At 72.3% G+C, this 115343-nt stretch carries 96 protein-coding genes, 3 rRNA genes, 1 pseudogene and 1 riboswitch; of the genes and pseudogenes, 49 read left to right on the top strand and 51 right to left on the bottom strand.

Annotated elements, in window-relative coordinates; translation table 11 throughout:
- Positions 1 to 237: 237 nt before the first annotated feature.
- From ald to OG875_RS25210, 4 genes are all read right to left on the bottom strand, one after another.
- A complete protein-coding gene (ald, locus tag OG875_RS25225; RefSeq protein ID WP_330177899.1) occupies positions 238 to 1353 on the bottom strand; it encodes an alanine dehydrogenase in 1116 nt (371 codons plus the stop codon).
- 138 nt (positions 1354 to 1491) lie between these two features.
- The gene (locus tag OG875_RS25220) at positions 1492 to 3774 is read right to left on the bottom strand and encodes a tetratricopeptide repeat protein (RefSeq protein ID WP_330176510.1); all 2283 of its coding nucleotides are present in this window, start codon (positions 3772 to 3774) and stop codon (positions 1492 to 1494) included.
- Between the two features lie 1647 nt (positions 3775 to 5421).
- A complete protein-coding gene (locus tag OG875_RS25215; protein WP_330177898.1) occupies positions 5422 to 6048 on the bottom strand; it encodes an NUDIX hydrolase in 627 nt (208 codons plus the stop codon).
- 113 nt (positions 6049 to 6161) lie between these two features.
- Positions 6162 to 7820, bottom strand: coding sequence for a CTP synthase (locus tag OG875_RS25210; RefSeq protein WP_330176509.1), 1659 nt, complete (start codon positions 7818 to 7820; stop codon positions 6162 to 6164).
- A gap of 701 nt (positions 7821 to 8521) precedes the next feature.
- On the opposite strand from OG875_RS25210, the gene OG875_RS25205 reads away from it, so the two are divergent.
- Together OG875_RS25205 and OG875_RS25200 are read left to right on the top strand one after the other, a co-directional pair.
- Positions 8522 to 10324 carry a glycoside hydrolase family 15 protein gene (locus OG875_RS25205; protein WP_330176508.1) on the top strand — a complete coding sequence of 601 codons (1803 nt, stop codon included), beginning with the start codon at positions 8522 to 8524 and terminating at the stop codon, positions 10322 to 10324.
- Positions 10325 to 10521: 197 nt separating this feature from the next.
- Positions 10522 to 12160 (top strand): annotated as a pseudogene (locus OG875_RS25200) (PucR family transcriptional regulator).
- A gap of 299 nt (positions 12161 to 12459) precedes the next feature.
- On the opposite strand, the gene OG875_RS25195 reads toward OG875_RS25200, so the two are convergent.
- The 5 genes from OG875_RS25195 to OG875_RS25175 all read right to left on the bottom strand — a co-directional run bounded on the left by OG875_RS25195 (position 12460) and on the right by OG875_RS25175 (position 17764).
- Positions 12460 to 13569, bottom strand: a complete 1110-nt coding sequence (locus OG875_RS25195) for a glycosyltransferase family 4 protein (protein WP_330176507.1) — start codon at positions 13567 to 13569, stop codon at positions 12460 to 12462.
- A 158-nt stretch (positions 13570 to 13727) separates the two neighbouring features.
- A complete protein-coding gene (recN, locus tag OG875_RS25190; RefSeq protein ID WP_330176506.1) occupies positions 13728 to 15476 on the bottom strand; it encodes a DNA repair protein RecN in 1749 nt (582 codons plus the stop codon).
- A 245-nt stretch (positions 15477 to 15721) separates the two neighbouring features.
- Positions 15722 to 16654 carry an NAD kinase gene (locus OG875_RS25185; protein ID WP_330176505.1) on the bottom strand — a complete coding sequence of 311 codons (933 nt, stop codon included), beginning with the start codon at positions 16652 to 16654 and terminating at the stop codon, positions 15722 to 15724.
- A complete protein-coding gene (locus OG875_RS25180) occupies positions 16651 to 17466 on the bottom strand; it encodes a TlyA family RNA methyltransferase (protein ID WP_330176504.1) in 816 nt (271 codons plus the stop codon). Before OG875_RS25180 ends, OG875_RS25185 begins: the two co-directional genes overlap by 4 nt.
- A gap of 7 nt (positions 17467 to 17473) precedes the next feature.
- The gene (locus tag OG875_RS25175; protein WP_330176503.1) at positions 17474 to 17764 is read right to left on the bottom strand and encodes a hypothetical protein; all 291 of its coding nucleotides are present in this window, start codon (positions 17762 to 17764) and stop codon (positions 17474 to 17476) included.
- 43 nt (positions 17765 to 17807) lie between these two features.
- Here OG875_RS25175 and OG875_RS25170 point away from each other — a divergent pair, with 43 nt between their 5' ends.
- Positions 17808 to 18155 (top strand): SCP2 sterol-binding domain-containing protein, encoded by a 348-nt coding sequence (locus tag OG875_RS25170; protein WP_330176502.1) that lies wholly within the window; start codon positions 17808 to 17810, stop codon positions 18153 to 18155.
- Positions 18156 to 18215: 60 nt separating this feature from the next.
- Here OG875_RS25170 and OG875_RS25165 read toward each other — a convergent pair whose 3' ends face one another.
- The 3 genes from OG875_RS25165 to OG875_RS25155 form a co-directional block, all read right to left on the bottom strand.
- Positions 18216 to 19031, bottom strand: coding sequence for an ABC transporter ATP-binding protein (locus tag OG875_RS25165; protein WP_330176501.1), 816 nt, complete (start codon positions 19029 to 19031; stop codon positions 18216 to 18218).
- 326 nt (positions 19032 to 19357) lie between these two features.
- Positions 19358 to 20398, bottom strand: a complete 1041-nt coding sequence (locus OG875_RS25160; RefSeq protein WP_330177897.1) for a FecCD family ABC transporter permease — start codon at positions 20396 to 20398, stop codon at positions 19358 to 19360.
- Positions 20399 to 20496: 98 nt separating this feature from the next.
- A complete protein-coding gene (locus tag OG875_RS25155; protein WP_443079289.1) occupies positions 20497 to 21456 on the bottom strand; it encodes a FecCD family ABC transporter permease in 960 nt (319 codons plus the stop codon).
- A 206-nt stretch (positions 21457 to 21662) separates the two neighbouring features.
- Here OG875_RS25155 and OG875_RS25150 point away from each other — a divergent pair, with 206 nt between their 5' ends.
- From OG875_RS25150 to OG875_RS25135, 4 genes are all read left to right on the top strand, one after another.
- Positions 21663 to 22499, top strand: coding sequence for a siderophore-interacting protein (locus tag OG875_RS25150; RefSeq protein WP_330176500.1), 837 nt, complete (start codon positions 21663 to 21665; stop codon positions 22497 to 22499).
- Positions 22500 to 22588: 89 nt separating this feature from the next.
- Positions 22589 to 23131 (top strand): PadR family transcriptional regulator, encoded by a 543-nt coding sequence (locus tag OG875_RS25145; protein ID WP_330176499.1) that lies wholly within the window; start codon positions 22589 to 22591, stop codon positions 23129 to 23131.
- The gene (locus OG875_RS25140) at positions 23128 to 23964 is read left to right on the top strand and encodes an ABC transporter ATP-binding protein (protein WP_330176498.1); all 837 of its coding nucleotides are present in this window, start codon (positions 23128 to 23130) and stop codon (positions 23962 to 23964) included. The genes OG875_RS25145 and OG875_RS25140 overlap by 4 nt, the downstream gene beginning before the upstream one ends.
- Positions 23952 to 25739 (top strand): ABC transporter permease, encoded by a 1788-nt coding sequence (locus tag OG875_RS25135; protein WP_330176497.1) that lies wholly within the window; start codon positions 23952 to 23954, stop codon positions 25737 to 25739. The genes OG875_RS25140 and OG875_RS25135 overlap by 13 nt, the downstream gene beginning before the upstream one ends.
- Before the next feature lie 45 nt (positions 25740 to 25784).
- On the opposite strand, the gene OG875_RS25130 is transcribed toward OG875_RS25135, so the two are convergent.
- Positions 25785 to 26813 carry an HAD-IIA family hydrolase gene (locus OG875_RS25130; RefSeq protein WP_330176496.1) on the bottom strand — a complete coding sequence of 343 codons (1029 nt, stop codon included), beginning with the start codon at positions 26811 to 26813 and terminating at the stop codon, positions 25785 to 25787.
- An 82-nt stretch (positions 26814 to 26895) separates the two neighbouring features.
- On the opposite strand from OG875_RS25130, the gene OG875_RS25125 reads away from it, so the two are divergent.
- Positions 26896 to 28230: a DUF1015 domain-containing protein gene (locus tag OG875_RS25125; RefSeq protein ID WP_330176495.1), complete on the top strand. Its 1335-nt coding sequence runs from the start codon at positions 26896 to 26898 to the stop codon at positions 28228 to 28230.
- A gap of 151 nt (positions 28231 to 28381) precedes the next feature.
- Here OG875_RS25125 and OG875_RS25120 read toward each other — a convergent pair whose 3' ends face one another.
- The 6 genes from OG875_RS25120 to OG875_RS25095 form a co-directional block, all read right to left on the bottom strand.
- On the bottom strand, positions 28382 to 29137 hold the full coding sequence (locus OG875_RS25120) for a hypothetical protein (protein WP_330176494.1): 756 nt from the start codon (positions 29135 to 29137) through the stop codon (positions 28382 to 28384).
- On the bottom strand, positions 29137 to 30123 hold the full coding sequence (locus OG875_RS25115; protein WP_330176493.1) for a hypothetical protein: 987 nt from the start codon (positions 30121 to 30123) through the stop codon (positions 29137 to 29139). Before OG875_RS25115 ends, OG875_RS25120 begins: the two co-directional genes overlap by 1 nt.
- A gap of 454 nt (positions 30124 to 30577) precedes the next feature.
- A 5S ribosomal RNA gene (rrf, locus tag OG875_RS25110) occupies positions 30578 to 30694 on the bottom strand.
- A 133-nt stretch (positions 30695 to 30827) separates the two neighbouring features.
- Positions 30828 to 33951, bottom strand: a 23S ribosomal RNA gene (locus OG875_RS25105).
- A 305-nt stretch (positions 33952 to 34256) separates the two neighbouring features.
- Positions 34257 to 35780, bottom strand: a 16S ribosomal RNA gene (locus tag OG875_RS25100).
- The 16S, 23S and 5S rRNA genes sit together here, the layout of an rRNA operon.
- Before the next feature lie 575 nt (positions 35781 to 36355).
- A complete protein-coding gene (locus tag OG875_RS25095; RefSeq protein ID WP_330176492.1) occupies positions 36356 to 36997 on the bottom strand; it encodes a DNA-3-methyladenine glycosylase in 642 nt (213 codons plus the stop codon).
- 76 nt (positions 36998 to 37073) lie between these two features.
- Between OG875_RS25095 and OG875_RS25090 the strand changes: the two genes are divergently transcribed.
- The 3 genes from OG875_RS25090 (at position 37074) to OG875_RS25080 (ending at position 39206) form a co-directional block, all read left to right on the top strand.
- Positions 37074 to 37856 carry a sporulation protein gene (locus OG875_RS25090; protein WP_330176491.1) on the top strand — a complete coding sequence of 261 codons (783 nt, stop codon included), beginning with the start codon at positions 37074 to 37076 and terminating at the stop codon, positions 37854 to 37856.
- Positions 37857 to 37963: 107 nt separating this feature from the next.
- Positions 37964 to 38503, top strand: coding sequence for a YbhB/YbcL family Raf kinase inhibitor-like protein (locus OG875_RS25085; protein WP_330176490.1), 540 nt, complete (start codon positions 37964 to 37966; stop codon positions 38501 to 38503).
- A gap of 190 nt (positions 38504 to 38693) precedes the next feature.
- On the top strand, positions 38694 to 39206 hold the full coding sequence (locus tag OG875_RS25080; RefSeq protein WP_330176489.1) for an HNH endonuclease: 513 nt from the start codon (positions 38694 to 38696) through the stop codon (positions 39204 to 39206).
- Positions 39207 to 39334: 128 nt separating this feature from the next.
- On the opposite strand, the gene OG875_RS25075 is transcribed toward OG875_RS25080, so the two are convergent.
- The 4 genes from OG875_RS25075 to OG875_RS25060 all read right to left on the bottom strand — a co-directional run bounded on the left by OG875_RS25075 (position 39335) and on the right by OG875_RS25060 (position 42578).
- Positions 39335 to 40102, bottom strand: coding sequence for a sulfite exporter TauE/SafE family protein (locus OG875_RS25075; RefSeq protein WP_330176488.1), 768 nt, complete (start codon positions 40100 to 40102; stop codon positions 39335 to 39337).
- A gap of 129 nt (positions 40103 to 40231) precedes the next feature.
- Positions 40232 to 41161 carry an SPFH domain-containing protein gene (locus OG875_RS25070; RefSeq protein WP_330176487.1) on the bottom strand — a complete coding sequence of 310 codons (930 nt, stop codon included), beginning with the start codon at positions 41159 to 41161 and terminating at the stop codon, positions 40232 to 40234.
- Positions 41162 to 41295: 134 nt separating this feature from the next.
- Complete coding sequence (locus OG875_RS25065) at positions 41296 to 41724, bottom strand: NfeD family protein (protein WP_330176486.1); 429 nt, start codon at positions 41722 to 41724, stop codon at positions 41296 to 41298.
- Positions 41725 to 41786: 62 nt separating this feature from the next.
- The gene (locus OG875_RS25060; protein WP_330176485.1) at positions 41787 to 42578 is read right to left on the bottom strand and encodes an ABC transporter ATP-binding protein; all 792 of its coding nucleotides are present in this window, start codon (positions 42576 to 42578) and stop codon (positions 41787 to 41789) included.
- A gap of 123 nt (positions 42579 to 42701) precedes the next feature.
- On the opposite strand from OG875_RS25060, the gene OG875_RS25055 reads away from it, so the two are divergent.
- Positions 42702 to 43490: a hypothetical protein gene (locus OG875_RS25055; RefSeq protein WP_330176484.1), complete on the top strand. Its 789-nt coding sequence runs from the start codon at positions 42702 to 42704 to the stop codon at positions 43488 to 43490.
- A 224-nt stretch (positions 43491 to 43714) separates the two neighbouring features.
- Here OG875_RS25055 and OG875_RS25050 read toward each other — a convergent pair whose 3' ends face one another.
- The 3 genes from OG875_RS25050 to OG875_RS25040 all read right to left on the bottom strand — a co-directional run bounded on the left by OG875_RS25050 (position 43715) and on the right by OG875_RS25040 (position 45969).
- Complete coding sequence (locus OG875_RS25050; RefSeq protein WP_330176483.1) at positions 43715 to 43966, bottom strand: chaplin; 252 nt, start codon at positions 43964 to 43966, stop codon at positions 43715 to 43717.
- Between the two features lie 217 nt (positions 43967 to 44183).
- Positions 44184 to 44831: a response regulator transcription factor gene (locus OG875_RS25045; RefSeq protein WP_330176482.1), complete on the bottom strand. Its 648-nt coding sequence runs from the start codon at positions 44829 to 44831 to the stop codon at positions 44184 to 44186.
- Entirely contained in the window at positions 44824 to 45969 is a 1146-nt protein-coding gene (locus OG875_RS25040; RefSeq protein ID WP_330176481.1) for a GAF domain-containing sensor histidine kinase, read from the bottom strand. Before OG875_RS25040 ends, OG875_RS25045 begins: the two co-directional genes overlap by 8 nt.
- 244 nt (positions 45970 to 46213) lie before the next feature.
- Between OG875_RS25040 and OG875_RS25035 the strand changes: the two genes are divergently transcribed.
- Both OG875_RS25035 and OG875_RS25030 read left to right on the top strand, forming a co-directional pair.
- Positions 46214 to 46912 (top strand): SDR family NAD(P)-dependent oxidoreductase, encoded by a 699-nt coding sequence (locus OG875_RS25035; protein WP_330176480.1) that lies wholly within the window; start codon positions 46214 to 46216, stop codon positions 46910 to 46912.
- Between the two features lie 1438 nt (positions 46913 to 48350).
- Positions 48351 to 49085 (top strand): transglycosylase SLT domain-containing protein, encoded by a 735-nt coding sequence (locus OG875_RS25030; RefSeq protein ID WP_330176479.1) that lies wholly within the window; start codon positions 48351 to 48353, stop codon positions 49083 to 49085.
- A 173-nt stretch (positions 49086 to 49258) separates the two neighbouring features.
- Here OG875_RS25030 and OG875_RS25025 read toward each other — a convergent pair whose 3' ends face one another.
- The gene (locus OG875_RS25025; protein WP_330176478.1) at positions 49259 to 51868 is read right to left on the bottom strand and encodes an ABC transporter ATP-binding protein/permease; all 2610 of its coding nucleotides are present in this window, start codon (positions 51866 to 51868) and stop codon (positions 49259 to 49261) included.
- Positions 51869 to 52176: 308 nt separating this feature from the next.
- On the opposite strand from OG875_RS25025, the gene serB reads away from it, so the two are divergent.
- Positions 52177 to 53463 (top strand): phosphoserine phosphatase SerB, encoded by a 1287-nt coding sequence (serB, locus tag OG875_RS25020; RefSeq protein WP_330176477.1) that lies wholly within the window; start codon positions 52177 to 52179, stop codon positions 53461 to 53463.
- Positions 53464 to 53590: 127 nt separating this feature from the next.
- Here the strand turns inward: serB and OG875_RS25015 are convergent, their stop codons facing one another.
- From OG875_RS25015 to OG875_RS25000, 4 genes are all read right to left on the bottom strand, one after another.
- Entirely contained in the window at positions 53591 to 54109 is a 519-nt protein-coding gene (locus OG875_RS25015) for a SixA phosphatase family protein (RefSeq protein WP_330176476.1), read from the bottom strand.
- 93 nt (positions 54110 to 54202) lie between these two features.
- Positions 54203 to 54409, bottom strand: coding sequence for a hypothetical protein (locus OG875_RS25010; RefSeq protein ID WP_330176475.1), 207 nt, complete (start codon positions 54407 to 54409; stop codon positions 54203 to 54205).
- A 315-nt stretch (positions 54410 to 54724) separates the two neighbouring features.
- The gene (locus OG875_RS25005) at positions 54725 to 54841 is read right to left on the bottom strand and encodes an SGM_5486 family transporter-associated protein (protein ID WP_330176474.1); all 117 of its coding nucleotides are present in this window, start codon (positions 54839 to 54841) and stop codon (positions 54725 to 54727) included.
- Positions 54842 to 54858: 17 nt separating this feature from the next.
- The gene (locus OG875_RS25000) at positions 54859 to 56166 is read right to left on the bottom strand and encodes a CynX/NimT family MFS transporter (protein WP_330176473.1); all 1308 of its coding nucleotides are present in this window, start codon (positions 56164 to 56166) and stop codon (positions 54859 to 54861) included.
- 118 nt (positions 56167 to 56284) lie between these two features.
- Here OG875_RS25000 and OG875_RS24995 point away from each other — a divergent pair, with 118 nt between their 5' ends.
- Positions 56285 to 56959 (top strand): FadR/GntR family transcriptional regulator, encoded by a 675-nt coding sequence (locus OG875_RS24995; protein WP_330176472.1) that lies wholly within the window; start codon positions 56285 to 56287, stop codon positions 56957 to 56959.
- Positions 56960 to 57058: 99 nt separating this feature from the next.
- Here the strand turns inward: OG875_RS24995 and OG875_RS31065 are convergent, their stop codons facing one another.
- The 3 genes from OG875_RS31065 to fabG form a co-directional block, all read right to left on the bottom strand.
- Positions 57059 to 57562 carry a hypothetical protein gene (locus OG875_RS31065; RefSeq protein WP_443079190.1) on the bottom strand — a complete coding sequence of 168 codons (504 nt, stop codon included), beginning with the start codon at positions 57560 to 57562 and terminating at the stop codon, positions 57059 to 57061.
- 214 nt (positions 57563 to 57776) lie between these two features.
- Positions 57777 to 58547 (bottom strand): enoyl-ACP reductase FabI, encoded by a 771-nt coding sequence (gene fabI, locus OG875_RS24985; RefSeq protein WP_330176471.1) that lies wholly within the window; start codon positions 58545 to 58547, stop codon positions 57777 to 57779.
- A 2-nt stretch (positions 58548 to 58549) separates the two neighbouring features.
- Positions 58550 to 59269, bottom strand: a complete 720-nt coding sequence (gene fabG, locus OG875_RS24980) for a 3-oxoacyl-[acyl-carrier-protein] reductase (RefSeq protein WP_330176470.1) — start codon at positions 59267 to 59269, stop codon at positions 58550 to 58552.
- Positions 59270 to 59469: 200 nt separating this feature from the next.
- Here fabG and OG875_RS24975 point away from each other — a divergent pair, with 200 nt between their 5' ends.
- The 3 genes from OG875_RS24975 (at position 59470) to tyrS (ending at position 63832) form a co-directional block, all read left to right on the top strand.
- Positions 59470 to 60993, top strand: a complete 1524-nt coding sequence (locus OG875_RS24975; protein WP_330176469.1) for a TldD/PmbA family protein — start codon at positions 59470 to 59472, stop codon at positions 60991 to 60993.
- A gap of 106 nt (positions 60994 to 61099) precedes the next feature.
- Positions 61100 to 62491 (top strand): metallopeptidase TldD-related protein, encoded by a 1392-nt coding sequence (locus OG875_RS24970; RefSeq protein WP_330176468.1) that lies wholly within the window; start codon positions 61100 to 61102, stop codon positions 62489 to 62491.
- 69 nt (positions 62492 to 62560) lie between these two features.
- A complete protein-coding gene (tyrS, locus tag OG875_RS24965; RefSeq protein WP_330176467.1) occupies positions 62561 to 63832 on the top strand; it encodes a tyrosine--tRNA ligase in 1272 nt (423 codons plus the stop codon).
- Between the two features lie 125 nt (positions 63833 to 63957).
- Here the strand turns inward: tyrS and OG875_RS24960 are convergent, their stop codons facing one another.
- On the bottom strand, positions 63958 to 64245 hold the full coding sequence (locus tag OG875_RS24960) for a GlsB/YeaQ/YmgE family stress response membrane protein (protein ID WP_330176466.1): 288 nt from the start codon (positions 64243 to 64245) through the stop codon (positions 63958 to 63960).
- Between the two features lie 212 nt (positions 64246 to 64457).
- On the opposite strand from OG875_RS24960, the gene OG875_RS24955 reads away from it, so the two are divergent.
- The gene (locus OG875_RS24955) at positions 64458 to 64832 is read left to right on the top strand and encodes a DUF3099 domain-containing protein (RefSeq protein ID WP_330177895.1); all 375 of its coding nucleotides are present in this window, start codon (positions 64458 to 64460) and stop codon (positions 64830 to 64832) included.
- 242 nt (positions 64833 to 65074) lie between these two features.
- The gene (locus OG875_RS24950) at positions 65075 to 65356 is read left to right on the top strand and encodes a hypothetical protein (RefSeq protein WP_330176465.1); all 282 of its coding nucleotides are present in this window, start codon (positions 65075 to 65077) and stop codon (positions 65354 to 65356) included.
- Here the strand turns inward: OG875_RS24950 and moaA are convergent.
- The 3 genes from moaA to OG875_RS24935 form a co-directional block, all read right to left on the bottom strand.
- Positions 65339 to 66328, bottom strand: a complete 990-nt coding sequence (moaA, locus tag OG875_RS24945) for a GTP 3',8-cyclase MoaA (RefSeq protein ID WP_330176464.1) — start codon at positions 66326 to 66328, stop codon at positions 65339 to 65341. The two genes, OG875_RS24950 and moaA, sit on opposite strands and share 18 nt — an antisense overlap.
- 240 nt (positions 66329 to 66568) lie before the next feature.
- Complete coding sequence (locus OG875_RS24940) at positions 66569 to 68200, bottom strand: solute symporter family protein (RefSeq protein WP_330177894.1); 1632 nt, start codon at positions 68198 to 68200, stop codon at positions 66569 to 66571.
- 14 nt (positions 68201 to 68214) lie between these two features.
- Complete coding sequence (locus OG875_RS24935; protein ID WP_330176463.1) at positions 68215 to 68586, bottom strand: DUF485 domain-containing protein; 372 nt, start codon at positions 68584 to 68586, stop codon at positions 68215 to 68217.
- A 235-nt stretch (positions 68587 to 68821) separates the two neighbouring features.
- Here OG875_RS24935 and OG875_RS24930 point away from each other — a divergent pair, with 235 nt between their 5' ends.
- The 6 genes from OG875_RS24930 (at position 68822) to OG875_RS24905 (ending at position 76087) form a co-directional block, all read left to right on the top strand.
- Positions 68822 to 70351 carry a S8 family peptidase gene (locus OG875_RS24930; RefSeq protein ID WP_330176462.1) on the top strand — a complete coding sequence of 510 codons (1530 nt, stop codon included), beginning with the start codon at positions 68822 to 68824 and terminating at the stop codon, positions 70349 to 70351.
- Between the two features lie 325 nt (positions 70352 to 70676).
- Positions 70677 to 71684, top strand: a complete 1008-nt coding sequence (locus OG875_RS24925; RefSeq protein ID WP_330176461.1) for a DEDDh family exonuclease — start codon at positions 70677 to 70679, stop codon at positions 71682 to 71684.
- A 63-nt stretch (positions 71685 to 71747) separates the two neighbouring features.
- Positions 71748 to 71981, top strand: a complete 234-nt coding sequence (locus OG875_RS24920; RefSeq protein ID WP_330176460.1) for a hypothetical protein — start codon at positions 71748 to 71750, stop codon at positions 71979 to 71981.
- 692 nt (positions 71982 to 72673) lie between these two features.
- Positions 72674 to 73462, top strand: coding sequence for an SURF1 family cytochrome oxidase biogenesis protein (locus tag OG875_RS24915; RefSeq protein WP_330176459.1), 789 nt, complete (start codon positions 72674 to 72676; stop codon positions 73460 to 73462).
- Positions 73463 to 73491: 29 nt separating this feature from the next.
- Complete coding sequence (locus tag OG875_RS24910; protein ID WP_330176458.1) at positions 73492 to 75327, top strand: glycoside hydrolase family 15 protein; 1836 nt, start codon at positions 73492 to 73494, stop codon at positions 75325 to 75327.
- Positions 75328 to 75331: 4 nt separating this feature from the next.
- A complete protein-coding gene (locus OG875_RS24905) occupies positions 75332 to 76087 on the top strand; it encodes an SDR family oxidoreductase (protein ID WP_330176457.1) in 756 nt (251 codons plus the stop codon).
- A 165-nt stretch (positions 76088 to 76252) separates the two neighbouring features.
- On the opposite strand, the gene amaP is transcribed toward OG875_RS24905, so the two are convergent.
- The 5 genes from amaP to OG875_RS24880 are packed head-to-tail and all read right to left on the bottom strand — an operon-like array spanning position 76253 to position 78580.
- Entirely contained in the window at positions 76253 to 76831 is a 579-nt protein-coding gene (amaP, locus tag OG875_RS24900) for an alkaline shock response membrane anchor protein AmaP (protein ID WP_330176456.1), read from the bottom strand.
- A 3-nt stretch (positions 76832 to 76834) separates the two neighbouring features.
- Entirely contained in the window at positions 76835 to 77521 is a 687-nt protein-coding gene (locus tag OG875_RS24895) for a DUF6286 domain-containing protein (protein ID WP_330176455.1), read from the bottom strand.
- Complete coding sequence (locus OG875_RS24890) at positions 77518 to 77862, bottom strand: Asp23/Gls24 family envelope stress response protein (RefSeq protein WP_330176454.1); 345 nt, start codon at positions 77860 to 77862, stop codon at positions 77518 to 77520. The genes OG875_RS24895 and OG875_RS24890 overlap by 4 nt, the downstream gene beginning before the upstream one ends.
- 6 nt (positions 77863 to 77868) lie before the next feature.
- The gene (locus tag OG875_RS24885; protein ID WP_330176453.1) at positions 77869 to 78060 is read right to left on the bottom strand and encodes a hypothetical protein; all 192 of its coding nucleotides are present in this window, start codon (positions 78058 to 78060) and stop codon (positions 77869 to 77871) included.
- A 34-nt stretch (positions 78061 to 78094) separates the two neighbouring features.
- Positions 78095 to 78580, bottom strand: a complete 486-nt coding sequence (locus OG875_RS24880) for an Asp23/Gls24 family envelope stress response protein (RefSeq protein ID WP_330176452.1) — start codon at positions 78578 to 78580, stop codon at positions 78095 to 78097.
- 92 nt (positions 78581 to 78672) lie between these two features.
- Here OG875_RS24880 and OG875_RS24875 point away from each other — a divergent pair, with 92 nt between their 5' ends.
- Positions 78673 to 79410 (top strand): hypothetical protein, encoded by a 738-nt coding sequence (locus OG875_RS24875; RefSeq protein ID WP_330176451.1) that lies wholly within the window; start codon positions 78673 to 78675, stop codon positions 79408 to 79410.
- A gap of 216 nt (positions 79411 to 79626) precedes the next feature.
- On the opposite strand, the gene OG875_RS24870 is transcribed toward OG875_RS24875, so the two are convergent.
- The 3 genes from OG875_RS24870 to OG875_RS24860 form a co-directional block, all read right to left on the bottom strand.
- Entirely contained in the window at positions 79627 to 80418 is a 792-nt protein-coding gene (locus OG875_RS24870) for an enoyl-CoA hydratase/isomerase family protein (protein ID WP_330176450.1), read from the bottom strand.
- Between the two features lie 129 nt (positions 80419 to 80547).
- The gene (locus OG875_RS24865) at positions 80548 to 80766 is read right to left on the bottom strand and encodes a helix-turn-helix domain-containing protein (RefSeq protein WP_023542602.1); all 219 of its coding nucleotides are present in this window, start codon (positions 80764 to 80766) and stop codon (positions 80548 to 80550) included.
- A 395-nt stretch (positions 80767 to 81161) separates the two neighbouring features.
- Positions 81162 to 82760 (bottom strand): ABC-F family ATP-binding cassette domain-containing protein, encoded by a 1599-nt coding sequence (locus tag OG875_RS24860; RefSeq protein ID WP_330176449.1) that lies wholly within the window; start codon positions 82758 to 82760, stop codon positions 81162 to 81164.
- A gap of 244 nt (positions 82761 to 83004) precedes the next feature.
- Between OG875_RS24860 and OG875_RS24855 the strand changes: the two genes are divergently transcribed.
- Positions 83005 to 83406, top strand: a complete 402-nt coding sequence (locus OG875_RS24855) for a VOC family protein (RefSeq protein WP_330176448.1) — start codon at positions 83005 to 83007, stop codon at positions 83404 to 83406.
- Between the two features lie 98 nt (positions 83407 to 83504).
- Here OG875_RS24855 and OG875_RS24850 read toward each other — a convergent pair whose 3' ends face one another.
- The 3 genes from OG875_RS24850 to OG875_RS24840 form a co-directional block, all read right to left on the bottom strand.
- Positions 83505 to 84932, bottom strand: coding sequence for a hypothetical protein (locus tag OG875_RS24850; RefSeq protein ID WP_443079188.1), 1428 nt, complete (start codon positions 84930 to 84932; stop codon positions 83505 to 83507).
- Positions 84933 to 85112: 180 nt separating this feature from the next.
- Positions 85113 to 86240: an alpha/beta hydrolase gene (locus OG875_RS24845; protein ID WP_330176446.1), complete on the bottom strand. Its 1128-nt coding sequence runs from the start codon at positions 86238 to 86240 to the stop codon at positions 85113 to 85115.
- A 117-nt stretch (positions 86241 to 86357) separates the two neighbouring features.
- Positions 86358 to 87038 (bottom strand): class II aldolase/adducin family protein, encoded by a 681-nt coding sequence (locus tag OG875_RS24840; protein WP_330176445.1) that lies wholly within the window; start codon positions 87036 to 87038, stop codon positions 86358 to 86360.
- 327 nt (positions 87039 to 87365) lie between these two features.
- Between OG875_RS24840 and OG875_RS24835 the strand changes: the two genes are divergently transcribed.
- The 9 genes from OG875_RS24835 (at position 87366) to cobI (ending at position 100847) form a co-directional block, all read left to right on the top strand.
- A complete protein-coding gene (locus tag OG875_RS24835; protein ID WP_330176444.1) occupies positions 87366 to 88649 on the top strand; it encodes an inorganic phosphate transporter in 1284 nt (427 codons plus the stop codon).
- Positions 88650 to 88780: 131 nt separating this feature from the next.
- A complete protein-coding gene (locus tag OG875_RS24830; protein ID WP_330176443.1) occupies positions 88781 to 89047 on the top strand; it encodes a hypothetical protein in 267 nt (88 codons plus the stop codon).
- A gap of 229 nt (positions 89048 to 89276) precedes the next feature.
- A riboswitch (adenosylcobalamin (AdoCbl) riboswitch) is annotated at positions 89277 to 89373 on the top strand.
- Positions 89374 to 89505: 132 nt separating this feature from the next.
- A complete protein-coding gene (locus OG875_RS24825; RefSeq protein WP_330176442.1) occupies positions 89506 to 90516 on the top strand; it encodes a cobalamin biosynthesis protein in 1011 nt (336 codons plus the stop codon).
- Positions 90513 to 92069, top strand: a complete 1557-nt coding sequence (locus OG875_RS24820; protein ID WP_330176441.1) for a cobyric acid synthase — start codon at positions 90513 to 90515, stop codon at positions 92067 to 92069. Before OG875_RS24825 ends, OG875_RS24820 begins: the two co-directional genes overlap by 4 nt.
- Complete coding sequence (gene cobN, locus OG875_RS24815; protein ID WP_330176440.1) at positions 92066 to 95755, top strand: cobaltochelatase subunit CobN; 3690 nt, start codon at positions 92066 to 92068, stop codon at positions 95753 to 95755. Before OG875_RS24820 ends, cobN begins: the two co-directional genes overlap by 4 nt.
- A gap of 76 nt (positions 95756 to 95831) precedes the next feature.
- On the top strand, positions 95832 to 97940 hold the full coding sequence (locus OG875_RS24810; protein ID WP_330176439.1) for a putative cobaltochelatase: 2109 nt from the start codon (positions 95832 to 95834) through the stop codon (positions 97938 to 97940).
- Positions 97940 to 98539, top strand: a complete 600-nt coding sequence (gene cobO, locus OG875_RS24805) for a cob(I)yrinic acid a,c-diamide adenosyltransferase (RefSeq protein WP_330176438.1) — start codon at positions 97940 to 97942, stop codon at positions 98537 to 98539. The genes OG875_RS24810 and cobO overlap by 1 nt, the downstream gene beginning before the upstream one ends.
- Positions 98536 to 100095, top strand: coding sequence for a cobyrinate a,c-diamide synthase (locus tag OG875_RS24800; protein WP_443079187.1), 1560 nt, complete (start codon positions 98536 to 98538; stop codon positions 100093 to 100095). Before cobO ends, OG875_RS24800 begins: the two co-directional genes overlap by 4 nt.
- Positions 100092 to 100847, top strand: coding sequence for a precorrin-2 C(20)-methyltransferase (gene cobI / locus OG875_RS24795; protein ID WP_330176436.1), 756 nt, complete (start codon positions 100092 to 100094; stop codon positions 100845 to 100847). Before OG875_RS24800 ends, cobI begins: the two co-directional genes overlap by 4 nt.
- A gap of 68 nt (positions 100848 to 100915) precedes the next feature.
- Here cobI and OG875_RS24790 read toward each other — a convergent pair whose 3' ends face one another.
- A complete protein-coding gene (locus OG875_RS24790) occupies positions 100916 to 101680 on the bottom strand; it encodes a ZIP family metal transporter (RefSeq protein WP_330176435.1) in 765 nt (254 codons plus the stop codon).
- Between the two features lie 92 nt (positions 101681 to 101772).
- On the opposite strand from OG875_RS24790, the gene cobM reads away from it, so the two are divergent.
- The 6 genes from cobM (at position 101773) to cobC (ending at position 108630) form a co-directional block, all read left to right on the top strand.
- Positions 101773 to 102600, top strand: a complete 828-nt coding sequence (gene cobM, locus OG875_RS24785; protein ID WP_330176434.1) for a precorrin-4 C(11)-methyltransferase — start codon at positions 101773 to 101775, stop codon at positions 102598 to 102600.
- The gene (cbiE, locus tag OG875_RS24780; protein WP_330176433.1) at positions 102597 to 103883 is read left to right on the top strand and encodes a precorrin-6y C5,15-methyltransferase (decarboxylating) subunit CbiE; all 1287 of its coding nucleotides are present in this window, start codon (positions 102597 to 102599) and stop codon (positions 103881 to 103883) included. Before cobM ends, cbiE begins: the two co-directional genes overlap by 4 nt.
- Positions 103880 to 105883: a precorrin-3B C(17)-methyltransferase gene (gene cobJ / locus OG875_RS24775; RefSeq protein ID WP_330176432.1), complete on the top strand. Its 2004-nt coding sequence runs from the start codon at positions 103880 to 103882 to the stop codon at positions 105881 to 105883. Before cbiE ends, cobJ begins: the two co-directional genes overlap by 4 nt.
- Entirely contained in the window at positions 105880 to 106545 is a 666-nt protein-coding gene (locus tag OG875_RS24770; RefSeq protein ID WP_330176431.1) for a precorrin-8X methylmutase, read from the top strand. Before cobJ ends, OG875_RS24770 begins: the two co-directional genes overlap by 4 nt.
- A 65-nt stretch (positions 106546 to 106610) precedes the next feature.
- Entirely contained in the window at positions 106611 to 107546 is a 936-nt protein-coding gene (locus tag OG875_RS24765) for a sirohydrochlorin chelatase (RefSeq protein WP_330177893.1), read from the top strand.
- Positions 107530 to 108630 (top strand): Rv2231c family pyridoxal phosphate-dependent protein CobC, encoded by a 1101-nt coding sequence (gene cobC / locus OG875_RS24760; protein WP_330176430.1) that lies wholly within the window; start codon positions 107530 to 107532, stop codon positions 108628 to 108630. The genes OG875_RS24765 and cobC overlap by 17 nt, the downstream gene beginning before the upstream one ends.
- A 511-nt stretch (positions 108631 to 109141) precedes the next feature.
- Here the strand turns inward: cobC and OG875_RS24755 are convergent.
- A complete protein-coding gene (locus OG875_RS24755) occupies positions 109142 to 110233 on the bottom strand; it encodes an amidohydrolase family protein (protein ID WP_330176429.1) in 1092 nt (363 codons plus the stop codon).
- A gap of 130 nt (positions 110234 to 110363) precedes the next feature.
- Here OG875_RS24755 and OG875_RS24750 point away from each other — a divergent pair, with 130 nt between their 5' ends.
- The 5 genes from OG875_RS24750 to thpD all read left to right on the top strand — a co-directional run bounded on the left by OG875_RS24750 (position 110364) and on the right by thpD (position 115319).
- Positions 110364 to 111476 (top strand): pyridoxal-phosphate-dependent aminotransferase family protein, encoded by a 1113-nt coding sequence (locus tag OG875_RS24750; RefSeq protein WP_330176428.1) that lies wholly within the window; start codon positions 110364 to 110366, stop codon positions 111474 to 111476.
- Positions 111477 to 111808: 332 nt separating this feature from the next.
- On the top strand, positions 111809 to 112432 hold the full coding sequence (ectA, locus tag OG875_RS24745) for a diaminobutyrate acetyltransferase (protein ID WP_330176427.1): 624 nt from the start codon (positions 111809 to 111811) through the stop codon (positions 112430 to 112432).
- 59 nt (positions 112433 to 112491) lie between these two features.
- Positions 112492 to 113760, top strand: coding sequence for a diaminobutyrate--2-oxoglutarate transaminase (gene ectB / locus OG875_RS24740; protein WP_330176426.1), 1269 nt, complete (start codon positions 112492 to 112494; stop codon positions 113758 to 113760).
- Positions 113761 to 114018: 258 nt separating this feature from the next.
- The gene (locus OG875_RS24735; RefSeq protein WP_330176425.1) at positions 114019 to 114417 is read left to right on the top strand and encodes an ectoine synthase; all 399 of its coding nucleotides are present in this window, start codon (positions 114019 to 114021) and stop codon (positions 114415 to 114417) included.
- Between the two features lie 5 nt (positions 114418 to 114422).
- A complete protein-coding gene (gene thpD / locus OG875_RS24730) occupies positions 114423 to 115319 on the top strand; it encodes an ectoine hydroxylase (RefSeq protein ID WP_330176424.1) in 897 nt (298 codons plus the stop codon).
- The last annotated feature ends 24 nt before the right edge of the window (positions 115320 to 115343 follow it).

Here is a 115343-nt window from a genome sequence, read left to right as displayed (position 1 = left end):
CACCGGTCCGCAGCAACACAATCCGCCGTACCCGACCCGATGTGTCGGCGACCGAACACCCTTGTGTCAAGGGTGCGCAGGGGCCGGTCGGCGCTTTTCCCTCGGGGGCGAAAGGGTTAAAGGGTTACGTTCGAGGCGAGTTGAGCGCGGGCGCACGTGCGACGGAACGCGCCCCCGGCCGGATCGTGGTTGGCAAGATCCAGCCGGGGGCGCGAGGTTGACGGGCACCGTTGACGGTCAGGCCAGTACGGTGGCCAGTTCGGTGTGCGGCAGGTCGTGAGCCTCGGCCACAGAACCGTAAGTGACCTGCCCGTCATGGGTGTTGAGACCCTTCGCGAGCGCCGGGTCACGGCGCAGCGCCTCGGTCCAGCCGAGGTCGGCGAGGGCCACGATGTAGGGCAGCGTGGCGTTGGTCAGCGCGTAGGTGGAGGTGTTGGGGACGGCGCCCGGCATGTTCGCGACGCAGTAGAACACCGAGTCGTGGATCCGGAAGGTCGGCTCGGCGTGGGTGGTCGGACGCGAGTCCTCGAAGCAGCCGCCCTGATCGATCGCGATGTCGACAAGTACACTTCCCGGCTTCATCTTGGCGACGAGCGCGTTGGTGACCAGTTTCGGCGCCTTGGCTCCGGGGATGAGGACGGCGCCGATGACGAGGTCCGCCTCGACGACCGCGCGCTCCAGTTCGTACGCGTTGGACACGATCGTCTGGACCCGGGTACCGAAGATCCGGTCGGCCTCGCGGAGCTTGTCGATGTCCCGGTCGAGCAGGGTCACGTGGAAGCCCATGCCGACGGCGATCTGGGTGGCGCTCCAGCCGGAGACACCGCCGCCGATGACGACGGCGCGGCCCGCGGCCGTACCGGGAACGCCGCCGGGCAGCACGCCGCGTCCGCCGACGGAGCGCATCAGGTGGTACGCGCCGACCTGCGGGGCCAGCCGGCCCGCGACCTCGGACATCGGGGCGAGCAGCGGGAGCCGGCGGCCCGCGGTCTCGACGGTCTCGTACGCGATGGCGGTGGTGCGGGACTCCAGCAGGGCGTCGGTGCACGCGCGGGAGGCGGCGAGGTGCAGATACGTGAAGAGGGTCTGGTCCTTGCGGAGGCGGTGGTACTCCTCGGCGATGGGCTCCTTGACCTTCAGCAGGAGGTCGGCGGTGCCCCAGACCTCGTCGGCGGTGGGCAGGATGCGGGCGCCCGCGCCGGTGAACTCGGCGTCGCCGATGGAGGAGCCCGCGCCGGCGTCGCGCTCGACGACGACCTGGTGACCGTGGCGCACCAGCTCGTGCACTCCGGCGGGGGTGATGGCCACCCGGAACTCGTTGTTCTTGACCTCGCGGGGGATGCCGACGAGCACGTTGATCACGGTCCTTGGCTCAGGGTTCTCGGGCAATGCCCTACAAACCCATACGCCGAAGGCGTATCGGAAGGCATCGCTGACTTACGACAGAGCCAGTTTAATGAAGGACTTCTCGCTGTCTAGCCTTGCAAAGCATCAATCTTCAGCGGAGGTGCTACGGATTTCGTAGGTTGAGGACCCGGTCTCCAGCAATCGTTCGGAGGCGGCGCGGTGCAGCCGGGCCGCCGTCGGGTCGCCGAGGCGGTCGAGGGTGTCCGCGAGCCGGAGCTCCAGCGCGGCCTGGAGCCGGGTGTCGCCCGCCGACCGGGCCCGGTGCACGGCCTCCTGACAGATGCTCAGCGACTCCTCGGGGCGGCCCGCGTACTCCAGGACCCTGGCCGCCTCGCTGAGCGCGCGGGCGTGGCCGGGGACGTCCTGGAGCCTGCGGTGACCGGCGGCGGCGGCGCGCCAGTGGCGCAGCGCCTCGCCGTACTGGCCGGCGTAGGTGTGGACGGTGCCGAGGCGCCCGTACAGCCGTGCCTCGTCGGCGCGTTCGCCCCGGCTGAGCCGCTGGGCGAGGGCGCGCCCGTACCAGTCGGCGGCGCGGTGCCAGTCCTGGAGTTCCTGGTAGGCGCCGCCGACGGATTCCATCGCGCGGCCGGTGGCGTAGTGGTCGCCCGCGGCGCGTCCGGCGTCGAGGGCGGCCCGGTAGCGGACGAGCGCGTCGTGCGTACGGCCGGTGCGGGCGTCGAGGTCGCCGATGTTGAGGAGCGCGGCGGCCTCCTCGCGGTGCAGCCCCTGGCGGGTCGCGACGCCGAGGACGAGGTGGTGGAGGCCGTACAGGTCCGGTGCGGCGGCGTCCGTGCCCTGGTGGGCGGCCAGCGCCCGGACCAGGGCGGCGACCAGTCTGCGGGCCAGCGTGTCGAGTTCGCCGTCGGCCACGGCGAGCCGGGCGGACGCCAGCAGCGCGGGCCGGCGGGAGCGCAGCCAGTCGGCGGCGGCGGGCGCGGACGGAAAGCGCACGGCGCGGGGCAGGGCGGCGAGTTTCTTGCGGGCCGGGGAGCCGTCGGGCTCGGTGACGGCGCGGCAGGACTGGAGCAGCCGTACGGTCCGCTCCAGCATCCGGGCACGGGCGAGCTGGATCTCGGCGGGCCGGTCCCGGGCCTCCAGCAGCGCGCGCGTCAGCGGGGCGAGGGCGCCGGGGATCTCGTACTGCTCGCCCGCCGGGCGCAACAGGTGCAGCGCCGCGAGATCGTCCAGGGCCGCGCGGGCGGCGGAGACGGAGCAGCCCGCCAGCGCGGACGCGGTGTGGGCGTCGGCGAGTCCGGCCGGGGCGAGGGCGAGGAGGCGCAGCAGGGCGGCGGTGGCGGACGGCAGGCTCTCGTAGACGAACCGGAAGGCGCGGGCCAGGGAACGGGCGCCCTGGGGCTTCTCGGGGTCCTCGGGGACGGCGCGCAGCCGCTTGGTGACGTCGGCGACGGAGACGAGGGGGTGGGTGGCGAGCCAGCCGCCGACGACGCAGAGGGCGGCGGGCTGGCCGCCGCACTCCTCGGCGAGTGACTCGGCGGCCTGGGGGTCGACGGTGATCCGCACGGACCCGGCGAACGTGCCGAGGAGTTCGATCGCGGACTTCGCGTCGAGTCCGCCGACGGTGCAGGGGCGGACGTCCGGGATACCGGTGAGCGGGCCGCGCGCGACGGCGACGACGAGGCAGTCCGGGTTCTCGGGGAGCAGCAGGTCGACCTGCTCGGCGTCGTGGGCGTCGTCGAGGAGCAGCAGGACCCGGCGTTCGGCCAGGGCGTCGCGCACCATCCCGGACAGTTCGTCCTCGTCGGCGCCGGGCGGGACGTCGATGCCGAACTCACCGAGCAGGTCACGCGCGGTGCGCTCCACGGGCACGGGCTCGCCACCGGGTTCGGTGAGCCGGATGTGCAGCACCCCGTCCGGATACCGCCGCCCCACCTGCCGCGCCAGCTCCCGCGCGAGCGCGGTCCGCCCGGCACCGGGCTGCCCGGCGATGAGCAGCACCCGGGTGTGCGCGGCCCGCCGCCCGGCGAGCGTATTGAGCCCGGCCCGCTCGATGTCCTCCCGCAACGCCTTCAACTCCCGCTGCCGCCCGAAGAACCCGGCACCGGGCAGAGAAACACCCGCCCGGTGCGCTTCGCCTCCGGCGGATACGGCCGGGCCCGGAGCACCGGCCCGCGACGGGCTGCCCGCGACGTCCGGCACGGCGCCCCGGACGCCACGGGCCGCGCCTGCGGTACGGGCTCCGCCGGGGGCGTCGGTCGACGGGCTGGCCTCCGGCCCGGCGAGGATGCCCGCCGGGCGGGCACCGGGCCCGTAGCCACCGGGCCCGACGGGTGCGGCCGGGTCGGGAGCGCCTGTACGCGACGGGTCGCCCGGGACATCCGGCACGGCGCCCCGGACGCCACGGGTCATGCCTGCGGTACGGGCTCCGCCGGGGGCGTCGGTCGACGGGCTGGCCTCCGGCCCGGCGAGGATGCCCGCCGGGCGGGCACCGGGCCCGGGGGGTACGGCCGGTACGGCGTCACGGACGCCATGGGCCGTGCCTGCGGTACGGGCTCCGCCGGGGGCGTCGGAACCGGATACGCCCGGGGTAGCGGTCGAAGAGTCGGCCACCGGGCGGGCACCGGGCCCGGGGGGTACGGCCGGTACGGCGTCACGGACGCCATGGGCCGTGCCTGCGGAACGGCCTCCGCCCGGGGCGTCGGTCGACGGGCTGGCCTCCGGCCCGGCGAGGATGCCCGCCGGGCGGGCACCGGGACCGTAGCCACCGGGCCCGACGGGTGCGGCCGGGTCGGGAGCGCCTGTACGCGACGGGTCGCCCGGGACATCCGGCACGGCGCCACGGGCGCCACGGGTCATGCCTGCGGTACGAGCTCCGCCGGGACCGGACGCTCCCGGGGCGGCGGTCGACGCGGCGACAGCTGGCCGGCCGGTCATCGGCCCGGAGCCGTACCGGCCGGGTTCGGCCGGTACCGCCCGGTCCGGAACACCGGCCCGTGACGGGCCACCCTCGACACCCGGCACGGCACCACGGGCCCTACTCCTGATACCGGCTCCGCCGGGGCCGGTGGTCGACCGGTCCGCCACCGGCCCGGCATCGAGCCCGGCACCGGCCTCGGCTTCCCCGTCAGGGGTAGGCCGGTCAAGTACCGGTCGGGCATCGCCGCTCGCCCGGTCCGCGTCTTCGGGGGCGGGCAGGCCCGCGCGGGCCTTCTCAGGAGGACGCGACCCTTCGCGCCCGGCCGGGGAACCCGCACCGTCAGCTCCGGCAACGCGCTCCACGTCAGCCGCGGCAGCGGACCGGCCGCCGCCCGTCACCCTCGTCGTTCTCCCCCGGCCCACAGTTCCCGGACCGTCACCTCCACCAACGCGCCCCGCGTCAGCGGCGGCAGCGGACCGGGCGGCCTCCGTACCCGCGCCACCACCCGCCCGGCGGGCGGGTTTCCGGGTCGGCGGGGCATCGCCGGTCTCCGGTGCGCGGTTCCGGCGTCCCCCAACCGGGGCGGCGGAGGCGGAGGTTGACGGGCCCTCACTCTTCGCCGCGCCGCGCGAGCGGGCGGGCGCGGGTGATGCCGGGCGGTCCCGTCGGCGGTCTTTTTCCCCGGCGCGCGAGGCCGGGGCGGCTCGTGGGTCCGGTTCGCCGGGTGCGGGTTCCGGTGCGGACGGAGCGGCGGGGCTGTCGGGCGTGGCCTTGGCGCGGGCGCCCCGGCGGCGGGGCGGGACCGCGCCGTCCGCCGGAGCCGTGTTCCCGCCGCGAGACCGGGCAGGGCCGCCGCCGTCCACGTCCAACGCCTGGTCCGTCACGGCCACGCTCCTTCCCTGCCCGTTCGGCGGGGTGCGCACGAGTCGAACCCGGCGGGTGTCCGCACGGGTGATTCGAGCCTAGTTCACTCTGAGCGACGGTCCCTGTGGGCTCGGCCGGACATCCCTCAATCGGATCAGCAGTTCGTCCTACCGATCCCTCGGACCCTCACCGAACCCTCACCCGAACCACCCCTCGCACCACCCCTTGAGCCGATCCGCCGACCGATCCGCCGCAGGAACCGCCCCCACGGACCGTCAGGCCTCGAACGGCCGCGCCGGCCACTCCGCGTCCGCCGGCCGCAGCGCGTCCACGCCGTCTCCGGCCAGCGCGGCGGTCAGCGACAGCACGCCCACCACCAGCGCGTTGTTGTGCAGTTCGCCCGCCAGTACGCCCCGTACCAGCTCCGCCAGCGGCACCCGTGCCTGCTCCATGTCCGCCTCCTCCTCGGAGACGTCGAAGCGCGCGCCCTCCGCCTCCGACAGATCACGGGCCAGGAAGATCCGTACGGACTCGTCGCAGCCGCCCGGCGTCGTGTAGACGTCCGTCAGCACGCGCCAGTCCTCCGCCTTGACGTGCGCCTCCTCGTACAGCTCGCGCCGCGCCGCGTGCAGCGGGTTCTCGCCCGGGATGTCCAGCAGGCCCGCCGGGATCTCCCACAGCTTCTGCCGTACGGGGTGCCGGTACTGACGCAGCACCAGTACCCGGTCCGACTCGTCCAGCGCGAGGATCGCGACCGAGCCCGGATGCACCTGGTAGTCGCGGCGTGCGACCGAGCCGTCGGGCATCAGCACGTCGTCCGTACGGACGCTGGTCTTGTTGCCGCGGAACGGCGTCTCCGTGGCCGTGATCCGCCACTCCTCGGGGGTGTCCCTGATCGCCATCGACACGTCCGACACGTCCTTCCACACACGCCCGTACAGCGGAGACCGAGGCACGCCTCCCGGTCGTCCGGGGGTCGGTGCCTCGGTCCACGTTATCGCCTCGGGCGCGGGCCCTACGCGCCCTGCCGGCGCTCCACCGCCGCCTTGACCAGGCCCGCGAACAGCGGATGCGGCCTCGTCGGGCGCGACCGGAGCTCGGGGTGCGCCTGGGTGGCGACCAGGTAGGGGTGGGTCGTACGCGGGTACTCCACGTACTCCACGAGCTTGTTGTCGGGCGAGGTGCCCGAGAAGACGAGACCCGCCTTCTTCTCCAGCTCCGCGCGGTAGGTGTTGTTGACCTCGTAGCGGTGCCGGTGGCGCTCCTCCACGTACGGCTGGTCGTCGTAGACGCCCCGCACGATCGAGCCCTCCGCGAGCTTCGCCGGGTACAGGCCCAGACGCATCGTGCCGCCGAGGTCGCCGGCGCCCTCCACGTAGGCGAGCTGCTCCTCCATGGTGGAGATCACCGGGTGCGCCGTCGCGGCGTCGAACTCCGTGGAGTTGGCGTCCGGGTTCTCCAGGAGGTTGCGCGCGGCCTCGATGATGACGCACTGGAGGCCCAGACAGATGCCCAGCAGCGGGATCTTCTGCTCGCGCGCGTACTGGATCGCCCCGACCTTGCCGGTCACGCCGCGCTCGCCGAATCCGCCGGGGATCAGGATCCCGTCGACGTCCCCGAGCGTGCGCGCGGCGCCCGCGGGCGTCTTGCAGTCGTCCGAGGTGACCCACTTGACCGTGACCCGGGCCCGGTTGGCGAAACCGCCCGCCCGCAGCGCCTCGGTCACCGACAGATACGCGTCGGGCAGGTCGATGTACTTGCCGACGAGCGCGACCGTGACCTCGTGGTCGGGGTTGTGCACCCGGTCCAGCAGGTCGTCCCACACGGTCCACTCGACGTCGCGGAACGGCAGGTCCAGCTTCCGTACGACGTACGCGTCCAGGCCCTCGGAGTGCAGCACCTTCGGGATGTCGTAGATGGACTTGGCGTCGATCGCCGCGACCACGGCCGCCTCGTCCACGTCGCACATCAGCGAGATCTTGCGCTTGATGGACAGCGGCACCTCGCGGTCGGCGCGCAGCACGATCGCGTCCGGCTGGATACCGATGCTGCGCAGCGCGGCGACCGAGTGCTGGGTCGGCTTGGTCTTCAGCTCGCCGGAGGGGCCGATGTACGGGAGGAGCGAGATGTGCACGACGAAGACGTTGTCGCGGCCCACCTCGTGGCGGACCTGGCGGACGGTCTCCAGGAACGGCTGCGACTCGATGTCGCCGACCGTGCCGCCGACCTCCGTGATGACGACGTCGACGTCGTCGGTGGCCATGCGCCGGATGCGGTGCTTGATCTCGTTGGTGATGTGCGGGATGACCTGGACGGTGTCGCCGAGGTACTCGCCGCGCCGCTCCTTGGCGATGACCGTGGAGTAGACCTGGCCGGTGGTGACGTTGGCCGAGCCGTCGAGGTCGACGTCGAGGAAGCGCTCGTAGTGGCCGATGTCCAGGTCGGTCTCGGCGCCGTCGTTGGTGACGAAGACCTCGCCGTGCTGGAACGGGTTCATCGTGCCGGGGTCGACGTTCAGATACGGGTCGAGCTTCTGCATGGTGACCCGCAGGCCCCGCGCCTTGAGGAGGGCCCCCAGGCTGGAGGCGGTCAGGCCCTTGCCGAGGGAGGAAGCGACGCCCCCGGTGACGAAGATGTGCTTGGTCGTCGAGGAGGTCGAGGATCGGTTCGGCATGGCCAAGAGGGGGCTCCCGTGGTCGCGGTCGAGGGTGCGTACCGGCGCCCGGTCCGGTGGATCGCCGATGCGTACCGGAGGTTCCGGAAGGGGTGCCGTCGCTGCGGTTCGGGGCCCCTGCGAAGCGCGTGGGGGCCATCCGCCCACGGGCCACCAGGGTATCAGCGACGGCGGGCCGCGCTCCCGACGGGCGTCCGCCGCGACCTCGGGAACGGGTGTGCGGGGCGGCCTCGGGCGCCCCGGAATTCGGCGGAACCGCCGACCGGTCACACCGTCACCAGCGCCCCACCAGGGGCGAATTCCGGCCATCCGGCAGGACATGGCGACGACCGCCCGCCCACCCCCCGAGATCACAAATTGATCACCTCACGACGTTTCATGATCAGCGGACGGTCACCACACCGTCACCGCGTGGTCACCGGTCCGTCGACGCTCGGTCGTCGCGCCGTCACCCCCCGTCACCACCGCCGTGAGAGGCCCGATTCCACCGTCGCCGGCCCACTCGTTCGGCTCACCCCTGTTGTCGGGACACCTGCGCGTAACCTCCGGGTGCGTCGTATCCTGCTCGGACATTCGCTGCCGAGTCCGGCCGGCAAACGGCACTACCCGCGCCCGTGTTCCCGGAAAAAGAGCTCGTCAACGACCCTTTCACCGCAGCAAGCGCCCCGCGGGGCGACGTGGCCGTTCGACTGGAGATTCACGTGGCCGGGCGCATCGAGGATTACGCACTCATCGGAGACATGCAGACCGCCGCCCTGGTCTGCCGGGACGGCACAGTCGACTGGCTGTGCCTGCCCCGCTTCGATTCGCACGCCGTTTTCGCGGCGCTGCTGGGAACCGACGAACACGGTTTCTGGCGGCTCGGACCGGCGACCCCGGCGGGCGCCGAGCCCCCGCGGGCCGACCGGCGCCGCTACGTCGGCGATTCCCTCATCCTGGAATCGGAATGGGACACACCGCGCGGCACGGTCAGAGTGACCGATTTCATGCCCCCGCGAGACGGCGCGCCCCAGCTGATCCGGATCGTCGAGGGCGTCAGCGGCCGGGTGCCGATGCGCTCCGCGCTGCGGATGCGGTTCAGCTACGGCCGGGTGGTGCCCTGGGTGCACCAGGTGGACAACCGCACGGTCGCCGTCGCCGGGCCCGACTCGATCTGGCTCGACACCGAGGCGGACACGTACGGCAAGAACCTGACGACGTACTCCGACTTCACCGTCGCCCCCGGTGACCGGGTCGCCTTCACCATCAGCTGGCAGCCCTCGCACCGGCAGCCGCCCGCGCTGCCCGATCCCGAGGGATCGCTGACCCTGACGTCGGACTTCTGGCGCGAGTGGGTCGAGCACTGTACGTACCACGGCCCCTACCGCGAGGCCGTCGTCCGCTCGCTGATCACGCTCAAGGCCCTGACGTACGCGCCGACCGGCGGCATCGTCGCCGCGCCCACCACCTCGCTGCCCGAGGAGATCGGGGGCGTACGGAACTGGGACTACCGCTACACCTGGCTCCGCGACGCCGCCATCACCCTCTCCTCCCTGCTGCGCACCGGCTACCGCGAGGAGGCCCGCGCCTGGCGCGAGTGGCTGCTGCGGGCCGTCGCCGGAGACCCCGAGAACCTCCAGATCATGTACGGCATCGCGGGCGAGCGCGAGCTGGGCGAGGCGGAGCTGGACTGGCTGCCGGGGTACGAGGGTTCGGGCCCGGTCCGGGTCGGCAACGGCGCGGCGCACCAGCTCCAGCTCGACGTGTACGGCGAGGTCACCGAGGCGCTGCACCTGGCGCACATGACGGGCCTGGCGCGCAACGACTACGCCTCGCTGCTCCAGCTCAAGCTGATCGAGTACCTGGAGACGCACTGGGACCAGCCCGACGAGGGCATCTGGGAGGTGCGCGGCCCGCGCCGCCACTTCGTGCACTCCAAGGTGATGGCCTGGGTCGCCGTCGACCGCACGATCAAGCTGATCGAGTCGGGCGACGCGGACGGCCCGCTGGAGCGCTGGCGCGAGCTGCGCGACGACATCCACCACGACGTGTGCGAGAAGGGGTACGACAAGGAGCGCAACACCTTCACCCAGTCGTACGGCTCCAAGGAGCTGGACGCCTCGCTCCTGCTGATCCCGCAGATGGGCTTCCTGCCGCCGGACGACAAGCGCGTCATCGGCACCATCGAGGCGATCCAGCGCGAGCTGTCCACGGAGGACGGCTTCGTCCTGCGTTACCCGACCTCGGGCGAGGAAGCGGGACTGGACGGCCTGGAGGGCGACGAAGGGGCGTTCCTGGCCTGCTCGTTCTGGCTGGCGGACGACCTCGCGATGATCGGCCGGGTCGACGAGGCCCGCAAGCTCTTCGAGAAGCTGCTGGCGCTCCGCAACGACCTGGGGCTGCTCGCCGAGGAGTGGGACCCGAAGCTCCAGCGGCAGGTCGGCAACTTCCCGCAGGCGTTCAGCCATGTGCCGCTGATCGACACGGCGCTGCGGCTGACGGCGTCGGGGGCGTACGGGGGCTGACGGCTCCTGACGACGACCCGCGCGCGGGTCGTCGTCACCGTCCACGGCGTGGTCACCCTCACGGCCTCGTCACCGCTCACCGCGTCGTGTCCGCGCGGGTCCGGGAATCCGCGCGGGCCCCGTGCCCGCCGTCCGGAGAGCACCTGGAGCAGGTCCGGAACGGACAGCCGGGCGCGGGCCGGGTAGCGTCCGGACCCATGGACGACCCGGACGACCCCACCGGAATCACCGTGCGCCGCGCCCTGGAGCTGCCGGGGCTGCGCGGCGGGCTCCCGGAGGTCGTCGCCGGGGCCGACCGGCTGCACCGCACCGTGCGCTGGGTGCACGCGGGCGAGGTGCCCCACATCGCCTCCCTCCTCAAGGGCGGCGAACTGCTCCTCACCACCGGCATCGGCCTGGGCACCCGCCCCGCCGAACAGCGCGCCTTCGTGCGCCGGCTGGCCGATCGCGGGATCGCGGCGCTGGTGGTGGAACTGGGACCGAGGTTCGCGCGGCTGCCCGCCGCCGTCGTGGAGGCGGCGCGCGGCCGGGCTGCCGCTGGTGCAGCTGCACCGCGAGGTGCCGTTCGTCTCGGTGACCGAGGAGATCCACACCGAGATCGTCAACGGGCACTACGCCCTGCTGCGCCAGGCCGAGGAGGTCCACCGGCGGTGCACGGACGCGCTGCTCGACGGCGGCGGTGTGCCGAAGGTCCTGCGGATCCTCGCCGGGTTCGCCGGCAACCCGGTCTTCCTGGAGACCGCCGACGGGCAGCTGCTGTACGCGGCGGCCGACACCTCCGGGACACCCGCGGCCGCCGAGCCGCTCCAGGTCTGGGAGGGGCTGCGGGCGGGGCGGGCCGACCGTGAGGCGGGGCCGCCCGCGGGCACGGTGCTGGTGGACGTGCCCGGCGGCGGCCACGGGACCGGTTCCGTACGCGCCCGGCTGGTGCTGCCGCCGGTGGCGGCCCCGCTGCGGCCGGTGCACCGGATGGCGGCCGAACGGGCGGCGGGCATCCTGGCGGTCGTCCTGATGCAGGCGCGCCAGGAGGACGAACTGGCGGCGCGCGGCCGGGGCGACTTCCTCACCGACCTCGCGGAGGGCCGGGTCACGGCCGACGACGCGCCCGCGCAGGCGGCGGTGCTGGGCTTCCGTCCGGGCGACGGGCCTCTGCTTCCGGTGGTGATGCGGCTGGGCCCCGGGCCGGCCCCGGCGGGCTCCTGGGCGCCGCTGGTCCGGGCCGTGCTGGAGGAACTGGCGTCGGTGGGCGTACCGGTACTGCTGGGCGTACGTCCCGTGGAGGGGCGGATTCCGCTGCTGCTGGGGCTGCGCGCGGAGTCGGAACGCCCGGCGGTGGCCGACCGGGTGTCGGCGGCGCTGCGGGCGGGTGTGGCACGGGCCGCTCCCGACCGTCCCGGCGGGCGGCGGCCGGTGGTGGTGGTCGGGGTCGCGGGCGGCTGGGCGGCGGCGGGCGCGGGCCTGCGGCACGCGGCGGAGACGGCTGCGGCGGCCGGCGGTCTGCCGGAGTGCCCGTGGCACGACGCCCGGCGACTGGACATCGACCTGCTGCTGTGGCGGCTGCGGGACCACCCGGACCTCTCGGCGTTCGTGGACCGCGCGATCGGCCCGCTGCTCGCCCACGACCGGGCGTCGCGGACCCCGTTGCTGCCGACGCTGACGACGTATCTGGCCCACGCGGGCCGCAAGGCGGAGACGGCCCGCGAACTGCACCTCAACCGCCAGACGCTCTACAACCGGCTGTCCCGCATCGCCGATCTGCTCGGCACGGACCTGGACGACCCCCATACGGTGCTGGCCCTGAGCCTGGCGCTGCGGGCGCGGAGGCATGTGCGCTGAGCGGCCGGGGCGGGGCCGTGCTGTCCTCCGTGGCATGTCACACGGCCACCGGGCCCCGGCCGTCGGCCGGTCCGTCGCCCGGCGGGCGGGGCGGGCCGTCCGGCCGCAGGGCGGCACCCACGATGTCTCGCGCACTCGGCGCCCGGCTTCGTACGGACCGGACCGGCCAGGGCTGAGCGATTCCCCGCCGCGCTGCCCGCCTCGAACCGGCCGCGCTCGGCCGGCTCCGGCAGCCGACCGGCCGCGGGGACCCGCCGGGCCTCCGCAGCGCACGTCTCGTCGCCCGTCGCCCGGCCGCGTCAGCCGAGCCCCTGCGACTGCGTCAACTCGTCATAGACGCTGAGGACATGGGCGATGGTGTGCTCCTCCGTCGGCCAGCCGGCCGCCCGGACCGGTCCCGCCGCCGCCAGTTCGGCGCGGCGGGCCGGGTCGGCCAGCAGGCGGGTCACCGTGTCCGCGAGGATCGCGGCGTCGCCGTACGGGATCAACTCCGCCGCGTCGCCGACCAGTTCGGGCACCGCGCCGACCGCCGTGGCGACCAGGGGGACGCCGAGCCGCAGCGCCTCCTGGGCCAGCAGGGACCGGGCCTCCCAGCGGCTGGCCAGGAGCGCGATGTCGGCGGCGGCGAGGAGGTCGCTCACGTCGTCGCGGCGGCCGACGAGGCTGACCGGCAGGCGCTCGTTGTCGATCCGCGCCTGGAGCGCGGCCCGTTCACCGCCCTCGCCGGCGATGACCAGCAGCGGCGCGGGGTCGAGCCGCCGCCAGGCCCGCGCGGCGGTCAGCAGCGTGCCGTACCCCCGGTCGGGTACGAGGCTCCCGACGGCCATCAGCAACGGCCGCCCCACCGCGCCCAGTTCGGCCCGCGTCTTGTCGCCGCGCTCCGTGCCGGCGTCCTCGTCGGCCGCCGGGAGGCGGCGCGGGACGGGCATCGCGACCGGGGCGAGCCGCGCGTCGCGGGCGCCGCGCGCACGGGCCCGGTCGACCAGTTCGGACGAGGCGCCGAGCACCACCGCCGCCGATCTGACGGCCCGTCGCTCCAGCAGCCGCAGCAGCTGGCCGCGCGGCCCGTCCGCGTGTACCCGGGTGTGCCAGGTGACGACGAGCGGCACCCGCCGCCCGCCGAGAGCGACGGCCGCGCGTACGGCGGCGTGCACCCCGTGCGCGTGCACCACGTCGGCGGTGGCGCAGGCGGTCCGCAGCGCCCCCAGGGAGACGGGGTCACCGCGCCGGGCGACCGGCACGTGGTCGGCGCCGCAGCCCCGGAAGTCGTGGACGCGCTCCAGCCACTCCGGGGCGCAGACGGTGACCCGCACACCCCGGTCGACGAGCCCCGCCGCCAGCGATCTGACGTGCGTGCCGCAGCCCGCGCCGCCACCGCCGAGGACCTGGACCGTACGCAGTTGGGTCACGTGGCCGGGGCTCCTGTTCCGGTGAAGAGTGCTGCACCAAGGATGCCAGCCGCCGAGGACCTCCGGGCACGGAGGGGCGTCGCGGGTGTGTCGGTCGGCGCGCCCTCCCCCGACTTCACCCGTACGAGCGACGGCGCGTCCCGCCCGGCGTACGGCGGCTACGCCTCCGCGCGCGCCGTCGCCAGCAGTTCCTCGGCGTGCGCGCGGGCCGTCTCCGAGTCCTCCTGGCCCGCCAGCATCCGGGACAACTCCCGGACGCGGGCCTCGCCTTCGAGGACGGTGACACCGGACCGGGTCACCGAGCCGTCGTTGGTCTTCTCGACCAGCAGCTGCCGGTCGGCGAACGCCGCGACCTGCGGCAGGTGTGTCACCACCACGACCTGTGCGGACCTGGCGAGCTTCGCGAGCCGCCGGCCCACCTCGACCGCGGCCTTGCCGCCGACGCCCGCGTCGACCTCGTCGAAGAGATACGTGGGTACGGGGTCGGACCCCGCGAAGACCACCTCGACCGCGAGCATGACGCGGGACAGCTCACCGCCGGACGCGCCCTTGGCGATGGGACGGGGAGGCGCGCCGGGGTGCGGGGCCAGCAGGAGTTCGACCTCGTCGGCGCCGGTCGGGCCGTACGCCACCGGCCGGCCGGCGACCTCGACGCCGTCCGGGTCCTCGATCTGCCGTACGTCGAACGAGACGCGCGCGTGCGGCATCGCGAGGGACGCGAGTTCGGCGGTGACGGCGTCGGCGAAGCGGGCCGCCGCCTCCGTGCGGGCATCGGTCAACGCCTGCGCCAGTACGGAGAGTTCACTCAGCAAAGTGGTGTACTCGGCGGTCAGCTCGCCGATCCGCTCGTCGTCGCCCTCCAGTTCGGTCAGCCGGGCCGCGTTCTCCTGCGCCCAGGCCAGCACCCCGTCGGTGTCCGGGGTGTCCCGGCCGTACTTGCGGGTCAGCCCGGTCAGGGCGGCCCGCCGCTCCTCGACCACCGCGAGGCGGCGCGGGTCGGAGTCCAAGTTGTCCGCGTACCCGGCGAGTTCACCGGCCACGTCCGCCAGCAGGATCGCGATCTCACCCATCCGGTCGGCGAGCGCGGCCAGGGCCGGGTCGTGGGACCGTACGGCCTCCAGGGCGCGCCCCGCCCCGCCGACGAGGGTCGTGGCGTCACCGCCGTCCACCGGGTCCTCGGGGTCGCCGACCAGCGCCGCGTGCGCGGAGGACGCGGCGGACGCCAGCGCCTCGGCGTGGCCGAGCCGTTCGGCCTCGGCGGCCAGTTCGGTGTCCTCGCCCGGCAGGGGTTCCACGGCGGCGATCTCGTTCAGGCCGAAGCGCAGCAGATCGGCCTCCTGCGCGCGTTCGCGGGCGCGGGTGGTCAGCTCCTCCAGCTCGGCGGCGACCGCGCGCAGCCGCCGGTAGGCGTCCGTGTACGTGGCCAGCGGTACGGCGACCGCCTTCCCGGCGTACCGGTCGAGCGCCTGCCGCTGCCGCGCGGGCCTCAGCAGGCCCTGCTGGTCGGTCTGGCCGTGCACGGCGACGAGGTCGTCCGCCAGCTCGGCCAGCACGCCGACGGGCACGGAGCGTCCGCCGATGTGGGCGCGGGAGCGTCCCTCGGCCGAGACGGTCCGGCTGACCAGCAGCGCGCCGTCGTCGAGTTCGGCCCCCGCCTCCTGGGCACGCCGCGCCGCCGGGGCGTCGGCGGCCATGGTGAGCCGCCCCTCCACCACCGCGGCCTTCTCGCCGATCCGCACGAGGGCGGCGTCGGCGCGACCGCCGAGCAGCAGCCCCAGGCTGGTGACGACCATGGTCTTGCCCGCGCCGGTCTCGCCCGTCACCGCCGTGAAGCCCGGCGACAACTCGACCACCGCGTCGTCGATGACCCCGAGCGACCGTATCCGCATCTCCTCCAACACGGACATGACCTTACGAGGTCCCCGGCCCGGTGTGCGACGGCCCCCGCCCTCCGGTTCGCCGCCGGGGGCGCCGAGGGCCCCCGGCGGGCGGGCAGGGCGGGGCGGGCGTGGTGGGAGTGGCCGGGTGAATCGGTTCCGCGCCGGGTGACGTGCGGGGGTGGCGCGGGGGTGGTACGGAACGGTTCAGGGCCTTTGTCGGTTCCGGGCGTTCACGTACTCCGGGCTTCACGTGCGCCTGCTGAGGGCCGCGTTCAGTGCGGCGCCCCGCGCCACCCCGCCACCGGGAGGGCGAACTTCGCCACCAGGCGGTCCGTGAAGGACGCCTGGTGCAGCCGGGCCAGCCGTACCGGGACCGCGCCGCGCCGTACCTCCACCCGGGCGCCCGCCGGCAGCTCGACCGTCCTGCGGCCGTCGCACCACAGCACACCGTGCGGCGTGTGCGACTGCACCTCCACCGCGAGTACCGACGTGGGCGAGGTGACCAGCGGTTTCGCGAACAGGGCGTGCGCGCTGATCGGGACCATCAGCAGCGCCTCCACCTCCGGCCACACGACGGGGCCGCCGGCCGAGAAGGCGTACGCCGTCGAACCGGTCGGGGTGGCGCACACGATGCCGTCGCAGCCGAAGCCGGTCACCGGCCGCCCGTCGATCTCCAGGACGACCTCCAGCATCCGCTCGGGCGACACCTTCTGGACGGCGGCCTCGTTGAGCGCCCAGTCCCGATGCACGACCGCGCCGTTGCTGTGCACGAGGACGTCGATGGTCATGCGTTCCTCGACCTCGTACGCGCGCGTCACCACCCGGTCCACGACCTTGTCGAGGTCGTCGCGCTCCGCCTCCGCGAGGAAGCCGACGCGGCCCAGGTTGACGCCGAGCATCGGTACGCCCGACGCCCGCGCGAAGGCCGCGCCGCGCAGCAGCGTGCCGTCGCCGCCGAGGACGATCAGCAGCTCGCAGCCGTTCAGCGCGCCCGACGTGGCCTCCGGGACGGTCTCGACGGCCGACGGCACCGGCAGGTCGGCGGCCTCGGTGGCCAGTACGCGGACGCCGAGACCGTTGCGCAGCAGTCCCTGCACCACCAGTTCGGCGCTGCGGATCGCGGCGGGTCTGCCGGTGTGGGCGAGCAGGAAGACGGTGCGGGGCTCTCCACCGCTGTCCGCCGGGTGTTCGGTGTTCGTGGTCAACGGGGTCCCTCCGCCACAGCACGGTCGACATCGGCCGGGTCGACATCGGGCGCCCCGGCGGTGAGCCACAGGAAGTATTCGACGTTCCCGGCGGGTCCGGGCAGCGGACTCGCGGTGACGGCGCGGGTGCCGAGGCCGAGCGCGGACGCCTGGCCGGCCACCGTGCGCACGGCGTCGGCCCGCAGTTCGGGGCTGCGGACGACCCCGCCGCTGCCGAGGCGTTCCCTGCCCACCTCGAACTGCGGCTTGACCATGAGCACCAGGTCGGCGTCGGGCGCGGCGCAGCGCGCCAGGGCGGGCAGCACCAGGCCCAGCGGAATGAACGACAGATCCCCCACGACGAGGTCCACCGGCTCTCCTTCGATGATCTCCAGCGTCAACTCACGTACGTTCGTACGGTCCTTGACGGTGACGCGTTCATCGTTGCGGAGCGACCAGGCGAGTTGTCCGTACCCGACGTCGACGGCGACGACCTGCCGGGCCCCGGCGCGCAGCAGTACGTCGGTGAACCCTCCGGTCGACGCGCCGGCGTCCAGCGCCCGGCGCCCCTCGACACGCAGTCCCTCGGGGGTGAAGGCGGCGAGGGCGCCCGCGAGTTTGTGGCCGCCGCGTGAGACGTAGCCGGGGTCGGCGCCGTCGTCGGCGACGACGAGGGCGGCGCTCTTCTCGACCTGGGTGGCGGGTTTGGTCGCCCGGGTGCCGCCGACGGTGACCCGGCCCGCGGCGATCAGCTGGGACGCGTGCTCGCGGGAGCGCGCGAGTTTGCGGCGTACCAGCTCGGCGTCGAGGCGTTGGCGTACCACTCCTGCCACGTTCGGTTCAGCTCCTGTGGTCGTACGACGGCGAGGGGCCGGGTCGGGGGGTGACCTGGCCGGGTGCGGGGCGTACGTCGAGTGCGGTGAGCGCGTCGCGCAGGCCCCGGTGGACATCCTCGTACACGTCGAGGTGACCGTCCGCCGGGAGGTGGTCCGCGTCGCCGAGCCTGGCGAGATTCTCGTCCACGCCGGGATGGCCGGTGGGGACGCGCTCGACGCCGAGGGGCGCGGGGGCGGCCGGGTCGTGGGCGGCCGGGTGGTCGTCGTCGGGCGGGGCCGCCGTCTCGTCGCTCATGCGCCAGACGCTACCGCGAAGCCCTGCGGTACCGTCGCTCACGATGGCGACGACGGAGGAGTGCCGCAGCGCACTCGACAAGCTCTCGGACAACATGGCACGGGCGGACGACGGGATCCGCGGGGCGGCCGGTTTCGACCGTTCGCTGAGCTGCCACATCACGGATCTCGACACCACGTTCACCGGCCGGATGGGCGACGGCCGCATCGAGGTGCTGGACACCCATGACGGGCCGCCGCGTGAGAAGGCGCAGATCCGGCTGGCGATGGCGGGGGACGACCTGGTCGCGATGGTGGACGGCGAGCTGAACTTCGCGAAGGCGTGGGGCTCGGGCCGGGTCAGGCTCGAAGCGGGCTTCCGCGATCTGCTGCGGCTGCGCTCCCTGCTCTGAGCCCGCCGCCCTCCCGGCGCGTCCGGCCGTCCTCCCTCGTCCGCGGGGTGCCCGGAGGGCTCAGGCGGCCGGTCCCGCGGGGGCGGGGTGCCGGGGCCGGCGCGCGGCCGGGACGACCAGCGGGGTGCCCGTCTCCGGGTCCTCGATGACCTGGCAGCGCAGCCCGAAGACGCGCTCGACCGTCTCGGCGGTCACGACCTCGGCGGGCGGCCCCTCGGCGTGGATCTCGCCGTCGCGCATCGCGATGAGGTGCGTGGCGTAGCGGGCGGCGTGGTTGAGGTCGTGCAGGACGGCGACGATCGTACGGCCCCGGGTCTCGTGCAGGTCGGCGCAGAGGTCGAGGATGTCGATCTGGTACTGGATGTCGAGGAACGTGGTGGGCTCGTCCAGGAGCAGCAGCGGGGTCTGCTGGGCGAGTGCCATGGCGATCCACACCCGCTGGCGCTGGCCGCCGGACAGTTCGTCGACGTACCGGTCGGCCAGCTCGCCGACGCCGGTCGACGCCATCGACTCCTCGACGATCCGTTCGTCGTCGCGGGACCACTGTCGCAGCAGTCCCTGGTGCGGGTAGCGGCCCCGGGCGACGAGGTCGGCGACGGTGATGCCGTCGGGGGCGATGGACGACTGCGGGAGCAGCCCCAGCGTGCGGGCGACCTTCTTGGCGGGCAGCGAGTGGATCGCCGCGCCGTCGAGCAGGACCTGCCCCCGGGAGGGCTTGAGCATCCGGGACAGGGCCCGCAACAGGGTCGACTTGCCGCAGGCGTTGGGGCCGACGATGACGGTGAGGGAGTGGTCGGGTATCTCGACGGACAGGTCGCGGGCGATGACGCGCTGGTCGTAGCCGAGGGTCACCGTGTCCGCCGTGAGGCGCTGCATGGTCGTACTCCTGGGGACGGAAAGGCGGGAGGCGGGACGGCCGGACACATCTCGGCCGGAGTCGGGACGGCCGGAGTCGGAACGGCCCGAGGCGGGACGGCCGGAGACATCTCGGCCGGAGGCGGGACGGCCGGAGACATCTCGGCCGGAGGCGGGACGGCCGGAGACATCTCGGCCGGAGGCGGGACGGCCGGAGACATCTCGGCCGGAGGCGGGACGGCCGGACACATCTCGGCCGGAGGCGGGACGGCCGGACACATCTCGGCCGGAGGCGGGACGGCCGGGTGGCGGCGGGGCGGGGTGCGGCCGGCCGGGGGCGTCCGGGCTCATATCCGGCCCGCCCTGCGCTCGGTGACCAGCAGCCAGAGCAGGTAGCAGCCGCCGAGCACACCGGTCACCACCCCGGCCGGCAACTGCCGCTCCCCGAACGCCGATGTCGCGGCCCAGTCGGCGACCAGCAGCAGCAGTGCGCCCATCAGCGCGGCCGGGCCGACGTTGGGGCCGGGCGAGCGGGTCAGGCGGCGCGCCAGCTGCGGCGCGCTGAGCGCCACGAAGGTGATCGGCCCGGCGGCGCCGGTCGCCGCCGAGACGAGGAGCACGGCGGCGCCCAGCAGGACGAGCCGGGTGCGTTCGACCCGTACCCCCAGCGCGTACGCCGCGTCGTCGCCCATCTCCAGCATGCGGAGCGGGCGGCCGTACGAGAGGACCACGGGGATCAGTACGGCGCACACGGCGAGCAGCGGCCAGACCTGTGCCCAGTCGCGGCCGTCGAGCGAGCCGGTCATCCACAGCACGGCGCGTGTCGCGTCGATCAGGCTGGCCTTGGTGATCAGGTAGTGGTTGACGGCGGTGAGCATGGCGGCGACGCCGATGCCGACGAGGACCAGCCGGTAGCCGTGCACGCCGCGCTTCCAGGCGAGCAGATAGATGCCCGCGCCGGTCAGCAGTCCGCCGACGACGGAACCGCCCGCGACGGCGGACGAGCCGCCGTGGAAGAGGACGATGACGCTCAGCGCGCCGACGGCGGCGCCCTGGCCGAAGCCGATGACGTCCGGGCTGCCCAGCGGGTTGCGGGAGACGGACTGGAAGACCGCGCCGCCGACCCCGAGGGCGGCGCCGACGAGCAGCCCCACCAGGACTCTCGGCAGCCGCAGGTCCCGGACGATGAACTCCTGCGCGGGCGTGCCGTTTCCGAGCAGGGTCGCGACGACGTCGCCGGGCGCCATGGTGAAGTCGCCCTGCCCGATGAGGATCACGGACATCACACACAGTCCGGCGACGAGCAGCAGGACGACGAGTCCGGTGCGGACGTCGAACCGGAGGGACAGACCGCCGGGGGTGCGGACCGCGCGCGTGGCGCCCGGCACCGGGTGCCGGCCGGTCTTGCGGAGGTCCCCGTCCTCGGGCCGGCCCACGACGTTCTTGTCGGGGAGGGTGGCGGGGCCCCGCCCCGGCGGTGTGGCGCTCACAGCTGGGCCATCCTCTTGCGGCGTACGAGCTGGACGAAGACCGGACCGCCGATGATCGCGGTGACGATGCCGACCTGAATCTCGGACGGCCGTGCGACCAGTCGCCCGATCACATCGGCGCCCAGCAGCAGGACGGGCGAGAGCACGGCGGCGTACGGCAGGATCCACCGCATGTCGGGCCCGGTCAGGGCCCGTACGAGATGCGGCACCATGAGCCCGACGAAGACGATCGGCCCGCAGGCGGCGGTCGCCCCGCCGCACAGCAGCGTGACGCAGACCATCGCGAGCACCCGGGTGCGGGTGAGACTCGCGCCGAGCGACGTGGCGGTGTCGTCGCCCATCTCCAGCGCGTTGAGCGGCCGGGCGATCAGCAGCGCGAGCAGGATGCCGACGGCGATGAACGGCCACACCTTGCCGACGGTCGCCATGTCGGCCGACGCGAGCGACCCCACGGTCCAGAAGCGCAGCCGGTCCAGGGCCGCCGAGTCGAGCAGCTGGACGGCGTTGACGTAGCCGAAGAGCGCGGCCGTGGCGGCGGTCCCGGCGAGGGCGAGCCGTACGGGTGTGGCGCCGCGGCTGCCGCCGAGCGCGTACACGACGACGGAGACGGCGGCGGCGCCCGCGAAGGCGAACCACACATAGCCGGTGAGGGAGGTGACGCCGAAGAAGCTGATGGCCGAGACGACCGCGGCGGCGGCGCCCGCGTTCACCCCCAGCAGGCCCGGTTCGGCGAGGGGGTTGCGGGTGAGTGCCTGCATCACCGCGCCGGCGAGCCCGAGCGCGGCGCCGACGAGCAGCCCCAGCAGCGTGCGGGGCAGCCGTACGTCGGAGACGATCACGTCGTTGCCGGTGCCGGAGTGGTGGAACAGGCCGTGCCACACGTCGCCGAGCGGTATCGGCTTGGCGCCGACGGCGATTCCCGCGGCGCAGACCAGCAGCAGGACGCCGACGGACACCAGGAGTCCGGCGGCGCGCCAGGTACGGCGCCGCCGGGTCACGGCGTGCGGTACGGGCTCCGCGCTCTGTTCGGGTTCGGGGGGACTGTCGACCAACACGCGGGTAAGGTTAGCCTAGCCTCATATGGGGCTCTCATGAGGGGCGTTCGCCGCCCCTCCACCCGTCCGACCGACCCGCCACGTCCCCGCCACCGGAGGCCCGTCCGATGACCGAGGCACCGTTCCAGTTCTTCACCCTGCACGTTCTGCGTACGACCCGGATCTCCCCCTCGTTCGTCCGCGTCACCTTCGGCGGCGAGGACATCCCCCGCCTCGCGTCGGCCGGCCGGGACCAGCGCGTGAAGCTGTTCTTCCCGCGGCCGGGCCAGGACGCGCCCGTCCTGCCGGGACCGGAGGACGGACACTGGTGGCCCGCCTGGCGCGCCCTCGACCCGGCGGTACGGGGCATCATGCGCACCTACACGGTGCGCGAACTGCGCCGCGAATCGCAGGAGTTGGACATCGACTTCGCCGTGCACGAGCTGTCGCCCGGGTGCGACGAGGGCCCGGCCACCCGGTGGGCGCTCAACGCCTCGCCCGGCGACCGGGTCGGCACGCTCGCCCCGATCCACGAGGAGAACGACGGGTACGACTTCCGTCCGCCGGAGGGCGCCGACTGGATCCTGCTGACCGGCGACGAGTCCGCGCTCCCCGCCCTCGCCGGAAACCTGGAGTCCCTGCCGCCCGGCGTCCCCGCCCGTGTCTGGATCACGCTCCAGCACGCCGCCGACCGGTGCGCGCTGCCCACCAGGGCCGACGCGCGCGTGACCTGGCTCGTACGGGAGGAGTCCGCGCCCGCCGCCGAGGACGCGATCCGCGCCGCCGACGACCTGCCGCAGGGCACGCCGTACGCCTGGATCGCGGGTGAGTCGGCGACCGTCCGGGCCGTCCGCAGACACCTCGTCCGCGAACGCGGCTACGACCGCCGCGCGGTGAAGTTCACCGGCTACTGGCGGCGCGGCACCTCGGAGGACGTCCTCCTGGTCACCGGCGAGGACGCGTAGGCCCTCACCAACTCCCTTAACGCCGACGAGGTTTGACGCACCAATGGATAACCGCTATCTATTGGTGCTGTCGCAGAGGAGGGCGGTCCGTGCAGGACGTGGTGCTGGCGCTGCTGGTCAAGGAGCCGTCGCACGGGTACGAGCTGCGCGGCCGGCTGGCGGCAGCGCTCGGACCGCTGGGCGAGACGCTCAACACGGGGCAGGTCTATGTGACGCTCACCCGGCTGGAGAAGGCCGGGCTGGTCGTCCTCGACCGGGTGGACACGCCCGTGCGTGGCCCGCGCCGCAAGGTGTACGCGCTGACCGCGGCCGGGCAGGAGCGGGTGGCCGCGTGGATGGCCGAGCCCGTCGGCCCCCGGGCGGACGTGGCGGAGTTCCACCTGAAGCTGGTGGCCGCCGCCGGGTCCGGCCTGGCCGATCCGCTCGCGCTCGTGGACGCGCGGCGGCGGGAGCTGCTGCGCGGCCTCGCCGAAACCCAGCGCGCCGCCCTCGCTCACGACACGAACTCGGAGGCCGGACTGCTCCTGGAGGGCATCGCCCTGCGGTCGCAGGCCGATCTGCGCTGGCTGGAGGCGTGCGCGCGGACCTGGTCCGTCCGCGCCCCGCGTGGGAGAGGCGGAGCAAACGGATGACGAGCAACGGTCGGCGGGCCGGGGGCCGGTCATGGCGGAGAGGTCCGCTCGACAGCCGGGGTACGGAACCGGCCGGCCGGCGGCCCGGTGACCCGCCGGTGCCGGTGCTGCGCGCCGTCGGCCTGTCACGGACGTACGGGCAGCACGAGAACCTGGTGCGGGCCGTCGACGGGATCGACCTCGACGTTCCCGCCGGGCAGACGCTCGCCGTGACCGGACCCAGCGGCTGCGGCAAGTCGACGCTCCTCCAGCTCCTCGGCGGCCTCGACCGGCCCACCGCCGGCGAGGTCCGGCTCGCCGGCCGGCGCATCGACCACCTCGGCGAACGGGCCCTGGCCCGGCTGCGGCGCCGCACCATCGGCTTCGTCTTCCAGGCGTTCCACCTGATGGACGAGCTGACCGCGGCGGAGAACGTCGAACTGCCCGCGTTACTCGCCGGAGCCCCACCGCGTACCGCCCGCGACCGCGCCGCCGAACTCCTCGACCGGGTCGGGCTCGCCGACCGGGCCCGGCATCTGCCCTCCGAGCTCTCCGGCGGACAGCGGCAGCGGGTCGCCGTCGCCCGCGCCCTGGTCAACGAACCGCTGGTGGTCCTCGCGGACGAACCCACCGGAAACCTCGACAGCGCGGCGACCCGCGACATCCTCCGCCTCTTCGACGAACTGCGCGCCGCCGGCCAGACCCTGGTGGTGGTCACCCATGACGAACGGGTCGCCGCGACGGCGGACCGCGTCGTCTCCCTGCGCGACGGGGCACCGGACAGCGACACCCTCCTCGACGGCGGCGACCACGGCGGCACCCGGCTCGGCGCACTGCTGGCATGGGAGAACTGACCGTGGGACACCTGCTGCTGATACGGCGTCTGGCCCTGCGCGACCTGCGCCGCCGCCCCGGCGAGGCCCTCGTCCTCCTGCTCGCCGTCACCCTCGCCACCGCCGCCCTGACCCTCGGCACGGCCACCACCGACGCCGTGTCCGCCGGGTACGGGAAGACCCGCGCGGCCACCGCGGGGCCCGACGTGATGTTCTCGACGACGGATCCCGATCCCGCCGGTTTCGCCTCGCGCCTCGCCGAGGCACCCGGCGTGACCGCGCTCGGCGGCCCGTTCTTCGCGTTCGACACCACCGTCCGGGCCCACGGCCGCTCCGCGCGCGCCGGGGTCGAGGGACGCGGCACCTCACGATCCCCCGTGGACCAGCCGCTGGTGACCTCAGGCACCTGGGTGCGGGCCGGCGGCGCGGTGGTCGAACGCGGCTTCGCGCGCGCACTCGGCGTACGCCCCGGTGACACCCTCACCGTCGGCGGTCGCGGCTACCCGGTCGTCGGGACCGCGATCAGCGCCGCCACCCCCGTGTATCCGTGGAGCAACCCCGCGCAGATCGGCCCCGCCGAGGCGGGCGGCCTGGTCTGGCTCACCACCGCCGACGCCCGGACCTCGGCGGGCGACGCGCCCGGCGTCCACCTGATACAGCTGAAGCTGTCCGACCCCGCCGCGACCGGCGCCTTCGGCAGGTCCGCGGCCGTACGGACCCTCGGTGCCGACGGCTGGTTCAACCTGCGCTACTGGCAGGACGTCCTCCGGACCGACACGGCCATGATCAGGATCACCCGGCCCACCCTGGTCATCGGCGGCTGGCTCCTCGCCGTCGCCGCGGCCCTCACCCTTGCCGCGCTCACCGGCGCACGTGCCGCCCGCGACCACCGGCGTGCCGGACTGCTCAAGGCGGTCGGCGCCGGACCCCTCACCGTCACCGCCGTCCTGCTGGCGCGGCACCTGCCGCCGGCCCTCCTGGCCGCCGTGCTCGGACTGACCGCCGGGACACTGGCCGCGCCCCACCTGGTCGATCCCAGCGCCGGGCTGCTCAACACCGTCGGCCCTCCCGGCTCCGGCACCGTCACGGCCGCACTCCTGCTCACCGTCGTGATCACCGTGACCGGCGCGCTCGCTCCCGCCGTACGCGCCGCCCGCACCAGCACCCTCCACGCCCTGGGCACCCCGGCGCACCCGCTCACCCACCGCCCGCGCCTGAACACCATGACCGCGTATCTGCCGCCCGCGCTGCTGCTCGGGGTACGGCTGCTCGCCCGCCGCCCCGGCCGCGCCGCCCTGGCCGCCACCGGCACGGCCGTCACCACGCTCATGGTCACCGCGATGCTCACCTGGCACACCGAACTCGACACGGCCCCCGCGTCCCAGCGGTTCGGCCCCCTCGAAGTACGCACCGATCAGACCGGCCAGGTGCTGCTCGCCGTCACCCTCGCACTGGTGGCACTCTCCACACTGAACACCGTGCTCCTCGGCTGGAGCACGGCCGTCCGGTCCCGGCGCGCCCTGACCGTGGCCCGCACCCTCGGCGCCACCCCCGGCCAGGTCGTCACCGCCCTGTGCGTCGCACAACTCCTGCCCGCCGTACCGGCGGTGGCGACGGGCATCCCGGCCGGGCTCGTCCTCTACTGGCTGTTCGGCGACACGGTCGTTCCACCCGGATCATGGCTGCTGGCCGCCGCGCTCGTCATCCTGCTGGCGGTCGCCGCGCTGACCGCCCTGCCCGCGTGGCTGCACGCCCGGGGCCCCGCCGGAGGGACCCTCGACGCCGAACCGGCCTGACGTCCCGTCAGCCGCGCCGGGCCGGGCGGTACTTCGACGGTGAGGCTAGAGCGTGAGCCTGCCCAGCACCGTGCCCGTGTCCAGCGCGCACGCCCCGTCACCCGCGTGCGTCCAGGCCGCCGCGCACAGCGCCCGCAGCCCGTCCATGGCCGCGCCGTCGCCGTCGAGCGCCAACTCGCCTTCCCGTACGGCGGAACGCCACCCGCCGCACACGAACGCGCCGTCCCGCTCGGTCACTTCGGGCTGCCCGGCCAGCAACCCGCGCAGATCCGCGTCCACATACGTCGGCCGGTGCTTCGGCTCGGCCGCCAGCAGCCGCGCCCCGTCCGTCACCCCGGTCAGCACCAGCAGCGAGTCCACACCACCGTTGAACGCCCCCTCGATGTCGGTGTCCAGCCGGTCCCCCACGACGATCGGCCGCTTCGCCCCCGTACGCAACACCGTCTCCCGGTGCATCGGCGGCAGCGGCTTGCCCGCGACCCGCGGCTCGGCGCCCGTGGCGATCCGTACGACCTCGACGGCCGCCCCGTTGCCCGGCGCGATCCCGCGCGCGCTCGGAATGGTCAGATCGGTGTTGGACGCGAACCACGGCACACCCCGCGCGATCGCGTACCCCGCCTCGGCGAACCGGCCCCACGCCAGATCCGGCCCGCCGTACCCCTGTGCCACGGCCGCCGGATCGTCGTCGGCCGAGTCCACCGGTTCGAGTCCCCGCTCCCGCAGGGCCACCCGCAGCCCCTCGCCGCCGATCACCAACACCCGTGCGCCGGGCGGCAACTGATCGGCGATCAGCCGCGCCACCGCCTGCGCCGACGTGATGACCTCGGCCGGTTCGGCGGGCACCCCGAGCTCCGTCAGATGCGCGGCGACGGCGTCCGGTGTCCGCAGCGCGTTGTTGGTGACGTACGCCAGACGCATCCCGCTGTCGCGCGCCGCGATCAGCGAGTCCACGGCGTGGCCGATGGCCTCGCCGCCCGCGTACACGACGCCGTCGAGGTCCAGCAGAGCCGTGTCGTACGCCTCGTGGAGCGCCTTCGCGCTGCCGTCGGGCCTGGTCCTGCTCGGCTGACTCATCGGTCTCCGCTCCCTCGTCCGCCCCGTAAGGGCTCTCCTCCCCCGATCATCGCTCATGCCCCGCCCCGCATACGATGCGGAGATGAACACCACAGGAACGGCGGAGAAGGGCCTCCGCCTGCTCCCGTTCCACGGGCTGCGCTACGTGCGCGAACGGGTCGGCAGCCTCGCCGCCGTGACGTCGCCGCCGTACGACGTCGTCGTCCGGCCCGACGGGCTGCACCACCTGGAGTCGGCCGACCCGCACAACATCGTCCGGCTGATCCTGCCCCAGGCCGCGACCGCCGCCGACCGGCACCGCCAGGCGGCGAACACGCTCCGGGAATGGCTGGCGGAGGGCGTCCTCGCCCCGGACCCGGAACCGGCGCTGTACGTGTACGAGCAGCGCCGGGGCGACCTGCTCCAGCGCGGCGTCATCGGCGCCCTGGCCCTCTCCGCGCCCGCCGAGGGGATCGTCCTCCCGCACGAGGACGTGATGCCGGACATCGTGGAGGACCGCGCGGCCCTGATGCGGGCGACGGCCACCAATCTGGAACCGCTGCTCCTCACGTACCGGGGCGACGGCGGCGTGACCGGCACGACCGCCGTCGTCGAACGCGTCGCGCGGCGCGCGCCGTTGCTGGCCACGACCACGGAGGACGGCTTCCACCACCGCCTCTGGTCGGTCACCGACCCGGCCGAACTCGCCGAGATCGAGAACGATCTGATGGCCCGTCAGGCGCTCATCGCGGACGGCCACCACCGCTGGGCGACCTATCTGCGGCTGCGCGAGGAGCACGGGGCGCCGGCGAGCGGCGGGCCGGAGCACGGGGCCGGGCCCTGGGCGTACGGGCTGGTCCTGCTGGTCGACACCGCGCGCCACCCCCTCCAGGTCCGCGCGATCCACCGGCTGCTGCACCGGCTGCCGGTCGCGGACGCGCTGACGGCACTGCGCGACCTGCCGGGCTCCTTCCGGGTGCGCACGGTCGGGGGATCCCTGCCGGAGGCGGTCGAGGCACTGTCCGAGGCGGTCACCGGCGAGCCGGGAGCCGTGGGCGGGAACGCCTTCCTGCTGGCGGGCGACGGCCGTTTCCATCTGGTCGACCGGCCCGATCCGGACCTCCTCGCCCGTACGGTGCCGGCCGACCGCCCGGAGGAGTGGCGCGCGCTGGACGCGACCGTGCTGCACTCCACGCTGCTCGACCACATCTGGAAGATTCCCGACGCGCCCGAGTACATCTCGTACATCCACGACACGGAGGCCGTGGTCGAACAGGCCGAGCGGCACGGCAGCACGGCGGTCCTGCTGCACCCGGTACGCGAGGAGGTCGTACGGGAGCTGGCACGCCAGGCGGTCACGATGCCGCGCAAGTCGACGTCGTTCGGGCCGAAACCGGCGACGGGCCTGGTGCTGCGGAACCTCGCGGCCGAGCGCTGAGGGCCGAGCGCGGCGGGCGCCGGGCACCGGGCGCGGGTCGCGGGGCATCAGGCGCCGGGCACCGGGCGCGGAAACAGAAGAGGGCGGCACCCCCCGGGTTGGGGGGTGCCGCCCTCTTTCGTGCTGCGGTCGTACTGCCCGGAGTTCGGGGCTACGCCCTGTCGCCCTCCGGTCCCGGCTCGGGCCCGGACTCCGGCTCCTCGTCAGGAAGGTCGTCGGACAGATCGTCGGACAGGTCCTCGGCGGCAGGGTGCTCGTCGGGAACGTGCTCGTCGGCGAGGTCGTCCTCCTCGTCGACGTCCACGAACTGCACGCCGTCCAGGGCCGCGAGACGGTCCGAGGCGTCCGTGGCACCGTCCTTGTCGGCCTCCAGCGCCTTGGCGAACCAGTCGCGCGCCTCGGTCTCCCGACCGGCCGACAGCAGCGCGTCGGCGTAGGCGTAGCGCAGACGGGCGGTCCACGGCTGCACGGAGTTGGAGCCCAGCTCGGGCCCCTGGAGGGTCACGATGGCCGCGTCGAGCTGCCCCATGTCCCGGCGTGCGCCGGCCGCGACCAGACGCATCTCCACCTGGCCCGCCTTGTCGAGCTTCAGCACCTCGGGCTCACCGGCCATGGCCATGGCCCGCTCGGGGCGGCCCAGCCCACGCTCGCAGTCCGCCATGACGGGCCACAGCTCGACATTGCCGGTCATCCGGCGGGCCGCCCTGAACTCGGCCAGCGCCTCGCCGTACTTCTGTGTCGCGTACGCGGCGAAGCCCGCGGCCTCCCGTACGGCGGCGACCCGGGAGGCGAGCCGCAGCGCCACGCGCGAGTAGGCGTACGCCTGGTCGGGGTCCTCGTCGATGAGGTTGGCGACCATGACGAGGTTCTTGGCGACGTCGTCGGCGAGGGTCTTGGGCAGGCTCATCAGCTCCTGCCGCACGGCCTTGTCGATCTCGTCGCCCGTGACGTCCTCCGGGATCGGCAGCCGCTTGATGGGCTCCCGGTCGCGGTCCCGGTCGTCACGACGGCCGAATCCACCGCGCTCGCCCCGGTCACCCCGGTCGTCACGGCCGCGGAACCCACCGCGATCGCGGTCATCACGACGGTCGTCACGGCGCGGACCCGAGGGCCGCTCGTCGCGACGGACGTAACCGCCGCCACCGCCGCCGGCGGGTCGGCCACCACGGCTGTCGTCGCGGTCGCGACGCGGCCCGGACGGCCGGTCGTCACGGCGGAACGACGGGCGCTCATCGCGCCGGTCGTCACGCCGGTCATCGCGGCGCGGACCGCTGGGCCGGTCGTCACGGCGGACATAACCGCCGCCGGTGGGACGGCCACTGCCTCGGTCGTCGTCACGGCGCGGGCCCGAGGACCGGTCGTCACGCTGGAACGAGGGACGCTCATCCCGACGGCCGTAGCTGCTCCCGCCCGTGGGCCGGCCACTGCCTCGGTCGTCATCACGACGAGGACTCGACGGCCGGTCGTCACGCTGGAACGAGGGACGGTCATCCCGACGGCCGTAGCTGCTCCCGCCGGTGGGACGGCCACTGCCTCGGTCGTCATCACGACGAGGACTCGACGGTCGGTCGTCCCGACGGAAGGAGGGACGCTCATCACGGCGATCATCGCGTCGGTCGTCACGGCGCGGGCCGCTGGGGCGCTCGTCACGCCCACGGAACCCACCGCCACCACTACTGGCGGGACGGCCGCCGCCGGTCGGCCGGCCGCCACGGTCGTCGCTACGGCGCGGGCCGCTGGGCCGGTCATCCCGTCCACGGAAACCACCGCCACCACCACTGGCGGGACGGCCACCGCTCGTGGGACGGCCACTGCCTCGGTCGTCGTCACGGCGCGGGCCCGAGGGCCGGTCGTCACGACGGAAAGAGGGACGCTCATCGCGTCGGTCGTCACGGCGCGGGCCGCCGGGGCGCTCGTCACGCCCACGGAACCCACCGCCACCACTGCTCGCAGGACGGCCACCACCGGTCGGCCGGCCACCGCTCGTGGGCCGACCACTGCCCGTCGGACGGCCACCGCCTGTGGGCCGACTGCCGGTACCACCGCCGTCGTTGCGGGACACGTAGTCGCCTACGCCACCGCCCCTGCCGGTAGGACGGCCGCCGCCACGGTCGTCACGACCGCCACGGGAGCCGTTCCGGTCACCACCACCGTCCCTACGACGCGATTCGCGCTCCGGACGGTCGTCGGGAGAGTTGGGGGACATCGGCACTGCTCCTGTCTTCGGGTACCACAGTCGTTCTCACGCGACCGATGATCGGCCGCTCTCTTCTTTTCCACCAAGCACAGAAAAACAAAAAGACCCCTGGTCCAGCGTGAACGCTGGACCAGGGGTCCATGAAAGATTGTTCGGCGGCGTCCTACTCTCCCACAGGGTCCCCCCTGCAGTACCATCGGCGCTGAAAGGCTTAGCTTCCGGGTTCGGAATGTAACCGGGCGTTTCCCTAACGCAATGACCACCGAAACACTATCGGCCGTGTCCCGCACGAGGGGGACTTCGGCACTAAGCGAACAGGCACTCTATTCAATTGAGTACACACCGGATGTAATCACGGTCGTTCGTTGTCTCAGAACTAACACAGTGGACGCGAGCAACTGAGGACAAGCCCTCGGCCTATTAGTACCGGTCAACTCCACACCTCGCAGTGCTTCCATATCCGGCCTATCAACCCAGTCGTCTACTGGGAGCCTTACCCCATCAAGTGGGTGGGAGTCCTCATCTCGAAGCAGGCTTCCCGCTTAGATGCTTTCAGCGGTTATCCCTCCCGAACGTAGCCAACCAGCCATGCCCTTGGCAGGACAACTGGCACACCAGAGGTTCGTCCGTCCCGGTCCTCTCGTACTAGGGACAGCCCTTCTCAAGACTCCTGCGCGCGCAGCGGATAGGGACCGAACTGTCTCACGACGTTCTAAACCCAGCTCGCGTACCGCTTTAATGGGCGAACAGCCCAACCCTTGGGACCGACTCCAGCCCCAGGATGCGACGAGCCGACATCGAGGTGCCAAACCATCCCGTCGATATGGACTCTTGGGGAAGATCAGCCTGTTATCCCCGGGGTACCTTTTATCCGTTGAGCGACGGCGCTTCCACAAGCCACCGCCGGATCACTAGTCCCGACTTTCGTCCCTGCTCGACCCGTCGGTCTCACAGTCAAGCTCCCTTGTGCACTTACACTCAACACCTGATTACCAACCAGGCTGAGGGAACCTTTGGGCGCCTCCGTTACTCTTTAGGAGGCAACCGCCCCAGTTAAACTACCCATCAGACACTGTCCCTGATCCGGATCACGGACCCAGGTTAGACATCCAGCACGACCAGAGTGGTATTTCAACGACGACTCCACAACCACTGGCGTGGCCACTTCACAGTCTCCCACCTATCCTACACAAGCCGAACCGAACACCAATATCAAACTGTAGTAAAGGTCCCGGGGTCTTTCCGTCCTGCTGCGCGAAACGAGCATCTTTACTCGTAGTGCAATTTCACCGGGCCTATGGTTGAGACAGTCGAGAAGTCGTTACGCCATTCGTGCAGGTCGGAACTTACCCGACAAGGAATTTCGCTACCTTAGGATGGTTATAGTTACCACCGCCGTTTACTGGCGCTTAAGTTCTCAGCTTCGCCACACCGAAATGTGACTAACCGGTCCCCTTAACGTTCCAGCACCGGGCAGGCGTCAGTCCGTATACATCGCCTTACGGCTTCGCACGGACCTGTGTTTTTAGTAAACAGTCGCTTCTCGCTGGTCTCTGCGGCCACCCCCAGCTCACACTGCAAGAGTGATCACCAGAAATGGCCCCCCTTCTCCCGAAGTTACGGGGGCATTTTGCCGAGTTCCTTAACCATAGTTCACCCGAACGCCTCGGTATTCTCTACCTGACCACCTGAGTCGGTTTAGGGTACGGGCCGCCATGAAACTCGCTAGAGGCTTTTCTCGACAGCATAGGATCATCCACTTCACCACAATCGGCTCGGCATCAGGTCTCAGACTATATGCACGACGGATTTGCCTACCGTGCGTCCTACACCCTTACCCCGGGACAACCACCGCCCGGGCTGGACTACCTTCCTGCGTCACCCCATCGCTTACCTACTACCACCTTGGTCCGACGGCTCCACCACTCCCCTTTGCCCGAAGGCTCCAGGACGGCTTCACGGTCTCAGCATCAGAGGATTCAGTACTGGGCGTTTCAAAGCGGGTACCGGAATATCAACCGGTTGTCCATCGACTACGCCTGTCGGCCTCGCCTTAGGTCCCGACTTACCCTGGGCAGATCAGCTTGACCCAGGAACCCTTAGTCAATCGGCGCACACGTTTCCCACGTGTGTATCGCTACTCATGCCTGCATTCTCACTCGTGAACCGTCCACCACTGCCTTCCGGCGCGGCTTCACCCGGCACACGACGCTCCCCTACCCATCCGCACGCCCGTTGGGGCTACATGTACGAATGACACGACTTCGGCGGTACGCTTGAGCCCCGCTACATTGTCGGCGCGGAATCACTTGACCAGTGAGCTATTACGCACTCTTTCAAGGATGGCTGCTTCTAAGCCAACCTCCTGGTTGTCTCTGCGACTCCACATCCTTTCCCACTTAGCGTACGCTTAGGGGCCTTAGTCGATGCTCTGGGCTGTTTCCCTCTCGACCATGGAGCTTATCCCCCACAGTCTCACTGCCGCGCTCTCACTTACCGGCATTCGGAGTTTGGCTAAGGTCAGTAACCCGGTAGGGCCCATCGCCTATCCAGTGCTCTACCTCCGGCAAGAAACACACGACGCTGCACCTAAATGCATTTCGGGGAGAACCAGCTATCACGGAGTTTGATTGGCCTTTCACCCCTAACCACAGGTCATCCCCCAGGTTTTCAACCCTGGTGGGTTCGGTCCTCCACGACCTCTTACAGCCGCTTCAACCTGCCCATGGCTAGATCACTCCGCTTCGGGTCTTGAGCATGCTACTGAAACGCCCTGTTCGGACTCGCTTTCGCTACGGCTTCCCCACACGGGTTAACCTCGCAACACACCGCAAACTCGCAGGCTCATTCTTCAAAAGGCACGCAGTCACGACTGTATGTGCAAGCACATACAGCGACGCTCCCACGGCTTGTAGGCACACGGTTTCAGGTACTATTTCACTCCGCTCCCGCGGTACTTTTCACCATTCCCTCACGGTACTATCCGCTATCGGTCACCAGGGAATATTTAGGCTTAGCGGGTGGTCCCGCCAGATTCACACGGGATTTCTCGGGCCCCGTGCTACTTGGGAAATACGCAAGAGAGCCGTACAGATTTCAGCTACGGGGGTCTTACCCTCTACGCCGGACCTTTCGCATGTCCTTCGCCTACCTGTACGGTTTCTGACTCTCCGACCAGCCGGCAGACTGATCAAGTGCACTCCCACAACCCCGCATGCGCAACCCCTGCCGGGTATCACACACATACGGTTTGGCCTCATCCAGTTTCGCTCGCCACTACTCCCGGAATCACGGTTGTTTTCTCTTCCTGAGGGTACTGAGATGTTTCACTTCCCCTCGTTCCCTCCACATACCCTATGTGTTCAGGTATGGGTGACAGCCCATGACGACTGCCGGGTTTCCCCATTCGGACACCCCCGGATCAAAGCTCGGTTGACAGCTCCCCGGGGCCTATCGCGGCCTCCCACGTCCTTCATCGGTTCCTGGTGCCAAGGCATCCACCGTGCGCCCTTAAAAACTTGGCCACAGATGCTCGCGTCCACTGTGCAGTTCTCAAACAACGACCAACCACCCGCCACCCCACCCTGTACAGGACGAGTTCACCGGGGCCGGCATCCCGAAGGACGAGCAACAGCCCGTACCTTCAGACACCCAACAGCGCGCCCGGCACAGCCCTTCACGATCACCCGTTCCACGCCGAAGCAGTACTGGGGACAACCATGAAAAACTGTGCCGAATAGTCAACGTTCCACCCATGAGCAACCAGCACCGGACGTTCGCCGATGAACTGGCCTCTGACCAGGCGAACCTGGTGAGAAGTGCTCCTTAGAAAGGAGGTGATCCAGCCGCACCTTCCGGTACGGCTACCTTGTTACGACTTCGTCCCAATCGCCAGTCCCACCTTCGACAGCTCCCTCCCACAAGGGGTTGGGCCACCGGCTTCGGGTGTTACCGACTTTCGTGACGTGACGGGCGGTGTGTACAAGGCCCGGGAACGTATTCACCGCAGCAATGCTGATCTGCGATTACTAGCAACTCCGACTTCATGGGGTCGAGTTGCAGACCCCAATCCGAACTGAGACCGGCTTTTTGAGATTCGCTCCACCTCACGGTATCGCAGCTCATTGTACCGGCCATTGTAGCACGTGTGCAGCCCAAGACATAAGGGGCATGATGACTTGACGTCGTCCCCACCTTCCTCCGAGTTGACCCCGGCGGTCTCCTGTGAGTCCCCATCACCCCGAAGGGCATGCTGGCAACACAGAACAAGGGTTGCGCTCGTTGCGGGACTTAACCCAACATCTCACGACACGAGCTGACGACAGCCATGCACCACCTGTACACCGACCACAAGGGGGGCACCATCTCTGATGCTTTCCGGTGTATGTCAAGCCTTGGTAAGGTTCTTCGCGTTGCGTCGAATTAAGCCACATGCTCCGCTGCTTGTGCGGGCCCCCGTCAATTCCTTTGAGTTTTAGCCTTGCGGCCGTACTCCCCAGGCGGGGAACTTAATGCGTTAGCTGCGGCACCGACGACGTGGAATGTCGCCAACACCTAGTTCCCAACGTTTACGGCGTGGACTACCAGGGTATCTAATCCTGTTCGCTCCCCACGCTTTCGCTCCTCAGCGTCAGTAATGGCCCAGAGATCCGCCTTCGCCACCGGTGTTCCTCCTGATATCTGCGCATTTCACCGCTACACCAGGAATTCCGATCTCCCCTACCACACTCCAGTCTGCCCGTATCGAATGCAGACCCGGGGTTAAGCCCCGGGCTTTCACACCCGACGTGACAAACCGCCTACGAGCTCTTTACGCCCAATAATTCCGGACAACGCTTGCGCCCTACGTATTACCGCGGCTGCTGGCACGTAGTTAGCCGGCGCTTCTTCTGCAGGTACCGTCACTTGCGCTTCTTCCCTGCTGAAAGAGGTTTACAACCCGAAGGCCGTCATCCCTCACGCGGCGTCGCTGCATCAGGCTTCCGCCCATTGTGCAATATTCCCCACTGCTGCCTCCCGTAGGAGTCTGGGCCGTGTCTCAGTCCCAGTGTGGCCGGTCGCCCTCTCAGGCCGGCTACCCGTCGTCGCCTTGGTAGGCCATTACCCCACCAACAAGCTGATAGGCCGCGGGCTCATCCTGCACCGCCGGAGCTTTCAACCATTCCCCAGGAGGGGAACAGTATTATCCGGTATTAGACCCCGTTTCCAGGGCTTGTCCCAGAGTGCAGGGCAGATTGCCCACGTGTTACTCACCCGTTCGCCACTAATCCACCCGAAGGCTTCATCGTTCGACTTGCATGTGTTAAGCACGCCGCCAGCGTTCGTCCTGAGCCAGGATCAAACTCTCCGTGAATGCTTTCCCAACCCATTACGGTCGGGTGACACCACGAGAGCGGAACAACCAGTCGGAATAAGACCGGTCGTTCACAGCGTCCTCGCTGTGTTTCATTTCAAAGGAACCACCAACCCAACCCACAATCATGTGGACCAGGCCGGGGTATCAACATATCTGGCGTTGACTTTTGGCACGCTGTTGAGTTCTCAAGGAACGGACGCTTCCTTCGGCCCCGCCTCCGGACCCTCCGGGCTTTCCCTTCGGTCTTACTTTTCTACTGTTCTGCTGTTCTACTCTGTCTTGCGGTCTTGCTGTCCTGCGTTTCCGACTCTATCAGAACCTTTCGGCGCCTGATTCCCAGTCGGCGGGCACGCTTATTAGTTATCCGCTTTCGCGTTTCCCTTTCGGCGTGTCCACTACGTTAACCGATTCCCCGGGCGACTCATAATCGAGTCGAGAAGTTCGAATTCCGGCACGCCGAAAAAGAACCCGTCAGGGGCACATCGTAGGTAGTGGGTGGCCGCTCCGGGCTGCTGAACAGCAAGTCCCGTTCAGAGCGGCTCGGACTACATTAGGGGTCCCGGCCGGGCGCGTCAAGTTGCGCGGCGGCGGGGGGTGTGGGCGCGGTAGGGGCTCACCGTGGGGTCGCCGTCGATCCAGAACCGCCAGGGGTGTGGGGCGCCGTCGCCGCCCACGCCCGTACGAGGACCGTTGCGTACCAGGTCACTTGGGGGTGGTGTGCCCGTGAGCATCGACAGGGGCGCGTCGTCCCCGGTGCAGACGTCCGTGCCGTTCAGTACGCGGTCGACGGCCAGCCCGGTGGCCAACCGGGCCGGGCCTTTGGCCAGTTCCGTGTCGTCGCGGGCCGAGAGCCGACGCGTCCGTACCTGTTCCGCGCCTGTCAGGATCCGCCCCGCCCGCAGCAGCACACCGCTCGCGTGGCCCTCCGGACCGCATACGAGGTTGAGGCAGTGCCACATGCCGTACGTGAAGTAGACGTACGCGTGACCGGGCGGGCCGAACATCACGTCGTTGCGCGCCGTGCGGCCCCGGAAGGCGTGCGAGCCCGGGTCGATGTCGCCCGCGTACGCCTCCACCTCCGTGAGGCGCAGCTCCGTCGTTCCCCATGCCGTGCGGCGTACGAGAGTTCGCCCCAGCAGGTCCGGGGCGACCTCCAGGACGGGCCGGTTGAAGAAGCCGCGGTCCAGCGGCGTACGGTCGGGGCGCTTGGTCATGTCGTCCGAGCGTAGCGGGGGGAACCGCCCGCGGTCGTGACGCGTATGTAGAGGTCAGGATCTAGGAGGAGTGACTATGGGCTTCAAGAAGCTGCTCGCGAGTCTGGGCGCCGGCGGTGCGTCGGTCGAGACCGAGCTGACCGAGCACAACGTCGTGCCCGGCGGGATCGTCCAGGGCGAGGTGCGTATCCAGGGCGGGTCGGTCGTCCAGCAGATCGAGGGACTCTCCGTGGGTCTTCAGGCCCGGGTCGAGGTGGAGGGCGGTGACCAGGAGGTCAAGCAGGACCTGGAGTTCCTGAAGCAGCGTGTCGGCGGCGCCTTCGAGGTCCAGGCCGGCGCGGTGCACGTGGTGCCGTTCGGGCTGGAGATCCCGTGGGAGACACCGGTGACGAGCATCGGCGGTCAGCAGCTGCACGGCATGAACATCGGGGTGACGACGGAGCTGGACATCGCCCGGGCCGTGGACTCCGGTGACCTGGACCCGATCAATGTGCACCCGCTGCCGGCGCAGCAGGCCATTCTGGACGCCTTCATCGCGCTGGACTTCCGCTTCCGTAGCGCGGACATGGAGCGTGGGCACATCCGTGGGACGCGGCAGCGGCTGCCGTTCTACCAGGAGATCGAGTTCGTTCCGCCGCAGCGGTACCGGGGGCTGAACCAGGTCGAGCTGACGTTCGTCGCGGACGACCGTGAGATGGACGTCATCCTGGAGATGGACAAGAAGCCGGGTCTGTTCAGCCAGGGCAGTGACTCCTACCGCGCGTTCACGGTCGGTCTGCACGACTTCCAGGGGACGGACTGGGCCGCCTACCTCAACCAGTGGATCGCCGACGTCGGCGGGCGCCGCAACTGGGCCTGAGTACGGGCCTGAGTCCCGTGCCGCCGGACAGGATCTAGTCTCTGCTGCGGAAGGCCGCCGGTCCCGCGAGGTCCGGCGGCGCGCAGCCGATTCTCGGAGGTTCCGTAGTGACCGAGGCGAAGAGGGCTCCACTCCCTCATGACTTCCTGCCGCCGGTGCCGTCCTTCACCGTGGTGAGCGACGACATCGAGCCCGGGGCGGCCCTGAAGGACGCGCAGGCGATGTCGGGAGGGAACACGTCGCCGCAGCTGCGGTGGGAGGGGTTCCCGGCGGAGACGAAGAGTTTCGCGGTGACGTGCTTCGACCCCGACGCGCCGACCGGCAGTGGTTTCTGGCACTGGACGCTGTTCGACATCCCGGTGTCGGTCACCGAGCTTCCGGCGGGCGCGGGTACGGGCTCGTTCCCCGGTCTGCCCGAAGGTGCCGTGCACGCCCGTAACGACTACGGGTCGAAGGACTTCGGGGGTGCCGCTCCCCCGGCGGGTGATCCCGCGCACCGTTATGTGTTCACGGTGTACGCGGTGGACAGCGAGAAGCTGGGCCCGGATTCGGACGCCTCGCCGGCGGTGGTGGGCTTCAATCTGCGTTTCCACGCCCTCGCGCGTGCGCATCTGATCGGCACCCGCACCCCTCCCGCGGAGAGCTGACCGTTCAGCTGTTGTTTGCCCTGCCCTGGTCTTGGAGAGATCAGAGCAGGGCATTTTTTCGTTGCGGGGGTTGTGTGGGGTCGTCCCCGGAACTCGGATCGGCGGATATTGCGTTGTCCATCCTGGCGGGCCCGGCCAGAGTTGATCCCAGCCCGCCGTCCGGCGGGGCGGCACACGGGAGGTGGGCGGGATGCGGGACACGCTGGTACTGAATGCGAGCTTCGAGCCGCTGTCTACGGTGACACTCAACCGGGCGGTGGTGCTGGTCCTCCAGGACAAGGCCGTCGTCGAGCAGTCCCACCCGGCGCTGCGGGTGCGCGCGGCCACGGTGGATCTTCCGGTGCCCCGGGTGATCCGGCTCTGCCGGTACGTGCGGGTGCCGTTCCGAAGACAGGCGCCGTGGTCGAGACGGGGTGTGCTGATACGGGACCAGCACCGGTGCGCGTACTGCGGCCGGCGTGCGACGACCGTGGACCATGTGGTGCCCCGCTCGCGCGGCGGTGCGGACAGCTGGCTCAACACGGTCGCCTCGTGTGCCGAGGACAATCACCGCAAGGCGGACCGGACGCCGGAGCAGGCGGCGATGCCGCTGCTGTTCGAGCCCTTCGTGCCGTCGCCGGCCGACGCGATGCTGCTGACGCTGCGGGCCGGTGAGCGGTCGGCGCTGCCGCAGTGGCTGGCGGGGGTCGGGACGGCCGCGTAGCGCGCTCGGGCGGGAGTCACCGCCCGGCCCGCGACCGGTGATCCGCCCGGTGCTCCGCCGCGGAGTGGCCCGTCTCCGATGTCCGGGGGCGGGCTTTCGTGTGCGGTCGCGCATTGGGGGCGACGGCGTCAGCGGGTGACGAGCTGGACGACGGCGACCGTGCCGACGACGACGATCGTCGCGCGCATCACCGTGGGCGAGAGGCGTCGGCCGACCTTGGCGCCGAGCTGGCCGCCGATGGCGGAGCCGACGGCGATGAGGACGACGGCCGTCCAGTCGAAGTGCGCCACGAAGAGGAAGAAGACCGCGGCGATGGTGTTCACGATCGAGGCGAGGACGTTCTTCACCGCGTTGAGGCGCTGTGTCTCCTCGTCGATGAGCATGCCCATGAGGGACATGTAGATGATCCCCTGGGCCGCCGTGAAGTAGCCGCCGTAGACGCTGGCGGCCAGGATGCCGCCGAAGAGCAGCGGACCGCCGTCGGTCTTGGTGGTGACGTTCTTGCGTTCGCGGTGGCGCTGGACGGACTTGGCGAGCCGGGGCTGGAGGATCACCAGGACGAGGGCGAGGCTCACCAGGATCGGCACGATCGTCTCGAAGGCCGTGGAGGGCAGGGAGACGAGGAGGATCGCCCCGCCGAGTCCGCCGACGACGGAGGCGATGCCCAGGCGCAGGACACGTCCGCGCTGTCCGGTGAGTTCCTTGCGGTAGCCGATGGCTCCGCTGACGGCGCCCGGTATCAGGCCGAGCGCGTTGGAGACGGTGGCGGTGACGGGTGACAGGCCGGTCGCGAGCAGTACCGGGAAGGTGATCAGCGTTCCTGAGCCGACGATGGCGTTGATGGCGCCGGCGCAGGTGCCCGCCGCGAACACGGCGAGCATCTCCCAGATGGTCACGCGACACGTCCCTCGCTGATCGGTGCTTGTAGCACCGATCATGCCCGACGGCCGGTCCGGTCCCGTACGACGGGTGTGTGCGTCGTACGGGACGCACACGACGTACGGGACTCGCGTCCCCGGGGCGGGTCAGTCCAGCGGGGGCTGCTGGCGCCGGTCCTTGCCGGTGTTGAAGCCGGGTACCCCGGAACCGAGGTTGTCGAACGCGCCGCTGAGTCCCTTGAGCGCGTCGCCGATCTCGCTGGGCACGATCCAGAGCTTGTTGGCGTCGCCCTCGGCGATCTTGGGGAGCATCTGGAGGTACTGGTAGGCGAGGAGTTTCTGGTCCGGGTCGCCGGCGTGGATGGACTCGAAGACCGTACGGATGGCCTGGGCCTCGCCCTCGGCGCGCAGGGCCGCGGCCTTGGCCTCACCCTCGGCGCGCAGGATCGCGGACTGCTTCTCGCCCTCGGCGGTCAGGATCGCCGACTGCCGGATGCCCTCGGCGGTGAGGATCGCGGCGCGCTTGTCGCGGTCCGCGCGCATCTGCTTCTCCATCGAGTCCTGGATGGAGGTCGGCGGCTCGATGGCCTTGAGCTCGACGCGGTTGACGCGGATGCCCCACTTGCCGGTGGCCTCGTCGAGGACGCCGCGCAGGGCCGCGTTGATCTCCTCGCGGGAGGTGAGGGTCCGTTCCAGGTCCATGCCGCCGATGATGTTGCGGAGGGTGGTGACGGTGAGCTGCTCGATCGCCTGGATGTAGCTGGCGACCTCGTACGTCGCGGCGCGGGCGTCGGTGACCTGGTAATAGATGACCGTGTCGATGTTGACGACCAGGTTGTCCTGGGTGATCACCGGCTGGGGCGGGAAGGGGACGACCTGTTCACGGAGGTCGATGCGGTTGCGGATCGAGTCGATGAACGGGACCACGATGTTCAGGCCCGCGTTGAGCGTGCGCGTGTAGCGCCCGAACCGCTCGACGATGGCGGCGCTCGCCTGCGGGATGACCTGGATCGTCTTGATCAGGGCGATGAATACAAGCACCACCAGGATGACCAGGACGATGATGATTGATGGCATCGCGTTCCTACTGCCCTTCGCTGCCGGACTGGCGGACTGTCAGATGATCGAGTTTGGCAGAACTCGCCCGCGCGTGGGGGGCGTTCTGCCTGGTTGGCTCAGTTCGCGCGGCGTGCGCGGGCGTTCGAGGAGTGTTACATCACGACCGCGGTCGCGCCGTCGATGTCCGCGACATCGACCTTCTCCCCCGGTTCAAAGCTCTGTTCGGCGTCGAGCGTACGGGCCGACCAGATCTCGCCGGCGAGTTTGATCCGGCCACCGCTGCCGTCGACGCGTTCGAGAACCACCGCCTGACGGCCTTTCAGCGCGTCGATTCCCGTGTTCAGCCGGGTTGTTCGGGAGCCCTGGCGGGCGGCGAGTGGTCGTACGACGGCGATCAGGGCGACCGATACGCCCACGAAGACCAGGACTTGAGCGACGATTCCGCCGCCGAGCGCCGCGACGACGGCACCGGCCACAGCGCCCGCGGAGAACATCCCGAACTCGGGCATCGCCGTCAGGACGAGGGGAATTCCCAGTCCCACGGCCGCGATCAGCCACCACACCCACGCTTCGATTTCCACACCGCCATGGTAGAGCGGCGGGTCGGGTCGGGACAGGGGGTGTACGGGGGGCTCGTCGGGGCTCAGCGCAGCGGCAGACCGCGCGCCGACCAGCGGTCGTCGCTCTGCTCGACGACGAGCGGGAGGCCGAAGCAGAGGGAGAGGTTACGGGACGTCAGCTCGGTCTCCATGGGGCCGGCGGCGAGGACCTTGCCCTGGCGGATCATGAGGACATGGGTGAACCCGGGCGCGATCTCCTCGACATGGTGGGTGACCATGATCATGGAGGGGGCGTACGGGTCCCTGGCGAGCCGGCCGAGGCGGCGTACGAGATCCTCGCGGCCACCGAGGTCGAGACCGGCGGCGGGCTCGTCGAGGAGCAGCAGTTCGGGGTCGGTCATCATCGCGCGGGCGATCAGGGTCCGCTTGCGTTCGCCCTCGGAGAGGGTGCCGAATCTGCGGTCCAGGTACTCGGTCATGCCGAGGCGGTCGAGGAAGGCGCGGGCGCGCCGCTCGTCCATCTCGTCGTAGTCCTCGTTCCAGGTGGCGGTCATGCCGTACGCGGCGGTGAGGACGGTCTGGAGCACGGTCTGGCGCTTGGGGAGCTTCTCGGCCATCGCGACACCGGCGATGCCGATGCGGGGGCGGAGTTCGAAGACGTCGACCTTGCCGAGCTTGTCGCCGAGGATCGTCACCTTGCCGGTGGAGGGGAAGAGATAGCTGGAGGCGAGGTTGAGGAGGGTGGTCTTCCCGGCGCCGTTGGGGCCGAGGATCACCCAGCGTTCACCCTCCTTGACGGACCAGGAGACATCGTCCACCAGAGCGCGGCCGTCGCGGACCACGGATACGTCCACCAGCTCCAGTACATCGCTCATGAGCGCGTTGTCTCCCCATGCGTCTTGAGATCCGGCGTGCGCCTGTGGGCGCAGCTCCACAGGGAAAACCTACGCCACCGGTCCGGCGGTCAACTCCTTAGGTCCGTTCCCTAGGCTGGGCCCATGCTTGTGGAACCACGCTCAGGACTTCTGGCCGCCTGGGGAAATGCCCTCTTGGCAGGATTCGTATCGCCGGACGACGCGGCTCTCGCGATCGTCGGGCCGGACGCGGTGCACCGGGTGGCGGGGCTGCCGGGCGAGGAGGGGCCGGTCGGGCTGACGCTTGCGCTCGGCCGGCTGCGTGCGCTCGGGGTGACCGGGTGGCGGGTGGCGCTGCCGGCGCCGGGGCATCCGCTGGGGCTCAGCGGGCCGCCGGACTTCAACGCCCGCGCCCTGGAGGCCGGGGAGGCGGTGGTCGCCTCGGGGGCGCCGTACGGTCTGGTGCCCGAGGTGTCGGCGGCGGGGCCCGAGGGTGATCTCCATGTCGAGGTGGTCTGGCACTGCCTGGCGGTGCGGGAGGCGCCGCCGGCGGATGTGCCGTCGCTCGGTGAGGCGGAGCGGGAGCTGGCCGAGGCGCTGCGGGAGGCGACGGAGGCGCTGTCGCGGCTGGACGTGGCGGCGTCGGGGCCGGTGGCGGAGGCGGCGCTGGACGCGTACCGGGCGCGGGCGGAGCGGGGCCGGGAGGTGCTGGCTCCGGGGTATCCGCCGCGTGCCGTACGGGTGCTGGAGCTGGCGCAGCGGGTGGGGCTGCTGGTGGGGCTGGCGCGGGAGCACGGGCACGGCGGAGCGGTGAGCGCGTCGGAGATGGCGGCGCGGGGTGAGGCGCTGCGGCCGGTGGAGCGGGTGTCGCGGCGGGCGCAGGTGGCCGCGTACAACGCGTACGTGGAGGAGAGGGAGCGCGGGGCGCGCTGAACGGGGGTGTTGAGCGGGCGCGCTGAGCGGGGGTGTTGCTGCGGTGAGGTGGTGCGGCGGGGGTGGTGCGGCGGTGGGGCGAGGGCACGGCGTGGGCGGGTGTGGCGGGACGCCACCGCCGCACCGCCGGTGGACGGGGGCCAAGCGCACGGCCCCGGTGGGTCCGTCGTGGCGGACGGGCACCGGGGCCGCGCGGCCTTGGTGGGGTGGATCAGAGGGGTCGGTCAGTGGTTGAGGCCGCCGTTGGCGAACGCCGGGTTGAGGAGGCCGATCACGTTGACCGTGTTGCCGACCGCGTTCACGGGGATCCCCACCGGGATCTGCGCGAGGTTGCCGGAGCCGACGCCCGGCGAGTGGACGGCGCGGCCGTCGGCGTCCGCGTGCGGGCCGCCGGTGGCGAAGGCGGCGCCGGAGCCGGCGGCGACGAGCCCCCCGGCGATCACGGTGAGGGCGGCGGCCTTCTTGAAGCTGTTCATCGGGTGGAAATCCTCCATCGCAAGGACCGCGCCGGTAGTGCGCGGTACGCCGGGGAGAACGGGCGGACACCGCCCGGGGATACGCCATGTGGGGGACATACACCCGACGGTATGAATCTCAGATCGGAGGACGACAGTCCGCTTGGCGGCGCGGGCGGGCGGAGGTCCGCCTGCGCCGACCGGTCCAACCGGTCCAACCGGTCCGACCAGCGGATTGTCAGCCCGTGATGCCGTGCCGTACCGCCCACAGCGCCGCCTGCGTACGGTCCGCGAGATCCAGTTTCATCAGGATGTTCGAGACATGGGTCTTCACCGTCTTCTCCGAGAGGACGAGCGCGCGGGCGATCTCGCGGTTGGAGCGGCCGTCCGCGATCAGGGTCACCACCTCGCGCTCCCGGTCGGTGAGCGAGGAACCCCGGCCGTGCCCGGTGCCCGGTTCGTCCTGGGCGAGCAGGGCGCCCGCCACCTCCGGCTGGAGCAGGACATGGCCCGCGTGCACGGAGCGGATGGCCCCGGCCAGCGCCTCCGGGTCGATGTCCTTGTAGACGTAACCGGCCGCCCCCGCCCGCAGCGCGGGCACCACCGTGCGCTGCTCGGTGAAGCTCGTCACTATCAGCACCCTCGCCGGATTGGCGAGTTCGCGGAGTCTGCGCAGCGCCTCGATGCCGTCGGTGCCGGGCATCTTGATGTCCATGAGGACGACGTCGGGGCGCAGTTCCTCGGCCCCGGCCACGCCCTCGTCGCCGTCGGACGCCTCGCCCACGACCTCGATGTCGTCCTGGATCTCCAGGAAGGTGCGCAGACCCCGGCGGACCACCTGGTGGTCGTCCACCAGCAGGACACGGATTCTTCTGTCGTCAGCCACCGGGCACTTCCATCTCGATCGTGGTGCCCTGTCCGGGCGCCGATTGCACCGTCAGCCTGCCGCCGACCCCGCCGGACCGGTCCCGCATGGAGACCAGTCCGAGGTGGCGGCCCGCCCTGCGGACCGTTCTCGGTTCGAAGCCCTTGCCGTTGTCGGTGACGCTGAGGACCGCGCCCTGGCCCCGGCGGGCGATGCTCACGTCGACCCGGTCGCCGCCGGAGTGGCGCAGGGCGTTGTGGAGCGCCTCCTGGGCCACGCGCAGCATCGCCTCCTCCTGGGCGGCGGGCAGGGCCCGTACGCCACAGCTGTCGAAGGTGACGTGGGCGGCGTGCGCACGGTCGAGGACCTGGATGTGGGCGCGCAGGGTGTGGACGAGGCCGTCCTCGTCCAGCGCGGCCGGGCGCAGCTCCACGACGGCGGCACGCAGTTCGTCGACGGCCTCGGCGGCGAGGTCGGCGACCCGTTGCAGTTCGTCCTTGGCGCGGGCGGGGTCCCGGTCGATGAGACCGGCGGCGGCCTGGGCGGTCAGGCGCAGCGAGAAGAGTTTCTGGCTGACGGCGTCGTGGAGTTCGTGGGCGAGCCGGGAGCGCTCCTCGACGATGGTCAGCTCCCGGCCGCGCTCGTACAGCCGGGCGTTGGTGAGGGCGATGGCGGCGTGCTGGGCCAGGATGCCGAGCAGCTCCTCGTCCTCCTCGGTGAAGCCGCAGCCGCCGTCGGGGCGGGGGCCGCGCTTGTTGGCGAGGAAGAGGGTGCCGATCGTCTCGTCGCCGTCCCGGATCGGCAGGCCCAGGAAGTCGGACATGTCGGGGTGCGCGGCGGGCCAGCCGCCGAAGCGGGGGTCCTTCCGTACGTCGCCGAGCCGCTTGGGCCCGGCCTCGTGGAGCATCGCGGCGAGGACGCCGTGCTGACGCGGAAGGGGGCCGATGGCCTTCCACTGGGCGTCGCTGACACCGTCGACCACGAACTGGGCGAAGCCGCCGTGGTCGTCGGGCACCCCGAGCGCCGCGTACTCGGCGTCGAGCAGCTCGCGGGCGGAGGCCACGATCGTCTTGAGGACGTCGCGCACCTCCAGATGTCTGCTCATCGCGAGGAGCGCGGTGCTCACGGCCGCGAGCCCGGAACTCGGTCGATGGCTCATGACCTCACGGTACCGGCGGGCCGGCGGGGGGCGGATCGGGCCAGGGACGCAGCGGCGGAGGGCGGATGGCCTAGGACGTGTGCGTCCGCTCCCGGGGAGCGGGCCGGGACAGGACCTAGGTCCAACAGCCGTCGGCGGGCGGGCCGCGTGGCCGAGGTGGCGGGACCGTCGTCCTTTCTATGTTGGGCACAACGGCCCTCGGCGACCGTCGCGGGGCGAGGTGCGGCCGGAAGGAACGGACACCATGTCGGTGGCGATCATCACGGGGGCTTCGAAGGGGCTCGGGCGGGCGCTCGGCGGGGCCCTCGCGCGGGAGGGGTGGGACCTGGTGCTCGACGCCAGGACGCCCGGCCCGCTGGCCGAGGCGGCGGAGGAGATACGGGCGCACGGGACGCGGGTGACGGCGGTGCCGGGGGACGTGACGGACCCCGCGCACCGCGCCGAGCTGGTCGCGGCGGCGGCCTTACTGGGCGGGCTCGATCTGCTGGTGAGCAACGCGAGCGCGCTGGGCGCCGAGCCGCTGGTGCGGCTGGACGCGCTGGGGCTGGACGGCCTGCGGGCCGCGCTGGAGACGAATGTGGTGGCGGCGCTCGGGCTGGTGCAGGAGTCACTGCCGCTGCTGCGGGCCGGTGGCGCGGGGACGGTGATGGCGGTCAGCTCGGAGGCGGCGGCGGAGGCGTACGAGACCTGGGGCGGGTACGGGGCGTCCAAGGCCGCGCTCGACCAGCTCGCCGCCGTGCTGGCCGTGGAGGAGCCGGAGCTGCGGGTGTGGGCGGTCGATCCGGGCGACATGCGGACGGACCTGTACGCGGCGGCCGTGCCGGACGACGACGACCCGCGGCCGGAACCCGCGTCGGTGGTGCCGGGCTTCCTGCGGCTGCTCCACGAGCGTCCGGTGAGCGGCCGGTACGCGGCGGCCTCACTGCTGTGGGCGGTCCGATGAGCTGACCGGGGGCGCGGCGGGGGCAGGGGGAGGGGGCAGGGGCTTACGGGTGCCTGGGCGGGGTGCCTGGTGACCGGGGCCGGAGGAGCCGTGGACCGGCGGGGACGCGGCGGTGGCGGGGCTCGTGCTCGTGGGGGTGCGACGGGGCGGGGGTCGGGGCGGGGGCGCCCTCCGGGGGCGTAAACGGGGCGGGACCGGTCGCTCACGGCGGGCCGGTCGGCTTCGCGCTGCCCTCCCCCGGCGGGGCGGGCAGGGTCGGAATCCGGCGGGGGGCGGAGGCGTACGACCCGCTGTACCCGACCCGGAGCGCCGGGAGGTGCCGGAGCACCGCGAGATGCCGGAGCGCCGCGAGGCCGGTGAGGTCCGCCCCGGCTGGTGGCGGGGGGCGAAGACGTATGCGACGGGCGGCGAGCTTTGGGTCCCGCTGTCGGCGCCCGACGGGCGGGGGGCCGCGTCGGCTGGTGGCGGGCGACGGGCGGCGCCCTGCGACGGCGGGGTCGGCGGGGTCGGCGGTCACGCCACGGCCCGGGGTGCGCGTCGGCTCAGCGGCCGGGACCGGCTGAGGGAGTCACGCGGGAGGGACGCCCCAGCCCGGCACCGGCGCCCGCATCCGGCAGCAGGACCCGCGCCGCCACCCGTACCGCCGCCCGGAACACCGGGCTCGTCCAGTTCGACGCTCGCCTCACGCGGCCCCGCCGGACCGCCGGACCGCCGGACCGCCGGACCGCCGGACCGCCGGCCAGGTTGACCGCAGCCCGCATCCGTCGCCGTGGACGCGGGCGTCGCCCCGCAGGGGCCGGGCGCGACGGACACGCGGGTGGCCGTCGGGATCGAACCGCTCGGCCAGACGCGGGGGCACCGGCGAGCCCCCGCGCGACGAGTACCCGTACGGGGCCGAGGCCGGCGGTCCAGCCCCCGCGCCCCGCCGGGCACCTCAGGCAGGCGGGAGCCGACGTGCCCCGGTTGGTCGCGTACTGCCTGGAGCACGGAGCCCCCGTGGACAAGGCGGCGATCCGGCCGCGCGAGCCCGTACGGCCCTCGCACCCGCCCCTGCCGAAGCCGCTCCCGTACCGCCTCCCGGGCGCCCCGGCCGGCCCCTCGCACAAGCGCGGCGACACCCCCTCGTCCAGCCCCCTCGAAAGCGCTCACGCTATGGATTGCTCCAGCAACCTCGGGTGAGATCGACCCCCGGCCAATGTGACGCCGCACATAGGACGCAGATCACTTACTAAGGAATCTAGTGGACAAATCGTCGCGGTTCGACGCGACAAAGGGGGCGAATGGCCTGTCCCGTTTGCACCCCTTTCCACTACCAAGGGTCGTACGTCACACCTTTGCCACAGCATTTTGCTGCCGCTAAGAATTGCAGCCGTCGCCGCCGAGAAGGCATTGGCCGACCTGGCCTCCGCGACTCCCGCTATTCGAAGAGGTATGTCGAATGACCGCGTCCAGCACTCCTGCCAACCGTTCGAACAAGAGCCGCCGGCTCTCGATCGCCGGTGTGACAGCCGCAGCCGCCGCGGCCCTCACCTTCTCCTTGATCCCGGGCCACGCGTCCGCCGAGGGCGAGGGCAAGGCCGCAGCAGCGTCCACGTCCACCGCCCCGGTGGCGTTCAAGTCGACCACCGGCGGCTCCCAGGCGGCTCCCGCCCACAAGAGCCTGACCGAGCAGCACACCCTCGCCGAGCGCGTCGCGGAGATACACGCGAAGCAGGACACGAAGGGTAAGGAAAAGGCGCAGGCCGAAGAGAAGGCCGCCGCCAAGAAGAAGGCCGCCGCGAAGGCGAAGGCGAAGAAGCGCGCCGCCGCGAAGGCCAAGGCCAGCCGGTCCGCGGACCGCAAGCCCGCCTACGCCAACAACCTGAACGGATGGATCAAGGAAGCCCTGTCCATCATGAAGAAGGAGAAGATCCCCGGCTCGTACGAGGGTCTGCACCGCAACATCATGCGTGAGTCCAGCGGCAACCCGCGGGCGATCAACAACTGGGACATCAACGCCAAGAACGGCGTCCCGTCGATCGGCCTGCTCCAGGTGATCAAGCCGACCTTCGACACGTACCACGTCAAGGGGACCCCGCACAGCCAGTACCACCCGGTCGCCAACATCGTGGCCGCGGCCAACTACGCCGCCGACCGCTACGGCTCGATCGACAACGTCGACAGCGCCTACTGATCCGGCGCCCGGCACCCGGCCCGAGCGCGACGCACGGTGCCCCGCCCCCGTACGGGCAACGACGCACGACGCGGGGCGGCACAGGGCACACGCGTACGGCCACGCACAGACGCCGGTGGGCGGCACCCCGCGAAGGGGTGCCGCCCACCGGCGTCGTACGCGGGTCGGCCCCGCTACTTGCGCATGACCTCCGGTTCGTGGCGGCGCAGCAGCCGCGCCACCACGAACCCGCAGAGGGCGCCGATGAACAGCAGGATCGCGAGGTTCACGCTCCACTGCGCCACCGAGTGGTCCCACAGCGGGTCCAGGTCGGTCGGGTTCTTCGGGTCCCACGGCGGCATCAGATGAGCCAGGTCGAGGGTGGCTCCGGTGCCGGCGATCGCCCAGCGCGAGGGCATCAGCCAGGCGAACTGCTCCAGGCCGGGCGAACCGTAGACCTGGAAGAGCGTGCCGGTGAAGACGACCTGGACGATCGCGAACATGACCAGCAGCGGCATGGTCTTCTCGGCGGTCTTCACCAGCGAGGAGATCACCAGACCGAACATCATCGACGTGAAGCCCAGCGCGATGATCACGACGCACATCTCGACGGCCGCGGGCATGATCAGGCCCTCGTCGGGCAGTGCGCGCGGCGCGAAGCCGATCACGCAGATGATGACGCCCTGGAAGGCGGTGATCACGCCGAGCACGATGACCTTGGACATCAGATACGCGGAGCGGGAGAGACCGGTGGCCCGTTCCCGTTCGTAGATGACCCGTTCCTTGATCAGTTCGCGTACGGAGTTGGCCGCGCCGGAGAAGCACATGCCGACCGCGAGGATCAGCAGGATCGTTCCCGCCTTGCCGTTGAACCGGTCCGGTGCCTCGGGCGGCGCCAACCCGTACTCGGCCGGGATCACGACGCTCACCACACCGAGGACGGCGGGCAGTATCACCATCAGACCGAGGAAGCCCCGGTCGGAGGCGATCACCGACGAGTAGCGGCGGATCAGCGTCCACAGCTGGGAGCCCCAGCTCTGCGGCTTCGGCGGGCGCATCTGCTGCGGCGGCGGCATGTGGACGGACTGCGCGGCGACGGCGTCGATGTCGGCCGCGTACATCTGGTAGTGCTGCGAACCGCGCCAGCGGCCCGCCCAGTCGTAGTCGCGGTAGTTCTCGAACGCCGAGAAGACGTCGGCCCAGGTGGTGTACCCGAAGAAGTTCAGCGCCTCCTCGGGCGGTCCGAAGTACGCGACCGAGCCGCCGGGCGCCATGACGAGCAGCTTGTCGCAGATCGCCAGTTCGGCCACGGAGTGGGTGACGACCAGGACCGTACGGCCGTCGTCGGCCAGCCCGCGCAGGAGCTGCATCACATCGCGGTCCATGCCCGGGTCGAGGCCCGAGGTGGGCTCGTCCAGGAAGATCAGCGAGGGCTTGGTGAGCAGTTCGAGGGCCACGGAGACGCGCTTGCGCTGGCCGCCGGAGAGCGAGGTGACCCGCTTCTCCTTGTGGATGTCGAGCTTCAGTTCGCGCAGCACCTCGTCGATACGGGCCTCGCGCTCGGACTCGGCGGTGTCGCCGGGGAAGCGGAGCTTGGCCGCGTACTTGAGCGCCTTCCGTACGGTCAGCTCCTTGTGCAGGATGTCGTCCTGCGGGACCAGACCGATGCGCTGGCGCAGCTCGGCGAACTGCTTGTACAGGTTCCTGTTGTCGTACAGGACGTCGCCCTCGTTGGCGGGCCGGTAGCCGGTGAGCGCCTTGAGGAGCGTCGACTTGCCGGAGCCCGAGGGGCCGATGACCGCGATCAGCGACTTCTCGGGGACGCCGAAGGAGACGTCCTTGAGGATCTGCTTGCCGCCGTCGACCGTCACCGTGAGATGGCGGGCCGAGAAGGAGACCTCGCCGGTGTCGACGAACTCCTCGAGGCGGTCGCCGACCAGCCGGAAGGTCGAGTGACCGACGCCGACGATGTCGTTCGGGCCGATCAGCGCCGTACCGGACTTGGGGATCGGCTGGCCGTTGACGTACGTGCCGTTGTGCGATCCGAGGTCGCGGATCTGGAAACGGCCGTCGGGTGTCGAGGTGAACTCGGCGTGCAGCCGGGAGACCTGGAGGTCGGAGACGACCAGTTCGTTCTCCAGCGCACGGCCGATGCGCATGACGCGGCCGAGCGAGAACTGGTGGAACGTGGTCGGGCTGCGGTCCCCGTACACCGGCGGGGCCCCCGCCGCGCCACCCGTGCCCGGACCACCGTGACCGGCCGCGCCCCCCTGTCCGCCGGCGCCGGGGCCCCCCGGCCCCGTGTGCTGCCGCGGTACGTAGCCGTGCTGGGACTTCTGCTGCTGAGGGGGCTGTTGCTGTTGCGGCCAGCCCTGCTGCTGGGACTGCTGAGGCTGCTGAGGTGCCCAGCCGCCGGCCGCCGGCTGCGCGGGCGCCTGGTGGGCGCCCGGAGCCTGGTGCGCCGGGGCCTGATGGGCTCCCGCTTGGTGGGCACCGGCCGTCGCGCCGCTCAGATTCAGCCGCGGTCCGTCGGTCGCATTGCCGAGATGTACGGCGGTACCGGGCGCGATTTCCATCCGGTGGATGCGCTGGCCCCGCACATAAGTGCCGTTGGTACTTCCGTGGTCCTCAATTGCCCAGCCACGGCTCCCCCAGCTGATCGTGGCGTGCCGCCACGAGACCCGCGCGTCGTCGATCACCAGGTCGCCCTGCGGATCACGGCCCACGGTGTACGACCTGGACTGGTCGAGCGTCCAGGTCCTTCCATTCAATTCAAGTTCGAGTTCCGGCACTCCATGCCCCACTGGTTGTCCCCCGGGTTACCCCCCGTCACGGGGAGTCTAGGGATGGCGAACATCGTGAGGAACTATTTCAGGCCCGGCGCCTTATCCGAAAGTCGGGCCCCGGGAAAGAGCACAAAATCCCCCGCACCGAACGCCGAAAAGCAAAGGAAGGACCTCAAACCCCGCATGAGGGACGCGGGTCCGCGCCACGTCCCGCTCTGTCTGTTCCCGGCCTGTGCGGTGGGTCCGGCGCCCATGCCCGTACCGTGTGTCCGGCACTCGGGACGCCGGATCGCCCCACGCGCCCCGCCCGATACGGTGGAATCACCATGAGCGCATCGCAGCCCCGTCAGACCACTGACGCCGCCCCCACGCTTCTCGTCAAAATCTTCGGGAAGGACCGCCCGGGGATCACCGCGGGACTCTTCGAGACCCTCGCCGCCTACTCACTCGACGTCATAGACATCGAACAGGTCGTCACCCGTGGCCGTATCGTCCTGTGCGCCCTCGTCACCTCGCCCGACACGGGCGGCGGCGCGGAGGGTGAGCTGCGCGCCACCGTCCACAGCTGGGCGGAATCCCTGAAGCTCCAGGCCGAGATCATCTCCGGGACCGGCGACAACCGGCCGCGCGGCAGCGGCCGTTCGCATGTCACCGTGCTCGGCCACCCCCTCTCCGCCGAGTCGACGGCCGCCATCGCCGCCCGTATCACCGCGACCGGCGGGAACATCGACCGGATCTTCCGGCTCGCCAAGTACCCGGTGACGGCGGTGGAGTTCGCCGTGTCGGGCACCGGGACCGAGGCCCTTCGTACGGCACTGGCCACCGAGGCCGCCGGGATCGGCGTGGACGTGGCCGTCGTCTCCGCCGGGCTTCAGCGCCGGGCGCAGCGGCTGGTGGTCATGGACGTCGACTCGACGCTCATCCAGGACGAGGTCATCGAGCTGTTCGCCGCGCACGCGGGCTGCGAGGAGCAGGTCGCGGAGGTCACGGCGCGCGCGATGGCGGGCGAGCTGGACTTCGAACAGTCGCTGCACGCGCGGGTGGCGCTGCTGGCGGGGCTCGACGCCTCGGCGGTGGCGAAGGTACGTGCCGAGGTCCGGCTCACTCCCGGCGCCCGCACCCTGATCCGCACGCTCAAGCGGATGGGCTACCAAGTGGGCGTGGTGTCCGGCGGGTTCACCCAGGTGACCGATGGGCTGAAGGACCAGCTCGGGCTGGACTTCGCCGCCGCCAACACGCTGGAGATAGTGGACGGGAAGCTCACCGGCCGGGTGGTGGGCGAGATCGTCGACCGGGCGGGCAAGGCCCGGCTGCTGCGGCGGTTCGCCGCCGAGGCCGGGGTGCCGCTGTCGCAGACGGTGGCGATCGGCGACGGCGCCAACGATCTCGACATGCTGAACGCGGCCGGGCTGGGCGTGGCGTTCAACGCCAAGCCGGTGGTGCGGAGGGCCGCGCACACGGCGGTGAACGTGCCGTTCCTGGACACGGTGCTCTATCTGCTGGGCATCACACGCGAAGAGGTCGAAGAGGTGGGAACCTCGGAACCGGAAGTGGAAGCGGAACCGGCGACAGCGCCGGCACGGGCGGCGAAGACTCGGGAGAGCGGTTCCTGACCGCTGTCGGACGACGGTGGAGCCCCGGCACGGTGCGCGTGCCGGGGCTCCGCCGTCTGCGAGTGGGAGTGGTGAGCGGGACAGGAAAGAAACGGAAGGACGGCGGAAGAACGAAGGACGCGTCGCCTCAGTCGTGCGGCGCCCAGTAGTCGAGCAGCGTCCCCACGTCGTGCTCCACGGTCTTCCAGGTGCCGGAGAACCCGATGACCGCGAACGCCGACGTCGGAAAGGCACTCGCCGTCATCCGCCCGAGGGCGTCACCCTCCGCACGGGCCGACAAGGCATCGGCGAGCGCGTGCATACCGGGGTTGTGGCCGATCAGCAGAAGATCATTCACCTCGTCCGGCGTCTCCGTGAGCAGCGCCAGGAGGTCACCGAGCGTGGCGTCGTACAGCCGGTCCTCATAAACGGTGCGAGGCCGGTGCGGCAACTCGTGCACCGCGAGCTTCCACGTCTCGCGCGTGCGCGCCGCCGTCGAACAGAGAGCCAGATCGACTGCGATACCGGTCTCCGCGAGCCGGCGGCCGGCCACCGGGGCGTCGGCGCGGCCTCGCTCGGCGAGCGGCCTCTCATGGTCGGCCACGTCCGGCCAGTCGGCCTTCGCATGCCGGAGTAGGACAATCCTGCGGGGTGTTTCGACGCTCATGCATCCCAGCTTCGCATGAAATGCGCCGCCGGGCGCGGGGTGTTGGAGGGCCGCCCGGCACGGGTGACGCCGGCCCGCGACACGGCCGCCGCGCTACCGGGAGAGGGTCTGCTGGATCTGCTGCACCACCCGGCCGACCCCGGGGTCACTCGCGGCGGCGTTCGCCTGGCCGGGGCCCGCCATGAGCAGCAGGAGCGCGGCGAACGCGATGGCCGGGAGCACGACACCCCACCAGGGAAGGCGGATCTCGACGGTCTCGGGCGACGGACGGTGGGACCGGGTGTGCGTCGGGGCCGCCATGGCCGCCTCCGTAGGTCTGCGGTTGAAGTACCTCAAAGCTACGGATCACCGGCCCCGGCTCCCATCCGGAGAGCCACCCACTGGACCCTGACCCTGACCCCCTAGGGGAAGGTGGTGCTGTCCCCACCCCTTCTTTTGGGGGGCTCGGTTCGCCTCCGGGACGCCCAAGCCGATGTCGACGGTCGACCGTGCTCACCCACTCGTTCCTCGCGGGCTCCGCGCGCTCTCCCTTTCGACACCGACGCGCCCCTTCGGCTCACTCGCCATCGGGAGCCGGTCTACAGGCGGCCGGGCTTCAGGCGGCCGGGGTGCTGGTCAGGGGGAGGCGATCGAGGCGATGACGCCGATCACCACCATGATGACGATGATCGCGCCGAACATCAGCAGCAGTTTCTTCTGGCCGTTCTGGGGATGCGGATCAAGGACTGGCATGCGCCCAGTTTCTCATCTCAGCGCTCGTCCTCGATCGTCCGGTCCCGGCCCGCGACGACCCCCAGGACGATCTGCGGCAGCATGAGCCCGCCCATCAGGGTGATCGGCAGTTCCCAGCCGCCGCTGTGCTGGTAGAGCACGCCCACCAGCAGCGGTCCGGGGATGGAGATCAGATAGCCGGTGCTCTGCGCGAAGGCGGAGAGGCGTACGACTCCGGCGCCGGTCCTCGCGCGGAGGCCGATCATCGTGAGTGCCAGCGGGAAGGCGCAGTTCGAGACGCCCAGCAGCACCGCCCACACCCAGGCCCCGGCGGCGGGCGCCAGCAGGAGTCCGGCGTAGCCGGTCAGCCCGCAGGCGCCCAGGGCGACCACGATCGGGCCCTGGTTCCGCATCCGGGTGGCCAGTCGCGGGATCACGAAGGCCAGCGGGACGCCCATCACCATCGTGACGGCGAGCAGCAGACCCGCCGTACCGGCCGGGACCCCCGCGTCGCGGAAGATCTGCGGCATCCAGCCCATGGTGATGTACGCGCCCGTGGCCTGGAGCCCGAAGAAGCAGCCGAGCGCCCACGCGGTGCGGCTGCGGGCCATGCGCGGCGCCGACACCCCGTGCTCACGGGGCGCACCGCCGGAGACGGGTTCCGGGGCCGGGGCACTGTTCCGGTCGCGGTCGCGTACGAGGAGGACGGCCCACGGCAGTACGGCGGCTGCCGCGACCACCCCCCACAGACCCAGTCCCAGCCGCCAACTGCCGCCCAGCGCCGCGGTCATGGGGACGGTCGCGGCAGCCGCCAGGGCCGTGCCGCCGGACAGTGCCATCGAGTAGAGCCCGGTCATGGTGCCGACCCGGTCGGGGAAGTACCGGCGCACGATCACCGGCATCAGCACGTTGCTGACGGCTATGCCCATCAGCGCCAGCGCGCTCGCGGCCAGAAAGGGCGCCGTGCCGTGGGTGAGGGGACGGATCAGCAGGCCCGCCGTGATGGCCGTCATGCCGGCGAGGACGACCGAGGCGGGCCCGAACCGGCGGGCGAGGCGCGGGGCGGCGACGCCGAAGACGGCGAAGCACAGCGCCGGTACGGAGGTGAGGACCCCGGCCACGCTGCCGCTCATGTGGAGCCCCGCGCGTACGTCTTCGAGCAGGGCCCCGAGGCTGGTGATGGCGGGGCGGAGGTTGAGAGCGGCGAGGACCAGTCCGACGGCGAGGAGCCGGGCGGGCCGGCCGGCCGCGCGGGACGCGAGGGCCGGTGCGGGAACATCGGCGGGAGAGTGTCCGGCGTCGTCCCGGTGGATGAGCGGCGTCTTGGTCTCGGTCTCGTCACGCATGGTGCCATCATAGAATCATGGGATGATTGGTTGTCCAATCTCCCGGTACCGTCAAAGCCTCGTTCGTTCCCCGCCGGTCCCGACCGGCGGACCGCCCGCCCTGACACCTTGGAGCACCATGGCTCTGACCTCTCCCCGGCGCTCGGCCCTGTCCGACCAGGTGATCACCGAGCTGCGCAACCAGATCACGTCGGGCGAGTGGCCGGTGGGCTCACGTATCCCGACCGAACCCGAGCTGGTCGAGCAGCTGGGGGTGGCCCGTAACACCGTCCGTGAGGCGGTCCGCGCGCTGGCGCACAACGGGCTGCTGGACATCCGGCAGGGCTCGGGCACGTATGTCGTCGCCACGAGCGAGCTGGCGGGGGTGATGCACCGCCGGTTCGCCGACGCCGACGCCCGGCACATCGCGGAGGTGCGTTCCACGCTGGAGGCCTCGGCGGCGCGGCTGGCCGCCGAGCGGCGCACCGAGCGGGAGATGAGCCAGCTGGAGACGCTGCTGGAGCGCCGGGAGGAGGCGTGGGCGGGCGGGGACGCCGAGCGGTTCGTGGCCGCCGACGCGACGCTGCATCTGGCGGTGGTCGCGGCCTCGCACAACGACGTCCTCACCGCGCTCTACGCGGACCTCGGCCATCTGCTGCGCGAGGGGCTGCGCGCCGACGTGGGGCGTGAGCTGCGGCCGGCGTTCCATCTGGACCACGCGCGGCTGGTGGCGGCGATCCGGGACGGGGACGCGGAGACGGCGGGCAGGGAGGCGGCGAGCCACGCGTTCACCTGCCTCCGCGAAACCGCCTGACCGGGCAGTGCCGGTCCCGGCGGGGCGGGCACGTGGGGCGGGCGGGGCGCGTACGCCGGGCCGCTCCCTCCGGCCGGCCCAGCCCGGTGGGCCGGAAGGTCAGGGCACGGCGCGCTCGTGGGTGACCCAGGCCGTCGCGACGTCCTTCCAGCAGCGCCCGGTGATCCGGACGTGGCCCGCCGCCCGGACCTCGGCGGGGGCGCTGTCGGAGTCGATGTCCCACCAGCGGGCGCACTCGACGTGCAGCCGGACGCGGTCGGTGTCCGGGTACGGGTTGTGGCAGTCCGCGGTGACCCGGGAGCCCTCGGTCGTCGTACGGCAGGAGGCGCCGAACGGGTCGCGGTCACGGGCTCCGCGCCCACCCGCGCCCGCGTCGCCGTCGCCGCCCCTGTCCCTGTCCCTGTCCTCCGGATACCGGTGGCCCGGCTCCCGGCCCGCCTCCCCGGCCGCCGCTCCGGGGCCCGCGAGGTCCACCGTCGAGGTCACGGCGGACGGGGTCCGGGGGGGCGGGTCGTCGCGTACGACGGCGGTCACGGCGAGCCCCGCCACGATCAGTACCGCGACGGTCAGCGAGGCAGCCGCCTTGCGTGCTTTCCGGTACACAGCGCCACCTCCTCCCCGACCAGTGTGCGGGCAGTCGTCGCGCTTCTCGACTCGGACGAACACGGAAGGTGACCGGCCACGGACGGTGACCGGTGACCGGACGCTCCGCCACGCACGAAGCCGCGCGCCGCCTTCCGGCGGTCACGCGGCTCGGTGCTCGTACGACGGCCCGGGTCCCGTACGAGGCCCGTCCGTCAGATGCTGCGCGGGGTGGTCAGGCACCCATCATGTGGACGCCGCCGTCGACGTGCACGATCTCGCCCGTCGTCTTCGGGAAGAAGTCCGACAGCAGACCGACGACACCACGGGCCGCCGGGTCCGGGTCGGCCAGGTCCCAGCCGACCGGCGCGCGGTGGTTCCACACGTCGGCCAGTTCCTCGAAGCCCGGGATGGACTTGGCCGCCATCGACTTGACCGGGCCGGCCGAGACGAGGTTGCAGCGGATGTTCCTGGGGCCCAGGTCACGCGCGAGGTAGCGGCTGGTGGATTCGAGCGCCGCCTTGGCGATGCCCATCCAGTCGTACTTGGGCCAGGCGAACTGGGCGTCGAACGTCAGACCCACGACCGAGCCGCCGCGCTCCATCAGCGGCAGACACGCGGTAGTCAGCGACTTGAGCGAGTACGCCGACACGTGCACCGCCGTGCTGACGTCCTCCCACTGCCCCTCCAGGAAGTTGAAGACTCCCTGTGGGCCGAAGGCGATCGAGTGCACGACACCGTCGATGCCCGCGCCCTCGCCCTGGTGCTCGCGGATGCGGTCGGCGAGCCCGTCCAGGTGCTCCTGGTTGGTCACGTCCAGCTCGATCACGGGGGCGGGCTTGGGCAGCCGCTTGGCGATGCGCTCCACGAGGGAGAGCCGGCCGAAGCCGGTGAGGATGACGTCGGCGCCCTCCTCCTGCGCGATCTTGGCGACGTGGAACGCGATCGACGCGTCGGTGAGGACACCGGTGACGAGGAGGCGCTTGCCGGCGAGGATTCCACTCATGATCAGTGACCCATGCCCAATCCGCCGTCAACGGGAATGACGGCTCCAGTGATGTACGCGGCGTCGTCCGAGGCGAGGAAGCGGACCGCGGCGGCGATCTCCTCGGGCCTGGCGTAACGGCCGAGGGGGACATTGGCGACGATCTTCGCGCGCTGCTCGTCGGTGAGCACCTTGGTCATGTCGGTGTCGACGAAACCGGGCGCCACGACGTTGAACGTGATGTTCCGCGAACCGAGTTCACGGGCGAGCGAGCGGGCGAAGCCGACGAGTCCGGCCTTGGAGGCGGCGTAGTTCGCCTGGCCCGCCGAACCGAGCAGTCCGACCACCGACGAGATGAGGACGACCCGTCCGCGCTTGGCGCGCAGCATGCCGCGATTGGCGCGCTTGACGACCCGGAAGGTGCCGGTGAGGTTGGTGTCGAGGACGGAGGTGAAGTCGTCCTCCGACATCCGCATCAGCAACTGGTCCTTGGTGACACCCGCGTTGGCGACGAGCACCTCCACCGGGCCGTGGGTCTCCTCGATCTCCTTGTAGGCCTGCTCCACCTGCTCGGCGTCGGTGATGTCGCAGCGCACGGCCAGGCAGCCGGCGTCCGTCAGGTCCTTGGGCGGTTCGCCCGAGCGGTAGGTGATGGCGACCTTGTCGCCGTTGCCGGCGAAAGCCAGGGCAATGGCATGGCCGATGCCCCGATTTCCTCCGGTGACGAGAACCGAGCGACTCAACGGAGCACCTTTCGTAGTGGGTCTGGGCTGGCTGGTTCCTGGAAAATCTATCGGTCGTGCCACGGGTCCGAGGACTCGGGCATGGACAGCGCGTCGGTACGGGCGCTGTGGGGTCCCTACATAAACACGGCAAAACTCCGGGCCGTACCGCATGATTCACTCCGGACACCTTTACCGAGGCGTGTGAAAGGGAGGCCGCCGTGCCCCATGAGGTAGACGAGTCGTTTCTGGCGCTGCCGCTGAGGCCGCTCGCCGACGCGGCGCTCGCCAGGGCGCGTGCGCTCGGCGCCGACCACGCGGATTTCCGCTTCGAGCGGGTACGGAGCGCGGCCTGGCGGCTGCGGGACGCCAGGCCCGCCGGGTCGTCGGACTCCACCGATGTCGGGTACGCGGTGCGGGTGGTGCACGGCGGGGCCTGGGGGTTCGCGTCGGGGGTCGATCTGACGATGGACGGGGCGGCCAGGGTCGCCGGACAGGCCGTGGCGATGGCCAAGTTGTCGGCGAAGGTGATCGCGGCGGCGGGGTCGGACGAGCGGGTGGAGCTGGCCGACGAGCCGGTGCACGCGGAGAAGACCTGGGTGTCGGCGTACGACATCGACCCGTTCACGGTGCCCGACGGGGACAAGACGGCGCTCCTCGCCGACTGGAGCGAGCGGCTGCTGCGCGCGGACGGCGTGGCGCACGTGGACGCCTCGGTGCTGACCGTCCACGAGAACAAGTTCTACGCGGACACGGCGGGCACCGTCACCACGCAGCAGCGCGTACGGCTGCACCCGCAGCTCTCGGCGGTGGCGGTGGACGCGGAGAGCGGCGAGTTCGACTCGATGCGCACGCTCGCCCCGCCGACGGGACGCGGCTGGGAGTATCTGACGGGCACCGGCTGGGACTGGGACTCCGAGCTGGAGCGGATCCCGGGGCTGCTCGCGGAGAAAATGCGCGCGCCGGGTGTCGAGGCGGGGACGTACGACCTGGTCGTCGACCCGTCGAACCTGTGGCTGACGATCCACGAGTCGATCGGGCACGCGACGGAGCTGGACCGGGCGCTCGGGTACGAGGCGGCGTACGCGGGCACGTCGTTCGCCACCTTCGACCAGCTGGGCAAGCTGGCGTACGGCTCGTCGATCATGAATGTGACGGGTGACCGGACGGCGGAGCACGGGCTGGCGACGATCGGGTACGACGACGAGGGCGTCGCGGCCCAGTCGTGGGACCTGGTCAGGGACGGCACGCTGGTCGGGTACCAGCTGGACCGGCGGATCGCGAAACTCACCGGCTTCGACCGGTCCAACGGCTGCGCGTACGGCGACTCGCCGGGCCATGTGCCGGTGCAGCGGATGGCGAACGTGTCGCTGCGGCCGGATCCGGGCGGGCTGGGCACGGAGGATCTGATCGGCGGGGTGGAGCGCGGGATCTATGTGGTCGGGGACCGTTCGTGGTCGATCGACATGCAGCGCTACAACTTCCAGTTCACCGGGCAGCGGTTCTTCCGCATCGAGAACGGCAAGCTGGCCGGTCAGCTGCGGGATGTCGCGTACCAGGCGACGACCACGGACTTCTGGGGCTCGATGGAGGCGGTCGGCGGGCCGCAGACGTATGTGCTGGGCGGCGCCTTCAACTGCGGCAAGGCGCAGCCGGGCCAGGTCGCGGCGGTCTCCCACGGCTGCCCGTCGGCCCTGTTCCGCGGTGTGAACATCCTCAACACGACGCAGGAGGCGGGGCGATGACGGCGACCACCCGCACCGGCCGGGGGTCGGGCCCCCGGCGCAGCCGCGGGGGGACGCGGCGACTCCCGGGCCGGCACATTCTCAACACGACGCAGGAGGCCGGGCGATGAGCACGAGCAGCAAGCCGCACGAGATCGTCGAGCGGGCACTGGAACTGTCGACGGCCGACGGCTGTGTGGTCATCGCCGACGAGCACTCGACCGCCAATCTCCGCTGGGCGGGCAACGCGCTGACGACGAACGGGGTGACCCGGGGCCGTACCCTCACCGTGATCGCGACCGTCGACGGCGGCCGGGGCACCGCCTCCGGGGTGGTGTCGCGTTCCGCCGTGACCGCCGACGAGCTGGAGCCGCTGGTGCGGGCCGCCGAGGCGGCGGCCCGGACGGCGGGGCCCGCCGAGGACGCCCGGCCGCTGGTCGTGGCGGGTGAGGCGTCGGAGGACTTCACCGACGGGCCCGCCGAGACGACGTCCGCCGTGTTCGCGGATTTCGCGCCGGCGCTCGGCGAGTCCTTCGCGCGTGCGCGGGCGGGCGGCCGGGAGCTGTACGGCTTCGCGAACCACGAGCTGACGTCGACGTATCTGGGCACGTCCACGGGCGTACGGCTGCGCCACGACCAGCCCAACGGCACGCTGGAGCTGAACGCCAAGTCCCCCGACCGGTCCCGGTCGGCGTGGGCGGGGCGGGCGACGCGTGATTTCAAGGACGTCGACCCGGCGGCGCTCGACGCCGAGCTGGCGCGGCGCCTCGGGTGGGCGGAGCGCCGGATCGAGCTGCCGGCGGGCCGGTACGAGACGCTGCTGCCGCCGACCGCGGTGGCGGATCTGCTGATCTACCAGCTGTGGTCGTCGTCGGCGCGGGACGCCGCCGAGGGCCGTACCGTCTTCTCCAAGCCGGGCGGCGGCACCCGGGTCGGTGACACCCTCGCCGCGCTGCCGCTGTCGCTGCGCAGCGACCCGAACGAACCGGGTCTGGAGTGCGCGCCGTTCGTGATCGCGCACGCGTCGGGCGACGACGCGTCGGTGTTCGACAACGGGCTGCCGCTGTCGGCGACGCACTGGGTACGGGACGGGAAGCTGGACCGCCTGGTCACCACCCGGCACAGCGCGGAGCTGACGGGGCTGCCGGTCGCGCCGTCGGGGGACAACCTGATCCTGGACGGCGGCGGTGAGCGTTCGCTGGAGGAGATGGTGGCGGGTACCACGCGCGGGCTGCTGCTGACCTGCCTGTGGTACATCCGCGAGGTCGACCCGGCGACGCTGCTGCTGACCGGGCTGACGCGGGACGGTGTCTATCTCGTCGAGAACGGCGAGGTCGTCGGCGAGGTGAACAACTTCCGCTTCAACGAGTCGCCGGTCGGCCTGCTGTCGCGGGTGTCGGAGGCGGGGCGTACGGAGAAGACGCTGCCGCGCGAGTGGGGCGACTGGTTCACGCGGGCCGCGATGCCCGCGCTGCGGGTGCCGGATTTCAATATGAGTTCGGTCAGCCGGGGCGTATAACCTCGGGGTCGTTCCGGCGTCGTACGGCGCCGGACACGGCCGACCCGGATCGAAGGAGACGCGAGACACGTGACGGACATCGTCGACGAGCTGCGGTGGCGTGGGCTGATCGCCCTGTCCACCGACGAGGACGCGTTGCGCAAGGCGTTCGCGGACGGCCCCGTCACGTTCTATTGCGGCTTCGACCCGACCGCGCCCAGCCTGCATCTGGGGAATCTGGTCCAGATCCTCACCATGCGCCGGATCCAGCTCGCGGGGAACCGCCCGCTGGGTCTGGTCGGCGGGGCGACGGGCCTGATCGGCGACCCCAAGCCGAACTCCGAGCGCACGCTGAACGCGCCCGAGGTCGTCGGCGAGTGGGTGGAGCGGCTGCGCGGGCAGATCGAGCCGTACCTGGACTTCGAGGGCCCCCACGCCGCGACCATGGTCAACAATCTGGACTGGACGTCGGGTTTCTCCGCGATCGACTTCCTGCGGGACATCGGGAAGCACTTCCGGGTCAACAAGATGATCGCGAAGGAGGCGGTCGCGCGGCGGCTGAACTCCGACGCGGGCATCAGCTACACCGAGTTCAGCTACCAGATCCTCCAGGGCATGGACTTCCTGGAGCTGAACCGGCGCTACGGCTGCACGTTGCAGACCGGCGGCAGTGACCAGTGGGGCAATCTCACGGCGGGTACGGACCTGATCCACCGGGTCGAGCCCGGCGCGTCGGTGCACGCGCTGGCGACACCGCTGATCACGAAGGCGGACGGCACCAAGTTCGGCAAGACGGAGTCCGGCACGGTCTGGCTGGACGCCGGGCGGACGACTCCGTACGCGTTCTACCAGTTCTGGCTGAACGCGGACGACCGGGATGTCTCCGGGTTCCTGCGGATCTTCAGTTTCAAGTCCCGTGCGGAGATCGAGGAGCTGGAGCGGCTGACCGCCGAGCGCCCGCAGGCGCGCGCGGCGCAGCGCGCGCTGGCCGAGGAGCTGACGACGCTGGTGCACGGCGCGGAGCAGTGCGCCGGTGTGGTCGCGGCGTCGAAGGCGCTGTTCGGCCAGGGCGAGCTGGCCGGGCTGGACGCGGCGACGCTGGCGGCGGCGCTCTCGGAGGTGCCGCACGCGCGGGTGGCGGAGCTGGCGCCGATGGTGGACCTGCTGACGGAGGTCGGGCTGGCGCCGAGCAGGTCGGCGGCCCGGCGGACGGTGAAGGAGGGCGGGGCGTACGTGAACAACGTCAAGGTCACGGACGCGGAAGCCGTACCGGACGCCGGGGAGCTGCTGCACGGGCGGTGGCTGGTGCTGCGGCGCGGCAAGAAGAACCTGGCGGCGGTGGAGGTCGCGCCGGGGGCCTGACCCCCGGGGGCGGGGACCCCCCGGTACGGGGACGAGCACGACGGGGACGAACGGGACGGCCCGGTACGCGTGGGAATCGCGTACCGGGCCGTCGTGCCGCCGGGGTCCTGTCCGGTGCCGGTGGATCAGGCGCGGGTGCGGGTGCGCGTGCGGCGGGCCCGGAACGCGGACCAGAGCAGGTCGCCCACCCCCACGACGACGATCGCGCCGATCAGCTGGAGAACGTGGCGGATCCAGTCGATGCCCCGGGTGTCCGCGACGCCGAGCCAGCCGGCCGCGCCGTTGCCGAGCATGCCGCCCACGATGCCGCAGAGGATCGTCAGCCACAGCGGGATCCGCTGTCTGCCGGGGATGACCGCCCGCGCGATCAGGCCGAGCACCAGGCCCACGATGATTGCCCACAGCCAGCTCATGGTCGCCTCCTCGCGCGGCGCGTTCTGCGCACGCCCGGCCAGTCTCGGCGGGCCCGGCGTACGCCGCATGCCGGACGGGGCCGTACGGGCGGGCGGGGGCGGGGCGTGTCCGCCGGGGCGGCACCCCCTCTCGTGGCGGGCCGGGGGCGGGCGTACGGTGGAACGAATCCGGCACGGGGAACGGCCGGCGAGGGAATCGGGTGGTGGACGTGATGCGGAAGCAGCGCAGCGCCGAGGTTTTCCGGATCACGGGAGCGCGGCGCGGACTCGACGAGGATGTGCGCGGCAGACAGCGGCGCTATGTGGTCTCCATGCTGGTGCGCACCGCCGCGGTGATCCTGGCGGTCGCCCTGTGGAACGTGGAGCGTCCGGTGGCGATCGGCTGCATGGTCCTGGGGATGCTGCTGCCGTACGTGGCTGTGGTGATCGCCAACGGAGGCCGGGAGAACGCCGGTTCGCTGCCGTCGGCACACCTGCCGCCACCGGCCCGGCCCATGATCGCTGCCGCGCCGGCGGGCGGTGGAGCGGAATCCGGCACGGGGTCCGCGAACTTCGAACAACCGGCTCCCCCGCACCCGCGGAGTTGAGCGGTGAACCTCAAAGCTCAAGAAAAGCTCAGATCAATCACGACGTTCCGGTGCACCTGACCCCGTTACCCGTGACATACTTTGTAGGCGCTCCGCATCCCCCGTCGGAGCGACGGACCGACGCCGGGCAGCTCCCCCCGTGGCTGCTCGGCGTCGCCTTTTTCCGGGGTGTGCCTCCCTCGCCCGCGGCCCCGCGACGGGGCCTGGCGACCGTCCTCCGGACACGCCCTAGGCTGGTGGGTGTGGACCTCTTCGATTCCCTCGGTACGTCGTCCGGCGCGGCACCCGGTGCGCAGGACGGGCCCGAGCGCCCCGTCTGCTCGGCCAAGGGCTGCCGTACGGCGGCCGTGTGGGTGCTGGCCTGGAACAACCCGAAGCTGCACACGCCCGAGCGCCGCAAGACCTGGCTGGCCTGTGACGAGCACCGCGAACACCTGTCGTCGTTCCTCGGTGTCCGCGGTTTCCTGAAGGACGTGGTGACGCTCGCCGAGTGGGAGCGGTCCGGCTCAGCCACCGATCGCTGACATGGGCCGGTCGGGCTGGAGGAACAGCGGGTCGTCCAGTCCGGAGCCGGCTTTCTTGCCCCACATCGCGCGCTTCCAGCGGGCCGCGATCGTCTCGTCGGAGGCGTCCGCGCGCAGCGCCGTACGCAGATCGGTCTCCTCGCGGGCGAAGAGGCAGTCGCGGATCTGGCCGTCGGCGGTGAGCCGGGTGCGGTCGCAGGCGGAGCAGAACGGGCGGGTGACGGAGGCGATGACCCCGACCCGGTGCGGTCCGCCGTCCACGATCCAGCGTTCGGCGGGGGCGGAGCCGCGCTGCTCGCCGCTCTCCGCCGTGAGGCCGAAGCGGGTCCCGAGCGACCGGAGGATGTCCTGGGCGGTGATCATGCCGTCGCGGGTCCAGCCGTGCTGGGCGTCCAGGGGCATCTGCTCGATGAAGCGCAGTTCGTAGCCGTTCTCGACGGCCCAGGCGAGGAGTTCGGGCGCCTCGTCGTCGTTGAGCCCCGGCATCAGCACCGTGTTGACCTTGACGGGGGTCAGTCCCGCCTCGCGCGCGGCGGCCAGTCCGTCGAGGACGTCCTGGAGACGGTCGCGCCGGGTGAGGGTCGTGAAGACGTCGCGGCGCAGGGTGTCGAGCGAGACATTCACCCGGTCGAGACCGGCGGCCTTGAGCGCCCCGGCCGTCCGCCCGAGCCCGATGCCGTTGGTCGTCAGCGACATCCGGGGGCGGGGGGTGAGGGCCGCGCAGCGCTGGACGATCCCGACGAGGCCGGGCCGCAGCAGCGGCTCGCCGCCGGTGAAGCGGACATCACGGACGCCCAGCCGGGTGACGGCGATACGGACGAGTCTGACGACCTCGTCGTCGCTGAGCAGGTCGGGCTTGGCGAGCCACTTCAGGCCCTCCTCCGGCATGCAGTACGTGCAGCGGAGGTTGCACTTGTCGGTGAGCGAGACTCGCAGGTCGGTGGCCACGCGGCCATGAGTGTCGACGAGCACGGTGCGCCCCCTTCCGTCGTGGTGCGTCCGGATGCCGCCGGTCGGTCCCCGGGTGTTGGTCGTCCTGCCGCGTGGTGCGCGGTCCGGCCGGTACCCGCGGGAACCGGTCCTTCGAGCGTACGGCAGGGCTCCGGCAGCGGCCGGGGGGCGTCCGCCGCGGGACACGGCGAGGCCGCGTCGTAGGACTCTACGACGCGGCCACGTCAGGTGTTCCCGATACGGGGAATCCGGTCGGCGCGCTCAGTGCGCTCCGGTGCCGGTGAGGGACTTGACCTCCAGTTCGGCGTACTTCTTGAGGTCCGGCTCCTCCTTGGACAGCAGCGAGCCGAGCCAGCCGAGCAGGAAGCCCAGCGGGATGGAGATGAGGCCCGGGTTCTCCAGCGGGAAGAGCGCGAAGTCGGCGTCCGGGAACATCGAACTGGGCTTGCTGGAGACGACCGGTGAGAACAGCACCAGCAGCACGGACGAGGACAGACCGCCGTAGATCGACCAGAGCGCGCCGGTGGTGGTGAACCGCTTCCAGAAGAGGCTGTAGAGAAGCGTCGGCAGGTTGGCGGAGGCGGCGACCGCGAAGGCGAGCGCGACCAGGCCGGCGACGTTCAGGTCGCGGGCGAGGGCGCCCAGCCCGATGGAGACGATGCCGATGGCGATGGTCGCCAGGCGGGCCGCGCGGACCTCCTCCTTCTCGGTGGCCTTGCCGCGGCGGATGACGTTGGCGTAGATGTCGTGCGCGAACGACGACGAGGACGCCAGGGTCAGACCGGCCACCACCGCGAGGATGGTGGCGAAGGCGACCGCGGAGATGACCGCGAGCAGGATCGCGCCGCCGGTGGAGTCACCACCGCCGCCGATCTCCATGGCGAGCAGGGGCGCGGCCGTGTTGCCCGCCGCGTTGGAGCTGGTGATCTCCTCCGGGGTGAGCAGCGCCGCCGCGCCGAAGCCCAGGGCGATGGTCATCAGGTAGAAGCCGCCGATGATGCCGATGGCCCAGTTGACGGACTTGCGGGCCGCCTTGGCCGTGGGCACCGTGTAGAAGCGGATCAGGATGTGCGGCAGACCGGCGGTGCCGAGGACGAGCGCGATGCCCAGGGAGATGAAGTCGAGCTTCGAGGTCTCCGTGAGGCCGTACTTGAGTCCGGGCTCCAGGAAGGCCGCGCCCTTGCCGCTGTTCTCCGCGGCGGTGCCGAGCAGGTCGGAGACGTTGAAGTTGAACTTGACCAGCACCAGGACGGTGATGAGCAGGGTGCCCGCGATGAGCAGGACGGCCTTGACCATCTGCACCCAGGTGGTGCCCTTCATGCCGCCGATGGTGACGTAGACGATCATCAGGATGCCGACCAGGGCGACGATCAGGACCTTGCCCGCGTCGCTGGTGATGCCGAGCAGCAGGGAGACGAGCACACCGGCGCCGGCCATCTGCGCGAGCAGGTAGAAGATCGACACGACGATGGTGGAGGCGCCCGCCGCCGTACGGACGGGGCGCTGGCGCATCCGGTAGGCGAGGACGTCACCCATCGTGTAGCGGCCGGAGTTGCGCAGCGGTTCGGCGACCAGGAGCAGCGCGACGAGCCAGGCGACGAGGAAGCCGATCGAGTAGAGGAAGCCGTCGTAGCCGAACAGGGCGATGGCGCCGGCGATACCGAGGAACGACGCGGCGGACATGTAGTCGCCGGAGACGGCGAGACCGTTCTGGAAGGCGGTGAACTGCCGCCCGCCGGCGTAGAAGTCGGCGGCGTTCTTGGTCTGCCGGCCCGCCCACACGGTGATGACGAGGGTCGCGACGACGAAGAGCGCGAACAGGGTGATGATCAGCGGGCGGTGCTCGCTGGCGTCGGTGTTGGCGGCGAGCTGGATTCCCGCGGCCTCGGTCAGCTGAACGGTCCGGCTCACAGGTCGGCCTCCATACGGGACTTGATCGCCGCGCCCTTGGGGTCGAGCTTCCGTGACGCGAACCGCGCGTAGAACCAGGCGATGAGGAAAGTGGTGGCGAACTGACCGAGGCCGAAGACGAAGGCGACGTTGATGTTGCCGAAGAGTTTGGTGCCCATGAAGCCGCCGGCGTAGTTCGACAGCAGGACGTACAGCAGGTACCAGGAGATGAAGGCAAGGGTCAGGGGAAAGGCGAAGGAGCGGTACGTACGGCGCAGTTCAGCGAATTCGGCGCTCTCCTGGACCGCGGTGAACTGGGCTGACGTGGGCTGGGCGGGGGTGCTGGTGTCCGAGTCGCCCGGGGGCGGCGGCGGTCCATCGGTAGCCACGGAATCTCCTCGTGACGCGGGTACGGTCGGCGTTGTCTGGCGGGCACTGAGGCGGGGGTGATGTTGTTCCACTCCCTGACAACGGCACGGAGACCACGGCGAAGTGGTTCAACACCGGCGATTTTCTGACCCAAATCATTGATGAGCAGGGATGATCAGCGATAACTTCACTCGTCATGTACCCGCCCATGCGCGCAGTGCGCAGGGGCGGCCTCACGGATGATGTGGAGAACCCATGGCTCATGTGAGATCCAGCCGACGTCGCGCACTGGCTCTGCCCGTCGGTCTGGCACTCGTCGCGTCGCTCGGCTTCCTGCCGACCGGTGCGGCATCCGCGGCGCCTCTCGACGTCCAGGCAGCCGTCCAGACGGACGGCCCGAAGTTGTCGTACGTCGTGAACACCAACGGCGGGCACTCCACCGTCAAGTCGGTGAAGAAGGCCATCGCCAAGGCCGGTGGGACCGTCGTGATCGCCTATGACCAGATAGGTGTCATCGTCGTCCACTCGCAGAACCCCCGGTTCGGCGAGACGATCCGCAAGGTCCGGGGTGTTTCCTCGGCGGGCGCCACCCGTACGGCTCCGCTGTCCGCCCAGACCACCACGGACATCGACGCCGAGCAGCCGCTGTCCGCCAAGGAGGCCAAGGCCGCCGGGGCGAAGGCGACGAGCAGCCAGGACGCGCTGGAGCCCCTCCAGTGGGACCTGCCGGCCATCAAGGCCGACAAGGCGCACAAGAAGTCGCTCGGCAGCAGCAAGGTCACGGTCGGCGTGATCGACACGGGTGTCGACGACACCCACCCCGATCTCGCGCCGAACTTCGACCGCCGTGCGTCGGTCAACTGTGTGGGCGGCGTGCCCGACACGGCGGACGGCGCCTGGCGGCCGGCTCCCGGCGAGAGCGACCACGGCACGCACGTCGCGGGCACGGTGGCCGCGGCGAAGAACGGCACCGGCATCACGGGTGTCGCTCCGGGCGTGAAGGTCTCCGGCATCAAGGTGTCGCAGCCCGACGGCTTCTTCTACACCGAGGCCGTGGTCTGCGGCTTCGTGTGGGCGGCCGAGCACGGTGTCGATGTGACGAACAACAGCTACTACACCGACCCGTGGCTGTTCAACTGCGCCGACGACCCGGACCAGAAGGCACTGTCCGAGGCCGTCACGCGGGCCACCCGCTACGCCGAGGGCAAGGGCATCGTCAATGTCGCCGCCGCCGGCAACTCCGACCTGGACCTGGCCGCCGACGAGCTGACGGACGACGTCAGCCCGAACGACACCACTCCGGTCGAGCGGGTCATCGACCCCGAGAACTGCAAGGACATCCCGTCCATGCTGCCGGGTGTCGTGACGGTCTCGGCGACCGGTGCGAAGAACCTGAAGGCGTCGTACTCCAACTACGGCATCGGGGTCGTCGACGTCGCCGCTCCCGGCGGTGACCTGACGGCGTACCAGACGCCGGAGGCGCCGGCCGTCAACGGTCTGGTCCTGAGCACGCTGCCCGGCGGTGGCTTCGGCTACAAGGGCGGTACGTCGATGGCGTCCCCGCACGCGGCGGGTGTCGCGGCGCTGATCAAGTCGACCCACCCGAACGCCTCGGCGGCGAAGGTCAGGGCTCTGCTGACCTCGCAGGCCGACGAGACGGCGTGCACCAACCCGTACGACATCGACGGCGACGGCACTGTCGACGCGGTGTGCGTGGGTGGCAAGAACAAGAACGGCTTCTACGGTGCCGGCGTGATCGACGCGCTGGACGCCGTCCGCCGCTAACGGCGGAAGCGTGGGTGAGCGGGCCGTCCGGTCGGGCGGCCCGCTCACTCATGTCCGCGCGCGGGGCACGCGCGCGGGGTGCTCGGGTGGGGGCCGGGTGCGGGGTGCTCAGGTACGGGACCCGGCGAGGGTCTGGGTGAGGGTCCGCGTGTGGGGTGCTCAGGTACGGGACCGGGTGGGGCCCGGGTGCGGGGCCCCGTCAACTCACGTCAGGAGCCTCACCTCATCGGGTGAGCGGACGCTTCGTCAGCGGCCCTCGACCGCACCGGGTCCGACGGCGGGTCAGAGGCGTGTCACGGGCTGTCAGTCGTGGCCCGTATTCTCTGTGACCATGCTTGACGACCCCGCGACTTCAGCGATGTGGCCGGCCGCGTACCCCGAGGGGTACGCGGTCGTCGACGTGGAGACCACCGGACTCGCCCGTGACGACCGGATAGTCTCGGCGGCGGTGTACCGGCTGGACGCGCGGGGCGATGTCGAGGACCACTGGTACACCCTGGTCAACCCCGAGCGCGATCCGGGACCGGTCTGGATCCACGGCCTGACGACCGATGTGCTGGCGGGCGCGCCGGTGTTCAGCCAGATCGCGCACGAGTTCTCGGAGCGGCTGGCGGACCGGGTGCTCGTCGCGCACAACGCGTTCTTCGACTGGTCGATGATCTCGCGGGAGTACGCGCGCGCGAGGACGACGGCGCCCACCCGCCAGCGGCTGTGCACCATCGCGCTCGCCAAGGAGCTCCGGCTGCCGCTGCCCAACCACAAGTTGGCCACACTCGCCGAGCACTTCGGCGTCGCGCAGCGGCACGCGCACCACGCGCTGGACGACGCGCGCGTCCTGGCGGAGGCGTTCCGGCCGAGCCTGCACGCGGCGGCGCGCGACGGGGTGCGGCTGCCGCTCCTCGAATGCCGGCCGCTCACCGAGTGGTCGGACGGGCCGGCGAGCCCGCTGATCGGCCGTCAGCAGCCACGCCGGCCGGCGACCTGGCGCCCGTCGCGACGGCTCCCGGCGTGCCCGTATCCGAATCCCGGACGGTACGAGAGCGACAAGCCGCTCGCGCAGGGGATGCGGGTGGCGTTCTCGGGGGACACCTCGGTCGACCGCGAACTGCTGGAGGACCGGGCCGTCGAGGCGGGGCTGCATGTCGCCTCCAGCGTCTCCCGGAAGACGAGCCTGCTGGTGACGAACGATCCGGCGGCGGCGACGTCGAAGACCCTGAAGGCGGCGGAGTACGGGACCCCGGTCGTGGACGAGGCGGCCTTCACCCATCTGCTGCGCGACGTGACGCCCGCGCCCGCCTCCGGGCCTCCGGCCGCCGCCCCGTCGGACGGGTGATCGCGGCGCGACTCGCCCGCTGCCCGCTCGCACTCACCGCCGTCACGTCCCACCCTGTGGCGCATGGCACGTTGCGAAGTCTGCGGAAACGATTACGGCATGTCCTTCGAGGTGCACGCGCAGGGCGCGGTGCACGTCTTCGACTGCTTCTCCTGCGCCATCCACCGCATGGCGCCCGTCTGCGAACACTGCCGGGTCCAGATCATCGGCCAGGGCGTCGAGGCCGAGGGCCACTGGTACTGCGGCGCGCACTGCGCCCGCGCGGAGGGGAGGGCGGGCATCGTGGACCGGGTGTGAGGTATCGGGACGGGGGACCGGTCGGCGCCGGGGTGCCGGCTCCGTCGCGGGCCGGGCGGCCGACGGGCCCCGGACGGACCTGGGGAGGACCGGGGTCCGGGGCGCCAGGGCCGGGCTGCCGGGGGCCGGTGCGCCTGACCGGTCACCCCGGACCTTCGTCGCCCGCTGTCCCGCCGCCGGTGACACCCCCGGATCTGACCGGTCCCCCCAAACCCCCGCCGTCCCGGCGCCGGTGACGCCCCGGGTCTGTGTCGGCCCGTCGGCCCGCCGCCCGGTCCGCCCCGGCGGTGACCGGTTGCCCCAAACCCCCCGTCCCGGCGCCGGTGACGCCCCGGGGCCGTCCCGGCCCGCCCGGCCCGCCGCAGAACCGGCGCTCCGCACCCAACGCCGGGCAGGCTCAGGAAGGATCCGGGCGGCGGGTCCGGCGACCGTGGGTCCCCCGGACCCCGCCGTCCCGCAGACCGCGACGCCCGCCCGCCCGCCCGCAGACCAGCCGCCCGGAACACCCCGCCCCGACCCATCGGCTCTCCGCACGCCGCCGCTCGGCCCCCCACCGGCCCACCCGCCGGGCGGACCCCCGACCGGTCCGCCCGGCGCCCGACCCCCGCCCGGAACACCCGGCCAGCCCGCCCACCGGCTCTCCGCCCGACCCGCCGCCCGGACCGTCCGGCCCGCCGGGTACCGTCGACGGTGTGTACCGCTTCCTCCTGTCGCGGCAGTGGGTGATCCTCACCCTCCTCGCCCTCGTCCTCATCCCCGTGATGATCGAGCTGGGCTTCTGGCAGTTGCACCGCCATGAACACCGCGTCGCGCAGAACACCCTGATCGCCGGCAACCTCAAGGCGAAGCCGGTGCCGGTCACCGCGCTCACCTCCCCCGGCCACACGGTCCCCCGCGCCGACTACTGGCGCCGGGTCGAGGCCACCGGCACCTTCGACCAGGAGCACGAGGTCGTCGTACGCCGCCGGACCAACGCGGACGACACCGTCGGCTTCCACGTCCTGACCCCGTTCGTCCTGGACGACGGCCGTGTCCTTCTCGTCAATCGCGGCTGGATCCCCTTCGGCGAAGACCAGCGCTCCTTCCCCGACATCCCCGCCGCGCCCGCCGGGACCGTCACCGTCACCGGCCGTCTCAAGGCCGACGAGACGACCGGCAGCAGCGGTATCAAGGAGCTGAGAGACCTCCCGGACCGTCAGGTCATGCTGATCAACAGCGAGCGGCAGGCCGAGTCCCTCGGCCGGACCGTCCTCGGCGGCTACATCGAGCAGACCGCCCCCGCCGCCCCGGGCGGGAGCCCCCGGCAGATCCCCGAGCCCGACTCCGGCTCCATCGGCGCGCACATGGCCTATGCCGTGCAGTGGTGGCTGTTCGCCGCCGGCGTACCGGTCGGCTGGGTCGTCCTCGTACGGCGTGAGAAGCGGGACCGCGCGACGACGGCGGCCCGGGACACGCCCGCGCGCGAGACCGCCGCCGCATAACGCGCCTGTCCTGCGGGAACAGGGCAGAAGTGACCCAACGCATCGAGGACTACGCCCTCATCGGCGACTTGCAGACCGCGGCACTCGTAGGAATGAACGGCTCCATCGACTGGCTGTGCCTCCCGCGCTTCGACTCGGCCGCCTGCTTCACGGCCCTGCTCGGTACCAAGGAGAACGGCCACTGGCTGCTCGCCCCGAAGGGCGCGGGCCGCGTCACCGGCCGCCGGTACGCGGGGGACTCTCTGGTCCTGGAGACCCACTGGGAGACCAGGAACGGCACGGTCAAGGTCACCGACTTCATGCCGCAGCGCGACGTCGCGCCGGACGTCGTACGGATCGTGGAGGGCGTCAGCGGCTCGGTGGAGATGAGTTCCACACTGCGGCTGCGCTTCGACTACGGCTCCATCGTGCCGTGGGTGCGCAGGACCGACGGCCAGCGCGTCGCCGTCGCCGGGCCGGACTCCGTGTGGCTGCGGAGCGTCACACGCGGGCGGCCCGCCGACGGTGACGGGGCCCCGGGCGAGGAGCCGTCGGTCAAGACCTGGGGCCAGGAGTTCAGCACCTGCTCGTCGTTCACCGTCGGTGCCGGGGAGAAGGTCGCGTTCGTCCTCACCTGGCACCCCTCGCATCTGCCGCGCCCCGCGCTGATCGACCCGTTCGAGGCGCTGGAGCACAGCGTGGACGACTGGCGGAAGTGGGCGGCGCGCTGCACGTACGAGGGGCCCTACCGCGAAGCCGTGCTGCGCTCCCTGCTCACCCTGAAGGGGCTGATCTACGCGCCGACCGGCGGCATCGTGGCGGCCCCCACCACCTCGCTCCCCGAGGAGCTCGGCGGCGTACGGAACTGGGACTACCGCTACTGCTGGCTGCGCGACTCCGCGCTCGTCCTGGGCGCGCTGCTGTCCGCCGGTTACGTGGACGAGGCGGAGGCGTGGCGCGACTGGCTGCTGCGCGCGGTCGCCGGTGACCCCTCGGACCTCCAGATCATGTACGGGGTCGCCGGCGAACGGCGGCTGCCCGAGACGGAACTGACCTGGCTGAACGGTTACGCGGGCGCGAGCCCGGTCCGGATCGGGAACGAGGCGGTCGAACAGCTCCAACTCGACGTGTACGGCGAGGTGATCGACTCCCTGCACGTGGCACGGGGCGTCGGCCTCACCGGGCAGCCGCACGCCTGGGATCTCCAACTCGCCCTGCTGGGCTTCCTGGAGTCGAAGTGGCGGGAACCGGACGAAGGACTGTGGGAAGTACGCGGCCCCCGGCGGCACTTCACCCACTCCAAGGTGATGGCCTGGGTCGCCGCCGACCGCGCGGTGAAGACGCTGGAGAGCGATCCGTCGCTGCGCGGCGACGTGAACCGGTGGAAGGCGATGCGGGACGAGGTCCACCGCGAGGTGTGCGAGAAGGGGTACGACCCGGTCCGTAACACCTTCACGCAGTCGTACGGCTCCGCGGAACTGGACGCGGCGACGCTGCTGATCCCCCGGTACGGATTTCTGCCGCCGGACGATCCGCGGGTGGTGGGCACGGTCGACGCGGTACGGGCGGAGCTGGCCACGGACGGGCTGGTCCGCCGGTACAGCACGGAAGGGGGCTCGGTGGACGGACTGCCGGGCGGGGAGGGGACGTTCCTCGTCTGCTCGTTCTGGCTGGCCGACGCCCTGCTGATGACGGGCCGCAAGAAGGAGGCGACGGCCCTGTTCGAGCGGCTGCTCGCCCTGCGCAACGACGTCGGTCTGCTCGCCGAGGAGTACGACCCGGCGCTCGGGCGGCAACTCGGCAACTTCCCGCAGGCGTTCAGCCATATCGGCCTCGTGGGTACGGCCCTCGCCCTGGCCGCCGCCGAGGACGGGACGACAGAATGACGCCATGGATCTTGGGCTGAGGGACCGTGTCTATGTCGTCACCGGAGCCTCGCGGGGGCTGGGGCGGGCGTCCGCCGAAGCGCTGGCGGCGGACGGCGCGAAGGTACTGATCACCGGGCGGGACGAGCGGTCCGTCATGGACGCGGCGGCCTCGATCGGCCCCCACGCGGCCGGGATCGCGGCGGACAACGCCGATCCCGAGGTCGCGGACCGCCTGATAGCCACGGCCCGGGAGCGGTTCGGGAGCTTCGACGGGATACTGATCAGCGTCGGCGGCCCGCCGCCGGGGTCCGTGCTGGGCACGACGGACGAGCAGTGGCGGTCGGCGTTCGACTCGGTCTTCCTGGGTGCGGTACGGCTGGCCCGTACGGCGGCGGCCGAACTGGGCCCCGGCGGAGTCGTCGGCCTCGTCCTGTCCGGCTCGGTGTACGAACCGATCCGGGGCCTGACGATCTCCAACGGCCTGCGGCCGGGCCTGGCGGGCTTCGCGAAGTCCCTCGCGGACGAGGTGGGGCCACGCGGCATACGCGTGGTCGGCCTGCTGCCGGCCCGGATCGACACGGACCGGGTCCGCGAACTGGACGCGCTCTCCGACGACCCGCGGGCGGCCCGCGCGACCCACGAGTCCCGTATCCCGCTGCGCCGCTACGGCACCCCGGAGGAGTTCGGCCGCACGGCGGCGTTCCTGCTCTCCCCGGCGGCGTCCTACCTGACGGGCCTGATGCTCCCGGTCGACGGCGGCGCCCTGCACGCCTTCTGACGCCCCTTCAGCCCCTCGGCGTCTGAGAAGCAAGCACTGTCAGCCCCTCCGGCGTCCGAGGAGCGGGGTCCGGGGCGGCGCCCCGGTTTCGGGAAGGGGCGGGGAGGGGATCAGGCCCGCCGCGTGGCGCCACCCACCCCGCCGCCCCCGCTCCCCCACCCCCGGTCACGTCACCCGCTGCGCCCGGTGCTTCGCCGCCCGCAGCCGCGCCTCCGTCGGCAGGGCCGCCAGCCCCGCCGAGTCCCGCGCATGCGCCACCGCCTCCGTCGTCAGCCGCTCCAGCGCCCGCCCCGGCGCCGCGTGCGGCTCCAGCAGCAGCCGTACCCGCGCCCGGGGCGCGGTGCGCCGGCCCGTCAGCCGGACCCGGGCCCGTGCCACGCCGTCCAGCGAGCGCGCCTCGCTCTCCAGCACGTCCTCCATGGCGCGTCCCCGCAGCAGCGCGCCCTCCCCGTCACCGGTGTCGACCAGCACCTCCGCCAGTCGCGCGCGGCGCAGTTGGGACAGCAGCCACCACAGGGTGAGCAGCACCAGGGCGGCGAGCACCGCGATGACGACCGGCCACCACCAGCTCTGCTCCCGCCACCGGTCCCGGTCCGCGTCGCTCAGCAGCACGTCCTTGCGGCCGGTGTACGGCCACCAGGACGGGACGGACACACCGAGCCCGGTCGCGAGTACGCCGCCGCCGACGCACAGCAGCGCCAGCCCGACGAGGCCCAGCAGGACACGGTTGACGACCCTGAGCATCCGTCACCCCTTCTTCTTCGGCCGGCGGACCCGTACGGAGAGCGCGGGCGGCTTGACGAGACCCAGCTCACCGATGCCGGTGCCGAGCGCCGCGTCGAGGTCGGCGCGTACGTCGTCGAGTTCGCGGAAATGGGAGACGGCCCGGACGCGGACCTTGGTGCGGCGGGACCGTACCCGTGCCGACTGCACACCGGAGACCTCCAGCGCCCGGTCGCGCAGCATCAGCCCGGCGGCCTCCCGGTCGAGCCCGGCCCGTACCCGGTGCGGGCCGCGCCGCATGGGCAGGATCTCGCGCAGGCCGGGTGTCAGGGCGAGCAGGATCAGCCACAGGCCGATCACCCCGGCGACGCCCGAGGCGACGAGGACCCAGGTGTCGTCCAGGGGCCGGGTGGTGAGCCGGTCGACCAGCCACCGGCGCCAGAACATGGCCGGGTGGTCGGCGCGTACGGCGGCGACGTCGTACAGCAGCAGCCCCGACGCCCCGAGCAGGACGGCGGCGACCACGGTGGCCGGGATCCGGCGCCAGGACCAGAAGCGGCCGGTCCTGCCGTCCGTCTCGCCCGTCTCCGGTGCCGGTCGTACGTCGTACCGGGCGGCGGAGGTGGACTGGTCGAGTTCGATCAGGTCCGCGCGCACGGCACCGTGCGGTTCCGGCGCGTGTTCCGTCCCCTCGCCGGACGGTTCGGTCATCGGGTCCTCCCCTGGCTCGCGCGTGTCTGGGCGGAGTGGAGCCGTTCGACCCTGACGTCCACCTCGGGCACCTCCATCCCCGCGAGGGCGTGTACCCGGTGGGCGACCTGGTGACGCACCGCGCCGCACTGGGCGCCGATGTCGGAGGGGTAGTCCAGTTCGAGCCCGATCCGTACGCGTGCCACACCGTCGTGGACGACGACACCGGCGTGCGGTGCCTCCGCCCCTTCGGGTACGCCGTGCAGCGCCTCCCGTGCCGCCTGCGCGGCGATCTTCGCGACGACACGGTCGGCGATGGTCGTCGCCCCGCGCTTCTCGGCCGCCACGCGTTCACCGGCCACGGGCGGTCACCGCCGTCGATCGTCGCGGTCGCGGCCCCGGAAGAGGTCGCCGGGTTCCAGATCGCCGTCGAGGTACCGGCCGACCACGAACCCGACCGCGCCCAGCGCGGCGACCAGCAGAAAGGCTCCGAAACCGCCGAAGTACCCGGCGAACGCCAGGGCCATTCCGGCCAGCAGGCCGACCAGCGCCATACTCATCGTGCGACTTCCCTTCGGTTTCCGGACACGGCCGTCACTGGAGCCGTGACTCGGGCTCGTCGTCCTCTTCGTCCGGCAGCTTCACGTCGCTGACGGCGATGTTGACCTCGACGACCTCAAGGCCCGTCATCCGTTCCACGGCGGAGATCACGTTCTCCCGCACGTCGCGGGCGACGTCGGCGATCGACACGCCGTAGTCCACGACGATCTCCAGGTCGAGGGCGGTCTGGACCTCACCCACCTCGGCCTTGACGCCCCGCGAGACGGACTTGGTGCCGCCGGGGACCCGGTCGCGTACCGCGCCGAAGGTACGGGACATGCCGCTGCCCATCGCGTGGACGCCGAGCACGTCGCGCGCGGCGAGGCCGGCGATCTTCTCGACGACCCCGTCGGCGATGGTGGTCCGGCCGCGGGTGGCCGGGTCGCCGCCGCCCCGCTTGCCGGACGGTGGCTTCCGCAGGTCGTCCCCGGACGGCCGGGCGGGCTGCTCGGGCTGGTTCTGCTGTGCGGTGTCGGACATAGTGGCTCGTCCCTTTCCGACGTCGATGGACTCTTCGCACACATTAGGGCGCCTTGCCGCCCCTCGCGTCGGGAATGGGGCAGTCTGGGCGCATGACGACTGGGCAGGGTGGCGACGGTACGGACGGATGGAGTACGGCGGTGCGCGAACGGCTCGGGCTGGGCCGGCTGCTCCCGCTGGGCGTCGCGGCGGACGGGGCGTGGCTGGCCGAACGGGCGGCGACGACCGCGCTGCGGCGGGTGGCGGCGCTCGTGCCCGGCGCCGCGCTGGGCCGTCTGGGGCTGCGCCCGGCCGATCCCGACGCGCTGGAGCCGTCCCCGGTGCGGCCACCGCCGAGTGCGCTGCCGCCGGGGCCGCTGCGTATCGAGGGGGAGTTCGCGGCGGCGCCGGGCGAACCGCTGCCGGATCTGGCCGAGCGGCTGCGTACGGTGCTGTACGCGCACGCGGTGGACCATCTCGGCCTGTGGGTGACAGAGGTCGACCTGAGGGTGACGGCGCTGCTGGAGGGCGGTCCGGGTCCCGCCGACGGGTGGGCCGGGGACTCCTCCGGGGCGGCTGAGCCAGTCGGGGCACACGCCGCCGCCCCCGAGGGGACGACGGCGCTCGTGGCGGCGAACGTGCCGGGGGTGGCGCATCTGACCGGGGCGCTCGGCGCGCCGGTGCTGGTGGCCGAGGGCCATGTCCGGGTCGAACTGGCGACGGCGGTGGGCCATCGTCCCCCGGAGGTGGCGCGGGCCGTCGGCCGGGCGGTCGCGTCGTCGCTGCCGGGCCGCCCGACGGTGGCCGTCCTGGTCACGGCGGTGGACCTACCGCACCCGCACGGGGTCTGAGCCCCGCCGGGCGGACCTTCGCGGGGCCGGGTACGCGGGGGCCGGTACGGCCCGGGTCCCGTCCGGCGGATCTTCGTGGATCGGCCCGGGGCGCGGTGCGCTGAAGTCGCAAGGCGGCGGATCACGCGCGCACCGGGCGTACTCGCATGGCTCCGACAACGACACGAGGTGCCGGCGCCGGGCGTTCCCGTCGGGCGAAGGTCCGCCGGACAGCGCCTAGTCGCCGAGGCCCGCGAGGTCGCGCAGGCGGCGGGCCTGGGCCGCGCGTTCGGCGGCGCGCTGTTCGTCGTAGGAGAGGGACGAGGCGCCCTTGAGCAGGGCCTTCGTCTCGACCGTCGCGTCGCGCGGCGCGGCGAGCAGTGCCGCGGCGAGGTCCCGTACCGCCGCGTCGAGTTCGTCCGGCGGCACCACGAGGTTGGCCAGGCCGGTGCGCTCGGCCTCCTCGGCCTGGACGAAGCGGCCCGTGGCGCACATTTCGAGCGCGCGGGCGTATCCGACGAGGCTCACGAGGGGGTGCGTACCACCGAGGTCGGGGACGAGGCCGAGGCTGGTCTCGCGCATGGCGAACTGGACGTCCGACGCGACGACCCGCAGATCGCAGGCGAGCGCCAGCTGGAAGCCGGCGCCGATGGCATGGCCCTGGACGGCGGCGATCGACACGAGGTCGGTGCGGCGCCACCAGGTGAAGGCGGACTGGTACCCGGCGATGACCGCGTCGAGGTCGGGGTCGCTGTGGCGTGCCAGTTCCGGGAACGACGGTTCGCCGTCGAAGCCCTCGGGGCTGAACGCGCGCCGGTCGAGGCCCGCGGAGAAGGACGTGCCCTCGCCACGCAGCACGACGACACGCACGCTGCCCGGCAGTGACTGTCCGGCTTCCGTCAACGCCCGCCACAGAGCGGGAGACTGAGCGTTGCGCTTGGCCGGATTCGTCAGGGTCACCGTGGCAACCGCGTCCTCGACGGTGAGCCGTACACCGTCCTTGTCGAGTACGGGATCGAGCGACGTCATGGGATGCCTCCGGTTCGGTGCAGTCAGCACGGCAGGACAAGTGACTGCACAGTAACCACCCGGTCGACCGCGACGACCGGCCGGGTGGTCACCGGTGGAACCGGTGGCCGGATAAGCGGTACGCGGAGGTCAGGCCGATGCCTTCTTGCCGCGTGTCGCTCCGCCGCGTCCCCGCAGCGTGACTCCGGACTCGCTGAGCATCCGGTGGACGAACCCGTACGACCGGCCCGTTTCCTCGGCCAGCGCACGAATGCTCGCACCGGAGTCGTACTTCTTCTTCAGGTCTGCCGCGAGCTTGTCGCGCGCGGGGCCGGTTACCCGGCTGCCCTTCTTCAGAGTCTCGGCCACCCGTGCCTCCTCATGGAAGTGCGCTCTGGACTTCTCATGATCACCCCTCGGGGCGCTCCTGGCCACCCATTCAGCAAGGTTCGCGGCACAAGCTTCGCCGGGACTCCGGATTCGAACACGAACGGAATCGTCACTTCCAGAGCCGTCCGCACACACCGATCGCCGAACACTCACAAGAAACAGCAGGTCAGACGCTGTGTGCGGAAAGGGCGACCGTACACGGTGCACAGCGGGGTGATCGTCGGCACGCCACGCCAAAGTACGAGACGCACTCACTCAGATGATGGATCACCACTGGGCCGAATGATCCATACGGAGTGGATCACGCCCGAGTGGATCACCCCGGTGGGCTCGGGACGGGCTCGGTCACCGGCCGGGCAGGTGCCGGGAGGGGGTCAGGCCAGGGCCACCAGGTCCGCGTAGTCGGCGCCCCACAGGTCCTCCACACCGTCGGGGAGCAGGATGATCCGCTCCGGTTCGAGCGCCTGGACGGCGCCCTCGTCGTGGGTGACGAGGATGACCGCGCCCTTGTACGTGCGCAGCGCCCCGAGGATCTCCTCGCGGCTGGCCGGGTCGAGGTTGTTGGTGGGCTCGTCCAGGAGGAGGACGTTGGCCGAGGAGACCACCAGGGTCGCCAGCGCCAGACGGGTCTTCTCGCCGCCGGACAGGACACCGGCCGGCTTGTCGACGTCGTCGCCGGAGAAGAGGAAGGAGCCGAGGGTCTTGCGGACGTCGACCAGGTCGAGGTCGGGGGCCGAGGACCGCATGTTCTCCAGGACGGTGCGGTCCGGGTCCAGGGTCTCGTGCTCCTGGGCGTAGTAGCCGAGCTTGAGCCCGTGCCCCGGGGTGACCTCGCCGGTGTCGGGCTTCTCCACCCCGGCGAGCAGCCGCAGCAGGGTGGTCTTGCCCGCGCCGTTGAGTCCGAGGATGACGACGCGCGATCCCTTGTCGATGGCCAGGTCGACGTCGGTGAAGATCTCCAGGGAGCCGTACGACTTCGACAGGCCCTCGGCGGTCAGCGGGGTCTTGCCGCACGGCGCCGGGTCGGGGAAGCGCAGCTTGGCGACCTTGTCGGACTGGCGTACGGCCTCCAGGCCGGACAGCAGGCGCTCGGCGCGGCGTGCCATGTTCTGCGCGGCGACGGTCTTGGTGGCCTTGGCGCGCATCTTGTCGGCCTGGGAGTTGAGGGTGGCGGCCTTCTTCTCCGCGTTGGCCCGCTCGCGCTTGCGGCGCTTCTCGTCGGACTCGCGCTGCTGCTGGTAGAGCTTCCAGCCCATGTTGTAGACGTCGATGCGGGAGCGGTTGGCGTCCAGGTAGAAGACCTTGTTGACGACGGTCTCGACCAGGTCGACGTCGTGGGAGATGACGATGAAACCGCCGCGGTAGGTCTTGAGGTAGTCCCGCAGCCAGACGATCGAGTCGGCGTCGAGGTGGTTGGTGGGCTCGTCGAGGAGCAGGGTGTCGGCGTCCGAGAAGAGGATGCGGGCCAGTTCGACGCGGCGGCGCTGACCGCCGGAGAGGGTGTGCAGGGGCTGGCCGAGCACCCGGTCGGGCAGGCCGAGCGCGGCGGCGATGGTGGCGGCCTCGGACTCGGCGGAGTAGCCGCCCTTGGTGAGGAACTCCGTCTCCAGGCGCTCGTACTTCTTCATCGCCTTCTCGCGGGTGGCGCCCTTGCCGTTCGCCATCCGGTCCTCGTTCTCGCGCATCTTCCTCAGTACGGAGTCGAGGTCGCGGGCGGAGAGGATGCGGTCGCGCGCGAGGGTTTCGAGGTCGCCGGTCCGGGGGTCCTGCGGCAGATAGCCGACCTCTCCGGAGCGGGTGATGCTGCCGGCGGCGGGGAGGCCCTCGCCCGCCAGGCATTTGGTGAGGGTGGTCTTGCCCGCTCCGTTGCGGCCGACGAGGCCGATGCGGTCGCCCTTGGCGATACGGAACGAGGCTGACTCGATGAGGACGCGGGCGCCGGCGCGCAACTCGACACCGGTGGCGGTGATCACGGGAACTCCAGGGCGGTATGGACGGCGGAAGGGCGGGCGGAGGGGTTTCTTCGACGCCGGCTAATGCACAAGGAGACATGCCATGGCGCCGAGTCTACCGGGGTCGCACAACTGGTTGACGCCGCACGGGGTTCGTGCGGAGGCCGCGCGCAGGCGCTGACGAGCGCCGTTGTCGGTGGCCGGTGCCAGACTGGAATCAACTGAGACGCGGATCACAGCCGAATGCCTGGAAAGGGTGATCGACATGGCCGGAGCGCCGAGTGTCTGTCCCACGTTCGTCTACGAGGACGCGAAGGCGGCGATCAGGACGCTGAAGGACGCCTTCGGCTTCACGGAGGTGGCGGTGTACGAGGGTCCGGACGGCAGCGTGGTCCACGCCGAACTGGCCTACGGGAACGGCCGGGTGATGCTGGGGTCCCGGAAGAACGAGGGGGTGTTCGCGCGGGCCATGGCGGGCGGCGGGCCGTCCGGCGTGTACGTGGTGGTGGAGGACGTGGACGCGCACCACGCGCGCGCCGTGCGGGAGGGGGTGGAGATCCTGATGCCGCCCACGGACCAGGACTACGGCTCCCGGGACTACATGGCGCGGGACGCGGAGGGCAACGTGTGGAGCTTCGGGACGTACGCGCCGGGCGCCGGTGACTGAGGCGGACGTCCGGGGCCGGGGCGGGGTTTCCGGCCGGGGCGGGGCGGTCGGGGCCCGAGGCGGCAAGGGGCTGAGGTGACCGGGGCCGGGGCGGCCGGTCAGGATCCTCCGGTGTGGACCTGGAAGGCGGCCCGGCGTACGGCCTTGGCCAGTGCCGGGTCCGGATGCGCCGCCGCCAGCGCGACCAGCACCTGCACGGTACGGGGATGGCCGACGGCCCTGATCTCGTCCAGCAGGGCGGGGACGGTGCCCTGGACGGCCGAGTCGAGATGGCGGACCAGCAGGGCGCTGTCGCCGTGGTCGGCGACGGCCGCGGCGGTGTCGACCCACAGCCAGGTCGACTCCTCGCGGGTGAGGACGTCGGGGGCGTCCTCCGGGTCCGTGCCCTCGTACTCGGCGAGCCAGAGCAGGGCGTAGGGACGCAGGGAGGCTTCGGCGGAGGCGGCGCGCACCTCGGGTTCGGCGGGGGCGCCGACGACGCGCAGCGCCTCGAAGGCGAGCCCGCGCAGGAGGGCGTCCTCGCCCCGGGCGACGGCGAGGAGTTCACCGACGGCGCTGCCGACGGTGCGGGCGGCGAGCCAGGCGCGGTATTCGGCGCGGGCCGGGCCGGGGGTGAGGCCGGCGCAGCCGCGCAGCATGTTGTCGGCGGACTGCTCGATGTTGCCCGCGGGGCTCTGGGCGGCGACGCAGATCTGCTCCAGTTTGACCCAGACCGCCCAGTTGCCGAGCGGGGTGAGGGTCGCCTGGCCCTCGCCGAGGGTGAGCGCCCCGACGGCGGCCAGGCCCTCCAGGGCCCAGTCGAGGAGCGGCGGCAGCGGGACGGTGTCGACGGCCCGCGCGGGCTCGGGTTCCGGCGCGGACGCGGTCGGGGCGGCGGCGGGGCCGGACGCGGCGGCGGGGTCGTACGGGACCTCGCAGCGCTCGTCGCGCAGTTCCGCGACGCGCTGCTGGAGCAGGTCGAGCAGGGCCGGTACGAGTACGGGGCCGGCCGACAGCTGAAGGAGAGAGAGCACCTGGGGGAGGGCCTCCACGACCTCGGCGACGGTCGCGGGCGCGACGTCGGCCGGGGCGGAGTGGACGAGCGACCAGGCGTCGAAGAGGGCGACCCAGCCGCGCAGCACGGCGGAGTCGTCCCGGTCCCAGGCGCGCAGGCGCCAGCCGGGGCGCGCGGTGCCGCCGTGCAGTTCGACGAGCCCGGCGAGCCTGGCGCGGTCCCAGCCCGCGCTGACCTGGTCCGGGGTCAGCTCCAGGGCGCGGGCGGCGCGTTCGCGGGCGGCCGGGGCGAGGGGGCCCGCGCCGGGATCGCGTTCGGCCGCGGCCCAGCGGGCGATCCGTACGGCGTCGGCGAGGACGGCGCGCGCCTGGCGGGCCAGCTCGGCGGGGGGCGGTGTGCCCTCCGGCGGGCGGGGCGCCGGGCGTGTCCGCCCGCTGGTCACGGCCCGTCGGGCCGTGGTCAGGGCTCGCGGGCGGACGAGTCGGAGTCTGGAGTTGCGCGCCAATTGCTCATCAGGCTTTCGGGACGTCACGGGAGCAGTCTTCCCGCTGATTGCCCGAAAGCCCAAACGGAACCTCCGTGACGGGTCTCCACCGGCCGGTCACACGCCCGGGAAGACACCGGAGCGGAGGGTGGCCGGAGGCGGCCCGGAGGGCCGGCCGGGGCGTCGCGGGGGCCGCCCGTGGCGGCGGTGCGGAAGGGGAGGGGGGTATCACATGAGGGGGGTGAGGAAACGGCGGAGCGCCTCCTCGTAACTCGTGGGGTCGGCGTTCCACATGGCGGCGTGCGGGGCGTCCGAGACGGTGTGCAGGGTGACGAGTTCGGGGCGGCGCGCGGCGAGTTCCCGGGAGGGGTACCAGGGGGCGACGGCGTCGTCGGGGCCGTGCAGGATCAGGGTCGGGACGTGGAGCCGTTCCGGGTCGGCGACCACGGGCAGCCGGCCGCCGCGCAGCCCGGTGCGGCCCCGCGCGGCGCGGACGGCCAGCGGCAGCAGGGCACCCGGGGTGCGGCGGGCGGTGGCCAGGGCGCGCACGGTGGCCTCCCAGTCGAGGACCGGGCTGTCCAGCACGAGCCCGCGGACGCGGTCGCGCTGTCCGGACCGCGCGGCGGTGTGCAGGGCCATGGTGGCGCCGACGGACCAGCCGTACAGGACGACGTTCTCGGCGCCGCCCCGGACGGCGAAGCGGATCGCCGCGTCGAGGTCGCGCCACTCGGAGTCGCCGAAGTGTCCGAGGCCGTCCCGGGAGTGCGGGGCTCCCGGGTCGCCCCGGTAGGCCAGGTTCAGGATCGGGAGCTGCTGCTCGATCAGGAACTCCATGAGGTTCATGGGGTGCTCCGGGGTGCTGCCGATGCCGTGCGCGGTGATCACCCAGGTCTCCCGGCTGCCGGGGACGAACCAGCCGGGCAGCGTGCCGAGTTCGCCGGGAATCTCCACCCGGTCGTACTCGATGCCGAGGGCACTGGCCGGGTCGCCGTGGTGGAGCCGGGGGGTGAGGCGGACCCGGCTCCCGGGGGCGAGCGCGCCGTGGGAGACGCGCTCCAGCCGGCGGACGACGGTGTCGGCGGAGTGCGGGACGTCGTCGATGACGGGGCCGACGACGGCGTGGACGCTGTCGGACTCCAGCCCGTAGACGCCGGGGCGCAGCGAGGCGAGGCAGCGGGTGAGGGTGATGTGCCCGGCGGCGGTGCCGTGCACGGTGAGCCGGGGGTCGCCGGGCAGGGGGCGCCCCGGGGGCGCCTTGAGCGCGGCGTCGCTGGCGTACCGGCCGGCCGCCACGGCGGCCGTTCCGACACCGATCACTGTGGTGACGGCTGCTGCCGTCGCTCTGGCCGGGCGCATGTCCTCAGTGTCGGTACGGACGGCCGGGTCGGCCAGCGGAGGCGGCGTACGGGGTGACGGCGGCGGAGGGCGGGGCGGCCGGGGCCGTGGGGGCACGGGGGCCGGGCCGGGGCGCGGTCAGCCCTGCTGGCCGTACCCCTTGAGCCGTTCCTCGACCTCGCGCACCTGCTGCCGGGTGAGCAGGGAGGGGGTGTGGCCGGGGACGGAGCCCGCGGTGAGCCAGAGGCGGCACATCCACTCCAGTTGGGCCGTGCGGTCGTACGCCTTGTCCAGGGTCCCGGCGTAGGTGACGGTGCCGTGGTTCTGGAGGAGACAGCCCGTGCGGTCGCGCAGGGCGCGCAGCATGTGCGCGGCGAGGGCGTCGGTGCCGTACGTCGCGTACGGGGCGACCCGTACCGGTCCGCCGAAGTCGGCCGCCATGTAGTGGATCAGCGGGAGTTCGGACACGAGGGTGGAGACGGCGGTGGCGTGCACGGCGTGGGTGTGGACCACGGCGCGGGCGTCGGTGGTGCGGTAGAGCGCCAGGTGCATCGGCAGTTCGCTGGTGGGTTTCAGGCGGCCGAGGACCTGTCGGCCGTCGAGTCCGACGGCGACGGTGTCCTCCGGCGTCAGCCGGTCGTACGGGACTCCGCTCGGGGTGACGAGGACCAGGTCGCCGACGCGTACGGAGACATTGCCGGAGGTGCCGACGACCAGCCCGTCGGCGGCGCTGCGGCGGGCGGTGGCGACGAGGTCGCGCCATGCCTGTTCGATCGCGTGCGGGTGCGCGGGGTCGGGTTCGTGTCCGGTTTCCGTCATGCCGCGATCCTGCCAGGTGACCCAAGGGGCGTCCGGTGGGCCACGGTTGGGTGAAATCCCACAGGGCCGGGCGCGCCGGCGGCCGACCCGGCGGAGGCACCGTGCGGTGTCCGGACGCGGGGGCGGAACGGGGCGGAGGCCGGGCGCCGCACGGGCTGAGCGGAATCCGGCGGTGCCTCCCGAAGCCGGTGTGCCGAACACCTCGCGGGGGCGGGACGATCCCCCTCGGAGGAGAGTCACCGCAAAGCCCGCCCCAGTTCATCTTCCGTTCACTCAACATCCCTACGTTCCTGAACGGCCAATGACGTCAAGAGAATGCCTGGGTAAATGGAACACATCACGCTGCTACTCGCGATCGTGATCGTGACGGCTCTCGTGTTCGATTTCACGAACGGTTTCCACGACACCGCCAACGCGATGGCGACGACCATCTCGACCGGCGCCCTGAAACCCAAGACCGCGGTGGCGATGTCCGCCGTGCTCAATCTCGTCGGCGCGTTCCTGTCGGTCGAGGTCGCCAAGACCATCTCCGGCGGGCTCATCAACGAACAGGGCATCAGAACCGAAGTGATCTTCGCGGCGCTCGTCGGCGCCATCCTGTGGAATCTGTTCACCTGGCTGCTCGGACTGCCGTCCAGCTCCTCCCACGCTCTCTTCGGCGGTCTCATCGGCGCCACGCTGATGTCCGTCGGCCCCTCGGGTGTCGACGGCGGCGTCGTGGTGACCAAGGTCCTGCTCCCGGCGCTCGCCGCCCCGCTGGTGGCCGGTCTGGCCGCGATGCTCGCCACCCGGCTGACGTACCGCATCGGCCGCGGCACGGACGAGAAGGACACGGCGAAGGGTTACCGGGCCGGCCAGATCGCGTCCGCCGGTCTCGTCTCCCTCGCGCACGGCACCAACGACGCGCAGAAGACGATGGGTGTCATCACCCTGGCCCTGGTCACCGGCGGTGTTCTCGCGCCCGGTTCCAACCCGCCGATGTGGGTCATCGTCTCCGCCGGTGTCGCGATCGCCCTCGGCACCTACCTCGGCGGCTGGCGCATCATCCGCACCATGGGCAAGGGGCTGACGGACCTCCGGCCGCAGCAGGGCTTCGCCGCCCAGACCAGCGCGGCGACCGTCATCCTGGCCTCGTCCCACCTGGGCTTCTCGCTCTCCACCACGCAGTCGTGCTCCGGAGCCGTGATGGGCGCCGGGCTCGGCCGCAAGGGCGGGGTGGTCCGCTGGTCGACCGCGACCCGGATGTTCATCGCCTGGGGGCTGACCCTGCCGGCCGCCGGTCTGGTCGCGGCGGGTGCCGAGTTCCTGACCGGTCAGGGCCCGTGGGGCATCGCGGTCACCGCCGCGCTGCTCGTCGCGCTGTCGGCGGTCATCTGGTTCGCCTCGCGCCGCCAGCCCGTCGACCACACCAATGTCAACGAGACGGACGGGGCCGCCGGGGCGGACGAGCCGATGGGTGTCGTGACCGCCGCCGTCGCGGCCGTCTCCCCGCCGCCCGTGGGCGGTCCGGCGTCGGACCTCCTCGCCGCCACCATTCCGGCACCGGTACCCGCACCGGCGGGTGCGGAGGCCGGGGACCCCGCCGAACCGGCGCGGCCCGCGGCGGTCTGACCCCGGCACCCGCCCGGCACCGGCCGCCGCCCACCGGACCACACCTGCCGGACGACATCCGCTCCGGTACCGACGGCCCGACATCGACGGCCGGACATCGACGGCCCGACGAAGCGAAGGACACTTTCCGTATGAACATCGACTGGGCGGCGCTCGGCTCCGTCTTCGGCGTCAGTCTTGTGACCACCGTCGCGCTGGTGGGCCTGTTCACCCTCGGCATCGTGGGGCTCTCCAAGGGCGCCTCCGCCGCGCGGGGCCCGGCGTCGGCGGCCACCGCCACGGGGTCCGGCTCCGGTTCCGTTTCCGGTTCCGTGACCCTGGCGCGCACCGGCGCGTACGTCTGCTTCGCCCTGTGCCTGGCGGCCGTGTCGTACGGGATCTACGTGATCGTCGCCTGACACGGCGGGCGTACGCGTACGCGGAACGCACACGAGGGAGGGGACGGCCCGTACGGGTCGTCCCCTCCCTCGTCGCTGTTCTCCCCTCTCCCCTTGTTCCCTGGCTGTCCCCTGACTGTCCCCTGACGGGTCGTGCCCTCTCGTGTGGGCCTCAGCACACCGCCCCGTCGCAGGTCACAGCCTGGTTGACGGGGGTTCCCACGCGTGGTGGACTGCCGAGGCCACTACGGCGACAGCGAGAGGAAGCCCGGTGCGAATCCGGCGCGGTCCCGCCACTGTGACGGGAGACAGCCATGTCTCCCGGAGTCAGGAACTCTCGTCGCCGCATCACGTCGAACCGGGGCGCGGACCCTGAGTGAGGACATATCGCCATGCCCGGCCGCGGTTCAACTGTCCTGTCCAGAGCGGTGAGTACGAGACCTCCGCGCGTGTGCCGAGGCGTGTCGGCGGGCTGAGCGATGCGTGCCGAGCACACGGCGGGCCGTCGACGACCGGCCCCGGGAAGCGTTTTCGCGTACGGCGCCGCCGCCGGTCTGCTCGCCGACCGGCTTCTCGGCGATCCCCGGCGCGGCCATCCGGTCGCCGCCTTCGGGCGGGTCGCGGGCGCCGTCGAGCGCCGACTGTGGCACGACCACCGGGGCTGGGGCGCGCTCCACACCGTGGTGTGCGCCGGGGGTACGGCCGGGGTGGCCGCGCTCGTGGCGCGCGGCCTGCGGGGCCGTACCGGCGCGTCCGTGGCCCTGACCGCCGCCGTCACCTGGACCGTGCTGGGCGGTACGTCGCTGGGGCGCGAGGCGCGCGCCGTCGGCGGGGCGCTCGCGGCCGGGGACACCGGGGCCGCGCGGAAGCGGCTGCCGCACCTGTGCGGGCGGGACCCGGAGGCCCTGGACGAGGGGCAGATCGCACGCGCCGTCGTGGAGTCCGTCGCCGAGAACACCTCGGACGCCGTCGTGGGGGCCCTGGTGTGGGGCGCGTTCGGCGGGGTGCCGGGGTTGGCCGCGTTCCGCGCCGTCAACACCCTGGACGCCATGGTGGGGCACCGGTCGCCGCGCCATCTGCGGTTCGGCTGGGCCTCGGCACGGCTGGACGACGTGGCCGGCTGGCCCGGCGCCCGGCTGACGGCGCTGCTGGCGGCCGTGGCGGGCGGGGCGCCCGCGCGGACACTGCGGGTGCTGCGCCGGGACGCGGGCCGCCATCCGAGCCCCAACGCGGGCCCCGTGGAGGCGTCGTTCGCGGGCGCGCTGGGCGTACGGCTCGGCGGCACCCTCGCGTACGGCGGACGGGTCGAGCACCGGCCGGTGCTCAATGGCGGCGGGCGGCCGGTGGAGGTCGCCGACATCGAACGGGCGGTACGGCTGTCGCACCGGGTCGGTGTGCTGGCCCTCGCGGTCTGTGCCGCCGGACGGCTGCTGGCCGGAGCGGCCGGACGCGGCCTCCGCGGCAACCTCCTCAAGAGGAGGGCCCGATGAGCGGGCGGCGCGGCGGTGGGCTGCTCGTCGCGGGCACCACGTCCGACGCCGGGAAGAGCGTCGTCACGGCGGGCATCTGCCGCTGGCTGGTGCGCCGGGGCGTGAAGGTGGCGCCCTTCAAGGGGCAGAACATGTCGCTGAACTCGTTCGTGACGCGCGAGGGCGCCGAGATCGGCCGGGCGCAGGCGATGCAGGCCCAGGCGGCCCGGGTGGAGCCGACGGCGCTGATGAACCCCGTCCTGCTCAAACCGGGCGGCGACCGCAGCAGTCAGGTCGTCCTGCTGGGACGGCCGGTGGGTGAACTGAGCGCGCGCGGCTACCACGGTGACGGCTCCGGTCCCGGCCGCCAGGAGACCCTGCTGGGCACCGTCGTGGACTGTCTGGAGGAGTTGCTGAGCACGTACGACGCGGTGATCTGCGAGGGCGCCGGAAGCCCGGCGGAGATCAATCTGCGGCGTACCGACATCGTCAACATGGGCGTGGCGCGGGCGGCGCGGCTGCCGGTCGTGGTGGTCGGCGACATCGACCGGGGCGGTGTCTTCGCGTCGTTCTTCGGAACGACGGCGCTGCTGAGCGCCGAGGACCAGGCCCTGGTCGCGGGGTATCTCGTCAACAAGTTCCGGGGCGACGTGTCGTTGCTGGAGCCGGGCCTGGAGATGCTGCGCGGGCTGACCGGCCGCGCCACGTACGGTGTGCTGCCCTTCCGCCACGGACTGGGCATCGACGAGGAGGACGGGCTGCGGGTCTCGCTGCGCGGCGCCGTACGGGAGTCGGCGGTGACTCCTCCGTACGGAGAGGAGGTCCTGCGGGTCGCCGTCTGCGCGGTGCCGCTGATGTCCAACTTCACCGATGTGGACGCGCTGGCGGCCGAACCGGGCGTCGTGGTGCGGTTCGTGGACCGCCCGGACGAGATCACGGACGCGGACCTGGTAATCGTGCCCGGCACGCGCGGCACGGTGCGTGCCCTGGCCTGGCTGCGTGAGCGCGGTCTCGCCGGCGCGCTGCTGCGGCGCGCCGCCGAACACCGCCCCGTCCTCGGCATCTGCGGCGGCTACCAGCTCCTCGGCGAGCACATCGACGACACCGTCGAGTCCCGCGCGGGCTCGGTGGCCGGGCTCGGACTGCTGCCCGTACGCGTCGAGTTCGCCCGGGGGAAGACCCTGGGGCGGCCCGTCGGCGAAGCGCTGGGCGAACGCGTCGAGGGGTACGAGATCCACCACGGCGTCGCCTCCGTGGAAGGCGGCGACCCGTTCCTCGTCGACAGCGCCGGGCGTCGCCTCGACGGCTGCCGCTCGGGCCAGGTGTGGGGCACCCACTGGCACGGCTCGCTGGAGAGCGACGGCTTCCGCCGCGCCTTCCTCACCGAGGTGGCCTCGGCGGCCGGGCGCCGTTTCGTCCCCGCCCCGGACACCTCGTTCGCCGCCCTGCGCGAGGAGCAGCTCGACCTCCTCGGCGATCTGATCGAAGAACACGCGGACACGGACGCGCTGCTGCGGCTGATCGAGTCGGGCGCCCCGTCAGGACTTCCCTTCGTCGCACCTGGAGCGCCATGAACACGGCAAGCACGGTCCTGTTGTTGTCCACCGCGGACACCGATCTGCTGGCGGCGCGCGCCTCCGGGGCGCCGTACGTGATCGGCAACCCGACCCGGATCGACGCCGCGGGCGACCTGCCCGCGCTGCTCGCCGGGGCGCGGATAGCCGTCGTACGTCTCCTCGGCGGCAAACGCGCCTGGGAGGACGGGCTGGCCGCGCTCGCCGCGTCCGGGACACCGACGGTGCTGCTGGGCGGGGAGTCCGTGCCGGACGCGGAGCTGATGGCCGAGTCGTCGGTGCCCGCCGGTGTGGTGGCCGAGGCACTGCGTTATCTGGTGGAGGGCGGGCCGGAGAACCTGGCGGAGCTGGCGCGGTTCCTCTCCGACACGGTGCTGCTGACCGGTGAGGGGTTCGAGGCGCCGCGCGCGATGCCCGAGTGGGGTGTGCACGGCGAACGCGCCTCTGTGGAAGGACGGCCGACCGTCGGGGTGCTCTTCTACCGGGCGCACCACCTGTCGGGGAACACGTCCTTCGTGGACACGCTGTGCGACCGGATCGAGGAGCGGGGCGCCAACGCGCTTCCGGTGTACTGCGGTTCGCTGCGCGGCGCCGATCCGGCCCTGTACGAGCGGCTGGGCGCGGCGGACGCGCTGATCGCGACTGTCCTCGCGGCGGGCGGCACGCGCGCCTCGGACGCGTCGGCGGGCGGCGACGAGGAGGCGTGGGACATCGGGGCGCTCGCCGACCTCGACGTACCGATCCTCCAGGGGCTCTGTCTGACGTCGTCGCGGGACACCTGGGACGCGTCGGACGCCGCGCTGTCGCCCATGGACGCGGCGATGCAGGTGGCGATCCCTGAGTTCGACGGGCGGCTGATCACGGTGCCGTTCTCCTTCAAGGAGGAGGGGCCGGACGGCGTCCCGGTGTACGTGGCCGATCCGGAGCGGGCGGGCCGGGTCGCCGGGATCGCGGTGCGGCACGCGCGGCTGGCGCACACGCCGAACGCGGAGAAGAAGCTGGCCGTGGTGTTCACCGCCTACCCGACGAAGCACTCACGGGTCGGCAACGCGGTCGGTCTCGACACCCCCGCCTCCGCCGTGCGGGTGCTGGACGCGCTGCGCGACGCCGGTTACGCGGTCGGCGAGGGCGCGGACGGGCACCCCGACAACGGTGACGAGCTGATCCACCGGCTCATCCACGCGGGGGGCCACGACGTGGAGTGGCTGACCGAGGAACAGCTCGCGGTGGCGCCCGCGCGGGTGCCGCTCGCGGACTACGGCGCCTGGTTCGACCGGCTGGAGCCGGGGCTGCGCGCGGGCATGCTGGAGCACTGGGGCGAGCCGCCGGGTTCGCTGTACGTGGACGGCGGGGACATCGTGCTCGCGTCGCTGCGGTTCGGGAACGTCGTGGTGATGATCCAGCCGCCGCGCGGCTTCGGCGAGAACCCGATCGCGATCTACCACGACCCGGACATGCCGCCGTCGCACCACTACATGGCGGCGTACCGCTGGCTGGAGACGGCGTCCGGGGAGGGCGGCTTCGGCGCGGACGCGATCGTCCACATGGGCAAGCACGGCACGATGGAGTGGCTGCCCGGCAAGGGGCTCGGGCTGTCGGCGGGCTGCGGCCCGGACGCCGTCCTCGGTGAGCTGCCGCTGATCTACCCGTTCATCGTCAACGACCCCGGCGAGGGCACCCAGGCCAAACGGCGCGGGCACGCCACGGTGGTGGACCATCTGGTGCCGCCGATGGCGCGCGCCGACACCTACGGGGACCTGGCGAAGCTGGAGCAACTGCTCGACGAGTACGCGCTGGTCAGCGATCTCGACCCGACGAAGGCGCCGGTCGTGCGCGCCCAGATATGGACGCTGGTCAAGGCCGCCGAGCTGCATCACGACCTGCATGTGGACGAGCAGCCCGACGACGACGACTTCGACTCGTTCGTGATGCATGTCGACGGCTATCTGTGTGAGATCAAGGACGTCCAGATCCGGGACGGTCTGCACATTCTGGGCGGTGGGCCGGAGGGCGAGGCGCGGGTCAATCTCGTGCTGGCGGTGCTGCGCGCCTCGCAGGTGTGGGGCGGTACGGCGAACGCGCTGCCGGGTCTGCGGGCCGCGCTGGCGGAGCACTTCGGGCTGGTCGAGAAGGAGTTGCTGGGCGAGCCGGGGGCGCCGGTGAAGGTCCCGGCGGAGCTGACCGAGCTGGTGGCGGGTCCGGCGCGGTCGGCGGCGGACGCGGTCGACCTGCTGGAGCAGCTGTGCCGCCGGCTCGCCGAGGGCATGGAGGAGCGGCGGTGGGAGCTGTCGGCGGCGGCGCCGCTGGTGGGCGAGGTGCTGGGACACGAACTGCCGCCGGCGGTGGCGGTGCTGGGCTTCGCCTGTACGGAGGTCGTACCGAGGCTGGCCTGTACGACGGACGAGATCGACCACATCCTGAAGGCGCTGAACGGCGGTTACGTCCCCGCGGGCCCGTCCGGGTCGCCGACGCGCGGGCTGGTCAACGTGCTGCCGACCGGGCGCAACTTCTACTCCGTCGACCCCAAGGCCATTCCCTCGCGGCTCTCCTGGGAGGTCGGCCAGGCTCTCGCGGACTCGCTGGTGGCCCGCTATCTGGCCGACACGGGCGACTATCCGGCGTCGGTCGGGCTGACGGTCTGGGGCACCTCCGCGATGCGCACCCAGGGCGACGACATCGCGGAGATCCTGGCGCTGCTGGGCTGCCGGCCGGTGTGGGACGACGCGTCGCGGCGGGTCACCGGTTTCGAGATCGTGCCGGTGGCGGAGCTGGGGCGGCCCCGGATCGATGTGACGGTGCGGATCTCGGGCTTCTTCCGGGACGCGTTCCCGCATGTGGTGGGGCTGATCGACGACGCGGTACGGGCGGTGGCGGAGCTGGACGAGCCGGCCGGGTCCAACTACGTGCGGGCGCACGCCGACGAGGACACCGCCGGGCACGGCGACCGGCGGCGGGCGACGGCGCGGATCTTCGGGTCGAAGCCGGGCGCGTACGGGGCGGGGCTGCTGCCGCTGATCGACGCGCGGAACTGGCAGTCGGACGCGGACCTGGCCGAGGTGTACGCGGTGTGGGGCGGTTACGCGTACGGGCGCGGGCTCGACGGGCGCGCGGCGCGGGGGGACATGGAGACGGCGTTCCGGCGGATCAAGGTGGCGGCGAAGAACGTCGACACCCGCGAGCACGATCTGGTCGACGCCGACGACTACTTCCAGTACCACGGTGGCATGGTCGCGATGGTGCGGCACCTGACGGGTGAGTCGCCCGAGGCGTACGTGGGTGACAGCGCGACACCGGACCAGGTGAAGACCCGGACGCTGGGCGAGGAGACGCACCGGGTGTTCCGGGCGCGGGTGGTCAATCCGCGCTGGATGGCGGCGATGCGGAGGCACGGCTACAAGGGTGCCTTCGAGATGGCGGCGACGGTGGACTACCTGTTCGGGTACGACGCGACGGCGGGCGTCGTGGACGACTGGATGTACGAGAAGTTGTCGGCCGAGTACGTGTTCGCGCCGGAGAACCAGGAGTTCATGCGGCAGTCCAACCCGTGGGCGCTGCGCGGCATCACGGAGCGGCTGCTGGAGGCGGCGGAGCGCGGGCTGTGGGCGGAGCCGGACGGGCGGACGCTGGAGCGGCTGCGGGCGACGTATCTGGAGCTTGAGGGCGACCTGGAAGCGGGCGGCGAATGAGGGCCGCGGGAGTCGCCCCGGCCGGGTCCCGGACGCCGGGCGGGCCGCACACACCGATCCACGCCTTGGAGGCACCGTGAGTACGCCGTACCCCTTCACCGCCCTCGTCGGGCAGGACGACCTGCGGCTCGCGCTGCTGCTCAACGCCGTCTCCCCGGCCGTCGGCGGGGTGCTGGTACGGGGTGAGAAGGGCACCGCCAAGTCCACCGCCGTACGGGCCCTTTCGGTGCTCGTACCCGAGGTGCCGGTCGTCGTCGGGTGCCGGTTCTCGTGCGATCCGGCCGCGCCCGATCCGGCGTGTCCCGACGGGCCGCACGAGACGGGGACCGGCGTGTCGCGGCCCGCCCGGATGGTCGAACTGCCCGTCGGGGCCTCCGAGGACCGGCTCGTCGGCGCGCTCGACATCGAACGGGCGCTGGCCGAGGGCGTGAAGAGTTTCGAACCCGGACTCCTGGCCCGCGCACATCGCGGCATCCTGTACGTCGACGAGGTCAACCTCCTGCACGACCACTTGGTGGACCTTCTGTTGGACGCCGCCGCGATGGGCGCCTCCTACGTGGAACGTGAGGGTGTGTCCGTACGGCACGCCTCCCGCTTCCTGCTCGTGGGGACGATGAACCCCGAGGAGGGCGAGCTGCGGCCCCAGTTGCTCGACCGCTTCGGGCTGACCGTCGAGGTCGCCGCGTCGCGCGAGCCGGACCAGCGGGTGGAGGTCGTGCGGCGGCGCCTCGCGTACGACGACGACCCGGCCGGGTTCGCCGGACGCTGGGCCGGTGAGGAGGACGCGCTGCGGGCGCGGATCGTGGCGGCGCGGGCGCTGCTGCCCGAGGTGCGGCTCGGTGACGCGGCACTGCGGCAGATCGCCGCGACGTGCGCGGCGTTCGAGGTGGACGGCATGCGCGCCGACATCGTGATGGCGCGGACGGCGACGGCGCTCGCCGCGTGGGCCGGGCGCACGGTGGTGCTGGCGGAGGACGTACGGCAGGCGGCGCTGCTGGCGCTGCCGCACCGGCGGCGGCGCAATCCGTTCGACGCGCCGGGGCTGGACGAGGACACGCTGGACGACACGCTGGAGCAGTTCGGCGGGGAGGAGTCCGGAGGCGAGGACGACACGCGCGACGACGATCCGGATCCGGACGGGCCGGGCGGGCCGGACGGCGGGGGCGGGCAGCCGCCGCAGGACGGGCCGCCCGGGGATTCCCCCGCCGGTGAGGCCCCGGCGGGCGGTGAGCCCGCCGGGAACGAGCCGGCGCCGGGCGCGCGCGGCGGCGGTGAGCAGCAGGCAGTGCGGGCCGCCGAGCCCTTCCGTACGAAGGTGCTGAGCGTGCCGGGGCTCGGCGAAGGCGCCGCCGGCCGGCGCTCCCGGGCGCGGACCCAGCACGGGCGGACGACCGGGTCGCGGCGGCCCCGGGGGGCACTCGGCGCGCTGCATCTGGCCGCGACCGTCCAGGCCGCCGCCCCGCACCAGCGGGCGCGCGGGCGGACCGGGCGCGGGCTGGTGGTGCGGCGGGACGATCTGCGGCAGGCGACCCGTGAGGGGCGTGAGGGCAATCTGGTGCTGTTCGTGGTGGACGCCTCCGGGTCGATGGCCGCGCGGCAGCGCATGTCGGCCGTGAAGGGCGCGGTGCTGTCGCTGCTTCTCGACGCGTACCAGCGGCGCGACAAGGTCGGGCTGATCACCTTCCGCGGGAAGGACGCGACGGTGGCGCTGCCGCCCACCTCGTCGGTCGACGCGGCGGCGGTCCGGCTGGAGACGCTGCCCACGGGCGGGCGCACGCCGCTGTCCGCCGGGCTGTTGAAGGCGCACGACGTCCTGCGGGTGGAGCGGCTGCGCGACCCCGCGCGGCGCCCGCTGCTCGTCGTGGTCACGGACGGGCGGGCGACGGGGAGCGCCGACGCGGTGGCGCTCGGGACGCGCGCGGCGCGGCTGCACGCCGCCGAGGGCACGGCGTCGGTGGTCGTGGACTGCGAGTCGGGGCCGGTACGGCTCGGGCTGGCGGTGGCGCTCGCGGGCGAGCTGGGCGGGACGGCCGTCACGCTCGACGAGCTGCGCGCCGACAGCATCGCGGGCCTGGTCAGGGACGTACAGGGCGCTTCGGGCAGCCGTCCGGGCGGGAAGCCGGGCGGGCCTTCGGGCACGCGTCCGGGCGGCGGCCGTCCGGTCGCGCAGCGGAGGGTGGCCTGATGCCGCAGGGACAGCCGGCCGTCGTGCCGGACGACGGGCTCACCACCCGGCAGCGCCGCAACCGTCCGCTGGTCGTGGTCCACACGGGCACCGGCAAGGGCAAGTCGACGGCGGCGTTCGGGCTCGCGCTGCGCGGCTGGACGCAGGGGTGGCCGATCGGGGTGTTCCAGTTCGTCAAGTCGGCGAAGTGGAAGGTCGGCGAGGAGCACGCGCTGAGGGTGCTGGGGGCGAGCGGCGAGGGCGGTTCGGTCGACTGGCACAAGATGGGCGAGGGCTGGTCCTGGGTGCAGCGCGACAGTCAGCTTTCCAACGAGGACGCGGCGCGCGAGGGCTGGGAGCAGGTGAAGCGGGACCTGGCGGCCCAGACGTACCGGCTGTACGTGCTGGACGAGTTCGCGTACCCGATGCACTGGGGCTGGGTCGACACCGACGAGGTCGTACGGGTGCTGCGGGAGCGGCCGGGGACCCAGCACGTGGTGATCACGGGGCGGAACGCGCCGGAGGCGCTGGTCGAACTGGCCGATCTGGTCACGGACATGACGAAGGTCAAGCATCCGATGGACGCGGGGCAGAAGGGGCAGAGGGGCATCGAGTGGTGAGCACCTCCCCGGCCACATCCACGGCCGCGCCCCTTGTCGCGGAGCGGCGTACCGTCCGCGTACCGCGTCTCGTCGTCGCCGCGCCGGCCTCCGGCAGCGGCAAGACCACCGTCGCCACCGGACTGATGGCGCTCCTCGCCGGGCGCGGCCTCGCCGTGTCGCCGCACAAGGTCGGGCCGGACTACATCGACGCGGGGTACCACACGCTGGCGACGGGCCGGCCGGGCCGCAACCTCGACGCGTATCTGTGCGGTACGGAGCTGATCGCCCCGCTCTTCGCACACGGCGCGGCGGGTTGCGACCTGGCCGTGGTCGAGGGCGTGATGGGGCTGTACGACGGCGCTGCCGGGCAGGGCGAACTCGCCTCCACCGCCCAGGTGGCGAAGCTGCTGCGGGCGCCGGTGGTGCTCGTGGTGGACGCGTCGTCGCAGTCCCGGTCGGTGGCGGCGCTGGTGCACGGTTTCGCGTCGTGGGACCCGGAGACGCGGATCGGCGGGGTGATCCTCAACAAGGTCGGTTCCGACCGGCACGAGGAGCTGTTGCGGGAGGCGCTGGACGAGTCGGGGGTGCCGGTGTTCGGGGTGCTGCGGCGGGCTCGGGAGATCGAGACGCCATCGCGGCATCTGGGGCTGGTGCCGGTGGCGGAGCGGCGCGGAGACGCGGTGGCGGTGGTGCGGGGGCTGGCGGAGCGGGTGCGGGTGGGGTGCGACGTGGAGGGGTTGCTGGCGTTGGCGCGCAGCGCGCCTCCTTTGGAGGTGGGGGTGTGGGAGCCGGTGCGGGAGGTGGGGGGCGCGGAGGTGGGGGGTGGCGCCTGCGGCGGGCCTGGTCCCCTACCCGCCCCTTCCCGAAACCGGGGCGCCGCCCCGGACCCCGCTCCTCACACACCGGACGGGCTGGAAGGGCCTGCTCCTCACAGGCCGGAGGGGCTGGAAGGGCCCGCCCCCCGGACAGCGGCGAGGCCCGTCGTGGCCGTCGCCGGAGGGGCCGCCTTCACCTTCTCGTACGCCGAGCACGCCGAGCTGCTGTGTGCCGCCGGTGCCGAGGTCGTCGTCTTCGATCCCCTCCGTGACGAGCGGCTGCCGCCCGGCACACGGGGGCTGGTGATCGGCGGCGGGTTTCCCGAGGTGTACGCGCCCGAGCTGGGCGCCAACGCGCCGCTGCGGGAGGCCGTCGCCGAACTGGCGGGCTCCGGCGCCCCCGTGGCCGCCGAGTGCGCCGGGCTGCTGTATCTGGCGCGGTCGCTGGACGGGGCGCCGATGTGCGGGGTGCTCGACGCGGACGCGCGGATGTCGGAGCGGCTGACGCTCGGGTACCGGGAGGCGGTCGCCGTCGGGGACAGCGTCCTCGCGGCGGCCGGGACCCGGCTGCGGGGCCACGAGTTCCACCGGACGGTGCTGGACCCGGGGGCCGGCGCGGCGCCCGCGTGGGGGCTGGTACGGCCCGAGCGCCGGGTGGAGGGGTTCGTCCAGCGGGGTGTGCACGCCAGCTATCTGCACACGCACTGGGCGGCGGCGCCCGGCGTGGCACGGAGATTCGTCGAAAGGTGCTCGGCATGAGCGGCAGACTCGTCGGGGTCGGGGTGGGCCCCGGTGACCCCGAACTGGTGACGGTGAAGGGCGTGCGCCTGCTGCGGGAGGCGGATGTCGTCGTCGTACCGGTGATGGCGGCGGCCGACGGCACGGACGGCGGGGAACCGGGCCGGGCCGAGGCGACGGTGCTGCACCACGTCGCGCCCGAGAACGTCGTACGGATCGTCTTCGCGCTCAACGAACGCGCCGACCGGGCCCGTCGCGAGGCGGCGTGGGACGCGGCGGGCGCGCGCGTCGCGGAGCTGCTGCGGGCGCATCCGTACGGAAGCGTGGCGTTCGCGACCATCGGCGACCCGAACGTGTACTCGACGTTCACGTATCTCGCCCAGACGATCGGTGAGCTGCTGCCGGGGACGGTCGTGGAGACCGTGCCGGGGATCACCGCGATGCAGGACCTCGCCGCGCGCGGGGGCGCCGTGCTGGCCGAGGGCACCGAGCCGCTGACGCTGGTGCCGGTGACGGCGGGCGCCTCCGTACTGAAGGACGCCCTGGAGGGTCCGGGCACCGTCGTCGCGTACAAGTTCGGGCGGCTGGCGGGCGAGGTCGCGGCGGCGCTGCGCGAGACGGGCCGTATCGAGGGCGCGGTGTGGGGGTCGGCGCTGGGGCTGCCCGAGGAGTCGATCCGGCCGGCCGCCGAGCTGGAGCGGGGGACGCTGCCGTACCTCTCGACGCTCATCGCGCCCGCGCGGCGTGACGGCGGGCGCGGAGGGAAGCTGTGAACGCCCGCCGGGAAGAGCGGTGTCGGGAAGACCTCCGGAGGGAGTCCCGGGGAGGGCTTCGGGGCGCGTCAGGCGGCCGTCGCCACCACCAGCCAGATGAAGCCCACGCCGCCGACGGTGCACAGCAGTGTCGACAGGGCCGGGTGCTCGTGGTGCGCCTCGGGCAGGATCTCGGCGGCGGCCAGATACAACAGCGCGCCGCCGAAGAAGCCGAGATAGCTGCCGAGCAGTTCCTCCGGAAGGGTGAACAGCAGGGTGGAGGCGGCGCCGACGACCGGGGCCACGGCGTCGGCGAGGAGCATCGCGAGGGCCCTGCGGCGGTCGTTCCCGTACAGGCTGGTCAGCGTGTACGTGTTGAAGCCGTCGGCGAAGTCGTGGGTGATGACGGCGAGCGCGACGGTCGCGCCCATGCCGCCGCCGACCTGGAACGCGGCGCCGAGCGCGACGCCGTCCATCAGGCTGTGCAGGACCATCGCCGCCGCCGCTGTCAGACCCACCTGCGGGGCGCGCTCGGGCCGCCCGGCGTCCCGGCCGTGCCGGTGCGGGTCGTCGGCGTCCGCCGCGCCGTGCGCGGCCCTGCGGACGGCCAGCAGGCGTTCCACGACGTGCGCGAAGAGGAAGCCCCCGACGAACAGCAGCAGCGCCTGGTGGACGCCGAGGAAGTCCTCGCCGGCCGCCTCCATGGCCTCCGGGAGCAGTTCGAGGCCGACCACGCCGAGCATCAGTCCGCCCGCGAGGCCGAGTACCAGATGGCGCCGGTCGGTGACGCGCTGCGCCGTCCAGCCGCCGAAGAGCGTCATGAGGAACGCGCCGAGCGCGACGAACACCGCCATGCGCCCTTGCTAGCCGATCGGGCCCCCGGTCCGCACTTCCATGTTCACCCCTTCCGCTCCCCCGCCCCGTTGACCCGCGAGGAACGCCGCTGATGACCGACACGACCCCCGGCAGAGTGACCTTCGTCGGCGCGGGCCCCGGCGCCGCCGACCTGCTGACCTTCCGTGCGGCGCGGGCCATCGCCGACGCCGACGTCGTCATCTGGGCGGCCAGCCTGGTGCAGGCGGAAGTGCTGGAGCACGCGCGCGAGGGCGCGGAGATCCTCGACTCGGCGGCGCTTTCCCTGGAGGACGTCGTCACCGTGTACGAGCGGGCGGTGCGCGACGGTCTGAAGGTGGCCCGGATCCACTCGGGCGACCCGGCGCTGTGGGGCGGTACGCAGGAGCAGCTGGACCGCTGCGAGGCGCTGGGGCTGGAGGTGGAGATCGTGCCGGGGGTGTCGTCGTTCTCCGCCGTCGCGGCGGCGGCCGGGCGGGAGCTGACGATCCCGGAGGTCGCGCAGTCGGTGATCCTGACCCGGCTCGGCGGGGGCAAGACGCCGATGCCGCCGGGCGAGGAGGTGCGGGAGTTCGCCCGGCACGGCACGACGATGGCGGTGTTCCTGTCCGCCGCGCGGTCGGGCCAGCTCGCCCTGGAGCTGCTGGAGGGCGGCTATCCGACGTCCACGCCGGTCGTGGTCGCCCATCAGGTGACCTGGCCGGAGGAGCTGGTCGTGCGCTGCACCCTGGGCACGCTGGAGGAGACGGTCAAGGAGCACCGGCTCTGGAAGCACACTCTGTTCCTGGTGGGGCCCGCGCTGGCCGCGTCGGGCACGCGCTCGCATCTCTACCACCCGGGCCACTTCCACGGTTTCCGGCGGGCCGACCCGGACGCCCGCAGGGCGCTGCGCGAGGAACGGACCCGGGGCGCCGCGCGGTGATCACGGTCATCGGTACGGGCACGGGCACGCCGCTCTCCGCGGACTCCCTGCGGGCGGTGGGCGCGGCGACCCTGGTCGTCGGCGGGCGGCGGCATCTTGAAGAGGCCGCGTCGCTCGCCGGGCTGCCCGAACGGACCTCGCGGGTGGTCCTCGGCCCGCCGGCCCCGGCGCTGGACGCGATCGCGCGGCACCTGGCCGACGGGGACGGCGCCCGGGTCGTGGTGCTGGCGTCGGGCGATCCGGGGCTGTTCGGGATCGTCCGGGCACTGGCCGGGCGCTTCGGGCCAGAGGCGCTGGACGTACGGCCGGCCGCGCCGTCCGTCGCCGTGGCGTTCGCCCGGATCGGGCTGCCGTGGGACGACGCGGTCGTCGTCAGCGCCCACGGGCGCGACCTCCGTACGGCGGTCAACGTCTGCCGCGCGCACCCCAAGGTGGCGGTGCTGACCGGTCCGGGGGCGGGGCCGGCGGAGCTGGGCGCCGCGCTCGCGGACACCGGGCTGCCGCGCACGCTCGTCGTCGCGTCGGCGCTGGGCGACCCGGACGGCGAACGGGTCGAGCGGCTGTCGCCCGCCGACGCGGGCGCCCGGGACTGGCCGGAGCCGCTGAGCGTGGTGCTGTGCCTGGACGACGTACGGGCGCGGGCGCACGCCCCGCTGCCGCGCACGCTGGCGGGCCGGGGGCCGGGGCCCGCGCGCTGGGCCCTGGGCGAGGAGGAGTTCGCGCACCGGGACTCGATGATCACCAAGTTCGAGGTGCGGGCGCTGGCACTGGCGCGGCTCGGGCCGAGGACGGGCGACCTGGTGTGGGACGTCGGCGCGGGCTCGGGCTCGGTGGCCGTGGAGTGCGCGCGGTTCGGCGCGGCGGCGATCGCCGTGGAGAAGTCGTCCGACGGCGTCGCGCGGGTCCGCGCCAACGCCCTGGCGCACGGCGTGGACGTGCAGACCGTGCACGGCTCGGCACCGGACGCGCTGTCCGGGCTGCCCGATCCGGACGCCGCCTTCGTAGGAGGCGGGGGCGGTGACCTGCCCGCCGTGGTCGCGGCGTGCGCGCGGCGGGCCCGGCGGACGGTGGTGGTGTCGGTGGCCGCCCTGGACCGCGTACCGGCCGTGCGCGAGGCACTGTCCGGGGCCGGGTTCGCCACCGGCGGCGTCCTGCTGCACGCGTCCCGGCTCGCGCCGCTGCCGGGTGACGTGACCCGGCTCGCGGGCACCAATCCCGTCTTCCTGCTGTGGGGCGACCGCCCCCCGGCGGAACCTCGTCCACCGCAAGGAGCGACCCTGTGATCGGCCTGATCTCCGCCACGGCTGCGGGTGCCTCGGCCCGCGACCGGCTGGCCACGGCCTGGCCCGCCCGTACCCGCGTCTACGACGGCCCGGTGCGCGAGGCGGTGGAACGCGCGTTCGCGGAGTGCGAACAGCTGGTGTGCTTCCTGGCCACGGGCGCGACCGTACGCCTCCTGGCCCCGCTGCTGGCCGGCAAGGCGACCGACCCGGGGGTGGTGTGCGTGGACGAGGCGGGGCGGTACGCGGTGTCCCTGCTCGGCGGCCACGGCGGCGGGGCCAACTCCCTGGCTGCGGAGGTCGGTTCGGTCCTGGCGGCGGCCCCCGTGATCACGACCGCGACGGACGCCACGGGCATCCCCGGCCTGGACACCCTGGGTCTGCCGGTGGAGGGCGCGGTGGCGGCGGTCACGCGCGCGATGCTCGACGGCGCGCGGGTGACGCTGCGCGCGGACGCGGTGTGGCCCCTGCCGCCGCTGCCGCCGAACGTGGTGCCGGAGGGGCCTACAGGGGCCGCGGCGGGTACGGCGAACGCGCTCCGGGGCGCGGCGGCATCCCTCAACGGCCCCGCTGGACCGGACGCGCCGCCCGGGAACGCACACCAGGACGCGACAGCCGCCGCCCGTGGCGCGAGCGGCCCGCAGGAGCCGGACGAGCCGGGCACGGCGGCGGCCCCGCAGGCGCCCTCGACGGCGCGGGCCACCGACGCGGCACCGGGAACGGCGACGGCCGGGACCGTCGTCACGGCGGGCCACGCCCCCGCCCGTCACACCCCCGCCGGTAGCACCACCGACCCTCACGTCGCCGCTCTCCACGTCACCGACCGCGTCGTGCCCCTCGGGCCCGCCGACGCCGTCCTGCGGCCCCCGTCGCTCGTCGTCGGGGTCGGTGCCAGCAGGGGCGCCGGGGTGGACGAGGTGTACGGGCTCGTGCGGGACGCACTGCGGGCCGCCGGGCTCTCGCCCCTCAGCGTGGCCGGGTGGGCGACCGTCGACGCCAAGGCGGACGAGCCCGGCGTCGTCGGGGCCGCCGCCCGGTTCGGGGTGCCGCTGCGGACGTACCCGGCCGAGGTGCTGGCCTCGATCGCCGTGCCCAACCCCTCGGACGCGCCCCTCGCCGCCGTCGGCACCCCGTCCGTCGCCGAGGCCGCCGCGCTGGCCGCTGCCGGGCCGGGCGGTGAACTCCTCGTACCGAAGCGGAAGTCCCACCCCGAGGGGCGCGCGGCGATGGCCACCTGCGCCGTCGTACGCCGGGTGCCGCGCGGGCGGCTCGCCGTCGTCGGTCTCGGGCCGGGCGCGCGGGACCTGCTGACGCCGCGCGCGACGCGGGAGCTGCGGAGGGCCTCGGTGCTCGTCGGGCTCGACCAGTACGTCGACCAGATCAGGGACCTGCTGAGGCCCGGCACGCGCGTGATCGAGTCGGGGCTCGGGCACGAGGAGGAACGCGCGCGTACGGCGGTCCGAGAGGCCCGCACGGGCCACGCCGTGGCCCTCGTCGGCAGCGGGGACGCGGGCGTCTACGCGATGGCCTCACCGGCGCTCGCCGAGGCGGCCGACGACATCGACGTGGTCGGCGTGCCGGGGGTGACGGCCGCGCTTGCCGCCGCCGCGATACTCGGCGCGCCGCTGGGCCACGACCACGTCTCCATCAGCCTGTCCGACCTGCACACTCCGTGGGAGGTCATCGAGCGCCGCGTCCGCGCGGCGGCCGAGGCGGACATCGTGGTCACCTTCTACAACCCGCGCAGCCGGGGCCGGGACTGGCAACTGCCCACGGCACTCGCCCTGCTGGCGGAGCACCGTACGCCCGGCACACCCGTCGGCGTCGTACGCAACGCCTCCCGCCCCGACGGCACCAGCCACCTCACCACGCTCGCCCGGCTCGATCCGACGACCGTGGACATGATGACGGTGGTGACGGTCGGCAACACGGCCACGCGGGAGATCGCCGGCCGCATGGTGACGCCCCGGGGCTACCGGTGGCAGTCGGAGGGAGCCCGATGAGCAGCCCCGACCGCCCGCGATCCGGCACTCCCCGCCCCGACCGCCCGCAGACTGTCACTCCCCGTGTCGTGCACCCCATCGAGGAGGAGTCCTTCCGCAGGCTGCGCGCCCGCGTCGACACCTCGCACCTGGCGCCGCTGACCCGCGCGGTCGTGGAGCGCGTCATCCACTCGGCGGCCGATCCGGCGTATCTGACCGACCTGGTCTGCGACGAGGCCACGCTGGCCGTCGCCCACCGCGCGCTGCACGCCGGGGCGCCGGTCGTCGCCGACGTGGAGATGGTCGCCGCAGGGATCACCCGCCGCTCGGCGGTGTGCCGTCTCAAGGAGGCCGTGTCGGGGCCGGGGCTGACCCGTTCCGCGCACGCCGTACGGCTCGCGTTCGAGCGGGTCGGCCCCGGCGCGGTCTGGGTGATCGGCTGCGCGCCCACCGCCCTGGAGGAGTTGCTTCTTCTGGGTGCCGCGCCCGCGCTGGTGATCGGGCTCCCGGTCGGCTTCGTCGGCGCCGTCGAGTCCAAGGCGGCGCTCCGCGAGAGCGGTCTGCCGGCCGTCAGCAACGTGTCCGAGAAGGGCGGCTCCGCCGTGGCCGCCGCCGCGTTCAACGCCCTGCTCTACCACCCGTACGACCCGCCCCAGCGCCCGCTCGCCAAGGAGAACGTGTGACCTCCCCCCGACCCACCACAACACCCGCGACGCCGTCCGCAACCGGCTCCGCACCCGCGCCCGCGCTGCTCGTCGCCGGGCACGGCACCAGGGACGCCGGGGGCGCCGAGGCGTTCCGGGAGTTCGTGCGCGAGCTGGGCCGGCGCCACCCCGAACTGCCCGTCGCGGGCGGCTTCATCGAACTGTCGGCGCCGCCGATCGGCGAGGCGGTGGCGGAACTGGTCGAGCGGGGCGTCAGGCGCTTCGCCGCCGTGCCGTTGATGCTGGTGTCCGCCGGGCACGCCAAGGGCGACATACCGGCCGCCCTGAAGCGCGAGCAGGGGCGCCGTCCGGGGATCTCGTACACGTACGGCCGTCCGCTCGGCCCGCACCCCGGGCTGCTCGCCGTCCTGGAGCGGCGGGTGGAGGAGGCGCTGGCGGGCCTGGAGGGGTACGACGGTGGCCGGTCGGAGGTGACGGTGCTGCTCGTGGGGCGCGGCTCGACCGACCCCGACGCCAACGCCGAGGTGCTGAAGGCGGCGCGGCTTCTTTGGGAGGGTCGCGGTTACGCCGGCGTGGAGACGGCCTTCGTGTCGCTGGCGGCGCCGGACGTGCCGAGCGGGCTGGACCGCTGTGTCCGGCTCGGGGCGCGGCGGATCGTGGTGCTGCCGTACTTCCTGTTCACCGGGATCCTGCCGGATCGGGTGGTGCGGCAGACACGGGAGTGGGCGGCGGGGCGTCCGGAGGCCGAGGTGGTGTCCGCCGAGGTGGTGGGGCCCGCCGAGGAGCTGCTGGACCTGGTCATGGAGCGCTACCACGAGGCGGTCCGGGGTGACCTGCGGATGAACTGCGACTCGTGCGTGTACCGGATCGCGCTGCCGGGCTTCGAGGACAAGGTGGGGGCGCCGCAGCAGCCGCACTTCCATCCCGACGAGGACGGTCACGACCACGGCCACGGGCACGGTCGTCAGAACGGCCACGGCCACGGCCACGGCCACGGCAGCCATGCGCACGCGCACTGACGCCCCTGTCGCGGATCCCGACACGGACACTGCCACGGGCAGGCACGATCTGCGCCACCACGGCGACGCCGAGGTGCGCGACGACGGCGCGGACCTGACCGACCTCGCGGTCAACGTCCGCCCCGGCACTCCCCCGCGCTGGCTGCGCGACCGGATCGCCGCCTCCCTGACCGGTCTCGCCGCCTACCCGGACGGGCGCGCGGCACGGGCCGCCGTCGCGGCACGGCACCGGCTGCCCGTGGAGCGGGTGCTGTTGACGGCGGGCGTCGCCGAGGCGTTCGTCCTGCTCGCGCGCGCCCTGCCGGTGCGCCGCCCCGTGGTGGTGCACCCGCAGTTCACCGAGCCGGAGGCGGCACTGCTGGACGCGGGTCACCCCGTACGGCGCGTGCTGCTCGACGCGGCCGACGGCTTCCGGCTGGATCCGTCCGCCGTCCCGGAGGACGCCGATCTGGTGGTGGTCGGCAATCCGACGAACCCGACGTCCGTGCTGCATCCGGCCGCCGACCTCGTGAAGCTGGCACGGCCGGGGCGGACGCTGGTGGTGGACGAGGCGTTCATGGACGCGGTGCCGGGCGAACCGGAGGCACTGGCGGAGCGCCACGACGTGCCGGGGCTGGTGGTGCTGCGCAGTCTGACCAAGACCTGGGGGCTGGCGGGTCTGCGGATCGGTTACGTGCTGGCCGAGCCGGCGGTCGTCGCGGCACTCGCCGCGGCCCAGCCGCTGTGGCCGGTGTCGACGCCCGCCCTGGCCGCCGCCGAGGCGTGCATGACTCCCGCAGCGCTCACGGAGGCCGGGACGGCCGCGCGGCACACGGCGGCGGACCGGGCCCGCCTGCTGGCCGGGCTGGCCGCGTCGGACGGCGTACGCGCCGTGGAACCGGCCGCCGGTCCCTTCGTCCTCGTACGGACGGAGCCGGCCGACGAGGTACGGGAGCGGCTGCGCGCCCTGGGCTTCGCGGCCCGGCGCGGCGACACGTTCCCGGGGCTCGGACCGGGGTGGCTGCGCCTCGCGGTACGGGACCGGGCGACGACGGGCCGTTTCCTGCGGGCGCTGGACGAGGCCCTGTCGGCGGCCCGCCGCTAGGCCGTGTCCGACGCATGTTGTCTGGCGCGCTACGCCCGGCACGCACGCTCTCCCCCGTAGCCCCCGAGGGGGCACGGGAGGAGCACCGTGTGTTGTCGGAGTCGGCCACGTACGCCCGGTCCGTCCACAATGCCGGTCCTCCGCCTCGCGAGCGCACGCACCGGCGGGGACATCAGCCGCTCCGCGACGGGCGCACGCCCCGCCCCGCGTTCGGACGACACCATGTGCCGGACACAGCCCAGGCGCGCGCGGGCGCGCCCGGCACCCGACTCCCTTCGTCCGGCGCGCGCGGGCCGGACGCGGCTCGCCGCGCAATCACACCCGGAATCCCCACCCACGAAGAGTGAACCGGCGCGGACCTGTGGCGCGCCCGGCCGCACCGCCGGACGTACAGCCCTCACGCACCCGCACCCGACCGCCACCACGCCACCCCCGGACCAGGACCCCGGACCGGGCCGCCGGACCGGGCCGCCGACCAGCACCCCGCCCCACCCCGCCGCCCCGCCGAACCTCAGCCCACCACCCGCCCGTTCAGCACGATCCGGCGGGGCTCCGCCAGTACCCGGACATCCGCCCTCGGGTCCTCGTCGAAGACCACCAGATCCGCCGGAGCGCCCTCCTCCAGCCCCGGGCGGCCCAGCCACGCCCTCGCTCCCCAGGTGGTCGCCGACAGCGCCTCCAGCGGCGGGACACCGGCCTTGACCAGTTCGCCCACCTCGTCGGCCACCAGGCCGTGCGCCAGGGAGCCGCCCGCGTCGGTGCCGACGAAGACCGGGATGCCCGCGTCGTACGCGTCGCGCACCGTGTCGTAACGCCGCTCGTGCAGTCGCCGCATATGGGCCGACCAGCGCGGGTACTTGGCCGCTCCGCCCGCCGCCAGTGCCGGGAAGGTGGCGATGTTGACCAGCGTCGGGACGATCGCCACACCCCGCTCGGCGAAGAGCGGGATCGTGTCGTCGGTGAGGCCCGTGGCGTGCTCGACGCAGTCGATCCCGGCCTCCACGAGGTCCCGCAGCGCGACGCCGGCGAAACAGTGCGCGGTGACGCGCGCGCCGATCCGGTGCGCCTCGGCGATCGCCGCCTCGACCTCGCCGCGCGGCCAGCACGCGGTCAGGTCCCCCGCGTCGCGGTCGATCCAGTCGCCGACGAGCTTGACCCAGCCGTCGCCGCGCCGGGCCTCCCGGGCGACGTGGGCGACAAGGTCGCCCGGCTCGATCTCGTGGGCGAAGTTACGGATGTAGCGGCGGGTGCGCGCGATGTGCCGGCCCGCCCTGATGATCTTCGGCAGGTCGTCGCGGCCGTCGATCCAGCGGGTGTCGGACGGCGATCCCGCGTCGCGCAGCAGCAGGGTGCCCGCCTCCCGGTCGGCGAGCGCCTGCTTCTCGCTGGTCGCCTCGTCCACGGGTCCGTGGGTGTCCAGGCCGACGTGGCAGTGCGCGTCGACCAGACCGGGCACCGCCCAGCCGACGACGGTGCGGACGTCCCGCGCGCCGGAGGGGCGCTCGAAGGTCGTCCGCCCGTCCACGACCCACATCTCGTCCCGGACGTCGTCGGGGCCGACGAGCACCCGCCCCTTCACCCGCAGCACCGCCTGATCAGTCATGGGCCGAACCTTACGAGGCGCTGAGTACCCTCGACGAGGGAGTGTCCGAACACCGTTCGAGCGGCCTTCCGCCCCCGTACTTGTGCGGCCGGTGACCGGCCGCCGACGACCCGAAGAGAGCGCACCGACCGTGACCCATCCGCTGCTTGACCTCGCCCCCCTCACTCCCGCCGACTTCGCGGCCGTCGAGCGGCGGGTGGCCGCCCTGCTCGACACCGAGCAGGACGTGGTGATCACGCAGGGCGAGGCGCTGCTTCCTCTGGAGGGCTGTGTCCGCGGTGGCGCCCGTGCCGGTTCGACCGCGCTGAACGTCGTCACGGGCCCGTACGGCCAGACCTTCGGCAACTGGCTCCGCGACTGCGGGGCGACGGTCGTGGACCTGGAGGTGCCCTTCCACGCGGCGGCCTCGGCCGAGCAGGTCGAGCGCGCGCTGGCGGAGCACCCGGAGATCGACTTCGTGTCGCTGGTCCACGCCGAGGCGGCCACCGGCAACACCAACCCGGTGGCCGAGATCGGCGAGGCCGTCCGCGCCCACGGCGCCCTGTTCATGCTGGACGCGGTGGCGTCCGTGGCGGCGGAACCGCTGCTGCCCGACGCCTGGGGCGTCGACCTGTGCGTGATCGGCGCGCAGAAGGCCATGGGCGGGCCCGCCGGGGTCTCCGCCGTGTCGGTGAGCGCCCGCGCGTGGGAGCGGATGGCCGCGAATCCGGGGGCGCCGCGCCGCTCGTACCTCTCGCTCCTCGACTGGAAGGAGCGCTGGATCGACACCGGGCGCGCCGCGCTGCCGCACGCGCCGGCGCAGCTGGAGATGCTCGCCCTGGACGCCTGCCTGGAACGTATCGAGGCGGAGGGCCTCGTCACCCGGACGGCGGTACACGCGTCGGCCGCCGCGGCGACGCGCGCGGGGGCGCTCGCGCTCGGCGGGGGCCTTGAGCCGTTCGTGTACTCCGCGCGGGACGCCGCGCCCGTCGCCACGACGCTGCGCACCCCCGAGGGGGTGGACGCCGCCGCCCTGGTCGCCGAGGCCCTGGCGGCCGATCCGTCGCTGCCGCTGATCGCCGGGGGCGGGGCGCTGTCCGCGGAGATGATCCGGGTCAACCACTACGGCGCCGCCGCCACTCCCGGGGCGGTGCGGTCCTCGCTCGCGGCGCTGGGCGCCGCGCTCGCCGGAAGGGGTGCGCGGGTGAATCCGGCGGCGGCGGAGAAAGCAGTGTCCGGCAGTTGGGCCGGCCTCGCATCCTGAATAGCGCGGGCGGTTTCGGTCCGGGAATGCGGGAATAGCGAAATGAATTCTTACCCACCCGGCTTCCCGCATTCGTCTGCCCACTCCCGCCGCCCTTAAACACGGAGGTTTCGGCGGCGGGCGACCCCATAATTCAGGCCGGGGTCGAGAGCGTTACGCATATGTGACCGAGTACACAAGGTGGCCCGACATGCCCAGAATGACACGGTCAAACCACCCGAATACCCCCGCTGCCGTGCGACGTCCACGCCCGCGTGATAACACAGGGCGGGGCCGCCCCCAACCCCTGCCGACGATGCGATTTCTGAATTGGCTGGGTAAATTCAATAGACATGACTGCCGCCCAAGCAGACCTTGCAGGTGTCCGAAGCGAATTCACGCGATCCCTCACGATCGATGCCCCCCGAGTGGAGGACGGAGCCGCGCTCTGGCGCATCGCCCGCGACTCCGAGGTCCTGGACCTGAACTCCTCCTACAGCTATCTGCTGTGGTGTCGTGACTTCGCCGCGACCTCCGTCGTGGCCCGCGACACCACGGCCGGGGCCTCCCGGGCCGACAGAACGGACCCGGCCGCCGAAGGGGCCGGGCCCCGCGGCGCGGACGGGTCCACCGGCCCCGGCGGAACCCCCGTCGGCTTCGTCACGGGCTACGTCCGCCCCGAGCGCCCCGAGGTCCTGGTCGTCTGGCAGGTGGCCGTCGACCGCTCCCACCGGGGCATGGGCCTCGCCGGCACCCTTCTCGACGCGCTCACCAGGCGGGTCACCGAGGAGCGGGGGATCGTCTCGATCGAGACGACCGTCACGCCCGACAACACCGCGTCGGACCGTATGTTCCACGCCTTCTCCGAGCGTCACGGCGCGACCCTGGAGCGCGAGGTGCTCTTCGACGGGGATCTCTTCCCCGACGGCGGGCACCAGCCCGAGGTGCTGTACCGGATCGGCCCGCTCACGACCTGAGCGGCACCCTCCACCCCACCCCACCGCACGCCTCTCCCCTCACCCTTCAGGAGATCCCCGTGACCATCACCCCGCCTGTCCTCAGTGTCTTCGAGACCCTGGAATCCGAGGTACGCAGCTACTGCCGGGGCTGGCCGGCCGTGTTCGACCGCGCGCAGGGCAGCCGCCTCACCGACGAGGACGGCCACAGCTACCTGGACTTCTTCGCCGGTGCCGGTTCGCTCAACTACGGGCACAACAACCCCGTACTGAAACGCGCGCTGATCGACTACATCGAGCGCGACGGCATCACCCACGGCCTGGACATGGCGACCACCGCGAAACGCGCGTTCCTGGAGTCCTTCCAGAACGTGGTGCTGCGGCCCAGGGACCTGCCGTACAAGGTGATGTTCCCCGGCCCCACCGGCACCAACGCCGTCGAGGCGGCGCTCAAGCTGGCCCGCAAGGTGAAGAACCGCGAGGCGATCGTGTCCTTCACGAACGCCTTCCACGGGATGTCGCTGGGCTCGCTCGCCGTCACCGGCAACGCCTTCAAGCGCGCCGGGGCGGGTATCCCGCTGGTGCACGGCACGCCGATGCCGTTCGACAACTACTTCGACGGGCAGGTCCCGGACTTCCTGTGGTTCGAGCGGCTGCTCGGCGACCAGGGCTCCGGGCTCAACAAGCCCGCCGCCGTCATCGTGGAGACCGTCCAGGGCGAGGGCGGCATCAACGTCGCCCGCGCCGAGTGGCTGCGCGCGCTGGCCGAGCTGTGCGAGCGCCAGGACATGCTGCTCATCGTGGACGACATCCAGATGGGCTGCGGACGGACCGGTGGGTTCTTCTCCTTCGAGGAGGCGGGCATCACCCCCGACATCGTCACCCTGTCGAAGTCCATCAGCGGCTACGGCCTGCCGATGTCGCTGACGCTCTTCAAGCCGGAGCTGGACATCTGGGAGCCCGGTGAGCACAACGGGACGTTCCGCGGCAACAACCCGGCCTTCGTGACGGCCGCCGCCGCGCTGAACACGTACTGGGCCGACGGCCAGATGGAGAAGCAGACCCTGGCCCGCGCCGACCAGATCGAGCGCGCGCTGCTGGCCATCGTGGAGGAGTGCGAGCCGGACAGCGTGGGCTTCCGGGGCCGGGGCCTGGTCTGGGGCATGGAGTTCCAGGACAAGCCGCGTGCCACCGCGGTCTGCCGCCGCGCCTTCGAGCTGGGGCTCCTGCTGGAGACCTCGGGCCCGGAGAGCGAGGTCGTCAAGCTCCTCCCGGCGCTGACCATCACCCCGGACGAGCTGGACGAGGGTCTGCGCACCCTGGCCCGCGCCGTACGCGAGACCGCCTGACGACCACCGGACCGTGACGCCACCCGGCGACCGGCACCCGACCCCCACCCCACGACCGGCCGATGACCGCCCGAGACTCCCAGCAACCGACCGATCCCTCGGGATCCGCCCTCGCGGGCCTGTCCTCCGGACGGGGCCCGCGGGGTCCCCGGGGGTCTGATTCCGGGACGACCGGGGCACCCGTAGAGGGCACCGCACCACAGCACCGCACCACAGCACCGCACCACAGCACCGCACCACAGAAGGGTCCTATTCACCGTGATCGTGCGATCGTTCAAGGACATCGAGAACACCGACCGTCATGTGAGGTCCGCGTCGGGCACATGGGAGAGCAAGCGCATCGTGCTCGCCCAGGAGAGGGTCGGCTTCTCCCTGCACGAGACCGTGCTCTACGCGGGTACCGAGACGTCGATGTGGTACGCGAACCACGTCGAGGCCGTGCTGTGTGTGGACGGCGAGGCCGAACTCACCAACGACGACACGGGCGAGACCCACTGGATCTCCCCCGGCACGATGTATCTGCTCGACGGGCACGAGAAGCACACGCTCCGGCCCAAGACCGACTTCCGCTGTGTCTGTGTCTTCAACCCCCCGGTGACAGGCCGGGAGGACCACGACGAGAACGGCGTCTATCCGCTGCTGACCGAGGAGGGCTGACCCCCATGACCACCGCCCCCGCACGTACCGACCTGTACCCGACCCGTGGCGTGGGTGAGGTGACCACCCCGCGTCAGGACCCCGTCGTCTGGTCGCCGCCCGGCACCCCCGGCCCGGTCGACCCGGCCGCCCTCCAGGGCCTGGAGCGGGACGGCTTCCTCAGCGTCGACCAGCTCATCGGCCCCGACGAGGTGGCGCGCTACCGCGACGAACTCGACCGGCTGATCGCCGACCCCGACATCCGGGCGGACGAGCGCTCGATCATCGAGCCCAAGTCCCAGGACGTACGGTCGGTGTTCGAGGTCCACAAGCTCAGCCGGATCTTCGCCGAACTGGTGCGCGACGAACGCGTGGTGGGCCGGGCCCGGCAGATCCTCGGCTCGGACGTGTACGTCCACCAGTCCCGTATCAACGTGAAGCCGGGCTTCGGCGCCTCGGGCTTCTACTGGCACTCGGACTTCGAGACCTGGCACGCCGAGGACGGACTGCCGAACATGCGGACCATCTCCGTGTCGATCGCGCTGACCGAGAACTTCGACACCAACGGCGGTCTGATGATCATGCCCGGGTCGCACAAGACCTTCCTGGGCTGCGCGGGCGAGACGCCGGCGGACAACTACAAGCAGTCGCTGAAGATGCAGGACGCGGGAACGCCGTCGGACGAGGCGCTCACCGCCCTGGCCGGGCAGCACGGCATCAAACTCTTCACGGGCAAGGCCGGTTCGGCGACCTGGTTCGACTGCAACTGCATGCACGGGTCCGGCGACAACATCACCCCGTTCCCGCGCAGCAACGTCTTCATCGTGTTCAACAGTGTGGAGAACGCGGCGGTGGAGCCGTTCGCGGCGCCCGCGCCCCGGCCGTCGTTCATCGGCGCGCGGGACTTCACGCCGGTGCGCTGAGGTTCCAGGCGCAAGCGGGGCGGC

Source organism: Streptomyces sp. NBC_01498 (assembly GCF_036327775.1).
Taxonomy (GTDB): domain Bacteria; phylum Actinomycetota; class Actinomycetes; order Streptomycetales; family Streptomycetaceae; genus Streptomyces.
This window is presented reverse-complemented; position numbering and strand designations above follow the sequence as displayed.

Bases quoted from the DNA above. Each gene is read 5' to 3' on its own strand.
- OG875_RS25090 (WP_330176491.1), top strand. From the start codon at position 37,074: ATGGGCTTCAAGAAGCTGCTCGCGAGTCTGGGCGCCGGCGGTGCGTCG.
- OG875_RS24790 (WP_330176435.1), bottom strand. From the start codon at position 101,680: ATGGCGGTGTTCGTCGCGCTCGGCGCGTTCCTCATGACGCTCTTCGGC.
- OG875_RS25215 (WP_330177898.1), bottom strand. From the start codon at position 6,048: ATGGCGATCAGGGACACCCCCGAGGAGTGGCGGATCACGGCCACGGAG.
- OG875_RS25080 (WP_330176489.1), top strand. From the start codon at position 38,694: ATGCGGGACACGCTGGTACTGAATGCGAGCTTCGAGCCGCTGTCTACG.
- ectA (WP_330176427.1), top strand. From the start codon at position 111,809: ATGACTGCCGCCCAAGCAGACCTTGCAGGTGTCCGAAGCGAATTCACG.
- OG875_RS24880 (WP_330176452.1), bottom strand. From the start codon at position 78,580: ATGTCCGACACCGCACAGCAGAACCAGCCCGAGCAGCCCGCCCGGCCG.
- OG875_RS25210 (WP_330176509.1), bottom strand. From the start codon at position 7,820: ATGCCGAACCGATCCTCGACCTCCTCGACGACCAAGCACATCTTCGTC.
- OG875_RS24875 (WP_330176451.1), top strand. From the start codon at position 78,673: ATGACGACTGGGCAGGGTGGCGACGGTACGGACGGATGGAGTACGGCG.
- OG875_RS25165 (WP_330176501.1), bottom strand. From the start codon at position 19,031: ATGCAGCGCCTCACGGCGGACACGGTGACCCTCGGCTACGACCAGCGC.
- serB (WP_330176477.1), top strand. From the start codon at position 52,177: ATGAGCGCATCGCAGCCCCGTCAGACCACTGACGCCGCCCCCACGCTT.
- OG875_RS24755 (WP_330176429.1), bottom strand. From the start codon at position 110,233: ATGACTGATCAGGCGGTGCTGCGGGTGAAGGGGCGGGTGCTCGTCGGC.
- OG875_RS25125 (WP_330176495.1), top strand. From the start codon at position 26,896: ATGAACACCACAGGAACGGCGGAGAAGGGCCTCCGCCTGCTCCCGTTC.
- cobN (WP_330176440.1), top strand. From the start codon at position 92,066: ATGAACACGGCAAGCACGGTCCTGTTGTTGTCCACCGCGGACACCGAT.
- OG875_RS25120 (WP_330176494.1), bottom strand. From the start codon at position 29,137: ATGAGCCTGCCCAAGACCCTCGCCGACGACGTCGCCAAGAACCTCGTC.
- OG875_RS24840 (WP_330176445.1), bottom strand. From the start codon at position 87,038: ATGACGGAAACCGGACACGAACCCGACCCCGCGCACCCGCACGCGATC.
- OG875_RS24835 (WP_330176444.1), top strand. From the start codon at position 87,366: ATGGAACACATCACGCTGCTACTCGCGATCGTGATCGTGACGGCTCTC.
- OG875_RS25150 (WP_330176500.1), top strand. From the start codon at position 21,663: ATGACCGAGGCACCGTTCCAGTTCTTCACCCTGCACGTTCTGCGTACG.
- OG875_RS25140 (WP_330176498.1), top strand. From the start codon at position 23,128: ATGACGAGCAACGGTCGGCGGGCCGGGGGCCGGTCATGGCGGAGAGGT.
- OG875_RS25070 (WP_330176487.1), bottom strand. From the start codon at position 41,161: ATGCCATCAATCATCATCGTCCTGGTCATCCTGGTGGTGCTTGTATTC.
- recN (WP_330176506.1), bottom strand. From the start codon at position 15,476: ATGTCCGTGTTGGAGGAGATGCGGATACGGTCGCTCGGGGTCATCGAC.
- OG875_RS25170 (WP_330176502.1), top strand. From the start codon at position 17,808: ATGGCGACGACGGAGGAGTGCCGCAGCGCACTCGACAAGCTCTCGGAC.
- cobC (WP_330176430.1), top strand. From the start codon at position 107,530: ATGCGCACGCGCACTGACGCCCCTGTCGCGGATCCCGACACGGACACT.
- OG875_RS25095 (WP_330176492.1), bottom strand. From the start codon at position 36,997: ATGACCAAGCGCCCCGACCGTACGCCGCTGGACCGCGGCTTCTTCAAC.
- OG875_RS24995 (WP_330176472.1), top strand. From the start codon at position 56,285: ATGGCTCTGACCTCTCCCCGGCGCTCGGCCCTGTCCGACCAGGTGATC.
- OG875_RS24825 (WP_330176442.1), top strand. From the start codon at position 89,506: ATGCGTGCCGAGCACACGGCGGGCCGTCGACGACCGGCCCCGGGAAGC.
- fabI (WP_330176471.1), bottom strand. From the start codon at position 58,547: ATGAGTGGAATCCTCGCCGGCAAGCGCCTCCTCGTCACCGGTGTCCTC.
- OG875_RS24845 (WP_330176446.1), bottom strand. From the start codon at position 86,240: ATGCGCCCGGCCAGAGCGACGGCAGCAGCCGTCACCACAGTGATCGGT.
- cobM (WP_330176434.1), top strand. From the start codon at position 101,773: ATGACCGACACGACCCCCGGCAGAGTGACCTTCGTCGGCGCGGGCCCC.
- thpD (WP_330176424.1), top strand. From the start codon at position 114,423: ATGACCACCGCCCCCGCACGTACCGACCTGTACCCGACCCGTGGCGTG.
- OG875_RS24885 (WP_330176453.1), bottom strand. From the start codon at position 78,060: ATGAGTATGGCGCTGGTCGGCCTGCTGGCCGGAATGGCCCTGGCGTTC.
- OG875_RS24895 (WP_330176455.1), bottom strand. From the start codon at position 77,521: ATGACCGAACCGTCCGGCGAGGGGACGGAACACGCGCCGGAACCGCAC.
- OG875_RS25055 (WP_330176484.1), top strand. From the start codon at position 42,702: ATGCTTGTGGAACCACGCTCAGGACTTCTGGCCGCCTGGGGAAATGCC.
- OG875_RS24770 (WP_330176431.1), top strand. From the start codon at position 105,880: ATGAGCAGCCCCGACCGCCCGCGATCCGGCACTCCCCGCCCCGACCGC.
- OG875_RS25175 (WP_330176503.1), bottom strand. From the start codon at position 17,764: ATGAGCGACGAGACGGCGGCCCCGCCCGACGACGACCACCCGGCCGCC.
- OG875_RS25005 (WP_330176474.1), bottom strand. From the start codon at position 54,841: ATGCCAGTCCTTGATCCGCATCCCCAGAACGGCCAGAAGAAACTGCTG.
- OG875_RS25015 (WP_330176476.1), bottom strand. From the start codon at position 54,109: ATGAGCGTCGAAACACCCCGCAGGATTGTCCTACTCCGGCATGCGAAG.
- cobO (WP_330176438.1), top strand. From the start codon at position 97,940: ATGCCGCAGGGACAGCCGGCCGTCGTGCCGGACGACGGGCTCACCACC.
- OG875_RS24920 (WP_330176460.1), top strand. From the start codon at position 71,748: ATGGCACGTTGCGAAGTCTGCGGAAACGATTACGGCATGTCCTTCGAG.
- OG875_RS25135 (WP_330176497.1), top strand. From the start codon at position 23,952: ATGGGAGAACTGACCGTGGGACACCTGCTGCTGATACGGCGTCTGGCC.
- OG875_RS24955 (WP_330177895.1), top strand. From the start codon at position 64,458: ATGCGGAAGCAGCGCAGCGCCGAGGTTTTCCGGATCACGGGAGCGCGG.
- OG875_RS24820 (WP_330176441.1), top strand. From the start codon at position 90,513: ATGAGCGGGCGGCGCGGCGGTGGGCTGCTCGTCGCGGGCACCACGTCC.
- OG875_RS25000 (WP_330176473.1), bottom strand. From the start codon at position 56,166: ATGCGTGACGAGACCGAGACCAAGACGCCGCTCATCCACCGGGACGAC.
- OG875_RS25060 (WP_330176485.1), bottom strand. From the start codon at position 42,578: ATGAGCGATGTACTGGAGCTGGTGGACGTATCCGTGGTCCGCGACGGC.
- OG875_RS25220 (WP_330176510.1), bottom strand. From the start codon at position 3,774: ATGACCCGTGGCGTCCGGGGCGCCGTGCCGGATGTCCCGGGCGACCCG.
- OG875_RS25030 (WP_330176479.1), top strand. From the start codon at position 48,351: ATGACCGCGTCCAGCACTCCTGCCAACCGTTCGAACAAGAGCCGCCGG.
- OG875_RS25035 (WP_330176480.1), top strand. From the start codon at position 46,214: ATGTCGGTGGCGATCATCACGGGGGCTTCGAAGGGGCTCGGGCGGGCG.
- OG875_RS24855 (WP_330176448.1), top strand. From the start codon at position 83,005: ATGGCCGGAGCGCCGAGTGTCTGTCCCACGTTCGTCTACGAGGACGCG.
- OG875_RS25130 (WP_330176496.1), bottom strand. From the start codon at position 26,813: ATGAGTCAGCCGAGCAGGACCAGGCCCGACGGCAGCGCGAAGGCGCTC.
- OG875_RS24960 (WP_330176466.1), bottom strand. From the start codon at position 64,245: ATGAGCTGGCTGTGGGCAATCATCGTGGGCCTGGTGCTCGGCCTGATC.
- OG875_RS24830 (WP_330176443.1), top strand. From the start codon at position 88,781: ATGAACATCGACTGGGCGGCGCTCGGCTCCGTCTTCGGCGTCAGTCTT.
- cobI (WP_330176436.1), top strand. From the start codon at position 100,092: ATGAGCGGCAGACTCGTCGGGGTCGGGGTGGGCCCCGGTGACCCCGAA.
- OG875_RS25040 (WP_330176481.1), bottom strand. From the start codon at position 45,969: ATGAGCCATCGACCGAGTTCCGGGCTCGCGGCCGTGAGCACCGCGCTC.
- OG875_RS25010 (WP_330176475.1), bottom strand. From the start codon at position 54,409: ATGGCGGCCCCGACGCACACCCGGTCCCACCGTCCGTCGCCCGAGACC.
- amaP (WP_330176456.1), bottom strand. From the start codon at position 76,831: ATGCTCAGGGTCGTCAACCGTGTCCTGCTGGGCCTCGTCGGGCTGGCG.
- OG875_RS24870 (WP_330176450.1), bottom strand. From the start codon at position 80,418: ATGACGTCGCTCGATCCCGTACTCGACAAGGACGGTGTACGGCTCACC.
- OG875_RS25050 (WP_330176483.1), bottom strand. From the start codon at position 43,966: ATGAACAGCTTCAAGAAGGCCGCCGCCCTCACCGTGATCGCCGGGGGG.
- OG875_RS24930 (WP_330176462.1), top strand. From the start codon at position 68,822: ATGGCTCATGTGAGATCCAGCCGACGTCGCGCACTGGCTCTGCCCGTC.
- OG875_RS24970 (WP_330176468.1), top strand. From the start codon at position 61,100: ATGAGCACGAGCAGCAAGCCGCACGAGATCGTCGAGCGGGCACTGGAA.
- OG875_RS24905 (WP_330176457.1), top strand. From the start codon at position 75,332: ATGGATCTTGGGCTGAGGGACCGTGTCTATGTCGTCACCGGAGCCTCG.